Origin of the sequence: Xenorhabdus cabanillasii, from assembly GCF_003386665.1 — a bacterium.
Classification (GTDB): Bacteria; Pseudomonadota; Gammaproteobacteria; order Enterobacterales; family Enterobacteriaceae; genus Xenorhabdus; species Xenorhabdus cabanillasii.
Window position 1 is genome coordinate 3515650 of the sequence record NZ_QTUB01000001.1, and the last position, 115343, is coordinate 3630992.

Below are 115343 nucleotides of genomic sequence, written 5' to 3' on the forward strand. Positions count from 1 at the left end.
TAAGCCCGATACAAGGTAAGTAACTCGTTGAAAAATATAGGTATTGACCAGCCATCACAAGCGATATGGTGTATTGTATACAAAATCGCGTAATCATCTTCCGCCAATTTTATTAACCGGACGCGCAGCATCAGATCCGTGTTAAGGTTAAAAATCAAACTCTCTTCTTCCTTACCGAGTTGTTTTACCTGATAGTTTTTCTTAGTTTCAGACAGCCTGGATAAATCATAATGCGTAATTGGTAAATCGTAATCGGCAGCAATAAATTGCCGTGGTTCGTTATTAATGACTTTAAAATGGGTACGCAACACTTCATGGCGTTCAAGTAACGCCTTAATAGCTGCTTCAAATGCCTCAATGTTAATAGGCTCCCGCAGCCTGAAATCCCCCGTACAGTTATACTGGGGACTGCCTCCATTTAGTTGATCAATAAACCATAAACGCTGTTGAGCAAATGAAAGTGGATAATGTTCTGATTTGCCATCACGCGGAATATCTTGCAACCAGTGTTTTTGAGTTTCTTTTTCTGTATTAACCTGATTCAGGAATTCAATCAGCTCTTGCTTGTAAAGTTTCCATTCACTGAGCAATTCCGGCGGAATACTGTCACGGAGAGTTTCATATTGTAAGCGATTATCCTCACTAAACAGTGTGATCCCTTGACTTAAAGCCTCATTGACAATTTGCACAGCATTTTTCATATATCACCTTTCAGTATTTTTTTTGTCGTCTCTTGCTCAGTTCGGAAATGTTTTCTGCTTTCTTCAATAAGATGAACTGTGACTATTTGTGATAACTGCTCAAGTGTTGGGTGTTCAAAAAGACTTCTTAGTGGTATTTTGACGTTTAATTCATTGCGTATTGAACTAATCAAACACGTCGCCTGGAGTGAATGTCCGCCCTGTGTGAAAAAGTTGTCATAAATTCCCACTTGGCTGACGTTCAGCAATTTCTGCCATAATTGACTGATTTTTTGTTCTATTTCATTTCTCGGTGCAACATAAGCCTGTCGGCGTAAGTCACTTTCATTTGGGATCGGTAACGCTTTTCTATCTACTTTATTATTCAAATTCAGTGGCATGCGTTCCAAAGGGATATAGAGACTGGGTATCATATAATCAGGCAATTGTTTTTTCAGCGCGGATTCCAGTCGCTCTGCAAGTTCTCCGCTAATAGCAGGAAGTTGCGGATAATTGGCCAAATGCGTCTGGCTGTAATCTGAACGTGCCTGTATTTGAGGTAATTCACCCCGGCTGAAAATCACATCCAACAAGTCAGGCCGTTGTTGTGACCATGTCACGCCACACTGATAACCACACTGTTCGGCATAGTGAAGCAAAGACTCCAATGCCTGAACTTGTTCCATTGTTTGCGGAGAAAAACCGCCTGCATATTCTGACGGAGGGATCATCTGATTGGCAGGCCAGTGGCGTAACCCTTCCGCTAAAATAAAATCCTCTTTGATGCGGGCATTAGGTATTCCTGAAACACCTGCTGTCTGGTCTATCCCTGTCTGTAATAAATCACGCAGATCTTCCAGCGTGGAAAAATCGTACCAAGTACAAGATAAATCATCACAAGGTGTCGTATATTCGTTTTTCTTATGCAGAATGACATCATACCGGTAGCGCAGCATTTCATTGTCACCCACACCACGTTTGACCAGAATATCAACCCGGCTGATTTCAGGATAACGTGTTGGTAACTGGGTAAAATAGGTTGGGCTGAGCAGCAATTCTGATTCTTGTTGTAATCGCCGCTGAATACGATTTGCCAATGTACTGACTTCGATACGTTGTCCATTCAGCTGGCCGTGTTCGATGGCAGTAGCATGCGCAGTTAACAGATCTAAATTGCGGATATCGGCCAACAGGATTTTTCCGCCTGCCTTAGTGACTGACAGTAACTGGGCAAACACTTTTTCCAGATATTGAACATTGGGGAAGTATTGGACAACGGAATTAATCACAACGGTATCAAACTGATCAGGCGTGATTGTGCCCAAATTCAGCGCATCCCCCCTTCTGAGCTCCACGTGCGACCAGCCACGTTGTTGCAGGATTTTCTTGTGTCGGGCTAACACGTCGGCTGAAATATCGGTAGCTAATACTGATTCACACTGAGCCGCATAACGGTACAACAAAACGCCTGTCCCACAGCCGATTTCCAGTAAGCGGCGGGGATGCAGGGATTCAATCCGTTGTATAATGCCGGCCCGCCACTCTTCCATTTGGTTTAACGTAATGGGCTGCCCGGTATAATTGTTCATCCAGCCGCTGAAATCACTGTCTGAATCTGTTCCATCTTTGTCATTGTCATTGTCATGACCGATATTTTCCGATGTATGTTGCCCATCAAAGATATTTTTCCAGTTTTCAAGATAGTTCTCATTAAATGCAGTCACTTTCTCGTCTAACCACGCCGTTGTAGGGCTGATATAAGCAATGAGTTTTTGATTTTCTCTGTCATGACCATATGTACTCACTACCGCATGACTGACAATATCATGTGCGGCTAAAACAGCCTCAATTTCCTCCAGCTCTATCCTGTACCCCCTGATTTTGACCTGGGAATCCAGACGGCCAATAAATTCCAGCTCACCTTCCGGCGTCCAGCGCACTAAATCACCGGTACGGTAAAGCCGGTCTGCCGGACTGGCACTGAAAGGATCACGGATAAACTGTTTTTCTGTGATGTCCGGTGCATTACGGTAACCGCGGGCCAGTTGAATACCACCGATATGCAGTTCCCCGACAGCACCAAGAGGCACCAGATTACCGTCGGAATTCAGGATACGCATGACGGTATTCGGCAACGGTTTTCCAATCGTCACTCGCTTATCTGCCGTTAATAAGGCGGTGGTCACAATCGAAGTACACTCCGTCGGGCCATAAACGTTAAACAGCTTTCTGCCCTGCGACCACTGTGCGGCGATATGTGGCGCCACTGCTTCCCCTGCCAACAGCAAGGTTGATACTGTGCGCCATTTGCTGAAATCCAGATGGGGCAACAGCGCCGGCGGGAGTACGGCGTGAGTTATGTGGTGTTTTTCAACCATCTCATCCAGCCATTCAGGGGAACGGCGGTGTGTTTCTGAAATCAAATACAGCGTGGCACCATAGGCCAGAGTCATTGCCATTTCCAGCACGGCGGCGTCGAAGCTCCAGGAAGCAAACTGCAACCCGCGAATATCGGCATCCGCACCAAATAACCGGGCTTGCGCCTGTGCCAGATTCACCCACCCTTTATGCTCCAGCATCGCGCCTTTTGGCCGGCCGGTAGAGCCCGAAGTGTAAATGACATAGGCCAGATGATTTTCTGTCAGGGGCACCGGACGATAAACAATATTATCAGCGGGCAGGTTTTGCACATGCGACTGTACCGTGTCCAGACAGATAACACGTTGCTGACTGACAGGCAATTTATCAACCAGCGATGTTTCGGTCAGAATAAATCCCGCCCCACTGTGCTCGAGCATATATTGCAGGCGGGCTTGCGGGTAACTGGCATCTAACGGTACATAAGCGCCGCCGGCTTTAAGAATACCCATCAGTGCAATCACTGTTTGTAACGACCGGGGAAGGCAAATGGCAACCAGGGTATCAGGCCGGATACCTTGCTCAATCAGGTAATGTGCCAACTGATTGGCCTGAGCATTAACGGCCTGATAACTTAAAGCCTCTCCACCAAAAACCAGCGCGGTTTTTCCAGGATTCAGTGCCACCTGGTCTTCAAACAACTCATGGAAACAACGCCCTTGTGGGTAAGGGTTCTGTGGCCCATTTAATTCATGCAGTAAGGTATACTTTTCAGCTTCCGCCAATAATGGGAGTTCATGAACGGGGGGTTCTTTATTGACTGAATCATCTGTCATTACCTCAACGATGCCAGAAAGCAAAGTTTCGTAATTGGCGATAAATCTTTCAATGGTGCTCCTGTTAAACAGACTATCTGAAATCCAGACTATAGATAATTCGTCTGTCTGTTCTTCTTCAAAAACATGAACTTCCAAATCAAATCGGGTAGTCAGAATCGAACGTTCTTTAGAAGTGACAACACTATCCTGCTCCAGAGTGGTATCCCGTTGATTATTCTGTACTGCAAACATGATCTGGAATATAGGATTATAATTTAAGCTTCGTTCCGGACTAAGCTTTTCTACCAGCATCTCAAAAGGCAGGTCTTGATTTGCATAAGCATCCAGAATGGTACGGCTGTTTTGTTTTAACAGTTCACTGAATGTAGGCTGACCGGATAAATCCGTTCTTATCACCAGTGAATTAACGAAAAAGCCAATCAAAGATTCAGTGTCACGGTGTCTTCGTCCTGCAAGCGGCATTCCAACCAGAATATCTTTTTCGTTGCTGTAACGACTCAACAACACAGCAAAAGCCGTTTCCAGAAACATAAATAACGTCACTTCATGTTTGGTGCATAATGCTCTGATTGCTTGAGTAAGACGTGCTGAAATGCGCTGTGGATGAAGCCGCCCTTCAAAATGCTGTTTTTCTGGACGAGGATTATCCAGGGGCAAACGGTGAAGTGGTGAAATACCTGATAACTGGTTTTGCCAGTAATCCAGTTGTTTTTTCAGCACATCCCCTTGCAACCAGTCCCGCTGCCATTGGGCATAATCGGTATACTGAACTTTTAATGGTGGCAGAGGATTATCCTCGCCCTGACAATAGGCACGATATAATGTAAGCAGTTCACTGATAAATATTGCCTGCGACCAGCCGTCACAGGCGATATGATGGATCGTATAGAGAATGAAATAATCATCCTCTGTTAATTTCAGCAACCGAATACGCAGCATCAGGTCAGTGCTGAGGTTTACGGCTTGTTTCCACTCTTGTTCACCGAGTAGTTTAACCTGCTGTTCCTTCTCATATTCTGACAGCGAAGACAGATCATGCATTGTAATAGGCAAATCATAGGAAGTGGCGATAACCTGTCGTGGCTCATTATCAATAATTTTGAAATAAGTACGCAGCGATTCATGGCGTTCAAGCAATGTTGCTACAGCAGCGTCAAAAGCGTTGAAGTTGAGCGGCTCTCTCAGCCTGAAATCGCCTGTGCAGTTATACTGATGGCTGCCTTCGGTTAGTTGATCAATTAACCACAAACGTTGCTGAGCAAATGAGAGTGGATAATGTTCCGCACGATCATAACGCGGAATATCTTGCAGCCGGTAAGTGTTCGTGTCCTCTTCTGAATCGATCTGATTCAGGAAATCGATCAGCTCTTGTTTGTGCTGTTTCCATTCACTGAGCAGCTGTTCCGAAGGCATACTGTCACGGCTGGTTTTATATTTCAGTTTGTTATCAATCACAAACAGAGTGATCCCTTGATTTAAAGCCTCATTGATGATCTGCGCGGCATTTTTCATATATCACCTTTCAATAGTTCTTGTTCTGTTTCTTGCCCAACCTGGAAATGTTTTCTTTTTTCCTTGATAAGATGAATAGTGATAATTTGTGATAATTGCTCAAGTGTTGGATGTTCAAAAACACTTCTCAATGGCACTTCTATTTCTAATTCGTTGCGTATTGAACTAATAAGACGGGTTGCCTGAAGTGAATGACCACCCAGTGTAAAGAAATTGTCATAAATGCCGACCTGACTGACGTTCAGCAAACGTTTCCATAACTGACCGATTTTAATTTCTATTTCATTTCTTGGTGCCACATAGTTTTGTCGGCGTAAATCGTCTTCATTTGGGATCGGTAGCGCTTTTTTATCCACTTTATTATTTAAAGTGAGTGGCATTCGTTCCAGAGGAATGTAAAGACCAGGAACCATATATTCTGGTAGTTGCTGTTTCAGTGCAGATTCGAGTAATTCTGAAAGTTCTCCGCTAATAGCCGAAATTTGCGGATAGTTAGCTAAATGGTTTTGATTGTAGCCGGTACGGGCCTGTACTGGTGGTAACTCTCCGCGGCTGAAAATCACATCCAGTAAATCAGGTTGCTGTTGTGACCACGTAACACCGCATTGATAACCACATTGTTCAGCATATTGCAGTAAGGATTCGAACTCCTGAACCTGTTTTAATGCCTGTGGGGAGAAAGTGCCGGCATTTTCTGGTGGAGTTACCATCTGATTGGCTGACCAGTGACGCAGCCCTTCTGCCAAAACAAAATCATCTTTAACTTTGGCATTGGAAATGCCTGAAACACCCAATGTATCCTCTGTGCCCATCTGTAACAAACTGCGCAGATTTTCAAAAGAATCAAAATCGCGCCAATTTAGCGGCATTTCATGACAAGATTCGGTATTTTTATCTCTTTTATGTAAGATGACATCGTAACGATAACGCAGCATTTCATTGTCACCGATGCCACGTTTAACCAGAATATCAACCCGGCCGATGTCAGGATAACGTTCCGGTAATTGAGCAAAATAAGTTGGACTGAGTAAAAGCTCAGGTTCTTGTTGTAAACGCCGCTGGATACGGTTCGCCAGTATCCCTGCCTGAATACGCTGCCCGTTAAGGTGACTTTGCTCTATTGCTGTAGCATGGGCGGTTAAGAGATCTAAATTGCGAATGTCACCCAACAGAATCTTTCCGCCTGCTGTCACCGCGGGCATTAGCTGTTCAAGCACTTTCTCCAGATATTGAACATTAGGGAAATATTGGACAACGGAGTTAATCACGACAGTATCAAATTCGCCAGCATGTAATGTTCCTGAGTTGAGCGCGTCTCCTCTTCTTAGTTGTACATGTGACCAGCCACGTTGTTGCAGAATATGTTGGTGTCGGTTTAAAACCTCAGCCGAAATATCAGTAGCCACTACTGACTCACACTGTTCAGCATAGCGATACAACAATAATCCGCTACCACAGCCAATTTCCAGTAAACGGTGAGGATGCAGGGCGTTAATCCGGTGCATAATTCCTGCTAACCACTCTTCCATCTGCTCAAGAGCAATCGGCTGCTTAGTGTAGCTGTTCATCCAGCCGCTGAAATCACTGTCAGATTCTGCTGAACCACTGATATTTTCTTGCGGGGTATTCTCCGTTATGGGTTGACGGTATTGCTCATCAAAAATTTCTGTCCAGTTTTCGAGGCTACCTGCGTTAAATTCAGTGGCCTTTTCACCCAACCATCCCGTACTTGGGCAGACATACGCAATAAGTTTTTTTATCTTCATCCTGACCATAAGCGATAACAACAGCACTACTTAAAGCATCATGCCCGGACAAAACTGTCTCTATTTCACCCAACTCTATGCGGTGACTACGGATCTTAACCTGAGAGTCAACACGGCCGACAAATTCCAACTGACCATCAAGTGTCCAGCGCACTAAATCACCAGTACGATAAAGCCTGTTTTCCCCGCCATTCGTTGAATGTGGACTGAATGGATCACGAATAAATTGCCTTGCCGTGATTTCCGGTGAGTTTCGGTAACCGCGTGCTAACTGAACACCGCCGATATACAGTTCCCCGATAACGCCTGTCGGAGCCAAATTACCTTCTGGATCAAGAATACGCATCACAACGTTAGGCAAAGGTTTGCCAATCGTGATCTTCTCGTCAGTGAGTAAAGCTGTGGTAACAATGGATGTACATTCTGTCGGGCCATATACATTAAACAGTTTTCTATTCTGTGACCAACGAACAGCGATCTGTGGTGGTACGGTTTCACCCGCTAAAAGCAAAGTTGAGACAGAACGCCATTTGTTAAAATTCAGATGAGGAAGCAGTGCTGGTGGTAGTACGGCATGGGTAATCTGATGTTTTTCAACGATTTCATCCAACAATTCAGGGGAGCGCTGTTGAGTTTCTGAAATCAAATACAGCGTGGCACCATAGGCTAATGTCATGGACATCTCTAAAATCATGGCGTCAAAACTCCAGGAAGCAAACTGCAATCCCCGGCAATGTGAGTCAATACCAAATAAATCTGCTTGCGAAAATGCCAGATTAACCCACCCTTTATGTTCCAGCATCACCCCTTTCGGTTTGCCGGTAGAACCGGAAGTGTAAATCACATAAGCCAGATGATTTTCCGTGAGCGGGAATGGACGCTCAGTAATATTACCTGTGGGCATGTATTGCAGCTGTGACTGTATTATCTCAGTATCCAAACAGATGACTTTCTGCTGGCTGATGGGGAGTTTTTCAACAAGGTGAGTTTCGGTCAGGATAAACTCCACTTCACTGTTATCCAGCATATATTGGAGACGGGCTTTCGGATAACTGGGATCTAACGGTAAATAAGCACCACCCGCTTTAAGAATACCCAACAACGCCACAACAGCCTGTAATGATCGTGGTATGCAAAGTGCAACCAACGTGTCTGGTTTGATCCCCTGTTCAAGCAGATAGTGCGCTAATTGGTTGGCTTGTTGATTTAATGACTGATAATTCAATGACTGCCAGTTCAGGGAGTCATCTCCAAAGATCAGAGCATTTTTTTCAGGGTGTTGTGATACCTGATTTTCGAAGAGTTGATGAAAACATTTCCCGGTTTGGTAAGGGATTTGTGGCCCACTCCATTCATGCAGTAAGGTATTCCGCTCAGCATCTGCTAATAATGGAATGTCATGGACGGATGGCTCGCCAGTACCAACATGCTGTTTCATCACATCAACAATATTAGTTAGCAAGACCTCGTAATTGGCAATTAATCTGTTAATGGTAGCACTTCTGAACAGGCTGGTGTCAGAGATCCACCCAATGGATAACTCCCCTTCGTCTTCTTCATAGATATGGACTTCCAAATCAAATCGGGTAGTCAGAAGTGAACGTTCTCTAGATGTGACAACACTATCCTGCTCCAGAGTGGTATCCCGTTGATTATTCTGTACTGCAAACATGATCTGGAAAATAGGATTATAATTTAAATTCCGTTCTGGACTGATTTTCTCTACCAGCATCTCAAAAGGCAGGTCTTGATTTGCATAAGCATCCAGAATGGTACGGCTGTTTTGTTTTAACAGTTCACTGAATGTAGGCTGACCGGATAAATCCGTTCTTATCACCAGTGAATTAACGAAAAAGCCAATCAAAGATTCAGTGTCACGGTGTCTTCGTCCTGCAAGCGGCATTCCAACCAGAATATCTTTTTCGCTACTGTAACGACTCAACAACACAGCAAAAGCCGTTTCCAGAAACATAAATAACGTCACTTTATGTTTGGTGCATAATGCTCTGATTGCTTGAGTAAGACGTGCTGAAATGCGCTGTGGATGAAGCCGCCCTTCAAAATGCTGTTTTTCTGGACGAGGATTATCCAGGGGCAAACGGTGAAGTGGTGAAATACCTGATAACTGGTTTTGCCAGTAATCCAGTTGCCTTTCCAGAATATCACCTTGCAACCAGTCCCGTTGCCATTGGGCATAATCGGTATACTGAACTTTTAATGGTGGCAGAGGATTATCCTCGCCCTGGCAATAAGCACGATATAATGTAAGCAGTTCACGGACAAATATTGCCTGCGACCAGCCATCGCAGACAATATGATGGATCGTATAGAGAATGAAATAATCATCCTCTGTTAATTTCAGCAACCGAATACGCAGCATCAGGTCAGTGCTGAGGTTTACGGCTTGTTTCCACTCTTGTTCACCGAGTAGTTTAACCTGCTGTTCCTTCTCAGATTCTGACAGCGAGGACAGATCATGCATTGTCATAGGCAAATCATAGGAAGTGGCGATAACCTGCCGTGGCTCATTATCAATAATTTTGAAATAAGTACGCAGCGATTCATGGCGTTCAAGCAATGTTGCTACAGCAGCGTCAAAAGCATTGAGATTGAGTGGCTCTCTCAGCCTGAAATCGCCTGTGCAGTTATACCGATGGCTGCCTTCGGTTAGTTGATCAATTAACCACAAACGTTGCTGAGCAAATGAGAGTGGATAATGTTCCGCACGATCATAACGCGGAATATCTTGCAGCCGGTAAGTGTTCGTGTCCTCTTCTGAATCGATCTGATTCAGGAAATCGATCAGCTCTTGTTTGTGCTGTTTCCATTCACTGAGCAGTTGTTCCGAAGGCATAATGTCATGGCTGGTTTTATATTTCAGTTTGTTATCAATCACAAACAGAGTGATCCCTTGATTTAAAGCCTCATTGATGATCTGCGCGGCATTTTTCATATATCACCTTCCAATAGTTCTTGTGTCGTTTCTTGCTCAGATTGGAAATGCTTTCTTTTTTCTTTAACCAGATGAATCGTAACTACTTGTGATAATCGCTCAAGTGTTGGGTGCTCAAAGACACTGCTCAACGGTATTTCAATGTTCAGATCATTGCGTATTGAACTGATAAGGCGGGTTGCCTGAAGAGAGTGACCACCCAGTACGAAAAAATTGTCATGGATACCGACTTGACTGACGACCAGCACTTCTTGCCATAATTGACTGATTTTTTTCTCTATTTCATTTCTTGGCGCGACATAATCTTGTTGGCGGAAATCACTTTCATTTGGAGTAGGCAACGCTTTTCTATCCACTTTGTTATTTAACGTGAGTGGCATTCGCTCTAGCGGAATATAAAGGCCAGGAACCATGTATTCCGGCAGTTGTTTTTTCAGTGCTGATTCGAGTTGTTCTGAAAGTTCAGCTTTAATAGCTGAGTATTGGGTGATGTTTTCGGAATTAAGATCTTCGGTACTAAATTGCAAGGATCTTTCACCCAGCCAATCTGCGGTCGGGCAAACATAGGCAATCAATCTCCTGTCTTTATCATTACCATAAGTAATAACCGCAGCACTGCTTAAGGCATCATGTCCGGTCAGTGCAGCTTCGATTTCTCCTAACTCAATCCTGAACCCTCTAATCTTGACCTGGGAGTCAATCCGGCCAATATATTCCACACTGCCATCAGGCAACCAACGGGCTAAATCTCCCGTTCGGTATAAACGTTGGGATTGGGATTTTTCCGTCAAATCAGTAATAAATTTCGTTGCGTTCGTTTCAGGAGCATTCAAGTACCCGCGTGCCAGTTGGATGCCACCAATACATAATTCCCCCGCAACACCAATAGGTACCAGATTGCCTGATGGATCAAGAATACGGATAACGGTATTAGGCAATGGCTTCCCGATCGTAATTTTGTCATCAGTTAATAAGCCGGAAGTCACAATGGCAGTACACTCGGTCGGGCCATATGCGTTGAATAGTTTTCTGTCCTGTGACCAACGAACAGCGATCGGTGGTGGTACAGCTTCCCCCGCTAAAAGCAAAGTTGAGACGGAACGCCATTTGTTAAAGTCCAGATAAGGCAGTAAAGCAGGTGGTAACAAAGCATGGGTAATCTGATGTTTTTCAACTAATTCATCCAACCATTCAGGGGTATGCTGTTGGGTTTCTGAAATTAAGTAAAGTGCTGCGCCATACGCCAGTGTCATAGATATTTCTAAGATCATGGCATCAAAACTCCAGGAAGCGAACTGCAATCCCCGGCTATCTGAATCAACACCAAATAAACCCGCCTGTGAAAGTGCCAGGTTGACCCACCCCTTATGTTCCAGCATCACCCCTTTCGGTTTACCAGTAGAACCGGAGGTATAAATAACGTAAGCCAGATTATTTTCTGTTAGTGGAAATGGACGTTCAGCGATATTACCCGCAGGCATGTGCTGCAATTGTGACTGTATTGTCTCAGCATCTAAACAGACGACTTTCTGCTGGCTGATTGGGAGTTTTTCTATCAGATTTGTTTCGGTCAGAATGAACTCAGCTTCGCTATGTTCCAGCATATATTGAAGACGGGATGTCGGATAACTGGGATCTAACGGCAGATAAGCTCCACCTGCTTTAATAATCCCCAATAGTGCTACGACAGCGCGTAATGAACGAGGAATACAGAGCGCAACCAATGTTTCTGGTTTGATATTTTGTTCTATTAGGTAGTGAGCAAGTTGGTTGGCTTGTTTATTGAGTTCCCGATAATTCAATGAATTGTTGCCAAAAACAACAGCTGTTTTTTCAGGGTGCCGGGCAGCTTGTTCCTCAAACAATTCATGAAAACAGCCGCCATGCTGGCTATGATCCTGTAGCCCATTCCATTCATGTAATAAAGTGTGTATTTCAGCCTCTGCTAATAGTGGAATATCATGAACAGAGGGTTCTTTGCGTATCAAGTCTGAGCCGATACGCGGTTTCATCACTTTAACAATATTAGCAAGCAAAGTTTCATAATTGGCAAGTAATCTTTCAATAGTAATATTTTTAAATAGGCTGCTGTCATAAACCCATAAAAGGGATAATCCTCCCTCTTCTTCATAAATATGAATTTCCAAATCAAATCGGACTTTCAAAAGCAGGCGCTCTTCAATCTCAATATTATTATCCCGCGCTAACGTTGTACCTTGCTGAGTATTTTCCAGAGTAAAAGCGATTTGGAATATAGGGTTATAATTTAAGTTTCGTCCTGGGCTAATTTTCTCTACCAGCATTTGAAATGGCAGGTCTTGATGTGCATAAGCATCCAGAATGGTACGACTGTTCTGCTTTAATAACTCACTGAAAGTAGGCTGGCCGGATAAATCCGTTCTGATCACCAGAGAATTAACAAAAAAGCCGATCAGAGGCTCAATATCATGGTGTATTCTCCCTGCAAGGGGTGTTCCGACCAGAATGTCTTTTTCATTACTATAACGACTCAACAACACAGCAAAAGCTGTCTCCAGAAACATGAATAGAGTGACTTCATGTTGGTGACATAACGCTATGATTTCTTGTGTTAAATCCTTTGAAATACGTTGCTCATTAAGTTTCCCTTCGAAACTCTGTTTTTCCGGTCGTGGGTTATCCAGTGGAAAACGGTGAAGTGGAGAAATACCTGATAACTGGTTTTGCCAATAATCCAGTTGTTTTTTCAGAATATCCCCTTGCAGCCAATTGCGTTGCCATTGAGCATAATCGGTATACTGGATTTTAAGTGGCGGTAGTGGGGCTATTTCCCCTTGATTATAAGCACGATATAAGGTGATAAGTTCATTGATAAAAATTTCTATTGACCAACTATCGCAAGCGATATGATGAATGGTATAGATAATGACATAATCATTTTCAGCCAGCTTTATCAACCGAATACGTAACATCAAATCAGTGCTGAGGTTAAAAACCAAGTTATCTTCTTCTTGACTAAGTTGTTCAACTTCGTTTTTCTGCTCAGCTTCAGACAACGCCGTCAGATCATACAGCGTAATAGGTAAATCATAGGAATTTGATACAACCTGCCGTGGCTCATTATCAATAATTTTAAAATGGGTGCGTAATGCTTCATGGCGTTCAAGCAATGCTTTTACAGCGGTTTTAAAAGCATTGAGATTGAGTGATTCACGTAATCTCAAATAGCCGGGACAATTATATTGGGGACTACCTTCAGTAAGCTGGTCGATAAACCACAAACGTTGCTGAGCAAATGAGAGTGGGTAATGTTCTGCATTACCATCACGTTGAATATTCTGTAATTGATATATTTGAATTTCTTCTTTTGAATCGATCCGGCTCAGAAAATCAATCAATTCCTGTTTATGTTGCTTCCATTCACTGAGCAATTCTGCTGGAATACTATCGCGGCTAGTTTCGTATTGTAAACGGTTATCAGCAACAAATAGAGTAACTCCCTGATTTAAAGCCTCATTCACAATTTGCGCTGCATTTTTCATATATAACACCTTTTACATAAAAATAATTTTCAGGCACATTTCAGTAATCTTTCGAAAAAAAAGATTTATTAATGATTTTCTTTATCATTTTTTGAAATGGGTAAGATATGTTTTTATATAGTTAAAATTCGATGTTTTAACATATATCGTGCAATAGATATTTTTTGAAATATTGAATTAGGCAAGTAAGATAGGAATTTAATTTTAACATTAAAATCTTTATCCAAGTAATTATTCATAATATTTAAGATGGTGAAGTGAAAGCAATTAACAGCCATGTTAACATATGAACATCGAAAATCCTTAACAGTATTGTTTGATTTAGTTATCAAAATAATGAAAAAATATAAAGATTTTTTAATGGTTGTATAATATGAAACTCACATCAAAGCTAATTAATTTGAATTTAATTAAACAATCAGATGTAAAACTGATATTTTCAAACAAAAAAAAGAGCTTCGATTTTTATATACGAAGCTCTCAAATTTAATTCGATTAAATATATTCAATCATAGTGCACGTAATATTGCTTCAACACTTGCTTTGGCATCACCAAATAGCATTTGTGTATTTTCTTTAAAGAATAATGGGTTTTGCACGCCTGCATATCCGGTATTCATAGATCGTTTAAAAACAATCACATTTTGCGCTTTCCAAACTTCCAATACAGGCATTCCAGCAATCGGGCTGTTTGGATCTTCCTGTGCCGCAGGGTTTACTGTGTCATTGGCACCAATAACCAGAACTGTATCTGTTTCAGAAAAGTCATCATTAATTTCTTCCATTTCCAAAACAATGTCGTAAGGCACTTTAGCTTCAGCCAGTAATACGTTCATATGACCAGGCAAACGCCCTGCTACTGGATGGATACCAAAACGTACGTTGATTCCTTTTTCACGCAATTTTGCTGTGATGTCATGTACCGGATATTGTGCCTGAGCAACAGCCATTCCATAGCCCGGAGTAATAATAACTGAAACCGAATTTTTCAATAGTTCAGCAACGTCTTCTGCGGTTGTTTCACGATATTCCCCCATTTCCTGATTATCATCCGTTAAGACTCCATCACTACCAAAACCACCGGCAATCACACTAATAAAGGAACGATTCATCGCCTTGCACATAATATAAGAGAGGATCGCACCAGAAGAACCCACTAAAGCACCAGTTACAATCAGTAAGTCATTACTTAACATGAATCCTGCCGCAGCGGCCGCCCAGCCTGAATATGAGTTCAGCATGGAAATAACAACCGGCATATCTGCCCCGCCGATGGATGCCACCAAATGCCAGCCAAAAGCTAATGCGATTACCGTCATGATAAGCATAGTGAAAACCTGGAAACCGACGCTTTCTGTTTTGATAAAGCTAATCATCAACACAAAAGAGACAATCAAAGCAGCCAGATTAAGTTTATGGCGATGCGGTAACATTAATGGCCTGGAGGAAATTTTTCCGCGTAATTTACCAAATGCCACAACCGAACCAGTGAAGGTCACTGCCCCAATGAAGATCCCAAGGAAAACTTCTGTCAGATGAATATTTTCCATAATGGCGTCAGCAAAAATATCGTGGGCCATAAAGCTATTGAACCCAACCAGAACAGCAGCTAAACCCACAAAACTATGCAAAATGGCGACTAATTCTGGCATTTCAGTCATCTCTACTTTTTTAGCGAGACGGGTTCCAATGACTGCCCCAATAATCATTGCCAGAATAATCCAGCCAACGTTACCTGTATCCGGCCCTAAGATGGTTGCAATCAGGGCAATTGCCATCCCGGTTATGCCAAAGATATTGCCTCGCTTGGAACTTTCATGGCGAGAAAGCCCTGCAAGACTGAAAATGAATAAGATAGCGGCAACAATATATGCCGCAGTGACTACTCCATTCGACATAAGTTACCCCTTATCCTTTACGAAACATTTTTAGCATACGTTGTGTAACAGTGAACCCGCCAAAAATATTGATACTGGCAATCAACACTGCAATGAAAGAGAAGAAACTTACCCATCCACCTTCGCCTATTTGTAATACTGCTCCGACCACAATAATCCCGGAAATGGCATTAGTGACAGACATTAGTGGAGTATGTAGTGAATGACTGACATTCCAGACAACGTAATATCCAACCACGCAAGACAGAGCAAATACGGTAAAGTGGGACAGAAACTCTTTCGGAGCAACACTTGCTAACCAACCAAAAAGGATAATGGTCAATGCCAGTAACCCATACTTCAGCCACGGAGATTTAGGGGTTTCTGCTGGTTTAGTTGCTTTCTTGGTAACATCAGGTTTGGCGGGTTGAGCTGAGACCTGGATTGGTGGCGCAGGCCAGGTGATCTCTCCTTCTTTAATGACGGTGACACCACGAATAACAATATCATCGAAATCAATGGCAATTTCACCATTTTTCTCTTTGCACAGCAATTTCATCAGGTTCACTAAGTTAGTGCTGTATAATTGTGATGATTGGGTAGGTAAACGGCTAGGTAAATCAGTATAACCAATGATCTTGACGCCATTATCTGTCACAACAAGTTTGTCGGCTTCTGTAAGTTCACAGTTTCCTCCATTTTGTGCCGCCAGATCGACAATCACACTACCCCGTTTCATTGACTCCACCATTTCTTTGGTAATCAGTTTTGGTGCAGGTTTACCCGGAATCAATGCGGTTGTAACAATAATATCAACCTCTTTTGCTTGGGCAGCAAACAGTTCCATTTCGGCCTTGATAAAGGCTTCTGACATCACTTTTGCATAACCATCCCCACTTCCCGCTTCCTCTTTGAAGTTTAACTCCAAAAATTCAGCGCCCATACTTTGAACCTGTTCCTTAACTTCCGGGCGAGTATCAAAAGCACGGACAATCGCACCGAGACTACCTGCCGCTCCGATAGCAGCAAGACCAGCAACACCAGCACCAATAATCATAACCTTAGCTGGTGGTACTTTGCCGGCAGCAGTAATCTGGCCAGTAAAGAAACGGCCAAATTCATGCGCTGCTTCAACAATGGCACGATAACCAGCAATATTTGCCATTGAACTCAGAGCATCTAATGATTGGGCGCGGGAGATCCGTGGGACGGCATCCATTGCCAGAACAGTTATTTTGCGTTTTGCTAATTTTTCCATTAATTCAGGATGTTGTGCTGGCCAGATAAAACTGATTAATGTTGCACCTTCCTTCATTAACTCAATTTCTTTCTCTTCCGGAGCATTTACTTTAAAAATAATGTCTGATTGCCAAACCTCATAATGCTCTGCAATGTCAGCCCCGGCTTTCTGATAAGCAACATCATCAAAACTGGCAAGAGCTCCTGCTTTTGTTTCAATTTTTACATTAAATCCTAACTTCCGTAATTGCTCCACTGTTGATGGTGTGGCAGCAACGCGAGCTTCATTGGGAAATTGCTCTTTTGGTACACCAATATGCATAATGTTTCCTTCTTTAAGGATTAAAATATTGCTGATTATTACCTGTTGAAGCCAATTTAACGATTAGATTGTTTTTATTACTACTATCAGTAAAACCTCTCAATGAGATTTATCAACAAAAACATCAAATGATAGAAAATGAAATAATACCATCAAGGTAACATAAGCATTCTGAAAGACAATATTTCTGAAAAATAAAATAACCTTCAATGTAATCGATGATAGTTTTTATATAAATCACTATTTTCATTAAAACTCTTGGCGTCATGTGCCAAAAACAGATAAGCAGTTATTTAAATAGAATAAATTCTTGCGACAATAAGTTATATTTGCATCATCTTAAAGATGAGATATCTAATCTTTTATTTTTGTACATGCGGGATTTTCCCATATCTAATTCCTGCGCCCTGCGGGAAATGAGGGATATCAAGGAGTTAAAAGGTAAAAAATCTCACCTTTACGTAACCAGTTGATTTTATGTAATTCCTGCACGGAGCGGGAATTTAATTAAATCAATAGGTTAAAAGAGGAAGAAGACGCATCTTTGCCAAGTTTTATCAGCAATGAGAATGGATTTTATGGATGTCCTATCAACCATTCTGTGCCACCCTAACCCAAGAAACACCTTCTAGTATTGATTAACCGATTTTATTGATGTTCACAGGCGGAGAAACATCTCCCTCAGAAAGTTATAAAAATATATTGGAGGTAATATTATGTATGATTGGTCTGGAACTGTTTCTGGAAAACTTAAACAAGGTCAACCCACTGGACTTGTACTCAAAAAAGGGGATGTGATCTCTGTTATTGCTTCAGGATGGGTGCGGTATGCCAATGATCACCGTCCGAACCCTTGGTCTGCCCCTCAAGGGGCTCCACCTAATCCCCCTGGGAGTGCTTTAGCTGCAAAAATTGGTGATAAGACCTATGAAATTGGCAATGGTATACTCCACAGAACCGTTCCCATAGATGGGGAATTAACTCTTTTATTTTTAGATACCCATTATGGAGATAATTCCGGTGACTTTTATGTTAACGTTAAAGTAGAGTCACGTTATTCTCCTCTCCAGGAAATAAAATAAATAATCTCTATATCTAACCCGCAACCTTCTGCGGGTTTATCATTTCCATTAATAATAACCCATAAATACCGTTTTAATTAGAAACAATATTTTTTATTGCAGCCTGTGTGAATTCGTTACGCCGTTATCTCACAGATTAGGGAATTTCTGATCAAAATTGATCGGGCAAATCATCGTGAAGATAACATGGGACTTTACTTCATAAGCGGAACTTTTCCCACCAAAAACGAAATTGAAGTTGGTAAAAATTATCTCAAGCCTGATGAGTTATATCGCTTACATCTACTTTCTGAACAGTTTCTACTTTACGCAGAATCTACAGCCCTTCAAGGGAAGGCGATGACAATGCACTCACTTCATGCTCAACTAGACAGGTTGCTAACTCTAAATGACTACGATGTTTTCCCTGGATATCAAGATTACCTAAAAGACACAGCATTAGATCATGCAAGACAAGAATTTGAAAGGTATAAGAAAAAGAAAATAATTGAAGATGCTGGCTATACATATGATGAAGAACTTGTTGAATTAGGAGAGTATGATTTTCTCTTCGAAGACGAATCTTAAATTGTCTAATTCTCACTAAAGAATACCCTCAGTGAATCAGGCTGGTCAATTTAGACCCGTTTACCCTGAATCCGATCCCCTTTTCCGTTCCAACGATACTTAAATTGAAATATAATTTTTCTTTTAGGTGTCACACGAACGGACAAACCGTCTCTATCGGATTTGGTAATCATTTTTTCTTGGTGTTTGCCATTGGCAGAGCGAAGCCATGAGTCAGTAATTGGCACAACATTGTCCTCAAAAAATAGTATTATTTTTAATGTAGATTATGTACGTATTAATGTACACATTGTTCATGAAATAACATGAATACCCATGAATAATGCTGAATATTACAGGGGTGATAATGGAAGAATAATACTTTAAAATCAATTTATTACATTGAATCAAATGAATATATATGTAACCATAGGAATATATAGCATTATTAATGTAATAATTACGACCTGTGTGATACAGAACAATGTTCAGCACGTTATAAATATTTTAATGCGCAAGGCGAAAGGATTTTTTATGAAGCTGAAAACCACGATCATCACAACGGTGATGTTCTCATTAACAACAATTACCGCAGCACATGCAGCAAAAGAGTTAACACCAAAGCAGGCTGCTGAACTTAAGCCATTTGAACGAATCGCAGTAACCGGACGTTTTAATGCAATTTATGAAGCAGCAGATGCGGTTTCCCGTCAGGCTGATAAAAAGGGTGCTGATAGTTTCTATATTCAGAGTCTGGACGATTTTAATGGCAGTGGTAATTTACGGGTTGTTGCTGATTTGTATCATAAAGATGCAGAAAAAATAGATAAAACCACTCAATATCGCATTTATCGTGGGATCAAAGAATTACCTAAAACCGAAGCTGTCACTTTGGAACCTTTCGATACAGTGACAGTAAGTGGTTATTTTCCGACTGATCCTGATCTGAAAGAGGCTCTTGCCAAAGCAACTAAAAAGAAAAATGCCGCCTCTTTCTTTATTGTTCGTGATATTGCCCCGAACAATGGTGGTAATCAGGTAGTTACAGCCTACATCTATAAAGAAGATGCACCCAAACGCCAAGTACAATCTGATAAGGCAGTGATCCCAGCCGATTCCGATGCGGGACGTCAGGCTTTAGCACAAGGTGGAGAAGCTGCTGAGAAAGTTGAAATTCCGGGTGTTGCTTCGTCAACATCAACCAGCAATGTTATTGGTCGCTTTTTTGAAACCCAGTCATCAAAAAGTAGTCGTTACACTGTAACCCTGCCTAACGGAACAAAAATTGAAGAATTGAATAAAGCATCTGCGGCTCAGATGGTGCCTTTTGATTCCATCACTTTCTCTGGCTATTACACAACTGCACCTGAAGTGTCTTATCAGGTTGCTAAACGTGCAGCAGAAAAAGGGGCAAAATACTACCATATTACGAGAGAATGGCAGTCTAATGGTGGCAACGTTACCATTAGCGCAGATTTATTTAAATAATCAATTTATTTCTCAAGTCAATTTATGAAAGAGGCACCCTAATAATGTGTGCCTCTTTTTCTTCTATAGATCGCTTTTGTCATATCCATAAAATTCATTATTTAGCCTTCATTTACACGATTTTCATAACTGTTTATTATTTGTTTCACAAAAGTAAATTCAAGTTTGTATCATTAAAAATGTTTATATTATGAACATCTGCTTATTTTTTAATAATATAGAGAGAAACAGAAAAGTCATTTGTAATTTATTTAATTAGAGGAAAATATATTTTTATGCATAATTTTTATATTTTTTTGCATAGTCACCCATTGCATACAATCCCTTCACTCCGTAGAATCGCCCTGTTTTTTTAGTTTTAACTACTGAATATTTCTGCATTCCGTAACATGGATGCAATAAATGTCCAATATGTGTTCGATATTCAGAATAAGTATTCTGGCTAATCGTGTTGATTTTATCTTACTTTTAGGAACGTATCTTTGGAAAAGAAATTAGGCCTTACGTCTCTAACAGCACTCGTGCTCAGTTCTATGGTTGGAGCGGGTGTATTCAGCTTGCCACAAAATATGGCATACGCAGGTAGCCCAGCGGCATTAATGCTTGGTTGGGGGATCACAGGCATAGGTATTCTCTTTTTAGCTACGTCTTTACTTTTACTCTCTCGCCTCCGCCCTGATTTGGACGGTGGCATCTTTACTTATGCTAAAGAAGGGTTTGGTGAATTAGTCGGCTTTTGTTCTGCATGGGGATATTGGTTCTGTGCTATTATTGCCAATGTTTCTTATCTGGTGATCGTCTTTGCGGCATTAAGTTTTTTTACTGATACTGAACATTCCGTGATTTTCGGTGATGGAAATACCTGGCAAGCGTTGATTGGTGAATCGATTTTACTTTGGTTCGTTCACTGGCTTGTACTCAGAGGAGTACAAACTGCGGCAGGTGTCAATCAATTGGCCACAATGGCAAAACTGTTACCGTTAGGAATGTTTATCGTTCTGGCTGTCATCGCTTTCAAAATAGACGTATTTACATTCGATTTTACCGGCATTGAGATGGGTGTGCCCGTCTGGCAGCAAGTCAAAGATACTATGCTGATAACCTTATGGGTGTTCATTGGTGTTGAAGGTGCAGTCGTGGTTTCTGGCAGAGCCAAAAAACGTAAAGACATTGGTATTGCAACTATACTGGCTGTTATTTCAGCATTAAGTGTTTACGTGCTTGTTACCCTACTCTCATTGGGATTAGCTACCAGACCTGAATTAGCCGCAATGCGTAACCCTTCTATGGCAAATTTGATGGTAGGGTTAATTGGCTCAGCGGGTGAAATTATTATTGTTGCTGGTTTAATTGTTTCCGTCTGTGGTGCTTATCTGAGCTGGACAATTATGGCGGCAGAAGTCCCTTTTATTGCTTCCCTGCATGGTTCATTTCCTAAGGAATTCAGTAAACAGAATGATAAAAAAGCGCCTGCATCCTCGTTGTGGATCACGAATGGAGCCATTCAGCTTGCATTGGTCTTGATTTGGCTAAGTGGCAGTAATTACAACACATTGCTTTCTATCGCATCAGAAATGATACTTGTTCCATACTTTTTAGTTGGTGCATTTTTAGTAAAAGTAGCATTTGAACGTAGTAATCGAGTTTTATTGTTCATCGCTATCGGTGCTTGTACCTATGGTTTATGGTTACTTTATGCTTCAGGTTTAATGCATCTGCTGCTTTCTGTTATATTGTATGCCCCTGGATTATTGATTTTCCTATATGCACGGAAACAAAACCAGGGATGTAATGGTTTAAATATGTTAGAAAAATCTGCGATTACTATTTTATTACTGACAACGATTCCCTCTACATGGTTACTGATTCATTAGAACCTATTCTTTGCATTCTTTAACTATTCATTAGTCTAAATCACCAGCTAAAATCATGGAGAGAAGCTTACTTCTCTCCTGTTTCAAGCCTTTCTTCTCTTTTTTGTATGATCTCCTGTTGAGCTTTTTTGTTTGCGTTGTTGATGGATATTTTTTATGTTTTGATATATAAGTATGTTGTAACTAACGCGGGGTTTTAAGATCAAAAAACATTCTATTCATAAATATTTATTCTGTTTTATTGTTACAGGATTTTTTAAGGTATCCATTATACAAATAATGTTACATAGGTTATTATTATGAATTAGTTAATTTATGTTAGTTATATTAATCTGTAATCTTGGAAAAACTGGGGTCATCATCTAACTAATGTTAAATATCTGGCATTAATTCCATACGTGGGATATTCATCACAAATAAATAATATTTAGTGAAATATAGAGTAAAAATATAAGATCACAAAAATAAACACTTTTAACTTCATATTTATTTCCTCAGATTTTCTCCAATTAATAATTAATCTTATAAAACAGAATAAAAGCTCATTTACGCTTGAAAAACATTCTATTTTATGAATTACAATGCTATTAATGGAACGTCATCAGAGTAATATTCCAAATATTGTGCTTTGTTGAGTTATTATTTTGATCTTTGTTAATTGAGCGCTACTATATTCTTCGAAATATCTGTCAGATAGAAAATATTAATATCATTTTTTTACCATCTTTCAGGTATCAACTTAATCTACTCATTTGCTGTATTATAATTGTACGGCTTTAATGTTAATTTAATCAGCTATATCCCTGTTGTATTACTACACCAGGGATGGGATATATTAAAATGAAAACCAAGTTAATTATTTCATCCTTATTTGTTTCATCTGTATTTATGTCTCTGGCACATGCCGCAAATGGAAATATTCAGGATGGAGAAATCAGATTTACAGGAAAAGTTATTGCTGATGCATGTAAAATTGATCCAACTTCTAAAAATCAAACTGTAAATATGGGAACTATCAGCACAAATTCATTTAATGGGGTCAATAGCACGGCAGCCGCAACGCACTTCAGTATTAAGCTGACTGACTGCCCAAAAATCAATGAATATGCAAGTGTTAAATTTGATGGTCAACTTGATAATATTAATAATGCACTTTTAGCATTAGACAATTCAAAACCTGGAGCCGCTGACGGGATTGCTGTTGGTATTTATGAACAAAATAGCAACACGCCAATTCCTATGGCAAAGACTTCTTCTCAAAAAATTATTGAAAATCAAAAAATTGAAATGAATTTCATTGCTAAATATGTTGCAACCAAACAAACGATTACTCCTGGTACTGGTAATGCGGTAGCTAACTTCACTATCGTTTACAACTAAAATACATATAGCAAGAATACCTGATAAAACACTATTACCATTTACTATAACCAGTGAATGGTAATAGTGGGATTAATATATAACCATAAAAAATAATATTACCCGGAGCATCTATTTTGAAACACTTTCTTATTTTGATTCTTATTATCATCTACATATTCAGCCCTAATGTTTCTTTTGCCGGAGTCGTTATTGGTGGCACCCGTGTTGTTTATAACAGCGATCGAAAAGAAGCATCAATTTCTATCAGTAATCCAGAAACAGATGTTTCTTATCTTATTCAATCATGGGTTCAGGGAGAAAATGATGAAACTAAAGTACCTTTCATTATCACTCCCCCACTCTTTAAATTAACAGCAGGAAATGAAACTGTATTACGAATTGTAAAAACCGGAGATAATTTACCCAACGATAGAGAATCCCTTTTCTGGCTCAATGTTAAATCTATTCCCGCAATAGTAAAATCTGAACAAAACCAGTTACAAATCACAGTAAAGTCAAAATTTAAGTTATTTTATCGCCCTGCTGATTTAGCAGACAAAGCAAGTATTGCTTATAAGGCACTGAAGTTCAAAATTGAAGGCCATCAACTGACAGCCGAAAACCCGACACCATATTATGTTTCGTTTTCTTACTTAAGTATTGGAAATAGTTCAAAAAGTCATGAAATCCAGCCTGCTGGCATGATCGCTCCCTTTGGTCAGTTAAGCTGGGATATTCCTATTAAGAATATCAATTATGTTTCCTGGAAAACCATCAACGATTTTGGTGGAGTAACGCCAGAAGAAAAACATACATTTTGAGCATAACTTTCATACAATCTATCAAGATTAGAAAATGATTATGGATAACAGCGGTCATTATCTTCAACATAATATTTTTGATAATTTGGTGTTATTTATTAAACCAATTAAGGTGCTTTTATGTGCATTGGCGACTATATGGCTTTTGGTTTCCAATAAGGTTTATGGCGAAGAATATTTCAATATTAATGCACTGGAGAGCCTCTCTGGTCTCTCCGAAGATATTGATCTATCGGTTTTCATGCAAGATGATCAACAACCACCGGGTCGCTATTGGGTTGATATTTATCTGAATCGTGAAAAGATAGATACTGGAAATGTTGATTTCGTTATCGTAAATAATAAGTTATCACCCAAAATTAGACTTGAACAACTCAAAGAGATGGGTGTAAATATTGATTTATTCCCATCTTTGTCTGCTTTACCACCAGAAACTGAAATCACAGATCTTGGTCAATATATCTCCGCTGCATCATCTTCTTTCGATTTCAACAAGCAACGGTTGGATATCAGCATGCCCCAGGCAGTTCTGCATAATAAGGCAAGAGATTATGTTCCTTCTCATCTGTGGCAACAGGGATTAACTTCTTTACATGTTAATTATAGTTATAGTGGTTCAACTAACTGGCTGGATGGCCAGCCCGGATCAACCAGTAATAACTTTCTCAATCTCAGAAGCGGAGCTAACTGGGATGCCTGGCGCTTACGAAATTATTCCACTTACAGTAGCCAAAACAATAAATGGCAAAGTCTGAGCACTTATCTGCAACGTGATATTCATTCCTTAAAAAGCCAACTAATATTTGGTGACAGTTATACACCTTCACCTATTTTCGATGGGTTTCAGTTTCGTGGTATGCAATTAGTTTCAGATGACAATATGCTGCCTGATAGTCTCAGAGGATTTGCACCAACCATACGAGGAATTGCCCAAAGTAATGCTCAAGTAATCATCAAGCAAAATGGTTATATTATCTACGAAACCTATGTTTCTCCCGGCCCTTTTATTATTAATGATTTATATCCAACAACTTCCAGTGGTAATTTAGAGGTTATCGTCAAAGAAGCTGACGGGAAAGAGCATCGTTCTGTACAACCTTTCTCGGCTGTGCCTGTTATGTTACGAGAAAATAGTCTGCGCCATTCTCTGACATTCGGAAAATATCATTCGCCCACTCACCGTGGTAAAGAACCATACTTTATGCAAGGTACAGTCACTTACGGGATTTCCAATAATGTCACTGTATATGGTGGAACGATTCTCTCAAAAAATTATCGCTCTATTGCACTGGGCACAGGTTATAGCCTCTCTGATTGGGGTTCGTTTTCTTTTGATATAACTCACGCAAGGTCAGAACTCGCCCCAAATATTTACTCATTCGGGCAATCATATCGATTTCAATATGCAAAAGATCTTATCCAGACAGGTACTAATTTCACTTTAGCGGGCTATCGTTACTCAACGCATAATTTTTATGATTTTAAAGAAGCCAATGAGTTTGATATTACCAGCAATAACAACTACAACCCCAATAAACGCAGTAAACTGCAATTGTATATCAATCAATCTTTAGGTGATTTAGGCGGTATTTATTTATCTGCTTTTCAACAAGATTATTGGTCACAAAAAGGTCATGAAAGAAATATCAGTGCAGGTTACAGTACCAGTCACAATTCGATCAATTACACATTGAATTACACATACAGCAAGCTGCCGGGCACAAATCACAATGATCAGATTTTATCACTCAACATACAAATTCCGCTTGAACGCTGGCTGAAAAACAGCTGGGCAAGTTATAGCCTGACCAACAGCAGAAAAAAAGAAACATCTCATCAGGTCAGCTTAAATGGTACAGCGCTGGAAGATAATAATCTGACTTATAGCCTTCAGCAAAACTACACTAACCATAACAGGAGTACTGGCGGGAATATAAGCGCAGAATACAAAGGCGCTTACGGTCAGGTTAATGCGGGTTATAGCTATGATAAGCAATCCAGACAATTAAATTATGGTTTAAATGGTGGAATAGTTGTTCATCCCTATGGCATCACCTTATCTCAATCATTGGGAGATACGTTGGTATTAGTGCGAGCCAATGGCGCTAAAGGTATTAAAGTCCAGAATTTCACAGGGATAGCAACTGACTGGAAAGGTTATGCCATTGTTCCTTATGCCAGTAGTTATCGTAAAAACCGTATCTCTTTAGATACTTATTCAATGGGAGATAATGTTGATATCGATATCAGTACGCAAACTATCGTCCCTACCCAAGGTGCACTGACTTTAGCCAATTTCCAGACCCGCATTGGTTATCGTGCGTTACTAATGCTTTCTCACAAAGGCAAAGAGATCCCATTTGGAGCAACAGCCACATTAGTACAACAAAATGAGTCAGATGAACCCAACAGCACTATTGTCAGTAATGATGGACAGGCGTACCTCAGCGGTATTCCTAAGTCTGGACAGATATGGGTGAAATGGGGCCACAAAGATGCTCAAGAATGCCGTGTTAATTATCAGCTCCCGGAGAAAACACCAGGGTCTGGCCTGTACATGCTGAACGCCGACTGTGAATAACAGAAATTGAACATTTGTTTGATATTATTACATATTATGGAAATAAGTTATGGTTAACGGCTTAAAATTATTATTGGCGAACATATTTATCATCGGCATGATGAGCAGTTTTGCCAGTCAGGCCAATTATGAGAGTTATGATTGTCGATATTCGCTGGATTTTCATTCCGGCACAACACGAGTCTCTTTTGGCTCTCATATAGTTATACCCAAAAATCATCCAATTGGGACAACGATAAAGGAAATCCGTTTAGACCAACTGGGTACAAAAGGTCATGTCGTCTATTGCAATAGATTAGTTCCTGCATCATGGGATAAACCCGATTTTGCTCCTGCACATTATAATAATGATGCAATTTATGAATCCGGTGTACCGGGTGTTGGCATTCGTATCAACAATTGGGGGCCGACTAACTATGGTATTGATTGGTTTCCTCGAAAATCAACTACCCCATTCACCTGTCCTCCTCCTCCTCGGTGGCCTGATTACAAATATTATTGTGGCCAAACATGGGGGTATTTGACGGTTCAATTAATCAAAATTGCGCCCACTACGGGTTCAGGGATAATTGAAGGACGGATCCTGACCAGAGCCAGGTTTGGGTACGGCAATATTGTTCATTCTTTTTACTTAGCAGAAACACGTGTTGTTACTCCGACTCCGAGTTGTTCCCTTACCCGTAAAACAATGCTAGTCAATATGGGAGAAGTCAGAGCGAGTGAGTTTCGTGGTATAAATAGTACCGCCGGGACAAAAGATTTCCGCTTAGAATTTGATTGCGATCCAAACGCCAAAGTCAACATAGTACTGGATGGACGCCCGGCAAAAAGTGGTATCAATAATATATGGGCATTGGATTACAGTAGTGACAACGTCACGGCAACGGGGATTGGTCTGCAAATTTTGTTTTACAATCAACTATTAGAGATGCGTAAACCGATTAAAGCAAATGCTGAATACGTAACACACTTTTCGTTTCCACTACGAGCACGTTACATTCAGACTCACCCACGGATCACACCCGGAAAAGCGGATGTAACAACAACAGTTACGTTGACTTATGAATAAGTAAATAATTTCTTTCTTCTTTCTGATGGTGGCATAAATATTTTCTGTGCCACCATCAGTAGTTTTGAATACCTAAAAGTATGTTGTAACTATAAATAACACGTTGGACATTTCAATTATAAATTTTGTTGATATTTTATTTTCAATGTAGAAATGGGGCCTTAGCGCCTTGACGATCAAAACGCGAAGCCCCTGAAACATTACGCAACGATATTTTCCATCGCCTGCAAAATACGCTTATCAGATATCGGATACGCTGTACCCAATTGTTGAGCGAACAGACTGATACGCAGTTCTTCGATCATCCAGCGGATCTCTTTCACTTCCGGCAATTGCTTCTGCTGGACAGAAAGCTTCGCTAACCACCGCTGCCATTGTTGTTGGATATTTTCAATCCGGCTCATGTGTGCCCTATCCTTGTTTGGATCAGTCGCCAGTTTTTCCAACCGACGTTCGATACCATTCAGGTAACGCAGAACATCCGCCAGACGTTTCCAGCCGTGGGTTGTGACAAATCCTTTAAAGACCAAACCAGAAATTTGTTCTTTAATATCGGATAAAGCCAGTGCCAGAGCGATATCGACCCGCCCTTTCAAACGCTTATTAATAGCAAAAACCGTCGTCAGGATCTGTTCTACCTGTTTGGCAATTTCAACCACTGTATCATTCAAATCGGCACGAACTTTATTCTGTAAACTTGCAAACGCCTGTTCATTCCATGCTGGCCCGCCATTTTCTGCGATTAATCTGTCTACGCCACTGGAAATACAGTCATCAATCAAATCCAACACTTTTCCATACGGGTTGAAATAGAGACCAAGTTTGGATTTATTCGGCAACTTTTCGTGCAGGTATTTAATCGGTGAAGGAATATTCAATAGCAGTAATCGACGAGTTCCCTCCCACATCGCATTTTGCTGTTCAGACTCCGTTTCAAACAATTTAATACCAATACTGTCTTTCTCATCCACCAACGCAGGAAATGCTTTAACGGAATAGCCACCGCGTTTCTGCTCATAGCGCTCAGGCAGCACTCCAAAACTCCAGATATGTAGCCCGCTTTGCTCAATGCCATCATCTGCTACCGCCGAAAGTGTTTCCTGTACTTTATCTTTCAGTTTCAGCTTCAGTGCCGAAAGATCTTTTCCTTCCGCCAGGGTTTTATTTTTTTCACCAATAATGCGGAAAGTCATTTTCAAGTGATCAGGAACCTGCTTCGGTTGCCACTCATCACGTGGCACCGCCACGCCTGTCATGCGACGAAGTTCTTTCTCAAGACTATCCAGCAAAGTCGCCTGTGGCTGCGTTACTCGCTCCAAAAATGCCTGCGCATAATTCGGTGCGGGAACAAAATTACGCCGGGTTGGTTTCGGCAGCGATTTAATCAATGCCACAACCAACTCACGGCGAATTCCTGGAATTTGCCAGTCAAAACTTTCATCCCTGACCTGATTTAATACCGGTAACGGAATATGTATAGTGACACCATCCGCATCAGTTCCCGGTTCAAATTGATATGTTAGGCGGAATTTCAAATTATCCTGATACCAGTAATTCGGATAATCCAACGCACTGATTTTATTGGTATCGCCTTTAATCAACATGCTCTTTTCAAAATTGAGCAGTTCCGGCTGATCTTTACTTATAGTTTTCCACCAGCGATCGAAATGGCGGGAAGAAACCACGTCTTTGCCAATTCGTTGATCGTAAAAACTAAATAAAGTCTCATCATCCACCAGAATATCCCGGCGACGAGATTTATGTTCCAGCTCTTCAATTTCTTCACGTAACTTGAGATTAGCGCGGAAGAATGAATGACGAGTCTGCCAATCCCCTTCCACCAGTGCATGGCGGATAAATAATTCACGGCATAGCATCGGATCAATCTGACTGTAATTGACCAAACGACCTGCCACAATCGGCAAGCCATATAATGTCACTTTTTCTGATGCCATGACCGCACCTTGAGATTTCTGCCAGTGCGGTTCGCTATAGTGACGTTTGATTAAATGAGCTGCCAGAGGCTCTATCCATTCCGGTTCAATGCGCGCAGCAATACGCCCCCAAAGCCGGCTGGTCTCTACCAATTCAGCGACCATCGCCCACTTAGGCGGTTTTTTAAATAATCCAGAGCCGGGAAATACAGAGAACCGGGCATTACGGGCACCGGTATATTCTTGTTTCTCCATATCTTTCTGACCTATATGAGATAATAATCCTGTCAGTAACGCAATGTGAATGCTGCGATAATCCGCTTCCTGACTGTTGACTGGAATACCAATCTCTTTGACAACCTGCCGGAGCTGAGTGTAAACATCCTGCCACTCCCTGACCCGCAGATAATTCAGGTAATCCTGACGGCAAAGTTTGCGAAACTGGGAGCTGGAAAGTGCTTTTTGCTGTTCTGCCAGAAAATCCCACAATTTCAGGAAAGCGATAAAGTCGGAATCTTTATCGGCAAAACGACGATGTTTTTCATCCGAAGCCTGCTGTTTTTCCAGTGGCCTTTCCCGCGGATCCTGAATGGATAATGCTGAAGTAATCACCATCACTTCCCGCACACAACCATGAGTTCGTGCTTCCAATACCATACGAGCCAGACGAGGATCGACAGGCAATTGTGCAAGCTGCCGTCCTATTTGTGTCAGCCGGTAAATCCCGCCAGATGAGGTTTCCGTATCAATGGCACCAAGTTCTTCCAACAAACGGACACCATCCTGGATGTTGCGTTTATCCGGTGCTTCAACAAATGGAAAAGCACTGATATCTCCTAAGCCAATCGAGGTCATCTGCAAAATAACCGATGCCAGATTGGTGCGCAGAATTTCAGGATCGGTAAATTCCGGGCGGGATAAGTAATCTTCTTCTGAATAGAGTCGAATACAGATCCCATCAGAAACACGACCACAGCGGCCTTTACGTTGATTTGCTGATGCTTGTGAAATTGGCTCTATCGGCAAACGTTGAACTTTAGTCCGATAACTATAACGGCTAATACGTGCGTACCCGGTATCGATGACATATTTTATTCCGGGGACAGTCAATGATGTTTCTGCGACGTTAGTTGCCAGTATAATGCGTCGCCCAACATGTGGTTGGAAGATCCGGTTCTGTTCGCTATTGGACAGACGGGCAAACAGCGGCAACACTTCAGTATGCGGAAAATTCTGTTTATTGAGTGCATCCGCAGTATCGCGGATTTCCCGCTCCCCGCTCATAAAGACCAAAATATCACCAGAGCTTTCCCGGCTTAACTCATTTACCGCATCAATAATAGCCTCCAGCTGATCCCGATCACTGTCATTATCATCACCTGCCACCGGACGGTAACGGACTTCCACCGGATAAGTACGGCCTGACACTTCAATAATCGGAGCATTATTGAAGTGGCGGGAGAATCGTTCAGGGTCGATAGTCGCGGAGGTAATAATGACTTTCAAATCAGGGCGTTTCGGCAATAACTGACGCAGATAACCTAAGATAAAATCAATGTTCAGACTACGTTCATGCGCTTCATCAATAATCAGCGTATCGTATTGCAATAGCAAACGATCCTGCTGCAATTCAGCCAGCAAAATACCGTCAGTCATCAATTTGACCAGCGTATTGTCACTAACCTGATCATTAAAGCGAACTTTGTAACCCACTGTTGAACCAAGCGGTGTTTCCAGTTCATCCGCAATACGGCTGGCAACCGAACGAGCCGCTAAACGACGGGGCTGAGTATGACCAATCAGTCCTTTTACCCCTCTGCCCAATTCAAGACATATTTTCGGGATCTGGGTGGTTTTACCGGAGCCTGTTTCCCCTGCAATAATGACAACCTGGTTATCCCTGATTGCTTTATAGATATCTTTTTTCTTCTGGCTGACAGGCAGGTTTTCAGGGTATTTAATCGGAGGACATGCGGTTTGACGATGGGTAATTTTTTGTTTTGCTGCTGCAATATCCGCAGAAATAGATTGAGCTACAGCCTGTAAGGAGGCTTGATTTTTTATTTTTGCTGCTCCTTGCAGACGTTTTTTTAAACGAAACTGATCGCGCAACAGTGTGTGCTCAAGTTCAGCATATAATTCAGCAATTGGTGCTGTCAAAGGTGATTCCACTGTGATAAATCCTTGTGACATTCTTAATTGAGTCGCGTTGTCTTTTTTCTTAACACCGCTTTTAGTTATGTTATTATATATTCGGGTGATAAATCTATTGTTCAATAATTTTGAACGCCAATCTCGAAATATTGAGCTATTGTCTGAATGATAACCTCACTAAAATAGCTAACACATAGAAACAATCGGCAATGTATTAGTGACAATACATTAGTTACTGACGTTATGAAGGAATTAAAAATGAGCAACGTACTGGTTCTGAAATCCAGCATTATGGCGCAAAATTCACAAAGCAATAAAATAGCTGACTCTTTTATCAAAGCCTGGCAGGCCAATCATCCAAATAGTCATATTAGCACACGTGATCTGGCTGCAAATCCGGTTCCGGTACTGGATGGAGAATTAGTCGGTGCGTTGCGTCCAAATGGTGCTGAGCTGACAGAGCGCCAGAAAGCAGCATTAGCCTTGTCAGATGAACTAATCGCAGAATTAAAAGCACACGATGTCATTGTAATTACAGCACCCATGTACAACTTCTCTATTCCAACTCAATTAAAAACCTATTTCGATTTGATTGCTCGTGCAGGTGTTACTTTCCGTTATACCGAAGCAGGCCCGGAAGGTTTGCTAAAAGGAAAACGCGTTATTGTGCTGACCAGCCGTGGTGGTATTCATAAAAACAGCCCGTCCGACTTGATGACCCCATACCTGAGTGTTTTCCTCGGATTTATTGGTATTACTGATGTGGAATTCGTGTTTACCGAAGGCCTGGCTATGGGTGAAGAGTTAGCAAATCAGGCACATCAGAATGCCCGCGATGCAATAACTGAGATAGTCGAAAGAATGACGCAGAAACAACCAGAAAAAATTGTTGCCTAATCAGGCTTAGCGCGTCGAACAAATGGCGCGCTTATTTCTTCACCCAATGACCATTAATACCAAGCACAAACTCCCCTGCTTCTGCACGATTAACTAATTTTTCACCCGCTATTTTCGCCACCTGATCCGTTGTCATATTGTTTTGAGCGGCAATCTCAGCATATCTTTTTTCCCGCTCACTATTGATTTTTCTGACCACGGACAGTGCATCCTGAGAATTCTTGACCGGTGCCAGATAACCGCTGAATGTTTCTCCTACCAGACCTTGCTGTTTTGCTTCATTCAACGTCATACCCATGGCAAAAGCACTGAATAGCAGGCTTAACAAAAGTATTACTCCTGTTTTTTTCATATTCTAGCTCCTTAGAATAAGTCAGCGTTGTTTTTGAGCATATCTTCAATCTGCCGATCGACTTTGATATGAATTTCATGCTCAATTTTGACATTCATATTGATATTGATAGGCTTATCTGGTGTTGCCACTTCCAACCTGACACACCCTGCCAGGCCTGAACAGATCAATACCATACCACTAATGACTATCGAAAATTTGAGTCCACTCTTTGTTATCATTTATCACTCCCATTTTAAGTTAGCAGTTAACCCCATCTGTTGACGGGGTTACAAGAATAAATGGAAATTAGTTATTTTTTTATTTCTCTTCAGTAAATTCAACTGGAAAGTCGGCTAATCTCTCAAGATAGAAATAATAATACTTTCCATTAAAAACAATGTCAGGAAATCCCTCAATGGGCTTCCCATTCATCACTCCAAGCAGGGTGTTATCATCAACTTTCCTGAAGTGATCAAAAATAGGAATACCATCATATATCATTGTTGCAGAAGATTTTCCTCTAAATTCAACTTCCCAAAGTGATGCTTCACCTTTCATTATATGATTGGAAAATAATTTCCCATCATTATTAAAACAAACCAGCGGAATTGCATCAAATTTGCTTTTAAACCATTTACCGAACCAATTCATTTCGATCAATGATTCATGGCCCCAGTGGCCTGTGTTGAAGTCTCCACCTTTCCACTTACTTAATATTTCACCAACCCGCACCTCAGGAAGTGCATCAAAAAAATTAAGCAATTCGCTTTCATCTTCAATTTTTTCTCTGGAACGGAGTTCATCGAAAATCTGTTTGGTATTCATGTTTAACCTCATGATGAAAAATATTAGCGTCATGGTCGTTTAGTAAAGTGTGCGGCATCAATGTAACGCTGTAGCTGCTTATTCGCAAAATTTATCAAAAAGAGGGGTTTCAGGAAGTTCGCACGCCTCAGTTTTTGAAAAAAGAGCTATGGCAGACTTCCGGTCATCTTATGATGTATGGAGAAGATATGTTTTTTGGCGGTGATCAGGAAGAGATACAAAATTACGCGCTAAATGTGTCATAACCTGAAATATCTTCTCGGTCATTGAATAAATCAATGACCGAGTGTTTGGTTCAGAAGTTTAATAAATGAATAATATTAACTACCTGCAGATATATTTTTCTCTAACCATTCTTCCAGATTACTGCCAAAACGCAGACTGCGCCATAACTGGAATATGTTCTCTTCATGGCGATAATTAAGCCTGACTTCTCGTTTTTTATCCACAACTGGATTGACCCCATTGATTTCTGATTGCAGTACCAAAATACCCAGATTATCAAGTGTCACATATGCCTTAGAACGACTAATTTCCAGATAACGCAACCAATCCATCGCCACACCCGCAGTTAAATCATTTTTCCCTATAGAGTCAACCGTATCCTTGTCCAGCCTTAATGTCAGATCGCCATCATTAGCTATCCATCCTTGCTGAATAATCCACTGATTATCATTTAATAACACAGGCAATTCACCGCTGATTTTCCCTGACATGGCAAGTTGTTTAACTTTTAATACGTCGAATAATTTACTCACACTCAACTTGTTAAAGTTCAATACAGCAGCCTGTTTTTGGGGCAGTTGCAATTTATTTAACCTGAGCTTGCCATCCAACATATCAACATTCACATTAGACAAGGTTAGCGGCTGTATTTCAGTCGGAGGATAAAAACCTTGTAAATCCGCTGATACATTGTCCATATCAAATAATCCATTAACAGTCTTTATCCTGAGCTGAACAGGCGACCTTACACCTAATTGCCAGGTACGTTCCTGTAAACGCCACGGCAACACAAAGTCCACCCCACCAACGTTTCCATTCTTCAGCCACATACCCGCATTTTTTACTACCCAGTGCCCTCCTGCACGTAATCCTTGTCCTCTGGCCGCCGAAAATGCGGCTTGTGCATAGATATTCCCACCACGCACGATGAGCCCCAAATCAGCAGGGATCAAAGTTTGAAACGCCAGCAAAGATTGTCTCGGCCAGCGCGCTTCTCCCCTTAGCCTTGTGCCATCCCAACGCCCATAAACGGGTATTGGCCCAATACCCTTCCCGTGCAATTTACCGTTTAACATAAAATTATTGGGTGACTGGCCAGTCAAGGTTGCCCGGAATTCAACGGGAGGCAAAAAACTACCAGAGCGAAAATCCGTTCGCAGGGCAGAAAGTTGTAAATCTCCCATCAATGCAGGTTTAGTCACTGAACGCTCCCATACCAACGGTTTCATCAACTGTAAACGCGGAGCCTTCATCTGTACAAGACCATATTCGATAGTATCAAACCCCGTATTTAGTGCATTTACCGTTATCTGTGATTGCTTCCAGCTTCCTTTACCTGAGATATCCCATTTCGCCTTCAGTGGCGGTAAATCACCATTTCCCCAATAGCGCCAATTCCAGTTTCCCTGATCGGGTATAAAATCTTCGGCATAACCATCAAAATGCAGCCTGAATGTTCCCCAATAACTCTCTTTTGCTGTTACTATCGCCTGTAAGCGGCCGGTGAAACCATTACGGGTTAAATAAGTTCCTGCCAAAGGTAAGCGGGCTTCCTTGACAGTAAAATTTTCACTGACTTTCCCCCAGCCCCGGAATAGTGATCCGGGCTGGAATGTAATTTTAGGTGTAGCCAGTGAACCTGTGACGATTGCCGGCAACGACATCGTTATGATCATTTGCCCTCTGTTCATTTGCCCGGTTAACTGAAGAGGAATATGAGCATTCGTTAAGCTGATTGGTGTCGGTTTTATGGAAAGAACAACATTACCCTTACCAAATTCATTCTGAGTGAGCAGATTCACTCTCCCACTCACCTTCATACCATTAAATCCTTTTTTCCACTGTTCGAGGGTAAGATCCACTCCGCCGGATAACGGTTGAGCCGCACTTATCCAACGCCATTTACCATTCCGGATCACAAATTGAGATTGACTGAATGACCATGGTAATTCAGCCCATAGCTGCGGTTCGTTTTTTTCATGTACATTTTTTTCATGTACATTGTCGGCCTTCGGTTGGGTATGAGTGTTCAGTTGGGTAACTGTGAATTTCCCATTCTGCCCCTGCCATTCCAATTCCATCAGCAAAGGTTCAGAATACTGGCTGCCAGACAACTGCCCCTCTATCCGATGTCCCTGACGTGATGAGTCAAATTTGAGCTTTCCGGCAAATTCCTGCCATGGTGCAGGAACAAAGTGATCAATGACCAATTTAATCGCCGGAATAGAGGACAATATTTCGCTAACAGATATAGATAGTGGCGCAGGCTGTGTATTCGTCGCTGGTAATTGTGATAAACATTGGCTCTGACTATAAACTTCAGCAATATGTAGATCCCAATAGCGCTCTGTACCCTGCTTATTACGCGAGTATCCGGCAGACAAACCGGATATCCTGAGCAATTCACATTCTTGTATCTGCAACGATAAGTGATCGAGCAGTAATATATCCTTTTCCCACTTTGGTTGAGTTAACGAAAGAGTCATCCCCTGTGGCAACCAATGACTGGCAATCAGTGGCAGCCAACGTGGAAGTGTAAACCAACCAATCAACACTGATAATACCAACAGTATTATCATCACTGCGAACACTCTTAATATCCTGGTCATCTGTTCTTGAACTCTTCTTTTCAACCTGAATACAACTTCCTGTTATGATAGTCTCATATCAGATTAGTAAGTCGGTTTATTATACAGGTTAGGTATAATAGCTTAACAAGTGCTTTGTTCGAGTATAGCGAGAGATAGCGCCGAAAACCTATCTCAGTAGATGCCATTATTGCCAGCAGCTAACATCTGTGTTTAGCCCACGTAATTAGTTAGCATCTATACAGTTAACACATAGCAAAGTGAATTCAACGAGTAGCTCGAATGAAATTAAGAATCACACAGTCAATATATGGCGGAGATAATATTATGAAATTAGTCGTTTACAGTACAAAACAATACGACCGAAAACACTTTGAGTTACTCAACCAAAAACTTGGCCTTGATTACCATATTGAGTTTTTTGACTTTCCCCTCAGTCCACAAACCGCGAAAAATGCCGTTGGTGCAGATGCTGTTTGTATTTTCGTTAATGATGATGGTGGATGCGAGGTTCTGAAAGAGCTGGCAGAAATGAACATTAAAATCCTGGCATTACGTTGTGCCGGCTTTAATAATGTCGATCTGGATACTGCCAAAGAACTGGGTATTAACGTTGTTCGTGTTCCGGCTTATTCACCGGAATCTGTTGCCGAACATACAGTCGGATTGATGCTATGTCTGAATAGACGTATCCACCGAGCCTATCAACGCACTCGGGATGCCAATTTCTCTCTTGAAGGGCTGACAGGCTTCAACATGTATCACCGCACCGCAGGTATTATCGGTACTGGAAAAATCGGTCTTGCAACCTTAAGGATCCTAAAAGGCTTTGGTATGCATTTACTGGCACATGATCCCTATCCAAATCAGGAAGCATTAGACCTTGGTGTGAAATATGTGGATTTAGATACTTTGTATGCTGAATCTGATGTGATCTCACTACACTGTCCAATGACACCTGAAAACCATCACTTACTGGATGAAACAGCGTTCAGTAAAATGAAAAATGGTGTGATGGTCATCAACACCAGCCGGGGTGCTTTAATTGATTCTATTGCCGCTATCAACGCATTGAAACAGCAAAAAATCGGGGCATTGGGGATGGACGTATATGAAAACGAGCGCGATTTATTCTTTGAAGATAAATCAAACGACGTTATTCAAGATGATATTTTTCGTCGTTTGTCTTCCTGCCATAATGTTTTGTTCACAGGCCATCAGGCATTTTTGACAGAAGAAGCATTAACCAGTATCAGTGAAACAACGTTACAAAATATCCAACAACTCGCTTCTGGTGAATCCTGCCCGAATCTTGTTGGATGAAGTCATAAATATCAGGAGATCAAATGAACAGAGCGATTCCATTAGCGGTCGCCACCTTGCTACTTACAGCATGTCAATCTACGGGGGTCAGTGCCACAGGAAATATTACTGCTAAAGATTTACAACACCGTAATTTTGCTTTGGTTAGTGTTAATGATGAGGATGTCTCCAATAAAGAAGATACAAAATTGTCCATTACGTTTGGTGACAAAATGTTTGTTTCCGGGACAATGTGTAACAACTTTATGGGAGAGGGAAAATTAAAGGATAATGTTTTAACAATAAGTAAATTAAGCAGTTCTCAGATATTCTGTGTCAATGAAAAACTCAACAAATGGGATCAGGTCATGGTTGATATTCTGACCCAGGGTGCAAGAGTGAGTTTAAAAGACAAGCAATTAATGTTGACGAATAAAAGAAACAAGCTGGTTTATACTTTGAAGGAACCTGTTCAATAATCCAATTAATTAAAGCTATTTTACTTTTTGTTCCACATGCTTAGTCTAATCAAGATTACCCGGTATGCTGTCGGGTAATCTGTTCTCTATGCCACTCTAAGAGAAACCAGTTAATCTCTCATCTTCCTGAAATACGATTAGTTATATCTGATGTTGGCTATTTTTGAATCCTAAAAATTTCATATAACACATCCAGTTACTGTTCAATTTTCTGACTCCCTTATTATTAAATAAATAGTGGCAGCAACACATAGACAAAATTTTAATTATTCCATGCTAAGACTTTACCAACCTTTTCCTATATATTTATTCAATGGTTAAAATACCATTCCATTATTTATTACTTGCGGAATAATCTGAAACACAAGGAGCTTTATCCAGATAAATTTACTATTCAGGCCATCATGTTTTTATATATCTGAGCAATCAATTTTCAGGGTGTTCCTTGTCAGGATACAATGCTGCACTCCAGTTACTGTAAGTACAGACAAATATAGATGGTTCTTTGCTTGAATAAGACTTGGCAATGGATTTGATTTTTTCTGCCAGTTGAAGGGATCCTAATGAAGAATTGCCAACATAAGTTCCACTTGGAAGACGATGCCACTTTCCATTAGGGAAGCGTATAGATCTACTGAATTTATTTGCTGTCATTCTCTTATACAGCTTTTCATATCCTGTAGATCCCGTGCCATACAGTTCCACACGAATTAAATAACTTGCCATTTATCTTTCCTTGTCTTTTGTCTTGACTGCCGAATAGACAAATTATCAGTTTTTCTTCACTGATAAAAGTGGAAAAAACGAGAAGAAAATCCGGCATTAATGACAATTTAAGAACTTGAGATATCCATTGATATAAAAACATTTTATATCAATGGATAAAATAGTTATTCAGGTCTATTTAAAATATGATCTTCCCAGTCCACTACATCGGATTCACGCACAGCAATGTGCCTGACGGAAATACGCTCTGCGTGCATCGCTGACTTTGAGCCGCTTACTAACGGATGCCAGGGCAGAAGATTTTTTCCTTCTTCAATCAGACGGTAGGCGCACGTTTTCGGTAGCCATTCAAATGTCACCATATTTTCACGGGTCAATTTGATACAATCAGGTTCATAACTGAAACGATCTTCATAATTTTTGCATTGACAGGTTTTGATATTCAGTTGGTTGCAGGCAACATTAGTGAAATAAATTTCGTCAGTATCTTCATCCATTAACTTATGCAAACAACACTGACCACAGCCATCACACAGTGTTTCCCACTCTTGATCGGTCATTTGCTCCAGGGTCTTTACCTGCCAGAAAGGTTGAAACATAATTTCTGTCATTCCTCATTACTAAATCACTCTGGTTGTTAAAACATGCTCATTAAGAGAAACGTTCAGAACATCACCAGATTTCAATTCCCCCACGCCTTCGGGTGTTCCCGTCAGGATAATGTCACCAGGGCGAAGAGTAAAAAATCGTGACATGTAGCTAATCAATGAAATGATTGGCATTCGCATGTCACACGTATTGCCGTTTTGACGTAATTCACCATTTACTGCCAGAGAAAGCCGGCTATTTTGTGGATCCTCAAAAGCATTAACAGAGATAAAACCCGAAATCGGGCATGCACCATCAAATGCTTTACTCTTCTCCCATGGCTGGCCTGACTGTTTAAATTCACGCTGCAAATCACGCAATGTCAGATCCAACGCAACAGCAAAACCAGAAATCGCCTGACTGACCCGCTCTTCGCTGGCATTTTTAAGCGTCGAACCGATTAGAACCGCCAATTCAACTTCATGGTGTACAGTGCCTAGTTTTTCCGGAATAGATATGGGCTGACACAAATCACAAAGAGCCGTTTCAGGTTTTATGAATATCACCGGCTCCTCCGTTATGTCTGAACCCATCTCTTTGATATGTTTGTCGTAGTTACTACCGACACAAACGACCTTATTAACAGGAAAATCCAGCAGTACCCCCTGCCAGTCTTTATGCTGGTACATAGTATTCTTCCTTAGCTGTTATCAACTCATTTTTCAAGAGATAATACTCAATCAGTAAGGTGATGAATTCTCTGTTCGATACCATCAGCCATCATACTAACACTGAGAGCAAAATAGTAAGAACGATTCCAATGCATAATGGTCCGGAAATTTTGCGTCACCCAAAATGCCCTTGGTTCAGCTCCGTCAGTAATTATAATCCAACCTTCTGTTTTATTAGGTAAGTGTGCAAATTCAGGGGAGAAAACACCTAATGCTTGCCATTGTGAAATAGTTTTGCCCTGTTTTACTTTAATTCCTTCTAAAGTTTCATCGAAATTATCCGGTAATGAAACGGCATAACCCCACGGTAATCCTTCCCGCCATCCCTCTTTACGCAGGTAATTAGCCGTAGAGGCAAAAACGTCTTCCTTATTGTTCCAGATATCAATTTTTCCATCACCATTACCATCAGCAGCATAAGTCAAATATGAAGTCGGCATGAACTGACTTTGTCCCATCGCACCTGCCCAGGAGCCTTTTAATGTCTGATCATCATCAATATATTTATTTTCTATGATATTAAGAGCCGCTATGAGTTGTTTTATGAAAAAAACTTCCCGACGGCCTTCAAAGGCCAGTGTGGACAATGCTGATACAACATCCTCCTTTCCCTGAATACGGCCAAAACCACTCTCCAGCCCCCACAAAGCAACGATATAAGATTTCGGAATGCCATATTTACGACTTATTTTCTCTAATTCAGGAAGATTTTTTTGATAGTGCTCAACACCCTGTTTTATTTTCCATTCCGGCAGAACACGCTTCAGATACTCATCCAGAGTCACTTTTTTCTCCGGCTGATTGCGATCCGATTTAATAACTCGTGGAATAAAATGGATATCGGCAAATGCACGCGTCAACGTCTTCTCACTGAAGCCTTGCTTCCTTATTTGCTGTTTTAACAAAGCCACATAAGCAGGAAACTGAGATGGTTCACGGGAACCAAGTGGGAATTGTTGATCCAGCGCTTTGACTTGCATTTGTAATAAAACTGTTGACCCTGAATTCTGCAATATTCTTCCATCGGGTGAAGCACACCCAGTCAGTAATATTACACTCAATAAAGGTACATTGATGGTTAATTTCATGAACCTCTCCTCTTAATTCAGGATCAAGTCACTGCCAGTGACTCTTTTCATCGCTTGGTTGCAGCCAGATGTTCATTGATTAAACTTTCTACCGGAGGGGGAATTTGCAAGTAAAATCCTTGCTCGCTCAATGCCTCTTTCACTTTTTCAATATCCGCATTGGCCAATTTTTTTCTTTCTGCTAATGAGAGCATCATAGAGAACTGTGGTTGACCAAATGCTTTCAATAACTCTTCAGGAACGCGGGAAAAATCTCCTTTTTTTTCAATGTAGAGATAAGTTTGTTCACGTTTTGAGCTTCTGTAGATTACACAAATCATTGTTATAAACTCTTTTAAATTAACACTGCGACTTGCTTGAATAATTCAGTAACTATAACATGCTTATTATATTTAAGAATATCGTATCCTTGGGGCTGTTCCAGGGATCTTAACCTTGCTGAGTCTGAATATCGATGTCACAATCGCCAATTGAGCTAAAAGGCAGTAATTTTACGCTTTCGGTCGTTCATTTGCATGATGACCAGCCGAATATTATTCAAAAAGCCATACAAGAAAAAGTGGAGCAAGCGCCTGAATTCCTGAAAAATGCACCTGTCGTTATCAATATATCCCATTTACCTGTAAATGCAGATATTTTTGCACTCCACCGGGTCATTGAGTCTACAGGATTGCGTGTTGTGGGTATCAGTGGCTGCCAGGATGAAGAACAACGGGAAATTGTGCTGAAATCCGGCCTTCCTTTATTAAAGGAAGGAAAAAGCCAAAAAGTTCCTAAAGAAGAAAATAAACCATCTGAACCTATTTTCAGAAAAACTCGTATAATTAATACGCCCGTCCGTTCAGGACAAAGAATTTATGCTCCAAATAGTGATCTTATTGTCACCAGCAATGTCAGTGCTGGCGCAGAATTAATCGCTGATGGAAATATTAATATATATGGTGTGCTACGTGGACGTGTATTAGCAGGCGCATCTGGTGATAGAGAAAGCCAGATTTTCTGCACTCATTTAAATGCTGAGCTAACCTCTATTGCAGGCCAATATTGGCTCAGTGAAGAAATTCCAGAAAATTTTGTCGGTAAAGCGGCAAAATTACGTCTGGTCAATAACGAATTAACTATTGAAACCTTAATCTAGCCCTTATAACAAGGAATCGCTTCATGGCACGCATTATTGTTGTTACATCTGGTAAAGGTGGCGTTGGCAAAACCACTTCAAGCGCGGCCATTGCTACCGGCCTCGCACAAAAAGGGAAAAAAACCGTAGTCATTGATTTTGATATCGGGCTGCGTAATCTCGATCTCATCATGGGATGTGAGCGTCGTGTGGTTTTTGACTTCGTCAACGTGATCCAAGGTGATGCCACGTTAAATCAAGCGCTTATAAAAGATAAGCGCACCGAGAATTTATATATTCTTCCTGCTTCTCAAACCAGGGATAAAGATGCTCTCACGCGTACCGGCGTCGAAAAGATCCTGAATGAGTTAACTGAGCAAGGATTCGAGTTTATTATCTGTGATTCACCAGCAGGTATTGAGAGTGGTGCATTAATGGCACTCTACTTTGCCGATGAAGCAATTATTACAACAAATCCGGAAGTTTCATCTGTTCGCGACTCGGATCGAATTTTAGGTATTCTGGCCTCTAAATCACGTCGTGCTGAACGAGGTGAGGGCCCTATCAAAGAGCATCTTTTGCTGACCCGCTATAACCCCGGTCGCGTGAACCGTGGTGATATGCTCAGTATGGAAGATGTTTTGGAAATTTTGTGCATTCCTTTAATTGGTGTCATTCCAGAAGATCAATCCGTTTTACGATCTTCAAACCAGGGGGAACCTGTTATTCTGGACAAAGATTCTGATGCAGGTAAAGCATACGAAGATACTGTATTACGTTTACTCGGTGAAGAACGGCCTTTCCGCTTCATTGAGGAAGAAAAAAAGGGTTTTTTGAAACGCCTGTTTGGAGGGTAACGCATGGCTTTGTTAGATTTCTTCCTGTCGAGAAAAAAGTCGACAGCCAATATTGCCAAGGAACGGCTGCAAATCATCGTGGCAGAGCGGCGCCGTGGTGATGCTGAGCCTGCCTATTTGCCCGAAATGAAACGCGATATTCTGGCGGTAATTTGTAAATATGTACAAATTGACCCGGAAATGCTTTCTGTACAGTTTGAGCAAAAAAATGATGATATCTCGGTACTGGAACTTAATGTAACATTACCGGAGGTTGAGGAATCGCCAAAATAACACTGTCAAATGGTGCTATTTAATTTAATACTTTGATTTATCAGTAAAAAAATCGGGATGTCATCTCATCCCGATTTGAATCCCCAAATAATCCCAGGTTATTAAGCTCAGGTCACGACTCTTATTCTCTTAATAAAAGACTGATAATGTGTAAATACCAGACACAACATAAGAATATGAAAATTTATCATCTTTATCTTCAGATAATTTTAAAATCCATCTAATTTAAGAATAACCATACAATATAATCACTAATCATATTGCAGCTAAAGCCAGTGAGTTAACCTTTTATTTGGAAGAATAAATAAACCATTTAGACGGAGTTAACACCAATCCTGCGAAAATCGCAGGATCAGCAAAGTTCTCTGCCTGTTTATCCAGACAGGGTATCAAAGCTATACCTCTTAAAAGATATATCTCAGAAGCTATGATACTGAATAATTTTCCAATATTTCAGCAACAGGCTCAGCCAGCCATTTACCACGCCAGCCCCTAATTAATTCAGGTTGCTGCTCCGGCGATTTCAATTTCCAGTGCCAACAGAGCAATTGATTAATTTGCCGACGAGAAGCTAACAATTCAGCATTAAAAGAGTGAGATTCACTCACCTGAGCAATCAGTGACTTAATTTCTTTAAACGCTTTGCGATAACCCGGATAGTCTATCAAATTCACAATTTGAGCCGGACATTCTTCCTCTGGAAGATCTCTGCTTTCTGCCGCCATAGCCAGTAACCGACGCCCATGACAACGGATTTCTTGCCCGCTTAAACCCAAGGCATCCAGCTCTGCCAGTGAAGTTGGCATATAACGGGCTACCTGCCATAAATTTTCTTCACGAATAACAAAATTGACAGCCAGATCCCGTTCACGAGCCTGATTCAAACGCCATGCAGCCAATTTTTTTAAGCAAGCCAACTGCCTTGGACGTAACTGCCATGCGTTACTGATATCTTTATAAGCACATTCCGGCATTAATATTTCTTTGCGACGTTGGGCAATCAGAGCACTTTCATCTTTTGCCGCCCCCAAATATCCTAGCTGTTCTGTTTTCGCCATCAAAATATCAGCCAGCGGTAATAAGTAGTAAACATCTGCCGCCGCATATTCACACTGTTTTTCACTCAACGGACGAGCCAGCCAGTCAGTACGGGATTCACTTTTATCCAATTCCACGTTCAGATATTCTGCAACCAATGTTGCAAACCCACACGATAATGGATGACCAGTAAACGCTGCCAATACCTGAGTATCGATAATAGGTGCAGGCATACACTGAAAACTATTCCAGAAAACCTCTAAGTCTTCACTGCCAGCATGAATGAATTTTAATACATCCGGATCAGTCAACAATTCTCGCAAAGGCTGCCATTGCGAAATACCAAGGGGATCGATCAGAGAAAGTTGCTCGCCATCAAACAGTTGTATCAAACCTAAGTGGGGATAATACGTCCTTGTGCGTACAAATTCTGTGTCCAGTGCAATTCTTGCATGTTGTTTTGCCCGATTACAGATAGACTGCAACTGAGCATCGGAGGTAATCAACTGATAATTCAAAACATCATTCTCTTAGCCATTCATAGTATATGCACAACAACGCCGGCAAGAACCGGCGTTGTTGATGTGACAGGCAATTTAAAATACTTACCTTTTAAAAATCACTCTTCAAGCTATTCACTTCGCGTTGCTTGCTTTTCTTAATTCTTCGTCGCGCAGTTCTTTACGAAGGATCTTACCGACATTCGACTTCGGCAACTCATCACGGAATTCGACAATTTTTGGTACTTTATATGCAGTCAGATAACGACGGCAATGTGTCTTAAGTTCATCCTCTGTCAAACCAGGATCCTTACGCACTACAAATAACTTGACGGATTCACCTGAGTTTTCGTTTAGAACACCTATTGCTGCCGACTCTAACACTTTAGGATGGGAAGAAACAATATCTTCCACTTCATTCGGATAGACATTAAAACCTGAAACCAGGATCATATCTTTTTTCCGATCAACAATATGTAAAAATCCTTTTTCATCAATATTGGCAATATCCCCTGTTGCCAGCCAGCCGTCTTTTAACACCTCATCTGTTGCATCAGGACGATTCCAGTAACCTTTCATCACCTGAGGCCCACGCACCCACATCTCACCCGACTCTCCCTGAAGGACTTCATTCCCTTCATCATCCATCAGCTTAATTTCTGTCGAAGGAACAGGAAAACCAATACTGCCACTATAGTGAGTCAAATTATAAGGATTACCTGCAACCACAGGTGCACACTCAGTCAGACCATAACCTTCAAGCAGATGACAACCTGTCAGCTTTTCCCATTTATCAGCGACTGCACTCTGCACAGCCATACCACCACCCACGGCCATACGTAATGCAGAAAAGTCTATTTTTTGGAATTCAGGATTATTGAGCCACGCATTAAACAGCGTGTTAACACCAGACAATGCTGTAAACTTATAGCGTGATAACTCTTTGACCGTTCCGTTCACATCGCGTGGATTGGTAATTAACAAGTTTTGTCCACCCAGCTCAGTAAATAACAAGCAATTTATCGTAAGTGCAAAGATATGATACAGCGGTAATGCCGTGACCACTAACTCCTGTCTGGGGCGTAATAAAGGGGCGTAGTTCGCTTTTGTCTGTTCAAGGTTCGCCAACATATTCCTGTGGGTCAACATGGCACCTTTTGCCACGCCTGTTGTACCACCAGTATATTGCAGAAATGCCAAATCTTCGTTATTTATATCCGGCTTGACATACTGCATGCGATAACCCTTGTGGATGACGCTGCGAAATGAAATGGCATCCGGTAAATGATACTTCGGAACCAGCCGTTTAATATATTTTACGACGAAATCTACAAGAGTCCCTTTTGGGCGAGATAATTGGTCTCCCATACGGGTCAAAATGACATGCTTAACCGGAGTATTGAAAACTATCTTTTCTAAGGTATGTGCAAAATTAGAGACAATAACTATGGCTGATGTACCACTATCAGTGAGCTGATGTTCCAGTTCACGCGGGGTATACAGAGGGTTGACATTAACAACCACCATTCCGGCACGTAAGACACCAAAAAGAGCGATGGGATATTGAAGCAAGTTTGGCATCATTAATGCCACACGATCCCCTTTTTTCAGTCCCAATCCATTCTGCAAGTAAGCAGCAAACGCGCGGCTACGCTCTTCCAGTTTACGGAAAGTGACTACTTCGCCCATATTAATAAATGCGACTTGATCGGCATAACGTGCCACGGCATTTTCAAACATTTCAACCAATGATGAATAACGATCGGGATCGATTTCTGCCGGGACATCTGCCGGATAATGTTTTAGCCAGATTTTTTCCAAGTTGAGTACTCCTGAAATCTAATTGCTGTGCAACCATTGAACATGAAACAAAAACCAGACCTGTATATTTAACAAATTATTAACTCAGCTTACCAGTTTGAAAAGGAACATTGTTCAGGTTGGCGATGCACATCACTAATTTAATACTTCTTTATCGCTGCAAAAAAATAAGGCAGCTCATGCCGCCATATTTTTTTATTATTTATCAACAAGTTACTAATAAAATTAATATTTAGATATCTAAGTCATTAATTATACACTGATTTAGCTATTTTTGACTAAAACTCACCTCATTATTCCGAATAGTTATAATAAAAATAATCATATAACTATTAAGGGGTAATTACATACTACGAAGAATATTTGCATAATACGACAAGTTGATATCATGTTTTCATGACCAAAAACGATTATACCGAGCCACGAAGAAGAACACTATCTAACCAGTTAAAATATGACAACTTTTATTACAAGTGATAGGTGTTATGATCCACTTAACTCGGTTCAATTGGTGAATTATCTTAATTTGGCGATTGTTCAATGAACAAAAATCACCCCAGACTTTATTTCAAATCATCGACTATTTCGAAAAATTTTAATTATCGAATATTTCCATTAAACTTGCTTTATTAAAAAATTATTCAGCTTTGTTTACCTTGTATTGATAAATTTATGGTTGTACCGGAACAAAATTAGTTTATCATTCTATTTAAATATAAATTATTTTTCCCAATAGCTCTACCATAATAAACTACATTTTCATTTAAGGCATTTCGCATAAAAGAACTGGGAGAATTATAGTGAACGAACGAAAAACGATTCTTTTCTCCTGTTTTTTATTAATCATTGGTTTAATGACCGTAGATTTTTTCAACCCCTCTTTACCTTTTATTTTAAAAGAATTAAGAACGTCACAAGAAGGTATGAAAAACTTAATTGTTGTTTATATGGCAATACTTGGTATTTCTCAATTCTTTTACGGAAGTATTAGTGATCGCTACGGTAGAAAGCCTGCCATCGTTACAGGTTTTTTTATTTCAATTATTGGATTGTTATTATCAGGTTGTAGTGAAAAAATCAGCCATCTCTATTTATCCAGAGCAGTTACAGCATTTGGTGCAGCAAGTTTTACTGTTATATCAAGAGCCATTATTATTGATGTATTTCAAGATAATAAAAAATTAAAAAAAGCTTTTTCTTACTTTTCAATGTCCAGCCAGATATCTCCGGCTCTTGCTCCCATCGTCGGTGGCTGGATCCAAATAAAATATAATTGGCATATATCATTTTTCACTCTGGCTATTATTTATTCCATTGGACTCATTATTGTTTTATACTCAATGAGAGAGACAAAATTGAAAATGTCAAAACCATCAAATATTCTAACTCCCTATGTCTATCTGGCAAAGGACACACAATTTGTAGCATTCAGCATCGCATCATCACTAATATTCTCCTACACAATAGGATATTACTCAATTTCCCCTTATATCTTTAATAAACTCGGTTTTAACCCTATAGAAAATAGTCTCTTCTATCTTATCTATTCTTCTGGAATTATTTTTGGGTCATGGTTGACTGGACGAAGTTTTATAAAATTAACATCAAAAAAACTTTATTTATTATCTCTTATATTTTACTTGTTAATTATTCTGTTATTTTTATTTATAGATTTAAAAACACCGATTAATATCATTGTATTTTCCTTTTTATTAGCTGTAATTTCAGGTTGTTCCTCACCCTTATCTTTAGTGCTATGCATGGAAAATATAACCGAAAACAAAGGTGCTGCCAGTGCATTGCAAGGCGCATTAAAAATGAGTTTTACCGGAATATTTATGATGTTCTTTGATTTATTTCATATTACATCATTCCATCAGCTAATTAATATTTTTATGATTTTTACCATTTTATTATTTACAATATATCTTTCCTTGGTATTCGTTCTCCAGCGAGAATAAGTTACTCTTTGAGTATATTATAAAAATGGCCCCATAACATTTTCAGGCACGAGACCATTTTTTTTTCAGTTACTCAATTAAGACTTAAAAAATTACTCAGTCAAAATCGTAAAATTGGTGGACTTCCTTCCACCCCGGAAAATAGGAGTTACCATAATAACCCAAAATGCCATTTGTGGAGGGAGACAATGAAACACGCTGAAACTCATCCCAACGTTTAAAACCATTAACATTCATCACAACATAATCATACGGACTATCCCCGACTTTTCCTTTTTCCAACCCCGTGATAATACCCACAACTGTAACGTAATGATCCTGAAAATCACTTGGCTCTAAAAAAGAATTCACGTAAGCATAAAGTCGCCCAAGAGAAGGTTTACCGATAAGTGGAGATGCATCACTTTCCAATGGCAGAGTAGAGATTTCCAACCTTGTCCGTCCCTTCTCATTTAAGACGCTCAATACCTTTCCGCCGAATCTCCCTTCATGCCCTATGTATGAATCCGGTATTTTCTTGACAACAAGTAAGTCTTCTACAGGATTTTTGGTCGTTCCTTTTATTGAGTCAGGAACTGATACACAACCTGTAAGTATCACTGCTCCTATAAATACAATTGATTGCAATATTAATCGGTAGTGTGTTCCATTGAGCATAACCCCTCCAATACAGGAAAATCAGCCTGTTCTATATATTATAAACATTAATATTTCATGGACATTAATTGCTGCCACAAGTTATATTAACTTTAAGCAACTCTCACAATGTCATCTTCCCCAAATTACCTGAACATGTTAACGACCCGGTAATTTTTTCCACGTTACCTCATTACGCAAATAAACAGGTTCCGCAGATTCAACGGCCGTCACTTCCCCCGCTTTCCACATCTGAACTGCCAGAGGCAGCATATCTTCCGCATGAGGTAAAGCTATGTCACCTGGTACTAACGTTAGATGGCTGTCCAATAACTGAGGGTAAGCCTCCCAACCCGTTCCAGCTATCGCCCACTCTCCTGTTAAAGAATTCATAATGGACTGCGCCCGTTCAGGTTTCAAAACTGCCTCTGTTTCATTCCCCAACCATTCGCCTTGTTCATTACGGGTATATTGCGCCCAGTAAATTTCTCCCATACGGGCGTCAATAGCAACCAAAACATTTGTTGCATTTTTCAGACGAAATGCGCCCTGAGCCATCGTTTTCAGAGAAGAGACACCGATCATTGGTAAGTCAGCCCCTAATGCCAGCCCCTGAGCAATACCGACACCAATACGCACACCAGTAAAACTCCCCGGCCCCTGACCAAATGCTAAAGCATCCAGTTGTTGTAATTTTATATCGTTCTTGGACAATACTGCCTCTACCATAGGCAGAATACGTTGAGTGTGTTCCCGTGGGGAAATCTCAAACTGTGCCTCAATGTGGCCATCATTCCAAAGTGCAACAGAACAAGCTTCGGTTGCTGTATCAATAGATAAAATCCGTATGGACATGCCTTAACTCCGGCAAGAATAGAATTCAAGATAAAGGGTTATACTATCATACCCCCAAAGATTTTACCCTGGCTCTGATTGGCGGGATTTAAGAAATGCCACGGCTTTCGACAAATCTCGTGTACGGGGAGATGAAGGCAGACTATTGAGAAAAACTTCACCATACGGGCGCATTACCAATCGATTATCACAAATAACCACCACACCATAATCATCAACATCACGGATCAAACGACCGACACCCTGCTTCAGGCTGAGTACCGCATCAGGGATCTGGATTTCATTAAAAGCATCACCACCCTTAAGCTGACAATCTTCAATCCGCGCTTTAAGGAGTGGATCATCCGGTGCTGTAAATGGTAATTTATCGATAATGACGCAAGATAAAGCATCACCCCGCACATCTACCCCTTCCCAGAAACTGCCAGTCGCCACTAACAAAGCATTACCCGCAGCAAGAAACTGAGATAACAATTGTCCCTTACTGGTTTCACCTTGTACTAATACTGGTAAGGTCATGTTTGCCCGGAACTCTTCTGCCAGACAGCGCATCATTTGGTGGGAAGTACACAGGAAAAAACAGCGGCCCTTATTGCTTTCGATTAACGGCTTTAACATACCAGCCAACAATTTCGCTCCGCCATGCTGATTAGGCGATGGCAAATGACGAGGAACGCATAATAACATTTGGCGTTGATAATCAAACGGACTAGGAAGGAGTAATGTCTGAGCCTGTTTTAACCCCAAACGTGCCATGAAATGTTCAAGCTGCTCATTAACCGATAACGTTGCCGATGTGAAAATCCAACAACCAGCTTGTTCACGGATCATTTCACTGAATTTTTCGGACACAGACAAAGGCGTTAATGCTAATAAAAAATGCCGGCCATAGCTTTCAAACCAATAACTATAATTAGGTATTTCAACATCAATCAGCCTCTTGAGACGATTACGGTAGATCGTTGCTCGTTCAAAGGCAGCGTCCAGCATCGCTGAACGTCCTAAAGAGAGTTTCATTACGTCATAACAAAGCTCCAGTGCATCATCCAATCGCACCAATGCACGCTTTATATGCTGTTGTTGCAATGCTTCACGGAAATTACCCCGATAACTATTTTCTCCGAGTGATAAACGAAAATCCTGTGTACTTTGACTCAGGCGATCTGCACTTTTCTGTAATTGAGCCTGATCCCTGACTTCAGTGCGATAAGCTATGATGATATCCCGTGATAAATCCAGCAATTGGCGACTACTCAGTTGCTGACCAAAGTATTGGCTGGCAATATCGGGGATTTGATGAGCCTCATCAAAAATCATCACCTCTGCCCGTGGAATTAATTCACCAAACCCGGTATCTTTGACGACCACATCCGCCATAAACAGATGATGGTTGACGATAACAACATCTGCCTCCATCGCCCTGCGGCGGGCTTTCAGAACGAAACACTCCTGATAACTCGGACAATCCCGGCCAAGACAATTATCGTTAGTACTTGTTACCAATGCCCAGACAGCACTGTCTTCGGCAATCTGATGACAACGGCTGGTATCTCCATCTTCAGTTTGAGATGACCAGCTTTTCAGCTTAATCACTTCTGATAGCATTTCAGGCTCAAGCTGAGAGCCACCCATTGATTGCTGTTCAAGACGCTCAAGACATAAATAATTTGAACGCCCTTTTAATAACGCCAAACGACCAGAAAATTTCAACGCATCAGCGATAGCGGGCAGATCACGATTATAGAGCTGATCCTGTAATGCTTTGGAGCCTGTGGAAATAATCACTTTCTTGCCCGAACGCAATGCGGGCACCAGATAAGCAAAAGTTTTTCCCGTTCCAGTACCCGCTTCTACCACTAATTGCTGTTGCTTTTGAATTGCTGCTGTAATGGCAGAAGACATTTCCCGCTGAGCATCACGGGGTTTGAAACCTTGTATGGCTTTGGCAAGTACGCCATTTTTCACAAAATCGTCTGACACAGATCGTCTCTTTCAAATGAACTTACTATAAAATAATCAATATAAACAAAAAATAAAAAAATAGAACACATATACATCTATATGTATGCACACAAATATGTGCAACACTCGATATGGTATATAGCAGTTGATTTTACACTATCAGGCAGAAAAAACCGGGATCATTTTCAAGGCGACAATGAGGAAAGGAAATTGCTATCACTATTGCTATAGGGCAGAAATCTGCCCTTTTACGTGCGGGATACTCCCGTATCTTTTCCATGTGGCAATTGTAAACATTTTTTATTCATTATTATCCCATCATTAATTAAATGCTGAGATGACAATTTCTAATATCATATAGGTTATTTTCAGCTATCGACTTTAGATTATAAAAATTATTTTAAACAGAAAGTTAAAAATTTAAATAGATAGTTAACAAATCTTAATTGGCTTATATAAAAACCTCAAAATACATCAAGACAAATCAATAAGAAAACTATTTACTCACACCAACAAAAATCAATTAGTAAAAATTTAATATAATAATAAGAATAACCTTAAAAAACAGTTAAAATAAATGATAAACACATTACATAACTTAAGCATTGAGAATTGCAAAATTTAAAACTAAATTATTTCTATTTCATATTACAGGTATTTCTAACAAAACCATTCCTAAGACAGAATGTTGGAGGTAATACTATGTATGATTGGTCTGGAACTGTTCCGGCTAACCTTGAGCAAGGTCAACCCACAGGTCTTTTACTTAAGACAGGAGATATAATATCTATTATTGCCAGAGGATGGATAAAATACGGTTACGACAATAATATGTTGTCCGCACCTCAAGGTAGCATCCATCAATACACAGGAACAAGATACACCCTCATTGCAAAAATCGGGAACAAAATGTACAAAATTGGTAATGGCGTACTTCATAAGACAGTTCCCGTAGATGGCGAATTGATACTTATGTTCTCTGATGATCAAGGCCGATATTTCGATAACTCAGGCAATTTCCTTGTTGATGTAAAAATAGAATCACGCTATGCGTCAAATTATCTTGAGGAGATATAATAAATTTTGATGCCTTTCAACCCGCAGCTTTCTGCGGGTTCATATCAATCTCACCGATTCTTCCGGCATCATAGGCAATCCGCTTCTGTTCTTTGCTACCGTAGCCACGTGCGTACCGGCTCTTGCCTTGCTGGTGATTCTGCCGGCCAATATGAAGATGATTTTCTTTAATTAAAAGTAGTTTTCAATAAAATAAGGCAGAATTATGCCAAGACTGAATAGCAATCACCAGCCAATTCAGTATAAAAACTGTATAAATTAACAGGAGATTTAATGACTATTGAACACATTGATCCGGATACCCGCTGGTCAGAAGCGGTTATCCACAATGACACGATTTATTATACCAGTGTGCCAGAAAATCTGGATGGGGACATTACTGAGCAAACAGCCGATACACTGGCTGCAATTGATATCATGTTGCAGCGTCTGGGCTCTGACAAGAGTAAAATCATTGATGCCACGATTTTTCTGGCAGATAAAGCCGATTTTGGCGGCATGAATGCAGCATGGGATGCCTGGGTTGTTGCGGGAAGTGCCCCTGTGCGTTGTACTGTTCAGGCTGAACTGATGAACCCAAAATACAAAGTGGAAATCAAGATTATCGCTGCTATCTAAACGTCACATTTGATTTATGGCATTGAAAAAGATCTGCTCATTCAATGCCATTTTGTAGATTTTATGGACTGAACTTATGCCATTTTGATCATAATCATACCGATCAACAATAACACAATTCCTCCCCAACCTTTAAAGTTCAGACGTTGATTAAACATGATCCAGCCTGCCGCAACTGTGGCAATAATTCCGAATGCTCCCCAGAGTGCATACGCGATGGAAAGTTCAATACCTTTTACTGCTTGTGCCAATGCACTAAACGCGCCTAAAACTGCCACCAGCGATAAAACCCCAATCCAGAAGCGCTGAAAACCATTGGAAAGCTTCAATAAAATATTCGCCACAATTTCCAAAAAAACGGCCAAAATTAAAAAAGCAGCATGCCACCATTCAAAATGTGTCAACATATTCATGCCTCCTTTTCTTTCATTTGTGGTTTTGGCGCTTTTTTGGTTCCCGCTTTAATCAGTGCTATTCCGACTATCAATAGCGACAGTCCTCCCACTTTCATGGACGAGAGTGATTCGTCAAACCACATCACGCTAAAGGCCGTAATGAAAAGAATACCGATCCCTTCCCATAAGGCATAGGCCACTCCTAAAGCGACTTTTTTAACCGCGATTGCCAATAGAATATAAGACGTTGTGATCATAGTATACATCACGAGCATACCGGTAAAATCACCGGAAACACTGGCTTGCTTCATGGACAACGTACCAATGACTTCTGTCACAATCGCCAGTGCAAGAAATATCCAATAAATCATTTTTTCTCCTGAACATACCTTATAAGTATGCCAAGACATCAAACCATTAATGCCAATAAAATCATCTGAAAATGCGATATCAAAATGAGCTTGATAGCTTGATGTTTTGGCAAAAAAATTAAGTGACTAATAAATAACTATTTTCCGGAGGAAACCGGTTAACAGGAGAAACACCCTAAAGTGCGCCGCACCAATAGTGTTCACTGGATAAGATTGCAGAGAGAAATAAGACGTGAGTATTACTTTGGATTTTAGCACTACGTTGAATTTTGACGCTTTTGGCGTTATTCATGATATTTTATTCTTTCGTCACACGATAATCACTGTGTGATATACTACGAACCCTCATATTGGTGGTGTAATTAATTGCCCTATATATCTAGCATATTCAAGCGATAAACACAATTGGCGGGCAAGATTTTAATCTAAACAACTAACCCGTTTCAGTTGGCTGAAACAGTTTGCGAGGCAAGATATGATCTGTAGCACCAAACTCTAACACAGGAGACTTTCTGGGACGATAATGTCCACTCCGATTATTCCACTTGGTTAATATGCCCCCTGTGAAATAAAGCTCTCCAGCCAATAATACAGGATATCTTGTATAATCAATGTCATCATCGTTTGGGAGTGGCTGACTGGCATCATGGTGATACCATAAAATCCTGCCTTTGATCAGTGAAGTATGACCAACCAAAGGCCTTTTGGAATCATAAGCACTGCATATAACGAGCCGGGGCATATCAGAATATATAACGTACAGGTAAAGCCCATCAGGAATATGAGTCTCTACTGAGTCCATCCTTTTCATCACATAACAATAATTTTCAGCTGGTTGCTTTTGTTCTTGCTCTGCTCCAGACCAACATTGTTTAAATATACTTAACTTAGACCAATGTCGTTTAGGTGCTTTGGATTCAGGACAAACCCGCTCAAGTATATATATTTTATCTAAACTTTCGTGTGGCTGCTGGTAATGAGGTTTAAGCTTTCCGGCTCTTGGTTTGTGGGTAGTATCAAATTCATCCAGGCAGTTGTGGTTGATTATTCTGGCTCTTTTTTCATAAATTGCACGCAAGCTTGTTAACGCATCTTCTGGTGCATCTTTGTCATAACTCTTTATTCGTTCAGAAAGCCACTGATCTTTGACGTCTATTCTACTTCCGCACCTGTCTTTTATTCGATTTACCTGTTCACGATTTAACGCCCACTGGCTATGCCAAGTTTTTTTGTTATCATCACGCATATTCTACTCTTACTTTTTCTAATCATTCTCACTGAATTTCAATCAAAAAATTTCTTAATACGATTAAAAATGCTTTTATCTTCAATACAATCTAACTCTATATGGTGTTTTGGATCTCTGTTCATCAATTTTCTTGCATACCTCAATTCTGAATAGGTAATTGGAGAACAATGATCCTTAGAAGCAATATCACTATAATCACAATGTCGCCAATTAGAATGAAATTTCCTTTCATCTATATTAGATTTTACGTCATGTTTCTCTAAGCAATTATTATTCTCCATATAAAACCTTAACCCTTTAATTGGTGAATCTTCTTTTTTAGCTTCCTCCTCAATCCAGTCAATAGCCAATTTCGATATCTTCCTCCAATAAGATTTCAAAAAAGCCGTATTGATCATATCCATGTGTGAAAAATCTTCACTAGTATTATCTTTTGTTCCTTGTATTTTCTTTTCGAGATTTAAAATTTTTTTAATTCCCTTTTCATCACTTTTAATATAATTCTTAAAAACACCAAGAGTAAGAGAATTATTTTTAAGTCTATTCCATGTTTCTCTGTCCCTATTATCTACTACCATTCCTTTTTTTGTGTTTTCATCTTGCTCATGCCTTTGACATATATATTCAAATCCAGCATTCTTTGCTAAGAAACTCGCCTTATAGTCATCATAAAATTTCCCACTACCATATTTATTACGGTTTTCCTCCCTCCGGATAAAAGTATCATGATGTGATATCATATAAAAATTTCTTTTTAAAAACATACTCCAGCTATTCAACATATAATAAATGGCATTGACTGATATCATAGAACTAAATTTATTCATTTCTAATTGTGTCAATGTATAATCGTCACGTTTACTTCCTTTACTGATATAAGACATATAACAATAAAAAACCATGAGGGAATGACTTTTGTCTTCTTGTTTTAACAAATATGGAGACACTCCCCCATTCTTTATAAGATTATTAAACACATCAAAAACTTTTTCCCTATTAAAATCCAGCCCTATTGCATGATTCAAAAGATCTATAGTTATATATACATTATCATCTTTACTACTGTTCTGATTGTATAATTTTTTTAAATAATCCCTTCTCTTATCATCAAGACCAAAAACAATCATGATATTTTTTTTCATAACAACCTCAAAAAATTAATATTTATATTAACAAATTAATAGAGTCAAAAATATTTATTAATATAAATAACATTCCCTATAGCTATTTAATGCCAATACTGAAGACGTATTAATGTTATAAAGTGAAGGATAATATTTTACTACTTTATTTTCTATGATTTTTTATAATGTGCCATATCTATGAATATCCGTCAAATAGGTTTGCAATATGTTATAGTAAAAAATAATATATTGTAACTATTTTTTATTCCTATAGTCAGGATAAATTTCTTTGAATTAACAGGTTCAGAAATGAGTGACAAAATTCGGATAGAAATTTTTTAAATGTGAAGTATTTCAAGAAATTGAAAAAGAATAAATGGCAGAAGATCTGACTGCGATTGCAGTCAGATACTATATCAGACACTATAATAGTAAAAAATACAGTGTGTTATTCAAATTCGTTCCATGAACGTCCATCACGGGTGATCATGGCAATGGAAGCAACTGGCCCCCAGGTTCCTGCCTGATAAGGTTTTGGTGGTTCGTTATCCGCTGCCCAAGCATCCATGATGGAATCAACCCATTTCCAGGCTTCTTCCACTTCATCCCTACGGACGAATAGCGCCTGAATACCGCGCATTGCTTCCAGCAGCAAGCGTTCATAAGCATCAGCAAGATGGGTTTGATTGAATGTTTCAGAGAAACTCAAATCAAGCTTAGTTGTCTGCAAACGGTGTTTGTGCTCCAGCCCCGGCGCTTTGTTCAAGACTTCAATATCAATACCTTCATCCGGCTGCAAACGGATCGTTAGTTTATTCTGCGGTAGCTGTTGGTAGGACTCAGCAAACAGATTCAATGGCGGCTCTTTGAAATAAACCACAACTTCAGAGCATTTTGCCGGTAAACGCTTACCTGTTCTCAGGTAGAAAGGAACACCTGCCCAACGCCAGTCATCAATATCAACACGAACGGAGACAAATGTTTCAGTTTTACTGGCCTTATTTGCGCCCTCTTCTTCCAGATAACCCGGCACTTTTTTACCATGCACGAAACCAGCGGTGTATTGTCCGCGAACGGTTTTTTCCCGCACGTTGGTTTGATCAATCCGGCGTAATGAACGCAATACCTTAACTTTTTCATCACGAATACGATCTGCGGACAGATCAGACGGAGGTGACATAGCAATCATAGTCAAGATTTGCAGCAAATGATTCTGGATCATGTCGCGCATCTGACCGGCCTGATCGAAATACCCCCAACGCCCTTCAATACCTACCTCTTCGGCAACTGTGATTTGCACATGGTCTATCGTGCGATGATCCCAGTTATTAACAAACAGAGAATTGGCAAAACGTAATGCCAGCAAGTTCAGTACCGTTTCTTTACCCAAATAATGGTCAATCCGGTAGATCTGATTTTCATTGAAATATTTTGCCACTTCATCATTAATGGCACGGGAAGAGGCGAGATCTGTGCCCAGTGGTTTTTCCATCACAACACGATTGGGTTCTTGATTCAATCCCGCTGCGCCCAATCCATGACATACTGCACCAAATGTACTGGGTGGCATAGCGAAGTAATGGATAGCCGGCAATTTATCCTGGTTGAGAATTTTCGCCAGCCGGGTGAAATGTTCTGTTTCATTCACATCCAAATTGCAAAATTCCAGACGTGAACTGAGTTTCTTCCACAATTCCGCATCCAGTTTTTCGGACATAAATGTTGTTAACGCTTCCTCAACTACCTTTGTATAGGCTTTTTTATCCCAGTCAGCGCGACCGACCCCGATAATCCGGGTATCCGGATGGATATAACCCGCTTTTTCCAACTGGTAAAGGGAAGGCATCAATTTCCGGCGTGCTAAGTCTCCTTTCGCCCCAAAAATCACCAAATCACAAGCCTGAGCTGTAGACGTCACCGCCATGTTGCATCTCCTCAATTACGGGATATTGTAATTTTTTTACAGAACTCGCAGGTAATGTACTCTTTTGATTATATGCAGTAAACACCTCATTCTTCGATAATGATGACTTGCATGAATCTCATTTCCCTGCTTTCTGTGCATAAATTTTTATATTTCATATTGTATTATGAATGATATTTGTATAGGAAAGCGGCAATTAATTGAAAATTCACAGCGCATAAGAAGTAATCTTACCAAATTGAAAGTTAGATGTTTGTCATATTTTCATGAAAAATATCAAGTTATTTACTTTTCCCTCTGCCAGCTTTCAGTAACAAGTAGTATATTTTCACAAAAATTACATAGATTTCTCCTGTTAATGAAATCGTTAAAACCGAGGTTGAACTGCGTCTTATGAACATACTAGAACAACTCCAAAATAGTCTTGATGTTTTGAGTAAGTCTGAAAAAAAGGTTGCGCAGGTCATTCTTGATTCACCACATACTGCCATCCACTCAAGTATTGCCACGCTGGCAAAAATGGCGAATGTCAGTGAACCTACGGTTAATCGCTTTTGTCATCGCCTGAATACTAAAGGCTTTCCTGATTTCAAATTACATCTGGCACAAAGTCTGGCGAATGGCACACCTTATGTGAATCGCAATGTGGAAGAAAGTGACAGCGTCATATCTTATACCAATAAAATTTTTGAATCGGTAATGGCTAATCTGGAAACGATCAAAAGTAATCTAGATATCACAGCCATTAACCGGGCCGTTGACTTACTGACACAAGCAAGGAAACTCTCTTTTTTTGGTTTAGGGGCATCTGCTGCCGTAGCGCATGATGCCATGAACAAATTTTTCCGCTTTAACATCCCTGTCAGCTATTTTGATGATATCGTTATGCAACGGATGAGCTGTATCAACAGTACTGAAGGTGATGTTGTTGTACTTATTTCCCATACAGGCCGTACTAAAAATCTGGTGGAGCTCGCCAGACTGGCTCGTGAAAATGACGCAACTGTTATCGCCATCACGTCAACAGGTTCACTACTGGCACAAGAAGCCAGCCTCTCTATTCTGCTGGATGTTCCCGAAGACACTGATATTTATATGCCAATGGTTTCCCGAATTGCTCAACTGACCATCATTGATGTACTGGCAACGGGTTTTACATTACGCCGGGGCTCAAAATTCCGAGATAACTTGAAGAAAGTCAAAGAAGCATTACGAGATTCGCGATTTGATAAGCATGACTAAAGCAGGGAAATAGACTGTGTTTTTGTTCACTATTTATCAACTCTCCAGCCTGATAGCATAATGGAAAGTTTATCCCCGTCAGTATCATTTATATTATGGGGTTGATAATCAAAAAAAGTTGCATAGTTATCTCACGGTAATCAGAAATCCATACTTCACAGGTCAACGGAGTTAATACATGTCCAGACGGCTCAGAAGAACTAAAATCGTCACTACACTTGGCCCTGCTACAGATCGTGACAACAACTTAGAGAAAGTGATCAATGCGGGAGCCAATGTTGTCCGCCTTAATTTTTCTCATGGTACAGCAGAAGATCATATCCAGCGCGCAAATAGAGTGCGGGAAATTGCCGCTCGTTTGAGTTGCCACGTAGCTATCCTTGGTGATCTCCAGGGTCCCAAAATACGTATTTCTACCTTTAAAGAAGGAAAAATATTTCTGAATGTCGGAGATAAATTCCTGCTTGATGCTAATCTGGGCAAAGGCGAAGGTGATAAAGAAAAAGTCGGAATTGATTACAAAGGATTACCATCCGATGTGACGCCCGGTAATATCCTGTTACTGGATGATGGCCGGGTTCAATTAAAAGTCCTGGATGTTCAGGGCATGAAAGTGTTTACAGAAGTTACTGTGGGTGGCCCTCTTTCCAATAACAAAGGTATCAATAAACAGGGGGGTGGTTTATCCGCCGAAGCACTGACAGAAAAAGACAAAGCAGATATCATCACTGCCGCAAAAATTGGGGTTGATTATCTTGCTGTTTCTTTCCCCCGTTCTGCTGAAGATCTGAATTATGCCCGACGCCTGGCACGTGATGCCGGTTGCGAAACACAAATTGTTGCCAAAGTTGAGCGCGCTGAAGCTGTCAGCAACGATGCAATCATTGACGAAATCATTCTGGCATCAGATGTTGTCATGGTAGCTCGTGGCGATTTAGGTGTTGAAATTGGTGATCCTGAGTTGGTCGGTGTTCAGAAAAAGTTGATTCGTCGTGCCCGTCAACTGAATCGTGTCGTAATCACAGCAACCCAGATGATGGAATCCATGATCACTAACCCGATGCCAACACGCGCAGAAGTTATGGACGTCGCCAACGCTGTACTTGATGGTACTGATGCGGTGATGCTGTCTGCGGAAACTGCTTCAGGTCAATATCCGGCAGAAACTGTCGCGGCAATGGCTCAAGTCTGCCTGGGCGCAGAAAAAATGCCGGACATCAATGTATCCAAACACCGTATGGATATTACATTCGACAGCATTGAAGAAGCTATTTCGATGTCTGCCATGTATGCAGCCAATCATCTAAAAGGCGTCAAAGCGATTATTGCCATGACCGAATCAGGCCGTACAGCGCGCATGATGTCTCGTATCAGTTCCGGCTTACCTATTTTCTCCATGTCACGCCATGAATCTACCCTGAATCGCACTGCATTATACCGTGGTGTTACTCCGGTTTATTGTAGCGACCACATTGATGGTATCGCCGCAGCAAGTGAAGCTGTCAGTCGCCTGCGTGATAGAGGTTATTTAACTTCCGGAGATTTAGTGCTGGTTACTCAAGGGGATCAAATGGGAACTATCGGCAGTACCAATACCTGCCGGGTGCTCGAAGTAGAATAAGAAAGTGAATTAAATAGAATAGTTAAGAAAATTATTCTGCGCGCTTCTGAAAGTAGCGCGCAGAATGTATTAATTCTGTTCAGCTACCAGAATCGCCTGTGTATCCGGCTCCAGCGCTTCGAATACATGTTCCTGATCTGCCGGATAGCAGATGTAATCACCTTCATTTAATTCTTCTGGTGCTTCTGTTGGCCCGACAAATGCCCGGCCTTTAGTGACAATAATGTGCTCCACTGAACCTGGTGGATGTGGTTTAGAAACGCGATCTGCTCCCGGCTGAGTCATCAACAGATAAATGTCACGACGCGCACCCGGTGGGCAAGTTGCCAGTAAAACTACCTGATAGTTCGCCTGCTCTGCTGTTATTTTAGTGCCCTCACCACGTCTAATCACCTGCGTTTTGTTACTTTGTGGCTCCAGCAAACGGGCAAAAGGAATATTCAACGCTACACACAATGCCCAGAGTGTTTCAAGACTGGGGTTCCCGTTACCCGCCTCCAATTGTGACAACGTAGATTTTGCAATATCCGCACGCCGGGCAACCTCTGCCAGAGAAAGGCCAATGCGTGCACGCTCACGAGCTAAGCTCTTCGCAATTATGCTGATTGGCTGTGTCATATTATGGCTCCAATGTTCATTAAAACGAACAAAATGTTCGTCTTGATTTGCATTTTTATTTTGTCCATTATAATGAAATTTAGTTCGATATGGGTAAAAATAGATGTTCACTCACCATTTCTTCTCCTGCCTGAAAGGAGACATTAAAAAAGCGATATTTCTAGTTTGTCTGGCTGTAGGTGTGGTTGGTGTTTCTTACGGTTCACTGGCTACCGCTTATGGTTTTCCTTTATGGGTTCCTGTTACCTTATCTATTTTAGTGCTGGCAGGAGCATCCGAATTTATGTTTATTGGTATTGTTGCCAGCGGTGGTAATCCACTTGCAGCGGCCGCAGCGGGTTTATTAGTGAATGCCCGCCATTTACCCTTTGGGGTGGCAGTACGCGAATTAGTCGGAAATCGCATGGCAAAGTTTTTAGGCAGCCATATTATGAACGATGAAAGTGTGGTATTCGGAATGTCGCAAGCAACTGCCGAACAACGTAAGGCTGCATACTGGCTATGTGGTATCGGTGTCGCCATACTCTGGCCACTCGGCACTCTAATTGGCAGTACGGTTGGCAAATTTATTCCAGCGCCAGAAACTATTGGTCTGGACGCTGTTTTCCCGACAATTTTGCTGGCAATGGTGATCCCTTCATTCAAAAATAAAACCTCGCTTATTCGCGCTTCTAGTGGCGCGGCAATTTCACTTTCTGCCATACCTTTTGTACCAGTGGGGTTACCAGTATTGCTGTCACTACTGGGTTTACTGGCGAGGAAAAAATAATGGCAGACTATACCCTGATTATTATTGGTATTGCGATTCTGTCGCTAGGTACTTATTTAATGCGCTTCGGTGGAGCAAAACTGGGGAACAGGCTTACATTATCTGAACGTTCTCAGGCCCTTCTTTCCGATGCTGCAACCACGTTGTTATTCTCTGTAGCACTTGCCGCCACTTTTTACGAAGGTGAACATTTTGCTGGTATGGCACGCGTAATAGGTGTGGCTATTGCAGTATTTCTTGCCTGGAGAAAAGTGCCACTGATTATAGTGATTCTGGCAGCCACGCTCATAACGGCACTACTACGCTATGCGGGAATAAACTAAAGAAAGTGCATGAAATAGAAGTAAAAATTCAGGGGCAACATACTGCCCCTTTCAATGACCAGATCAGAGATCATTCCTTTTATAAGGCTCGATATCCCCTTCTTTCCGTGTCTTGAGTAGTTTCAATATCCAGGTATATTGTTCAGGGTTAGGCTTTACCAACTCTTCCAATTCCTGATTCATACGGCGGGCAATATAAGCATCATCCTGCCCTGCGATATCATCCATAGGTGGGCGAATATAAATATCCAACTGGTGAGTTTCACAATTATAAACCGGGAACAGAGGAACAATGGCAGCCCTACAAACTTTCATCAAACGACCGACAGCAGGCAACGTTGCTTTATAAGTCGCAAAAAAAATCAACAAACTCGCTGTGCTCTTCGCCATGATCCTGATCAGGCAGATAATACCCCCAGAATCCCTGACGTACTGATGCAATAAAGGGCTTTATTCCCGCATCACGAGAATGAAGACGCCCGCCAAAATGGTAACGAGCCTTGTTCCACAGATAATCTGCTACCGGATTGCTCTGATGATGAAACATTGCTGATACTGTCTGCCCACGAGCGGCTAATAACATAGCAGGAATATCCACAGCCCAACCATGTGGAACCATAAAAATCACATTCTTGCCCTGCTCTTTTAAAGCGTGAATGATCTCCTCACCATACCACTGAGTTCGCTTAAGCGTAGACACTGCACCTCTCAAATAAAGTTCCGCCAGCATGACAAAAGATTGTGGTGCTGTGGCGAACATCTTATCGATTAATATTTCACGCTGCTGTTCCGACAGTTCAGGAAAGCAATACAGAAGATTAATTTTCGCTCTTTGCCGGGCACTTTTTGCTTTTCTGCCTGCCCAGATACCAATTCTGGCCAGAAATGGATCACGCCATTTAACCGGGATATAAGCTAAGCCCGCCAATATCCCTACACCAGCCCAAAGCCCCCAATAACGAGGATGCAAATAAGATAAATGAAACGTTGGGATGTAACCCAATTTACTATCTGTATCTTTCTCTCTATTCATGAGCTAACTCTGATGGTTCCGACATAGACTTCCAATACCCGCTTTCAATGTATTTTTTCCTAATATATCTGTTCCCAGGTATGTTTGTTTTCAACAAAAATAACATAAAGCGGATGATATCAATCATCCGCTTTATGTGTTAGTAACCTGAGCTTTTTAATTCAACGACAGTTTTGGTTTAACCTCTTTAACCATCGCGATATATTCCGAACGTTCTTTACCACTTAATCCGCCCGAACGAGGCAGTTTTGCAGTAAGCGGATTAACGGGTTGCTGATTATCCCAAAACTCAAAGTGTAAGTGAGGGCCTGTTGAACGACCAGTATTACCTGATAAGCCAATACGTTCTCCACGCTTCACTTTCTGACCAGGTTTCACCAACAGTTTTCTCATATGCATATATCGGGTTGTATATTGGCGACCATGTCTAATGGCGATGAAGTTGCCTGCGGCACCATCAAATTTGGCAACGATAACTTCTCCGTCACCAACAGCCAAAACGGGCGTTCCTACAGGCATAGCAAAATCAACCCCTTTATGAGCTGTAACCCGTCCTGTGACAGGATTTAAACGACGAGGATTAAAAGGAGAAGATACCCTGAATTGTTTTGTTGTTGGAAAACGTAAGAAACCACGTTCCAAACCTGATGCGTTACTATCGTAGAAGCGACCATCTTCTGCACGGAAAGCGTAATAATTATTACCGCCACTTTGCAAACGAACACCCAATAGTTGGCTCTGTTCACTTTTCCCATCAAGCATTTCACGGGACATCAATACAGAAAACTGATCACCTTTACGTAATCGACGGAAATCTATCTGCCATTGTAATGCTTTGGTCACTTCCCTTGCTTCACTACTGGTTAAACCAGCCGACAAAGCACTTCCCGTGAAACTGCCATCCACAGCACCTGTAATGACACTATTTATCCATTCTCCCTTCTGATATTCCTTTGTCTCTTTGAAAACATCACCCTCACGGGTATAAATGCGTGTTTCACGACGCGATACTCCCCAAGTTAACGTTTTCAGACTGCCATTATCGTCAATAGTCCATGATAATGACTGACCAATATTTAAATCACGCAGGGCCTTATTTTGATTTGCTAACAAAGCGATATCAGACGAATCTATACCAAACTGGTTTAAAATAGAACTGAGAGTATCACCATTGGAAACAACGTACTGGTGGGGAATATTTGCCGTTGTATCAGTGCCACTCTCCTCATCCCTGATTCCCTCATCCGAGAATTGTTCATTACCATCACCTATCGTGTCATCTGTCGCATCAGGGATACTATCGGGAGTTGTGAGGATAATGTTCCCCGTTCTTTCCATTCTTTCTTCTTGTTCGTGATAAACAACCGGCCGCCACACAGCTACAGCCAAAGTAACCAAAGTCAGAGAACCAAGCATGATCTTGTGTGGCTTAGGCAGGTTGTTATATACCAGAACGATAGTTTTAACTATCTGCTGCACTAATAAAATTCCTTATTATACTAATTCAGGCAGCCAAGGTATTGCTCCGACAGTTGAGTTATAAATTTCATATAACTGTCTTTATTCAATACGATGCCACTTCCCAATGGGTCAAGTGTTCCAATACGCACATTAGTACCTTTTGCTACGGCATGAATGACGGCTGGCCTGAATTGAGGTTCAGCAAAAATACACTTTGCTTTTTGCTCAACCAATTGTGTTCGTATGTAATGTAGTCTTTGCGCACCAGGTTGTATTTCAGGGTTCACAGTAAAAACACCCAATGGTGACAACTGATAGTGTTTTTCAAAGTAACCATAAGCGTCATGAAAAACGAAATATCCCTGTCCTAACACGGGTTGCAGAATATGGCTAATATTCTTGTTAGTTTGTACAAGCTGTCCATTGAATTTACGTAGGTTTACTTCTAGTTGTTGTTTCTGTTGAGGATACTGCTCAACAAGCCGGGAATATATCGCCTGAGCGGCTTTCTCAGCAATTTCTGGTGACAGCCAAATATGCATATTATATTGGCCGTGGTGGTGATGTTCGTGATCGGTTTCATGTTTATGCTGATTCGATTCATTTGAATCATGTTCATCTTCGCTATTTTTTAGTAATAGAGGTTTAATAGTAGGTAAACCAGCCAATTCCAATTGTTTATTCTGTGCAATTTTTTCTATTGGCTTTGCTAAAAATGTTTCCATATCCGGGCCAATCCAGACAACCAAATCCGCCTGATTAAGTTTGCGGATATCTGAAGGCCTTAAAGCGTAATCATGTGGGGAAGCTCCATCAGGTAAAAGCACCTGAGTATCTGTTACACCGTCAGCAACCGCGGCAGCAATAAAGCCTAGTGGTCGGATAGATGTGACGACATCTGCCTGAGCAGAGTAATTAATACCCACTGTTAATACAGTAACCAATGCTGCCTGGCGAAAAAATGTATGCGCGTATTTTTGTGGTTTGTGTAACATAATATGAATATTCCATGCATTGAATCCAAAATTGTTATATTATAACATTCCAATGATTCTGCAAGACACTTTTAACATGTCTGTGATGTAACATGTCAACTATGATCACCCTAAAAAACGTTACGGTTAAATTTGGTAGCCGCAAGGTATTAAACAATATCTCTTTCAACCTTACACAAGGTAAGATCCTAACGTTAATCGGCCCCAATGGAGCAGGCAAATCAACGTTAGTACGCGTCGTTCTGGGTTTAATTCGCCCTACTTCCGGCACTATTGAACACAACTATACGTTAAAGATAGGATATGTCCCGCAAAAACTTAATCTTGATCCCACCTTACCTTTGACCGTTAAACGTTTCATGATGCTAAAACCGGGCGTTAAATCAGCAGATATCACCCCTGTTTTGGAACGAGTCAAAGCCACACATTTATTGCAATACCCCATGCAGAAGCTATCAGGGGGAGAAACCCAACGGGTTTTACTTGCCAGAGCGTTACTCAATCATCCTCAACTTCTGGTTCTTGACGAACCGACACAAGGTGTGGATGTGAATGGTCAGTTAGCACTTTATGATTTAATCAATCAAATCAGAACAGAACTTAATTGTGCTGTCCTTATGGTATCTCATGACCTGCACTTAGTGATGGCAAAAACAGACGAGGTTTTGTGCCTTAATCAACACATTTGCTGTTCAGGTACTCCTGAAGTGGTATCCATGCATCCAGAATTTATTGCGATGTTTGGTCGTCATGGTGCCGAACAACTGGCAGTTTATCGCCATCATCACAATCATCATCACGATCTAAGAGGAAAAATTATTTTGAAAAAGGGTGGAGAGCCACGTTAATGATCGAACTACTATTTCCGGGTTGGCTGGCCGGAATTTTATTGGCAATTGCCGCAGGGCCTCTTGGATCTTTTGTCGTTTGGCGCAGAATGTCCTACTTTGGCGATACACTGGCACATGCATCATTGCTCGGTGTGGCATTCGGATTTTTATTAAATATTAATCCATTTTATGCTGTTATTGCTGTTACGCTGATATTGGCCGTTATTTTAGTCTGGCTGGAAAAACGCCCACAACTCGCTGTTGATACCCTGCTGGGGATCATGGCCCATAGTGCCTTGTCATTAGGCTTAGTGGTTGTCAGCTTTATGACCAGCATCCGGGTTGATCTGATGGCTTATTTATTCGGTGATTTACTCTCTGTGACTTATGAGGATCTCTGGATAATTTCAGCAGGTGTTGCAACTGTTGCGGGGTTATTGGTATGGCAATGGCGTGCTTTACTATCGATGACAGTCAGTCAGGATCTGGCTTTTGTCGATGGTATTCATATTCAGCGGTTACGGGTGTTGTTGATGCTGGTTACTGCACTGACTATCGGGCTGGCAATGAAATTCGTCGGCGCACTGATTATCACCTCTCTGTTAATTATCCCGGCAGCAACGGCTCGTCGTTTCTCTCGTACCCCCGAACAAATGGCAGTTTGTGCTATTGGTATAGGTATGCTCTCTGTTACCGGCGGGTTAACTTTATCTGCGTTTTATAACACACCAGCAGGGCCTTCTGTTGTACTTTGTGCTGCCGTGTTATTTGCATTGAGTTTAACGTGTAAAGCAAGAAATTAATCACTCAGGTTAATAGAAAAATCTCGATTCTCTGATTAGATAAACACAAGGGTTATGATCTTAATGATGATGACCCTTTTTCTTTAAGACCAAATTTCAAGATAAAAGTATCGACACAATAAAATATTCACATTAATTTATTAAAAGTAAAAAGCCCCGCAATTGCGAGGCTGTATTCAAAACACCTGTGTTATTTCACAAGGCGGATAACTTTGGCATCAATCTCAATACTGTTCCAGTCCTTGTCCACTTCGCCTTCGATATGAACTTTATCGGTCGGAGTGATCGTCTGACCCAGCCAGATTTTGTCATCAATATCAACATAAACAGAGCCGCTGTTATCCCTGAACTCATAGAGTTCGTGACCAATCTGTTTAACAATGTTACCTTCCAGAACAACCCATGAGTCATCATGAAGGGATTTTGCTTTCGCAACGCTGGTCAGGCCAAAAGTTGGGCCTTTGAATCCACCCTGAGAATAACCAGTGCTGTCTGGGGAAACAAAACCACCCTGCTGTGCTAAGGCATTAAAAGAAACGATGCTGAAAATGATAACACTCAGTGTTTTTTTCATATTTTTCCCTTTGATTATGTATGCAAATAAAAAACCCCGCAATTGCGAGGCTTAAGAAGTCAAAAAGCTGTGTGGCATTGCTATCACCCTTATTACGATAGCATGACTCTTATGTACACGTTAGTTATTTTTGTATACAAAACCAAATTTAGTTACTCAACGATACAATACCTTGATAATATTATATTCTTAACGAACTAATGTTTTATGTCAGAAGTCCCTTAACTATCCTTTAAGAAAAATTTTTATTACTCTAACAGAAGACATTGCTTACAATTTTGTGTAATCGCCATTCCATATTAGAGTAGTTTTTACTCGCTTTCTTTACTTAAGCCAAAGTGTCGATAAGCATGATTGGTTGCAATACGGCCTCGTGGTGTCCGCTGAATAAACCCTTGCTGGATCAAGAAAGGCTCCAAAACATCCTCTATCGTTTCCCGCTCTTCACCAATTGCTGCCGCAAGGTTATCCAAACCAACCGGCCCCCCCATAAATTTATCAATAATGGCAACCAGCAACTTACGGTCAAGGTAATCAAAGCCCGCTGAGTCCACGCTTAGCATATCAAGGGCTTTCGCGGCAATGTCGCCGTTAACGGAACCATCACCTTTTACCTGAGCAAAATCACGTACCCGACGCAGCAAGCGGTTTGTTATACGAGGAGTTCCACGGGAGCGCATCGCAATTTGCCTTGCTCCATCATCTGAAATATTTAATCCCATATAACGGGCGCTGCGGGAAACGATGCTTTGCAAGTCATCCACATTATAAAATTCAAGGCGTTGCACAATACCAAACCGATCGCGCAAGGGAGAAGTCAAAGATCCTGCACGTGTTGTTGCCCCGACCAAGGTAAACGGAGGTAGATCAATTTTGATTGAACGGGCTGCCGGGCCTTCTCCAATCATAATATCCAGCTGATAATCTTCCATTGCCGGATAAAGAATTTCTTCTACAACCGGAGACAAACGATGGATTTCATCGATAAACAGAACATCATGAGGTTCAAGGTTTGTCAACATGGCGGCAAGATCCCCTGCTTTTTCTAATACCGGCCCTGAAGTTGTGCGGAGATTAACCCCCATTTCGTTGGCAACAATATTTGCCAGGGTGGTTTTGCCCAATCCGGGCGGGCCAAAAATCAGCAGATGATCCAGCGCGTCTCCCCTCTGCCGCGCAGCCTGAATAAAGATCTCCATCTGCTCACAAACATGAGGTTGACCAACATATTCAGACAACAATTTAGGCCTGATAGCACGATCAATAGCTTCATCATCTTGCAGAACTTCTGCTGAGACCAGACGGTCAGCTTCAATCATCACTTAACTCCTGCAATTACAGAGCCGCACGAAGCGCTTCCCGGATCAGTGTTTCACAATCTGTACCCGGTTTAGCGACTTTATTGACCATCCGGCTGGCTTCCTGCGATTTATATCCCAATGAAACTAATGCTGCCGCTGCTTCTGCTTCAATATCAGCATCAGAATTGGCCGCCTGAGTTGCCGCTGGCAAATTAATGTCATTATTTTGATTAAACAGATCACCCTTAAGCCCCTTAAAGCGATCTTTCATTTCTACCACTAACCTTTCTGCTGTTTTTTTACCGACTCCGGGCAGTTTAACCAGAGAAGTAATCGCTTCCTGCTCAATAGCTGTCACGAATTGCTGGGCAGACATACCAGAAAGGATCGCCAGCGCCAGTTTCGGCCCGACACCATTGACTTTAATCAGTTCGCGGAAAAGTGCACGCTCTTGCTTATCATTAAAACCATATAATAATTGAGCATCTTCACGTACAATAAATTGAGTAAATAAAATCGCTTCCTGGCCGATTTCAGGTAGTTCATAGAAACAGGTCATTGGCATATGAACTTCATAACCTACACCATTCGTTTCCAATAAAACCAATGGTGGCTGTTTTTCCAATACAGTTCCTCTCAAACGCCCTATCACTATTTACCCCCTGAAAATAAAAATAAATGATCCGATACAGCTTATAGCATAAAAAAAGCTGGACGTATATCCAGCCAAAGTTATTTCAGACGCCCTCGCGTCAAATTTAACCGTGGATTGCCTACACGGAGTAAATTTTGGCTCAGATGACAATGTGTAATTGCAATCGCTAAGGCATCTGCCGCATCAGACTGTGGATTGGCCGATAGTTTCAGCATCGAACGTACCATATGCTGAACCTGGCTTTTATCTGCTGCACCAGTTCCAACAACTGTCTGTTTGACTTGACGCGCCGCATACTCAAATACAGGAATGGATTCATTAACCGCAGCCACAATCGCTACACCACGAGCCTGCCCCAGTTTCAAGGCGGAATCTGCATTTTTTGCCATAAAAACTTGCTCTATTGCAAAAGCATCAGGTTGGAATTGGGTAATAATTTCGGTAATTCCTGCATAGATCCGCTGCAAACGACTGGGAAGATCATCAACTTTTGTTCGAATGCAACCACTACCTAGATAAATAAGTTGTCGTCCCTGCTGGCGGATAACACCATACCCTGTCACTCTGGAACCAGGGTCAATACCAAGAATAACCGCCATATCTATTTATTCACCTGTAGTATGGAATAAAAAAAGATGGAATAAAAAAGCATGCAATAAAACGTTAGAGAAAGTGCCCTGACACAAGATGCACTTTCTCTACGCTGTGAATCCTGATGTTGATTACAGCAGAGCTGCAACTTCATCAGAGATTTCACCATTATGGTAAACCTCTTGAACGTCGTCAGAATCTTCAAGCATATCAATCAGACGAAGCAATTTAGGCGCAGTTTCCGCATCCAGTTCCGCTTTGGTAGATGGGATCATAGAAACTTCAGCAGAATCCGCCTTGAAACCTGCTGCATCCAGTGCGTCTTTGACATCACCAAAAGTCTCTGGTGTAGTGTAGACGTCGATCGCACCATCATCATAAGTTTCAACATCATCAGCACCTGCTTCCAAAGCCGCTTCCATTACAGCATCTTCATCCAGACCCGGTGCGTAAGAAATCACGCCCTTTTTGGTGAACAGATAGGCAACAGAGCCGTCAGTCCCCAGATTACCACCCGTTTTGGTAAATGCGTGACGAACATCAGAAACTGTACGATTACGGTTATCGCTCAGGCATTCGACCATTACAGCAGTACCACCCGGGCCATAACCTTCATAAATGATAGTTTCCATATTATCTGACTCGTCGTTACCAACACCACGGGCAATAGCGCGGTTTAAAGTATCACGAGTCATGTTGTTGGACAGTGCTTTGTCGATTGCAGCACGAAGACGTGGGTTAGAAGCAGGATCACCTCCGCCCAGACGTGCAGCGGTTACCAACTCGCGGATAATTTTGGTGAAGATTTTACCGCGTTTTGCATCCTGCGCAGCTTTACGATGTTTCGTATTGGCCCACTTACTATGACCTGCCATGAAAATATCTCCGATAAAACGTTTATTACCCTGCACACCCCAATCTGCTTGCTTTGTTCACTGCAAATTGAAATCCATCAGGTTTGATAGACTAAATAACAAATTCTTCAATTGCCTGCCGATTGCTCCATGACTTCGTCAACTTAGCAGCCTCTTTCGCTACCAGCCACTGATAAGTCAGGTGCTCCGTCAGCAAAATTTCACACTCCTCAGGTAACGCCAGCAAAAACCAATGTTCTTTGTTTCGCGTCACACCGGGAGCATATCGATAACGTAAATGTGAAAAAATCTCATAATAAAGACAGCGCTGACAATCTATCAGCTCAAGATCCGCTCTGGCAATATCAATACCGATCTCTTCCTGTACTTCACGCAACGCTGCCTGATAAGGCTTTTCGTCCTCTTCCAGACTACCGGTAACAGATTGCCAGAAATCAGGATCGTCCCGTCTCTGTAACATTAGCACCCTTTTGCTGTTGGCAGCATAAATAACAACCAGTACAGATTCAGGGCGCTTATAATTCATTATTCGCTCTCTTTTTTGGTAACTGAAATGGCTAACTCTTCCAGTGCCGCCGGATTGGCGTAGCTTGGTGCTTCAGTCATCAGACATGCTGCCGCTGTTGTTTTCGGGAATGCGATAACATCACGGATATTATCAGTATCCGTCAACAACATAACGAGGCGATCCAGACCGAAAGCCAGCCCAGCGTGAGGAGGAGTACCATATTTCAGTGCATTCAGAAGGAAACCAAATTTTTCCTGCTGTTCTTCTTCGTTGATACCCAGAATGCGGAATACCGCCTGCTGCATGTCATTACGATGGATACGGACAGAGCCGCCACCCACTTCGTAACCATTGATAACCATATCATAAGCATTGGCGATGGCAGATTCCGGCTTGTTTTCCAGATCTTCGGCTGACATATCACGTGGAGAAGTAAACGGATGGTGCATTGCAGCCAGCCCGCCTTCCCCGTCGTCTTCAAACATCGGGAAGTCAACAACCCAAAGTGGTTTCCAGTTTGTCAGATCAGTCAGATTCAGATCACGGCCTAATTTCAGACGCAGTGCACCCATTGCATCTGTGACTATATTTTTCTGACCTGCACCGAAGAACAGGATATCGCCATCCTGTGCATTAGTGCGGGACAACAGGGCCTCAACCACTTCTGCGGACAAAAACTTAGCAATCGGGCTTTGGACACCTTCCAGACCTGCGGCACGATTGTTGACTTTCATCCATGCCAACCCTTTCGCACCATAGATGCCAACAAACTTACCGTATTCGTCAATTTGCTTACGACTCAGTTCAGCACCACCCGGTACACAAATTGTTGCCACACGCCCTTTTGGATCGTTTGCAGGTTCTGCGAAAACGGAAAATTCCACTGCTTTGACCAGATCAGCAACATCAACTAATTCCAGCGGGTTACGCAGATCTGGTTTATCAGAACCAAAGCGACGCATAGCTTCAGCAAACGTCATGATTGGGAACGTTCCTAAATCGACACCACGGACTTCCAGCCATAGCTCACGGATCATTCGTTCCATGATTTCACGAACCTGCTCAGAAGTCATAAATGAGGTTTCGACGTCAATCTGAGTAAATTCAGGCTGACGATCTGCACGCAGGTCTTCGTCACGGAAACATTTTACAATCTGATAATAACGGTCAAAACCGGACATCATCAGTAATTGTTTAAACAATTGTGGAGACTGAGGCAGTGCATAAAATTTGCCTTTATGAACACGGCTTGGTACTAAATAATCCCGCGCGCCTTCCGGTGTTGCTTTAGTCAGCATTGGTGTTTCCACATCCAGAAAACCCGCATCATCCATAAAACGACGAACAAAACTGGTGATTTTTGCTCGGTTTTTTAAGCGTTGTGACATTTCAGGACGACGCAGATCAAGATAACGATATTTCAAGCGCTGTTCTTCACTGTTATTCTGATTGCTGTCCAGTGGCAATGGTTCTGAACGGTTGAAGATTTCAAGGCTTTCAGCGAAAACTTCAATTTCCCCTGTCACCATATCTTTATTGATCTGGCTGTCAGGGCGGGCACGTACAGTCCCCGTAATTTGAATACAAAACTCATTACGCAGTTCAGAAGCCTGAGCAAATGCGTCTTTTTTATCCGGATCAAAGAATACCTGAACGATACCTTCGCGATCTCGCATATCAATAAAAATCAGGCCACCCAAATCACGACGACGGTTTACCCAACCACAAAGAGTCACTTTTTGGCCTTCATGGGCCCGGCTCAACTGCCCACAATAATTAGTACGCATACAATATCCTTTTACTCAGCTCGTTATGCATTCTGCTGCGGAAATTTTGGCATTGTTCTTTTAGGAAGAATTGTCAAAAAAGAGGCCATTATACTGGAAATTCTATCCAGAGATAAGGCTATAACACGGTTCCAGCCAAGACAATTTTTTCTATCGGATAAATCAGATAGAATTTATGATTAAGTATCATGATTTATAGCGACAGTTTTACTTTTGAGGTTTATCATCAGTTAGCCGTTTTTGGTTAGGCAATGGAGTTATAAATGATTAGCTCACTTTATATCGTATTGGGCGCACTATTGGTAATTAAACTGTCTTTTGATGTGATTAAGTTAAGAACACAGTATCGGGTTACATATGGTGATGGTGGTTTTTACGAATTACAGACAGCCATTCGCATTCACGGTAACGCTGTTGAATATATCCCTATTTCTCTACTCTTATTATTGATAATGGAGATGAATGGCGCTGCCGTATGGATGCTGCATATTTGTGGCATATTGTTACTTGCAGGCAGGCTATTACACTACTATGGCCTGCACCATCGTGAGTTACGTTGGCGGCGAATGGGCATGATTGCAACATTTATGTCAATGATAATAATGATTGTGGCTAACATATACTATTTGCCCTGGGAACAGATATTTTCTCCCTATTCGTAACCTCTGTTTAACTAATAAATAGTTAACTGACAAAGATGCCAATTATTGATTTGAATTGGCATCTTTATTAGCTGCCTAAAAAGTTCTGTTGGATTAGCTCTTTCTGCCTTTTCTTGCATTCTGTTAGAATAATCAATTCTTAATTGTTTCCAAAATCAATGTTGTTATGTCAAATCAAGATCCTCACAATCAACGGGACAGTCTGTTATCTACTCCAATCGCTAAATTAGGCGACTGGAGTTTTGACGAACGCGTCGCCGAAGTCTTTCCAGACATGGTGAAACGCTCCATTCCTGGTTACTCAAATATCATTTCTATGATTGGTATGCTGGCAAGTCGCTTTGTGACTCCGGGCAGCCAGATCTATGATCTCGGTTGTTCTCTCGGTGCAGCAACTTTATCCATTCGCCGCAATATCAATTCTGATGACTGCCGCATTATCGCTATTGATAATTCACCCGCCATGATCGAACGCTGTCGTCGTCATGTTGACGCTTTCAAAGCAAAAACCCCCGTTGAAGTGATCGAGCAGGATATTCTTGATACCAACATTCAAAACGCTTCAATGGTGGTATTAAATTTCACATTACAGTTCCTTAACCCAGGGGATCGCCAGAAAATATTAGACAAAATCTATGCCGGGCTGAAACCCGGTGGCGTTTTGGTACTGTCTGAAAAATTTAATTTTGAAGATCAGAACATTGGTGAATTACTATTCAACATGCACCATGACTTCAAACGAGCCAATGGTTATAGCGAACTAGAAATCAGTCAAAAACGTAGCATGCTGGAAAATGTCATGCGGACAGATTCTGTTGAAGCCCACAAATCCCGCCTGAAAAAATCTGGTTTTCAGCATACAGAAGTGTGGTTCCAGTGTTTCAATTTCGGCTCACTGTTAGCTATAAAAGGAGCTGAATAATGATCGATTTCGGTAACTTTTATCAGCTAATTGCTAAAAACCATCTGAGCCATTGGCTAAATGATCTGCCCGCCCAATTAAATGACTGGCAGAAAACATCATTGCATGGTCAGTTTAGTTCGTGGATAAAAATTCTGGAAAATTTGCCAGTTATCACACCCACTCATGTTGATCTGAAAAATGGGGTTATTACTACACATGAACCCGATCTATCAGAAGGGGAAAAAACACGTATCCACAATATCCTGAAACTTCTGATGCCATGGCGTAAAGGGCCTTTTTCATTTTACGGTATTGAAATTAATACCGAATGGCGTTCTGACTGGAAATGGGATCGTGTTCTGCCTCATATTTCTTCTTTAGAAGGCAAAACTGTACTTGATGTCGGTTGTGGTAGTGGTTACCACATGTGGCGCATGGTAGGTGAAGGCGCTGAATTAGTGGCAGGTATCGATCCTACCCAACTTTTCCTCTGCCAATTTGAAGCCGTCAGAAAACTATTGGGCAATGACCAACGTGCTCATCTTCTCCCACTGGGTATTGAGCAATTACCTGAGCTGAAAGCTTTCGATACCGTATTCTCTATGGGAGTACTTTACCATCGCCGCTCTCCCCTTGATCATCTGTGGCAGCTAAAAAATCAACTGGTTTCAGGTGGTGAACTGGTGCTGGAAAGTTTGGTGATCGAAGGTGACGAAAACCACTGCCTCATTCCGGGTGAACGTTATGCGCAAATGCGAAATGTTTACTTTATTCCTTCAGCTAACATGTTGAAAACATGGTTGGAAAAATGTGGTTTTGTCGATGTCAGAATTGTTGATCATGCCATTACAACAACCGATGAACAACGCCGGACAGAGTGGATGAAAACAGAATCTTTGGCTGATTTCCTTGATCCATCAGATCAAAGTAAAACAATAGAAGGGTATCCAGCGCCACTGCGTGCTGTTCTCATTGCCCGCAAACCTTAATCCTGCAAAAAATATAAATAACATATTGATGTGTGAATTGCCCGTTATGGCAGTTCACACCCTCAATACTCAGATGCTACTAGTTGTTCAGATAATACTAATATTTAGATACTATTTCAGTAAAGCCAATCATAGCTAGACTAGCGATCGATCAAACTCATCACACCCTTCATGGATTCCACTAATTCAGGATCGACACTGTAATGAGAATATTCCCCTATTTCACTATTTTCGGAACTCATACTCACCCCCGCCTTACGGTAATTCATCTTAGAAGATACAATCTTGCCTGCTGAGCTATGAACCTCTGTCACACCAATCTCTAAAAACTTACTGATATTACTGGCCCGGACACCCGCTCCCGGCATAATGCTTGGCCCACGACTCGCTTGTGACAGCTCTTTTAACAAATGTAAACCCAGTTCAGCACTATTTTGCTGGCCAGACGTCAAGATACGCTTTACGCCAAGATCGGTAAGTTTTTCCAATGCGTTGAGAGGGTCACAGCACATATCAAAAGCACGGTGAAACGTGACAGCCATATTCCCTGCCAATGCCATTAGTTGCCTCATACGCAACATGTCAACCTTCCCTTCTTCGTCTAAAACACCGAAGGAAACGCCGGGAAACCCCATATCACGAATAAGGGAAACATCATTTTTCATGGCCTCAAAATCAAGTTTATCGTAACAAAAATCTCCACCTCTGGGCCGGACAATTGGATGTACAGGAATAGATAAGCATTGTAACGACTGTTGTAATGCGCCTGCGCTGGGTGTTAAGCCACCTTCTAACGGGCCTGCACTCAACTCAATTCGATCGGCCCCTGCTTCTTGTGCAACCAGAGCACAACTTATGCTATAACAGCAAATTTCTAGCTTTAACATTAAAAGCCCCTTGAATATCAATCCGCCAACACGTCATAAATAGATTCGAAATATTTCATTACCGAACTTATTAACTATGACAACTATATTTTTAAAATGGCATGTCAGAAATCACAAGATCAGAGTTTTTTACTGAAATAACACAATAAAAAAGTCACTTTTGCCAAGCACTCCGCATTTCTGTCAATGCTTCTTGATAGAAAGCGAATAATACTTGATCGAGATTACATTCTCATTTAAGGACAGTTTCTAAGTTATTTATCCTGGCAAAGGTCTATAACATATTCACCTTGACTACCTCGACGAAGAATCCACCGAAAGAGAGCCGAAAAACAAAAAGTAACCCTGCCAGCACGGGCTGACAGTAGCATGCGGGGTGTTGAATATGGTATAAACCCCGTTATTTTTTCATAACCACCCACACGCTTGAAAATGCTGCATTATAAAAATGTGTGATTTTCAGCGCGTAACTTAAGGTAACACTGTGAATATACAGGCTATTCTTTCAGAAAAAATCAGTAGTGCGCTGATTGCAGCTGGTGCTCCAGCCGATAGTGAGGCTCACGTTCGTCAATCTGCAAAAGCACAATTTGGTGACTATCAGGCAAATGGTGTCATGGCGGCAGCTAAAAAAGTAGGTATGCCCCCCCGACAACTGGCAGAAAAAGTCGTCAATTTGCTGGATCTGCAAGGAATTGCCAGCAAAGTCGAAATCGCTGGCCCCGGTTTTATCAACATTTTTCTTGATAAAGAGTGGGTTGCCACAAATACAGAAAACGCGCTGAAAGCTGAAAAACTGGGTATTTCTCCTGTAGAGCCACAAACTATCGTTATCGATTATTCTGCTCCTAATGTTGCTAAGCAGATGCACATTGGTCATATCCGCTCTACTATCATTGGTGATGCCGCCGCACGTACTCTTGAATTTCTCGGCCATAAAGTTATTCGCGCCAACCATCTTGGTGATTGGGGAACCCAATTCGGGATGCTCATCGCTTACCTGGAGAAAATGCAGAATGAAAATGCCAGCGATATGGCACTGGCTGATCTGGAAGAGTTCTATCGCGCCGCCAAGAAAAACTACGACGAAGATGAAGAATTTGCCGTTCGTGCCCGTAACTATGTAGTAAAACTGCAAGGCGGTGACGAAGATTGTCGTAACATGTGGCGTAAATTGGTTGAGATAACCATGTCACAAAATCAGGCAACCTATAATCGTCTGAATGTCACTCTGACAGAAAAAGATGTTATGGGTGAAAGCCTGTATAACGATATGCTGCCGGGGATCGTTGCTGATCTGAAACAACGTGGTATTGCTGTTGAAAGTGATGGTGCGACTGTGGTTTACCTTGATGAATTCAAGAATAAAGAAGGTGAACCAATGGGCGTTATCATCCAGAAGAAAGATGGTGGTTATCTTTACACCACTACAGATATTGCCTGTGCCAAATATCGCCATGAAGTGCTGAATGCTGATCGGGTTCTCTACTATATTGATTCACGCCAGCATCAACATCTGATGCAAGCCTGGACAATTGTGCGTAAAGCTGGCTACATCCCTGAGTCCATGTCACTGGAACACCATATGTTCGGCATGATGCTGGGTAAAGATGGAAAACCATTCAAAACTCGTGCAGGTGGTACAGTGAAATTGTCTGATTTACTGGATGAAGCCATTGAACGTGCGGATGTGCTTATCCGTGAGAAAAATCCGGATATGCCGGAAGATGAATTGAAAAAAGTTGTCGAAGCAGTAGGCATTGGCGCAGTGAAATATGCCGATCTGTCCAAAAGTCGTACCACAGACTATGTATTTGACTGGGATAATATGCTGGCCTTTGATGGCAACACCGCGCCTTATATGCAGTATGCATATACCCGCGTCTCTTCTATCTTCAAACGCGCTGAAATCGATGAAAGCAGCCTGACATTACCAGTCGTTCTGAACGAAGAGCGTGAACAAGCACTGGCTACCCGTCTGTTACAGTTTGAAGAAACCATCACTACGGTAGCCCGTGAAGGGACACCTCATGTGATGTGTGCTTATCTGTATGACCTGGCAGGCCTGTTCTCCGGTTTCTATGAACATTGCCCAATCCTGAACGCTGAAAGTGAAGCATTGCGCCAAAGCCGCCTGAAATTGGCGCTGTTGACAGCGAAGACCTTGAAACAAGGTCTCGATACTTTAGGTATCCAGACCGTAGAACGGATGTAACCACACCTTATAAAAACGGGCGTAAAAATCATTTTACGCCCGTTTTTTTCTGGCAATGTCAGATAATCACTGCAATCCCTGCTGGGCAAAATCCTTTAATCGGAACCCCATCAAAGCTAATGCAGCAAAATAGCTACCAGCTCCAGCAACGACAACTCCCATCAATCGCAACAGGCGCAATGCCATATTGCCTTGCTCCCAGGCAGGCATAATCCACAACATTGCCAGTAATACCCCCACCATCACCGCAATCGCCATTAACAGCTTAAGCAAAAATACACCCCATCCTGCTAATGGTTTAAATATTTCACGCTTACGCAATTGCCAGTAGAGCATAGCTGCATTAAAACAAGCTGCTAAACCAATGGAAAGTGCTAACCCCGCATGTCTCAGTGGACCGATAAAGGCAAGGTTCATTAGCTGAGTCAGAATCAAGGTAGCAATCGCAATCTTGACCGGCGTTTTAATATCCTGACGAGAATAAAAACCAGGGGCCAAAACTTTAACCACAATCAACCCCATTAACCCGAAGCAATAGGCAATCAGTGCCCGTTGCGTCATTTCTGCATCAAACGCGGAAAAATTACCATACTGAAAAAGTGAAACTGTCAAAGGTTCTGCCAAAATGCCCAACGCTACCGCGCAAGGAAGTGCTAAAAGAAAACAGAGACGTAATCCCCAGTCCATTAATTTTCGATACTCTTCATGGTTTCCACTGGAAAAACTTTTCGCCAGAGAAGGCAATAAAATTGTTCCCAATGCCACACCTAACACTCCAGAAGGTAATTCCATTAAACGATCAGCGTAATACATCCATGAAACAGAGCCTGAAACCAGAAACGAGGCAAAAATCGTATTGATGATCAGCGAAATCTGGCTGACTGATACCCCCAGAATGGCAGGCCCCATCTGACGGATAACCCGCCATACACTACTGTCGCGGAAAGAAACACGCGGCAATACTAACATACCTATTTTTTTCAGATGAGGAAGTTGGTATGCCAGCTGCAAAATGCCACCAGCAATAACAGCCCACCCCAAAGCCATTACTGGTGGATTACAATAAGGTGCCACAAACAGTGAAAAGACAATCATGCTGACATTCAGCAAAGTTGGTGCAAAAGCGGGAACAGAAAAACGATTCCAGGTATTGAGGATTGCCCCTGCCAAAGATGATAAAGAAATTAAGAAGATATACGGAAATGTGATTCTGAGTAAATCACGGGTTAAAACAAATTTGTCTGGTGTATCGGTAAAACCTGGAGCAGTAACATAAATAACCCAGGGTGCTGCGATCATACCAATCACTGTGACAATTGCCAGAATCAACGTCAACATACCTGAAACATAGGCAATAAACGTCCGTGTTGCTTCATCCCCCTGCTGATTTTTGTATTCGGCAAGAATAGGAACAAAAGCCTGCGAAAAAGCGCCTTCAGCAAAAATGCGACGTAACAGGTTAGGTAATTTGAAGGCAACAAAAAAAGCGTCCGTTGCCACTCCTGCGCCAAATATACGAGCAATAATGGCATCACGAATGAAGCCCAGCACGCGTGAAAACATCGTCATTGAACTGACTGCTGCCAGTGATTTTAATAAGTTCATGATATTGTTTAATAAGTATATTTCTATGACATGAGAATGAAAGCGTAAAGTAATTCCACCAGACATGCTCAACATGGCAAAGAATATGATCTGATGAGATAGCACTGATAGGCAAAGTTTAACAGACAAAAACTCTGTCTACATTGGCTATCTCTTTTTTATTAATTATTTTTATTCCTGCAAACTCAGAAAATAACCCGTCATCTTTTTCACCAGTTATCATCAGTTAATGCGGTCAGGACATGATCTTGCCAGACTCCATCGATCATTAGGTATTTCCGGGCATATCCCTCCCGCTCAAAATTCAGTTTTTTGAGCAAGTTTCCACTTCTATGATTATGCGGCATATAGTTGGCCATAATTCGGTGCATTTTCTGATGACGCTGCATGTAACGGATGGCAGGTTGTAACGCTTCATACATTAACCCCTGCCCTTGTCGTTTTTCTGCCAAAGAGTAGCCAAGATAACAAGAATGGAATGCACCACGTACAACATTAGTGAAATTTGCCACTCCGATAATTTCACGTTCATCAGGATCTAACAGCACAAAATTGAATACCGTATTTTGCCGTTGTAATTCTGCAATATAACTCAGTCTGTTTGTCCAGCCAGAAGGCTGGTAAAAACTGCTATCCCTTGTTGGTTCCCACGGTTTAAGAAAATCTTTATTTTCTGAATAATATTCAGCCAAACGATAAGCATCACGCTCATATACCAGACGAACAACCATCCTATCTGTAATAAAACGAACTTTAGGCGATGTAGACCGATAACCAAACATGCCTTCTCCTGATATTTATTTTGCAAAAACTCTGAATAATTTACGTTAATAAAAAGTAATATTATCGTCTCACGATAAAAAAATATCATCTATAAATCCTCTATCCTAAAGATAAAATTACGTCCAGAATGATAGAAATTTCATTCTTTATTCCCTCATATCTCAATGGTGCGAAATGTCATCGGTTTCACAAGCCCGTAGTTTAGGAAAATATTTTCTGTTATTTGATAATTTACTGGTCGTTTTAGGTTTTTTCGTTGTTTTTCCATTAATTTCTATTCGTTTTGTCGAACAATTAGGTTGGGCAGCTGTCATTGTTGGTTTCGCATTGGGGCTTCGCCAACTCATTCAACAAGGATTAGGGATTTTTGGTGGCGCCATTGCTGATAGGTTTGGTGCCAAACCGATGATTGTCACCGGTATGTTACTACGTGCATCAGGTTTTGCCCTGATGGCTATGGCCTCTGAACCGGTGATACTAATACTTTCCTGTGCCTTATCTGCTCTGGGCGGAACACTGTTCGATCCACCAAGAGCTGCCCTGGTGATAAAACTGACCCGCCCTCATGAGCGTGGGCGCTTTTATTCACTATTGTTAATGCAGGACAGCGCAGGGGCTGTGATTGGTGCACTAATAGGAAGCTGGTTATTACAATACAACTTCAATATCGTGTGCTGGATCGGAGCCGGAGTTTTTGTTTTGGCAGCAATAGCTAATGCCTGGTTATTGCCGGCATATCGTATTTCAACAATTCGATCTCCTATCAAAGAAGGCATGATAAGGGTCATTAAAGATCGACGATTTTTTTATTATGTACTGACCCTAACGGGATACTTTATTTTGTCAGTACAAGTCATGTTGATGTTCCCGATTGTTATCCATGAAATTTCCGGTAGTCATACTGCCGTTAAGTGGATGTATGCTATTGAAGCCGCCATTTCTCTGACATTGCTTTACCCTATCGCACGTTGGAGCGAAAAATATTTCCGGCTGGAACAACGCCTGATGATGGGTTTGTTTTTGATGAGCTTCTGCATGTTTCCAATCGGTTGGATCGACCAATTACATCTTCTGTTTGCTCTGATTGCCTTGTTTTATTTAGGCACAGTCACAGCAGAGCCTGCCCGTGAAATACTCAGCGCAGGGCTGGCTGATCCCAGAGCACGCGGCAGCTACATGGGATTCAGCCGATTAGGACTGGCTCTGGGTGGCGTATTCGGTTACACCGGTGGTGGCTGGCTTTATGATACAGGTCATGCTTTAAACATGCCTCAATTGCCCTGGATCTTTTTGGGATTGATCGGCTTACTCACCATTTATGCTCTTCACCGCCAATTTAATCAGAAAAAAATTGAGCCAGTCACCATTAGTAGACATTAATGGTATAAGTAATGGTGTAAAATCTGCCCATTGAAAATAAAGGAGACAACATGAAAAAATTTTTATTAGGGGCAGCATTAGTGCTGGTTGGTTTACTCAGTGGCTGTGATCAATTTAAGGACATCAGTATCAATGAAGGTCTGCTCAATGATTATCTATTAAAAAAAGTACATTATCAGAAAGAAATCAGTATTCCTGGAATAACAATTGCTAATATTAGCCTGGGAAATTTAACCAGCCAGATAGGCCGTCAGGATCCGGAAAAAATTGAACTAACCAGTCAGGCAAAAGTTGACATTGCAACAATATTTGGGTCTATGCAAGCTGATATGAAACTGACTCTCAGCGCTAAACCTGTATTTGATGCAGAAAAAGGTGCTATTTTTGTTAAGAGGCTGGAAATCGTGGATTATCAGACAACACCTGAAAAAGCGGCAAAACCTATCAAGACATTGATACCCTACCTGAACACTTCGTTAAGTGAATTTTTTGATACTCATCCGGTTTATGTTTTGAATCCAGAAAAAAGTAAGGCTGAAGCTGCTGCTGCAAAATTTGCCAAAGGATTGGAAATTAAACCGGGTAAACTGGTTATCGGGCTAACTGATAAATAATTTTAATTGTCGTTAAAATAATAAGGGGCAAATTATAATAAATAATCTGCCCCTTATTTTAGCGATAATTCACTCAATTGTCGCCTTAAATGGAATCAACAAAGTCACAACATCACTCAGACTCTAATTCTTCACGTAATACCTGCAATGCCTCACGGCTAATAATAGCCAGAGTTCGATAAAAACCACTGGTGGCATGTGCTTCAACTTTTCCAAGAAATTGCCCACACCATGGCAATAGATATTCATCAAACAATATTATCTGAGCCTGAACTTCATCTTCTGCCGCCTGATCTTCCAACCATGATGCTGCCAACAATAAAGAACCAAACTGATCTACCGCAGTATCCGATAATGGCATTCCCCGCGCTATCAGGAATTGACGTACTTCATGTTCCGTTCCGTCAGTATAGTCAGAGCGACAAATAGCAACCTTAGCCGACTCTCCTACAAACAAAACCTGATAGTCAGACTCTATTACGGACAATTCGCAATTTTGTTGTAAGCGATCCAACAGCGCATTCTGCTCTAAAGGCCATGCTTGTTTTAACTTTCCTTCAGCAACCATAGTCATCAAAGGTTGTAACAATGGATCCTGTGGTGCCCGATTAAACAGCGTACCCAGTATACGGCAAATAATAGAAAATTCGTTCATGACTTAATTCAATCCCAACAACTTAAAATAAAGCTACAACTTGAAAGATAATGGGGATATTGTCCCTAATCCTCAGCCATGCTGTAAAGCTGCTTATTAATATCCAAGTGACATATCCACAAGGCCAGTTGGTGTTTCCCCTTGTTCTATTCGTTGGATATTTTCACTAATGATATCCATCGCCAGTTCAGGAATGGTCGTTGCGGCAATATGCGGCGTAATATTGATACGAGGATGAGTCCAGAATGGATGCATATTTGATAAAGGCTCTTCTGCAAACACATCAAGCGTTGCACCTGCGATATATCCTTTATCAATGGCAGTCAGGAGATCTTGCTCAACCAGGTGAGAACCTCTTGCTATATTAATGACATACGCTGCCTTTTTTAACTGACTAAATGACGATAGGCTTAAAATTCCACGGGTTTCAGGTGTATTAGGAAGAAGATTAATCAACACATTACAGCCAGAAAGAAATTCACCTAATTGTTCTTTTCCATAAAAACTTTCAACATTATCAAATTTTTTTGCTGTCTTACTCCAGCAACGCACAGTGAAATCAAACTCCATCAACTTCCCGATCACACTACTCCCCAGTACTCCTGCACCTAATACCCCAATAACGAATTCTTTCCGGTTGTGAGGAAGTAGTGGCTGCCAAATGCGCTGCTCCTGATACCGTTTATACTCATCCATTCGGCGGAAATAGTATAAAACTGAACTAATGGCATATTCCTGCATCTGACGACCCATGCCGGTATCTTCGAGACGAATCAATGGAACCTTAGCGGGTAACATGCCTGGATTGCCTAACTCCTGCTGGAGAATGGAATCAACACCAGCACCCAACGCAAATATTCCTTTGAGATTTTTACGATTCGCTAACATTTCATAGGGAGGGTGCCAAACAAGAGCATAATCAGCCGGAGCATGATCTCCACTGACCCAGTTTCTCACTTTGGCATTAGGTAAACGTTTTTCTATTCCTTGGATCCACTCATCGGCATCAAATGAAGGGCTAAAAAAAATGATGTTCATATAATCTCATTCCTTTATTGTTTTTTGATAGATTTAACCGATTGCTGAAAGGTTAAATAAAAAGAAAAAATACCCAAATTTCACGCCAATCTTCCATAATTATTCACTATCGTGTTGAATTTTCTGGATTGATATTTTTACTTATTTTCGTACATTTAAGGTTATTTTTAAATTAGCTGCTCCCTGACAACTATGGCCTACTATAATATAGAAAAACGAGTATAGAAAAACGCCCACATGCAGATGGCACTATACGTTTCGGTTGCACTGTTAGCATCAAACCTGGTGGTAGATATATTGACAGAGTGAACCGCCCATTCAGAAAACAGTTTCATGCCAGAACACCCAGTCCACGGCGTTAAGGTGTTTCGCAACTCCACGAGCCTCTGAGTAATTAGAGGCTCACTGACGCTGTGTTTTGATATTGTCCTGCAACCCCAAGATTATTTGCTCTGAGGTTGCCAGCCACAACTTAGTTATACGGATGTATCCACTATTGTAATGTTTACCAGGCAATCAAATTGTTTTTTATTTGTCTAATCAGTCAAAAAGCCTGAAAAAATCGTGACAAGTCTGTTGACGCCTGTACTGCTTTTCCCTATAGTAGCGCCCCGTTGCAGCGACGAATACAGAAAGAATCCCTGTAACAACAAAATATGGTGAGGTGTCCGAGTGGTTGAAGGAGCACGCCTGGAAAGTGTGTATACGTGAAAACGTATCGAGGGTTCGAATCCCTCCCTCACCGCCATATTTTGAAAAATTAAAAACACGGTGAGGTGTCCGAGTGGCTGAAGGAGCACGCCTGGAAAGTGTGTATACGCGAAAGTGTATCGAGGGTTCGAATCCCTCCCTCACCGCCAATTCTTTAAGAAAGCCTGATTGTCCTCACCAAACCAGTTTAGTCATCTTCTCCCGCCGGGCCAATTTCTCATCTTTAATCGTTCATCGCGACATAGATCACTTTTTACGAACAATTTTCTAATAAACAATTTAATTAAAAATATTGGTGCTCATTTTATTTTTTCACCATCTATTGCCTTCGACATTCGACCAACCTCTTTTATCATTACCTTTATTTCCTAACGTTAAGGAGTTATGTATGTCCTCTGTCGTGTTACCTCGTATTATGGAAATAGGTGGTGGGACTATCATCAATCTTCCAAAAATTCTGCAAAGTATCCGCAGTAAAAAGCCGCTGATTGTGACAGACAAAATGATGGTTCAGTTAGGTTATCTCGATAAACTGCAATCTATCCTGCAAGAAGCTGGTATTGAAAGTGATGTCTATGCTGACACAATACCTGAACCTACTTCTGCCTCTATTCAGGCCGGGATTGAAAAGGTAAAAAGTGGTTTGTTTGACGCCGTTATTGCACTTGGTGGAGGAAGCCCGATTGACAGTGCAAAGGCCATCGCCGTGATTGGTAAATTTGGCGGAACAATCAACGAATATCGTTTCCCCCGCCAATTCAATGAACAGGGGTTGCCTGTGATTGCCATTCCGACAACGGCGGGAACAGGTTCAGAATGTACTCGCTTCACAATTATTACTGATGAAAAAACCGATGAAAAATTGCTTTGCATAGGTACAGGATTCATGCCGGTGGCCGCTATTATCGACTATGAGTTGACTATCAGTGTTCCGGCAAGAACAACGGCAGATACCGGCATTGATGCAATGACTCATGCCATTGAAGCCTATGTTAGCCGGAAAGCCAATCTCTATTCCGATAGCCAGGCTATTGCTGCCATGAAACTCATCGGCCCCAACCTGCGCAAGGTGTATCATAACGGCAATAATAAAGCTGCCCGTGAGGCAATGATACTGGGTTCAACTCTGGCAGGCATTGCATTTTCTAACTCTTCTGTTGCACTTGTACACGGTATGAGCCGCCCTATCGGAGCTTTTTTCCATGTTCCACATGGCTTATCCAATGCCATGCTACTTCCTGCCGTTACCCGTTTTTCTTTAGATGCAGCCAAAGAGCGTTATGCCGAATGCGCACGCGCACTAACTTTTGCAAAACTCACAGACAGTGACGATGTAGCTGGTGAAAAACTTCTGACAACTTTAGCCGACTTAAATAAAGAGTTTTCTGTGCCGACGCCAGAGCAATTTGGTATTAATAAAACACGTTTCTTTGAGGTTGTGGAAATAATGGCAAAACAGGCTGAAGCCTCTGGTTCACCAGGTAATAATCCGCGTATTCCAACCATTGCGGAAATGGTAGCCATTTATAAGCAAATGTGGAATTAATAGCCTGATTATTATGGAAAAATAATACCCTGTTAATCCAGGGTATTGCTCAGAACCTGCATTACTTAACCTCCTTATATCCCTGTTTCCCAATTGTGGAACAGGTTTCTTCACCAGAGTCAGAACTTCCGGTTCACCAGGATGCCTGATTTCGATGACAGCCATACTTTCAGGCAATAAATCTGTTGTCATATCATTTCCGCCCTTCACAAGCTAACTCCATTAGTTAAGAGATAGATACATTTTTCTCAAACACTTTTTTGCTTATCTTTATAATAAGGAACAAATAGATTCAGCGTTCCTCCCCAAAAAATACCATCTGACAAACCACTGGCAAAGCCAAACAGCAAATTAAAACTCAAAGAATGCATTAAAATAGGATGGATAGCTATCGTAGCGGAAAGAACGAATTTGACACAAAAAATAATAAGGATCAAAATCAGAGTTAAAGGTGTGCCTTGACGAATAATTAAATCACTTTCAGGTTTTTGTCTTAATCGTGGCTGAGAATTCCATAATTTCCAGCCTATCGCAATACCTGCCAATATACCCACAATAAGTGCCAGTAATGCAGAAACCTGAAAAACTGTTTCATGCAATACGCTGTAAACTGCCCAGATAAAAAACAATATAGGTAATAAAAACAAACGACTGGGATGCATTTCTCTGTCGTCTAATGCCTTAATTCCACGAAGAACCAAAAAGACAAATAAGACCCAAACCCATGCAGGGGTGTTTTTTATAACCATCAAGATCGACATGCTTTTCACCTTTCTCATATTTTCTTAAATTTTAAAAATTACAGCTTTGCTGGCTATATCTTAAAATCTATTGGTATAAAAAAATAAAGAGCCTAATACTATAGGCTCTTATTATAATTGTTCCTAAATGGATCTTCTATTTTTGCGTATTTTTAACCGTTATACTTAAATCATTCCTAATCCAAAGGACATACCCGAATAATATGACCATCTGGATCTTGCACAAGAAACGTTCGGCCATACACCTCGGTATGAGGTTCTTGTAAGATTTTAATTGCAGGTTCCTGTTTCCATTCCTCAAACAGCCTATCGATATCTCCACTGTTTGGTAACATAATACCGATTTCAGAAAATCTTGGAATTGCAAGATCTGGTTTTGTTCCTCCTGACCAAATAGCAAACAGCGCTTCTCCGTCAACAGGGAATGCCACATAGCGTGAGCTTACAAATATTGGTTCAGTATTAAAGATCATTTTATAAAACGCGGTTGAACGCTCAATATCAGTAACATAAACAAGCTGAAGATTAGGTTTAGCAGATATAGCCACCATATTACCCCCTACATTCATATTATTAAATACATTTTTTATCAATATTCAGATGAAACACTGATATCTCTTTTATAATTTTTCCCTAGCGGTTCATATTTCTTATTTATTCAACAACTGCTTTCAATCTTAATATTGTTTCAACTAAATCATGTGTAACTTGTTTAAACAGATCCTGAGACTGAATAACAGGAGTATTTACATCAGGCTCAAATGATACCGTCACATTAATACGGCGCGCTATTTTGTTCTCATCAATAATAATTTGATGACAAAACGTTAATGTTCCTATGTTCGGCAAACTGACCTGATCAGTAAATTCCTTATTTATTTCAACCCTTAAAAGATAGAAACGGATCTCTGGCATACCATTTAAGACCATTCTGCCGTATTGTCCGGTTTTTATTTCACCTTCAAATTGAAAAGATGCAAGATCAATTTCCCATTTTCTCCGTAAGTTAAAATCAACATAATGAGACCAGATATGGGACGGATCAGCATTTACAGAGGTAGAAAAAGCCAGGGTTAACATAAAATATCTCCAACTATTCTATTGAACGTATTACTTAGAATAGTTGTAAAATATCAACACCAAGTGACAGTTTTTGTCAGTAGCCTTTCTGGTTAGCCAGTTATTTTTTCAAGTTCCCGCCACTCCTTAAGTAAAGATTGCCTTGAACGGGGATAACACTGCTTCTCCACCTTCAGACTTATTATCCTGTCTGACCTGAAATGACGGAATGCCTCTCGTAATTCACACCAACCAATCACAATACTGATATTTTCAAAGTACCCCAACGCGAATGGCCAAATCGTTCTTTCAGACTCATTACCTTTTAGATCTAAATAAACGAAGGTAACTTTAAGTCTGGTACGGATCGCTTGCCTTATAGACTGGATATCGATTACGGGTTGAATAGCTGTTGCAGCAGGCCCAATTAATAAGGAATTGTTCTCCAAAAGTTGCTTCAATTCTGTTGGGATAACAGCCGCAATTTTACTGACAACGCTGTTTGCCGATTCTCTTAATTGTGGATCTGCACGCTTGGCCACCCAATTGGCGCCTAATGCCAGTGCTTCTATTTCATTTTGAGTAAACATGAGTGGCGGTAAGACAAAACCCGGTCTTAAGACATAGCCTATTCCCGGCTCACCTTCGATAATCGCGCCTTGTTCCTGCAAAGTCGCAATATCCCGATAAAGTGTCCTTAAACTAATGTTCATTTTTTGTGCCAATACTTTCCCCTGCACAGGAAAATGATAACTGCGTAACATTTCCATTAGAGATAACAAACGCTGTGCTCTGGACAATTCACCATTCCTATTTAATTTATTCAAAATAACCCAATAAATCATAAGCCAATTACTGAAATTGACTCAACTGAAACTCTGAAAGCATAATAACCCTGCTTAAACATAACGGCCGACAAGTTGTACACCGAAATGATGCGCCGGCAAAGGGGCATTATGATCGACAGAAGCTGCGGCTTCTCTGCCAAGAGCATAGCGCTTGTGGACTACAAGCATTAAGCTCAGGATTAAGTCGTTCAATACAAGTAACAACCGCTTCCACAAGTTCCATGGGTGTTACCTCCTCCTTCACCAGCCTGGCTAAATCAAGCGCATCCGACTCCGTGCAGGTGTTAATAAGACTTTCAGTTACAGCCATACTCCCTCCTATCCAATAGAGACAAGTCTACTTGTAATACTTATCGCTTTACCTGTTTCATATTATATTGGTCTATACTTTTTATTTTCCGGGTTGCAATTTTATGGATTATATCTTGTAATTTATAGATATATTCAACCAAATTTATATATGAATTATAAATAAAGACCTTTTCAGCCGATTCAGGCTAAAACTATCTTGTTTATTGTCAATGGCGGGCTGAAAGGGCATGAGATGACTTATTTTTATAATTATATTTTCCCGCACATAAATATTTGACATTATACTTTATATTAATAAGACTAACGGTTTTACCTCTAAAGGATTTAGGGAATAATGACTATATATGATTTAAAACCCCGTTTTCAGAACTTGTTGCGCCCTATCGTCATTCAACTTCATCAGCGAGGATACACAGCCAATCAGGTCACATTAGCTGCGCTGTTTTTGTCAATTTTTGTTGGTTTGTTATTAAGTTTATTTCCCTCTCCTCATCTCTATTGGATTCTGCCTATTTTTCTTTTTATTCGTATGGCACTGAATGCCATTGATGGTATGTTGGCGCGGGAACACAACCAAAAATCTCATTTGGGAGCTATTTATAACGAATTGGGGGATGTCATTTCTGATGTTGCTCTTTATCTCCCTTTTTGTTTTTTACCTCATATCAACAACATCAGTTTGCTGCTTATTCTGTTTCTTACCATTCTGACTGAATTTATCGGCATTTTAGCGCAAACAATCGGCGCATCACGGCGTTATGACGGCCCGATGGGGAAAAGTGACCGGGCTTTTGTCTTTGGGGTTTATGGATTGGTTATTGCAATTTTTCCTTCAGCTTTAAACTGGAGCAGTTATTTGTTGCCTATTGTAGCCATTTTACTCTTGATAACGTGCTATAACCGGGTTGTCAGAGCACTAAATGAAATCAGGCTGATTGAGCAATCACAATCCAAATAGGCATTCATATGTAACTAAGTATATGACCACCGCCGTGAATAGTAGATTCACGGCTCATCTCGTTGATACAACAAGCCATAATCCCATTTTTGATTAAATGTTTCTTTATTATAGAATTAAAGGTTTTAAATACTCTATCCCATACTGAAAATATAAAAGCCTAGTTTGTATTATTATTTTCAGGTGATTTATCAGGATGAATTTCATACTCAATAAATGAACAATCATAAAAATACTGAACACATTTTTTCACTGTGAAATTATAAAAAAACACCATTCATTTGATTTTTATTGATTCAACACTAACCTATCAGGTAACTTTTTGACGTATAACACCTTTATCAGACGATGAAAGCGCTATCCTTGTACTAATTACTTATTTTAGTCCACTGTGTGGGCAGCTTATTTTTAGGTCTTATATTAAATGAATACTCATAAAATTAAAGGGATACGATTATTTAGTGCGTTTATTGACTCCTGTTGGAAGGAATCTTACTCCTTTTCCCGTTTTATCAAAGATGCTATTGCCGGGATCACTGTTGGTGTTATTGCCATTCCTCTGGCAATGGCTCTGGCAATAGGGAGTGGAGTTGCGCCTCAATATGGGCTGTATACAGCCGCCATCGCGGGTATGGTTATTGCTATTACAGGTGGTTCACGTTATAGCGTTTCCGGACCAACAGCTGCTTTTGTAGTCATTCTTTATCCTGTATCACAACAATTTGGTTTGAGCGGCTTGCTGATAGCAACACTTATGTCTGGTGTTATCCTGATTGTTATGGGATTAGCACGTTTGGGTCGGCTTATTGAGTACATCCCTCTGTCCGTCACACTTGGATTTACTTCTGGTATTGCTATCACTATCGCTACAATGCAGATACAAAATTTCTTTGGACTGCAACTTACACATGTTCCCGAAAATTATATTGATAAAATTATTGCTCTCTCTCAATCCCTCCCTTCATTTCAGTTGAGTGATACGCTTATTGGCCTGACCACTCTTCTGATACTGATTTTCTGGCCTAAATTGGGAATCAAATTACCGGGTCACTTACCTGCTCTGGTTGCCGGCGTCACTATAATGGGAGTCATGCACTTATTAGGGCATGATGTTGCCACTATCGGTTCTTCGTTTAGTTACACACTGGAAGATGGAACACAAGGTCAGGGTATTCCACCAATCCTTCCTCAATTTATACTGCCCTGGAATCTACCCTCATCAAATTCTTCCGGTATTAGCTGGAATACCGTCTCTGCATTACTGCCCGCTGCCTTTTCAATGGCTATGTTAGGTGCTATTGAATCATTATTATGTGCAGTCATTCTTGACGGCATGACAGGGAAAAAACATCATTCCAACAGCGAGCTACTTGGACAAGGATTAGGTAATATTGTTGCACCTTTTTTTGGAGGCATTACTGCAACTGCGGCTATTGCCCGCTCAGCCGCCAACGTGCGTGCAGGTGCAACCTCCCCTATTGCCACAGTCATTCACTCTTTACTGGTATTATTAGCACTGTTATTTTTGGCCCCAATGCTCTCATACTTACCTTTAGCGGCAATGTCTGCGATTTTACTGATCGTGGCCTGGAATATGAGTGAAGCTCACAAGGTCGTGGATTTAGTTCGTCATGCCCCCAGAGATGACATCATTGTGATGCTGCTGTGTCTGTCATTAACTGTGTTGTTTGATATGGTGATAGCTATTACTATTGGCATCGTTCTGGCATCACTTCTGTTTATGCGCAAAATTGCCAACATGACCCGAATTAGTACCTCAGCAATGACGAATACTGAACAAGGATTATTAGTTGTCCGGATTAACGGCCCTCTTTTCTTCGCTGCTGCCGAGCGCATTTTTACTGAATTGAAAGAAAAAAGTGCAGAATATCAGATCATTATTATGCAGTGGGATGCTGTTCCCGTTCTGGATGCCGGCGGGCTACATGCTTTTCAGGGTTTTGTGCGCGAAATGGCGAAAGGACAAAAGCACGTTGTAGTCTGTGACATTCCTTTCCAACCCTTGAAAACACTGGCAAGAGCAAAAATCGTCCCCATTGAGGGACAACTTAGTTTTAATGCTACCTTACCTAAGGCATTAAAAGAGATGAAGTTTAATTATTCCCCTGAAATTTGTATTTCAGCAGAAAAAGCCAGCCATTGTTAAGATTCTCCTGGCTTATCCAAATAGGCATCAAACTGATTCCGGTGTAATGAAGGAGAGAACGACGAAAATATCACCTTCCTGCACCGGAACAACGTCACCATGGTCGGGTCCGCCACAGCCCCCGAACCACGTTTTTTACGGGGTTGTCCATGGCAGATTTACTGGCATTCATTGCTTTAGCAGTTTAAATTATCTGGGATGATAACAATCTTGACAATTACCGTTTAGGAACTATCTTTAATAATACACCGTCATTTCGCACCTCATCCATAATTTATTGCTCTCGTAAGGATCTACGTGTGCAAAATACATATAAACACTTAGAGATCGAAATATTACAGATATAGCTGCGAAATATCGGATGTAAAGTTTCTATTTTTCATTATTAAGGGAAACATCATGGAAAGAACATTTTATAACAATTCAGAAGTAGATATGTTAATATATCTTGGTGCAACTGACATAGATTCGTCCGGTATAGTTCACGAGTCAGAAATCGCCAGAAAGTATATCACCCCTAAGCAAAATGTATCTCTATATGTTACAGGAGGCTATATATCACGATTTGATGTTATTATAGAACGAGGAGGAAAGCAACCAGGAAATTTATTTAGTATGGCTTTAAGAGTTCTGGAGCAAGAACAGAAAATAGCTGTTTTTTTTAAATATGAAAAATTCGTTCTTAATTTTAATAGAATAAATGAAACGGATCCAAATTCACCTGAATCTTTTCAATTCTCTATAATTCCGATGATTTAGTCACAATATAATATCGCTTAACATAACTAACCAGGGGATTATCAAATGAACATGAATATTGTTCCTCCTCCTCCTTCTCCTTTTCCTAAACAAACAATTAAGTATGATCCTAACAAATACATATTTAACCGTACTGAATTCGATTTTCACGTGTCTGTATACCTTTACTTCGATGGTAAGATACCATTCGCAACAAAATATATAGAAGCTGGTTCGTTTGATCACTTTGATACTCCAGGTATTCCTATATTAACTGGCATAAGATTTCAAAGTGTCACAAATGCAGTACAACTGCAATATATTGCGCTATCTAATAAAGCAAAAGATCTTATGTCTCATTTTGAAAAACGAATAATTTATCTTAATCAAGGAAAAGATGTTGAATTTTATTTTTATTTAACAAGTGCTGGATTTCCAAATGATCAAGGTTAATATTATTTACGTTTTTTAATCGTTAAGCATTAATTAACGCTAGTCTATCCAAGGTAAAGCTAGCATATTGATATCATAACCAGGAATATATTTACATTAACATAAATTTCTTAACCATATAATGGAGTGATGAATCATTCATCGCTCCATATTATGCAGTGGGATGCTGTTCCCGTTCTGGATGCCGGCGGGCTACATGCTTTTCAGGGTTTTGTGCGCGAAATGGCGAAAGGACAGAAGCACGTTGTAGTCTGTGACATTCCTTTCCAACCATTGAAAACACTGGCAAGAGCAAAAATCGTATCACCTTCCTGCACCGGAACAACGTCACCATGGTCGGGTCCGCCACAGCCCCCGAACCACGTTTTTTACGGGGTTGTCCATGGCAGATTTACTGGCATTCATTGCTTTAGCAGTTTAAATTATCTGGGATGATAACAATCTTGACAATTACCGTTTATAAACTATCTTTAATAATACACCGTTATTTCGCATCTCATCCATAATTTATTGCTCTCGTAAGAATCTACGTGTGCAAAATACATATAAACACTTAGAGATCGAAATATTACAGATAGATATAGCTGCGAAATATCGGATGTAAAGTTTCTATTTTTCATTATTAAGGGAAACATCATGGAAAGAACATTTTATAACAATTCAGAAGTAGGTATGTTAATATATCTTGGTGCAGTTAACATAGATCCGTTTGGTATAGTTAACGAGTCAGAAATCGCCAGAAAGTATATCGACCCTAAGCAAAATGTATCTATAGATATTACAGGAAGCTATATATCGCGATTTGATGTTATTATAGAACGAGGAGGAGAGCAACCAGGAAATTTATTTAGTATGGCTTTAAGAGTTCTGGAGCAAGACCAGAAAATAGCTGCTTTTTTTAAATATGAAAAATTCGTTCTTAATTTTAATAGAATAAATGAAACGGATCCAAATTCACCTGAATCTTTTCAGTTTTCTATGATTCCGGTGATTTAGTCACAATATAATATCGCTTAGCATAACTAACCAGGGGATTATCAAATGAATATTCTTCCTTCTCTTCCTCCTTTGCCTCATGATAAACCTGATGTGTATGATCCTTACAAAAACATATATAACGCTACTGAATTCAATTTTCACGTGTCTATATACCTTTACTTCGATGATAAGAAACCATTCGCAACAAAATATGTAGAAGCTAATTCGTGGGGGTACTTTGATATTTCAGGTATTCCTATATTAACTGGCATAAAATTTCAAAGTGTTACAAATGCAGTACAACTGCAATATATTGCGCGATCTAATACAGCAAAAGATCTTATGTCTCATTTTGAAAAACGAATAATTGTTCTTCATCAAGGAAAAGACGTTGAATTTTATTTTTATTTAACAAGTAAGTAAGGGTTTAACAAATGATCAAGGTTAATATTATTTACGTTTTTTAATCGTTAAGCATTAATTAACGCTAGTCTATCCAAGGTAAAACCAGCATATTGATATCATAACCAGTAACATATTAACATTAACATAAATTTCTTAACAATATAATGGAGTGATGAATCATTCATCGCTCCATTATAATAAAAAATCAATAAGATGGCTTTCAAACTGCAATTTGAAAAACAACGGATATACAAAAGCGGTTACAATAATTGATTATCTGTAACCGCATATTACTCAATATTTCAATCGATTAAATTATTACTTACTGGTATCCAATTCCGGGAAACTTTTTACTACATCATCAATTGCTTTCATCTGCATCAAGAATGGCTCCAGTTTTGCCAATGGTAATGCAGATGGGCCATCACATTTTGCGTTTTCCGGTTGCGGATGTGCTTCAAGGAACAAACCAGCAATGCCCACTGCCATTCCCGCACGAGCCAGTTCAGAAACCTGCCCGCGGCGGCCACCGGAAGCTGCACCGAATGGATCGCGGCACTGCAATGAATGTGTTACATCAAAAATCACGGGTGAACCATTGGTTGTTTGTTTCATCACACCAAAACCCAACATATCAACAACTAAATTATCATAACCGAAGTTACTACCACGGTCACACAGGATCACCTGTTCATTACCACCTTCTTTGAATTTTTCCACGATATTGCCCATTTGCCCCGGACTCACAAACTGTGGTTTTTTAACATTAATCACAGCTCCGGTTTTCGCCATTGCTTCAACCATATCAGTCTGACGGGCAAGGAAAGCCGGAAGCTGGATAACATCAACCACTTCAGCCACAGGTTGAGCTTGTGCAGGTTCATGCACATCAGTGATGATTTTTACACCGAAAGTCTGTTTCAGTTCCTGAAAGATTTTCATTCCCTCTTCCAGACCAGGGCCACGATAAGAGTGGATAGAAGAACGGTTAGCCTTATCAAAAGATGCTTTGAAAACATAAGGAATGCCCAGTTTTTGTGTCACTGTGACATAGTGCTCACAAATCTGCATGGCCAAATCCCGTGACTCAAGAACGTTCATGCCACCAAACAATACAAATGGCAGATTATTTGCGACCTTAATATCACCAATATTAACCACTTTCTGTTGCATGCTTATACCTGCTGTTGTTAGGAAAAATTGTTAAGCGCAAATAAATTTGCTGTATTAATAAAACATAAAATCAGGCGCAGACATTTCGTCATCGCACGATAAGTGCTATTTAATCAAATACTTTAATGCAGTACTATTGGCGGCTGCTCTATAGAGTTAATCTGCATTTTTATCATCTCTGAGATTGGATCTTCAGGGCAATGCTCCACAAAGTAGTTCAAATCCGAAACAGCGATATGATTACAATCGAGCTGAGCATAAATAAGCCCACGATCACGGATTTCATACGGATCATCAGGGTCAAACATCAATACGACCTCACTGGCTTTGAGTGCCAGTTCCATCTTTTTCTCTTCCATTAAAGAAACTTTAATCGTATCTGTAATTTTGCGCACGATGCTGCTGTTATCCGCTTCCTGCAAATCTTTCTTTTCCAAACGAACAGTTGGGCCAATGTTACCTTTCAACCAGACATCAAGGGTATGCTCATTGAGAGTTTCCCCATTCATGGGATTAATGAACCACGTAGGTTGATCAGGCAAATCAATGCGTAATATCAATTGTGTTGGAAATATCACCGGCTGTACAGGCATTGCCAATACCTGAGCAATATGAGCAAACAGTGTACCTAATGCAACCGGAGCACCTTGACGTGAATGAAGTACACTATCCAGCCATAAAGTATCCGATAGACAGTACACCCCATTTGCCCCACCAAATTTCCATTCCCGATAAAAAAGTATCAGCAATGATTGCAATTTTGCCTTGGTATCATTGACTAAAGAAAGTGCCTGCCGTGCTTCTTCAACCAACACGGTTAACTGCTCCGCCACTGAGGTTTGTGGGAAATCAGGGCGAATAGACTTTGTAACCAAAATAATACCATCAATCAGAGGAGCATTATTGAATTCATAATTAGCTATGGGGTTCATTTTTATTCCATCGACCTACTGTGATACGTTCATTACCACCATAATCTTGAAAAGTCGCTATCTGATGATAACCCTTCTCTAAAAACAGGTTCCTAACAACAGCTCCCTGTTTCCAGCCATGTTCCAATAACAGCCATCCATTCGGTAATAAAAAATGGCGGGCTTGTTCCACAATTGCCTTTAAATCTGCCAGGCCATTGTGGGCAGCAATCAATGCAGTAGCCGGTTCAAACCTGACATCGCCCTCTTGCAGATGAGGGTCATTCTCGTCTATATACGGAGGATTACTGACAATCATATCAAATTGTCTGTTACCCACAGCAGAAAACCACTCACTTTGTAAAAAATTCACATTGTGAATTACGAGTTGTGAGACAATTTCCCCTGTATTAATTTTTTCCACATTATATTTCGCCAGTGCGACTGCCTCAGGATTGATATCAACCCCTGTCACATGGCAATCACGTCTCTCACTTGCTAATGCCAGAGCAATTGCCCCCGTTCCTGTCCCAAGATCCAGAATTTTTGCGGGCGTTTCCGGCAACAACTCCAGCGCTTTTTCAACCAGGCACTCAGTATCAGGGCGTGGGATCAGAGTTGCTGATGATACGGCAAGCGGCAATGACCAGAACTCTTTTTCGCCCACAATATAAGCAATTGGCTCACCTTGCATACGGCGAGCCAATAAATCATCAAGCCTGTGAGATTCTTCCTCTGAAATGGAAGTTTCACTGAAAGCAATCAGATAAGTGCGAGAACGCCCTGTCACGTATCCCAACAGGATTTCCGCATCACGTTTAGGGCTGTCACTATCAGGCAAGTTATCAGACAACTGAGCCGCTGCGTATTGTAGCCAATGTTGATAATTCATTAATCCTGCTCTGACTGTTATTCCTGTTCTGACAGGGCAGATAACTGATCGGCCTGATATTCGGTAACGATTGGCTGGATTAACATATCCAGTTTACCCTCCATAACTTCATCAAGACGGTATAACGTCAAGTTGATGCGATGATCAGTAACTCGTCCCTGCGGAAAGTTATAAGTGCGGTTACGATCTGAACGGTCACCAGAACCAAGAAGATTACGACGTTCTGAGGCTTCTGCTTCTTGACGTTTCTGTGCCTCAGCGGCACGAATGCGAGCAGCCAGTACAGACAGAGCTTTAGCCTTGTTTTTGTGCTGTGAGCGCTCATCCTGACATTCCACCACAATCCCGGTCGGAATATGGGTAATCCGAATAGCTGAATCGGTGGTATTAACGTGCTGCCCTCCGGCACCAGAAGAGCGGTAAGTATCAATTTTTAAATCACTGGGGCTGATTTCCGGCAATTCAGCTTCCGGAATTTCCGGCAGAACTGCAACAGTACAGGCAGAAGTATGAATACGACCCTGAGATTCCGTTTCCGGTACACGCTGAACACGGTGCCCACCTGATTCAAATTTCAAATGACCATAAACCTGATCTCCTGAAACTTTCGCAATGATCTCTTTGTAACCACCGTGCTCACCTTCATTGGCACTCATAATTTCTACTTTCCAACGACGGGCTTCAGCATAGCGGCTATACATGCGGAACAGATCTCCTGCAAAGATTGCAGCTTCATCACCACCTGTTCCTGCACGGACTTCAAGAAAACAGTTTCGTTCATCATCTGGATCTTTGGGTAACAGCAATAACTGTAGCTGCTGCTCCAGCTCTTCATTACGAACTTTTGCGTCCTTGAGTTCTTCCTGCGCCATTTCCCGCATTTCGGGGTCATCAAGCATCATCTCAGCAGTCTGTATATCATCCTGAATCGTTTTCCAGACTTTAAAACAGCTAGTTACATCAGTAAGTTGAGCATATTCCTTTGATAATGCGCGAAAACGCTCTTGATCAGCGATCACATCGGCATCACCGAGATGAGCCAAAACTTCTTCATGGCGTTCTTGCAATGCTTCCAGTTTAGAGACAATAGAAGGCTTCATTCGTAATATCAGACCTTATTTAGAATAGGGTTAGTTGTGATCCAGCCCAAGGCTGTCCCGCAAGAGATTCAGGCGCTCAAAATCGCCATTGCTGGCAGCCTGTTGGAGTGATTTAGTCGGTATATGGATCAGACGATTCGTCAATTGGTGAGTCAATTGGTTGATGACCTGCTCTGCGTCAGCACCTTGCCGTATGGATATTAATGCTTTCGCAGTCATTTCAGCCCTGATTTTTTCTGCCTGTTCCCGATATTCGCGAATTGTATTGACTGCTCCCTGGGAACGCAACCAATCCATAAAATGAGTGCTCTCTTGTTGCACAATTCCTTCAGCAATTACAGCAGCCGCTTTGCGCTGGGCAAGATTTTGCTGAATGATAGCCTGTAAGTCATCAACACTGTACAGGTAAACGTCACTCAATTTCTCAATATCCGGTTCAATATCACGGGGAACAGCAATATCAACCAGCAGCATAGGTTGATTACGGCGTAATTTTAATGCCCGTTCAACCATACCTTTGCCGATAATCGGCAAAGGACTGGCAGTAGAACTGATCACAATATCAGCTTCTGCCAGACGGGTATCAATTTCTGGCAGAGAAATAACTTCAGCATTAACCTTATTAGCCAGTGCGTGTGCCCGTTCCTTCGTGCGGTTGGCAATTATTATACGATTTACCTGATGTTCCTTAAGATGGCGTGCCACAAGCTCAATAGTTTCTCCTGCCCCCACCAGCAGAATATTTAATTGAGAAAGGGATTCGAAAATCTGCCGTGCGAGTGTACAGGCTGCGAAGGCAACAGAAACTGCATTAGCTCCAATCTCTGTTTCGGTTCTCACTCGTTTAGCAACAGAAAACGATTTTTGGAACAGACGCTCCAACTCTCCTGACAAGGATTGGTAATTTTGTGACTCGGCAAAAGCTTTTTTCACCTGTCCTAAAATCTGCGGCTCCCCAAGCACCAATGAGTCCAGGCCGCTGGCAACTCTCATTAAATGGCTGACCGCTTCACTATCAAGATGCCAGTAAAGGCTTGTGCTAAGCTCTTCAGAATTAAGTTGATGGTATTCACATAACCAATCAATCAATTGCTCTTTTAGATTATCCTGCTGCTCAACACTGAGATAGAGTTCTGTGCGATTGCAGGTTGACAACACAACACCACCCCGCACCAACGGTTGCTGGAGCAGGTTATCAAGCGCAAGCCCTATCGTATCTGGAGAAAAGGCTACCCGCTCACGTAAGGAAACAGGCGCTGTTTTATGATTAATACCGAGTGCTAATAAAGTCATCTTAACTGCGTTGAGTTATCATGAGCATGAGTCCATGACAATATTAATAATCATTCTCATAAACCTATACCCTTCATAAGGACTCTCATTGGTCGAGCATTCTACTTGATGCGACAATTCAATAAAAGTCAATCGAACAGTCCCACTGTAATTATTCGAGAAATTTTGGCAAAACTTCGCTAAATTATTCCCTTGATTATAGACTTTGATGGCACATTGTTCGCCACCAGACCATTTTGCCTGTCTGCCAAAGGTTACTGTATGAAAATAGCATTATTTTTTCGTTTACTTCCCCTCTCCGCTGTTTTGCTGACGGCCTGTACCGTTACGCAAGCACCGGTCGGAACAGGGTCAGCAAATTCTCCGCAATGGAATGATCGCAAACAACAACTGCAAAATTTAAAGCATTATCAGACACGAGGTTCTTTTGCTTACCTGGCAAATGAAAAAAAAGTGTATGCCCGTTTTTTCTGGCAACAATATGCCGTTAATAATTACAAACTACTGCTGCTTAATCCATTAGGGACAACCGAGTTGGAATTATTTGTCCAACCAAATATGATCCAGCTTACTGATAATGAAGGAAAGAAATATATCAGTGATAATCCTGAAGAATTGATCTATCAACTCACCCATATGAACATCCCTTTAAATAATCTGAAAAACTGGATTATCGGCCTGCCCGGAAATGCCAAAAATTTCCAGCTAGATAAAAACTATCTGCTCAAATCCATAAGCGATAGCGCAAATAATGAAGTCTGGCAAATAAATTACCAGGGATACGACACTTCAATCACTCCCGCGTTGCCAAATCGACTGGAGCTCATTCAGGGCAATAACCGTATCAAATTAAAAATGGATAACTGGACTACCCAATAATGACTTTGATCTGGCCTTCCCCGGCAAAATTAAATTTATTTTTATATATCACCGGACAACGCCCTGACGGTTACCACGAACTGCAAACACTGTTTCAGTTTCTGGACTACGGTGATGAAATTACAATTACTCCCCGTCAGGATAACCAAATTCGCCTGCTGACTGCTGTTGAAGGCGTAGCACATGACGATAACCTGATCGTGCGTGCTGCCCGTTTATTACAAAGCCATTTATTACAAGACAATAACAAACCCCCAATTGCCACCCCATATCTGGGAGCAGACATCCATATGAATAAACGCCTGCCAATGGGCGGTGGACTGGGTGGAGGTTCTTCCAATGCAGCAACCGTACTTATCGCCCTGAATTACCACTGGCAAGCCAATTTATCTGATAATGAACTGGCACAACTTGGCCTCAAACTGGGAGCAGATGTTCCGGTATTTATCAAAGGCCACGCCGCTTTTGCAGAAGGTATCGGGGAAAAACTTCAACCCGCCTTTCCGGAAGAGAAATGGTTTCTGGTTGCCCATCCTGGAATTGAGATCTCAACCCCGGCAATCTTCACAGATCCTGAATTAAAAAGAAATTCTCCGATCCGCACTTTATCCGCATTATTACAGGCACCATTCAAAAATGATTGTGAACCAATCGCAAGAAAACGTTTTCGTGAGGTTGAACAGCTTCTTTCATGGCTGTTAGAATACACCCCGTCACGCCTGACCGGAACTGGTGCATGTATTTTCGGCGAGTTCGAATCAGAAGCATCAGCCCGTAAGGTGTTTAATCAAGCCCCAGAGTGGATGCAGGGCTTTGTTGCGCGTGGCGTTAACATTTCACCATTGCATACATTCCGCTCTGGGATAAAAACATATTATTGAACCAATGAATAATTATACCCAACAGATTTCGAGTTACATCGCGGCGGAAAGAGAACAAATCCCCAGGAACATAGATAACTATGTGACCGGGGTGAGTGAACGCAGCCAACAAAGAGGCAACTTGAAAGATAAAGGTAATGTTCAATTGGTCAACAATATCTCTCTGGACGCAAGCCTGAGGTTTTTCTCGTGCCCGATATGAAGCTTTTTGCTGGTAATGCCACCCCTGAACTAGCACAACGTGTTGCCAACCGTCTGTACACAAGCCTGGGAGACGCTGCTGTCGGTCGTTTTAGCGACGGTGAAGTCAGTGTTCAAATCAACGAAAATGTACGCGGTGGCGATGTATTCATCATCCAGTCCACTTGTGCACCAACCAACGATAACCTAATGGAATTGGTCGTTATGGTCGACGCACTGCGTCGCGCTTCTGCCGGACGTATTACCGCTGTAATTCCTTACTTCGGTTATGCCCGTCAGGATCGCCGTGTTCGTTCAGCGCGTGTACCTATCACTGCCAAAGTCGTTGCGGACTTTTTGTCCAGCGTTGGTGTAGACCGTGTTCTCACGGTTGACCTGCACGCCGAGCAGATCCAAGGCTTCTTTGATGTTCCGGTTGATAATGTATTTGGTAGCCCAATTCTTCTGGAAGATATGCTCCAGAAAGATTTGAAAAACCCGATTGTTGTATCTCCAGACATTGGTGGTGTCGTTCGCGCCCGTGCTATTGCTAAGCTGTTGAATGATACCGATATGGCTATTATTGATAAACGCCGCCCACGTGCGAACGTTTCTCAAGTTATGCACATCATTGGTGATGTCGCTGGCCGTGACTGTATTCTGGTTGATGACATGATCGACACAGGTGGCACGCTGTGTAAGGCTGCTGAGGCATTGAAAGAGCGCGGAGCGAAGCGGGTGTTTGCTTATGCAACCCACCCTATTTTCTCTGGTAATGCTGTAGAAAACATCAAGAACTCAATGATAGATGAATTCATTGTCTGTGACACAATTCCTCTGTCTGCTGAGGTCAAGGCGTTGAACAAAGTTCGTACTCTGACACTGTCTGGCATGCTTGCTGAAGCAATCCGCCGTATCAGCAATGAAGAGTCAATCTCTGCAATGTTTGAACACTAAGGTACAATGTTGTGCAGATTTTGAGCACAAACTTATACAAGTGATTAAATAAGTCATCGCTGAAAAAACCCGTTAATACATTTGTATTAACGGGTTTTTCTGTTTATTTAACCTACGATCTTAATAATTGCAAATAGCTTTAATTTAAATATGGAATATTTATATCGTAAAAATAATTAGTTATATCAATTAGTTGATTAGTTTTACAAACTTCATATTAAACAAATTAACAACCCGTATAGTAAGAACAGAAAAAAATCAACCTCATGAAAGCTTAATAAATCATCTGGTACGTCCAGTAATTAACATGAGTAACAATACTGGTATGGTGCCGTGGATACTGCTAACCTGTCGGCCATTTTCTGCTACGTCTTGTGAGGTATTGATGGTGAAGAACTGATATCCATTTCCGAAATACCTTTAAGAAAGCATAAATGACAAAAAATAGACAAGTCATACAACAATTATTTTGTTAAATATTTTTCATCAGAAAAGTCAAAATTCTCTAATGAAATTAACTTTAGGTTAAATAATGCCAATATTGATTGCCGCTTTAGTTAAGTTAATGAAATGTCGGAATGTTGTTAACAGGGAATCAATATTTAATCTAGGACCGTTGTTACCAACAAGTTAATAATCTGACCAGCAATATTTCAATTCAAAATATTCAACCAGTCAGTACCTTAGAATCTGACGAAGAAGCGTCGATCGGGCTTTGCCATTAGAAATCGATACGCTGATAAATAATAAAAACTACTTTAAGGAGAATGCTAATGAAAAAGGCATTTTTATTCACACCTGCACTGTTAGCGCTTTCAATCAGCGCCGTTTCTAATGCTTATGCTTATGATAAGGTCTATATTTTTGGAGATAGCCTGAGTGATAGTGGGAATAACGGGCGTTTTACAACAGATGGAAAAAATAAGGATAAATATCCGTGGTTGTATAATGAATACCTTGCTCAGACCCTCACAGGCAAAAAACTGGATCCTTCTAAAGAAAAAGGAACTAATTATGCTGAGGGAGGCGCAACAGCTATTGATGGAATGAATCCAGACAACCCTAAAGCCAGTACTGATTCACAGCTCAAAAAATATTATGATGACTTGAAAACACACAACAAGAGTCTGGATCCCAATGCTATCTATATTCACTGGATAGGCGGTAATGATCTTACTGCGGCTTTGATAGCTGGTCAGAAAAATCCTTCTAATGCACACGGTATTGTGCAAAAAAGTGCAAATGAAGCCGGAGCACAAATCAAATATCTGGCTGATAATGGCGCCGGATTGGTCATCGCACCAACCGTACCTGATGTTGGCACGACGCCTAAGTTGTTAGAAATAGTTTTGGGAACTGGATTAGCAACAAAGCTAACACCAGTGTTAACAGAAAAGATGGAAAAGGAAGGAAAATCACCGGATGAAATCAAAGCCACTATAGAAGCTACTATCAAAAATATTTTGCATGAGGTTCATACAAAAATTAATGAAGCTACTATCCCTAGTGATGACGGCCGTAATCTAGCACTCCAAAAAGTATTTCATGACCTAAGTCAAATGGCTAAAACATATGGGCTAGATCCTGAAAGCGTTGAAAAAGAACTTACAGAGAAATATAAAGAAGCCAGTGCTGGTGCTACTAAGCTTACTAATGATTATAACAATCAGGTAGAAAATGCAATCAACCAAAGTAACGGCAATATTCTGCGTGCTGATGTCAATGGTTTGCTACGTGAAGTCATATCTAATCCAATGATCTATGGTTTCGGCAATAACCTTGGCTATGCTTGTGGTGTAGGCAAAGGGGCCAATGAATGCGAGTCTGAACAAGCAGGCTTTGATAGCAGCAAAGAGTTTATATTCTCTGATAGTTTCCACCCATCACCACTTGCACACAAAATTCTGGGGCAATATATCGAATCCATTTATATCGCTCCATCACAGGTAATGACCCTGAACCAGGTCAACCGTGCCCCGGTTAAAGGTACTCGCGCTTCCCTTGATGGTCATCTTCAACAACTGCGCAGCAGTGGTAATGAACACGGGAAATTTGGCGTTTTCGGTGGCTATAGCGGCAGCCGTAATAACACCTTTACCCTGGGGGGTGATTACCAACTGACCGAAGGTTTGCTACTTGGTGCACTGTATTCCAATGATAAAACCGAGCGTTCCTCTGTTTCTGACTTTGCCTATAACGGGAATGCTCACGTAGTAACCACTTATGCGTTGTGGAATGTCTTCAGCAACGCATGGTTAAGTGGCGATCTCCATCATGCCCGTATTAATTACGATAGCCTGACCCGTAGTATCCAACTTGGTGAAGCGACCCGCAGAGAATCAGGCTCAACCACAGGTAAACAATGGGGTGCCCGTTTTGCCGCAGGTTGGGATATCCCTGTCGCTGGCGTCGTCACCACCAGCCCGATCATCCAGTTCGCCTGGGATAAAGGTGGTGTTAAAGGCTACCGTGAATCCGGTAACAACAGTACTTCCATGCACTTTAGTGACCAGAACTACACATCTAAAGTAGGTACATTAGGCTGGCGTGTAGATACCCAATTGGGTCGTTTCAACCCTTATGCTTCTGTTCAGTTTAATCACCAGTTTGGAGATACTCATTTCAAACTGCGCAGTGCCATTAATTCCACCAAAACATCGTTTGTTATGGATAGTGGCAAACAGAGCAAAAACTGGCGTCAATATACAGTGGGTGCGAACGCTAATCTGTTCGGTAACGTACGTGGCTTCGCTTCCGTAACCCGTAATGAAGGCAGCTCACAAGATCCTAACTACAACTTCAATCTGGGTATCAATGCCAGCTTCTAATATTGTGTCTGTAGTAAAGTGATGTACCTGATAAAACTATCGCAATAACCTGCGTAGCGCTTCAAAAGCGCAAGGAAAATGAAACTTCCTTGCGCTTTTGTATTCCTATCATGCTTTTTTCTCACCGTTCAACCTGCGTATACATACGCCTGCATGGTGTTGACTTTTCGTATACATAGCCAGAAGTAATATCAGATAGAAATTATCAAAAGGATCAGCTCTCAACCAAAGAATAAATAAGACAGGTAGATTCGGGAAAAAATAAATACCTCCTTAATTTGAGGTTCTTAATTCGAGGTTTGGTGCTGACTGAAAAGTAATGGCTACATTGACCGGGGAATTCGAATGAAAAAAGTACTTTTGCGTATACCAGCAACAACAGTATTTTTGGTTAATTTCATTACAAACGCCTATGCTTACGACAATGTCTATGTTTTTGGTGATAGCCTGAGTGACGGGGGAAATTGGGGAAATTATAGTCGTTTTACAACGGACGGAGCCAATAGCGAGTTGTACGATGAGTATATTGCTCATCAACTTACGGGTAAGAAATTAATCCCTTCTAACGAAAAAGGAACTAATTACGCTCAGGGAGGTTCAACGGCCCTACCGATGCCGCGGCAAGATCCTCGATTGGATATTTCCCAGCCAAACACCAAAGAACAACTTGATGATTACCTCAAACAACATAACGGAAAAGCCGACCCAAATGGTATCTACATTCACTGGGTAGGCGGTAACGATCTTGCAGAAGCCTTAGCTGCTGGTCAGAGCAACTTCTCTCTGTCACGTAAAATTATCAATACCAGTGCCAATGCAGCCACAGAACAAATCAATCAACTCGTTAAAGCTGGTGCCGGACTTATTATTGTACCTACTGCTCCCAATGTGGGAATGACACCTGAGTTGTTAGAAATTCTGATTAAAAATAGCTTAGAAAAAATAGGTTCTTCTGAAGAGCAGATTCAAGAAGTTCTGGATAAAGTCCATAAGAAAATTGACCAGTATGATATCCCCAGTGATAAAGCCCGCAAATTTGCCCTTAAAAAAATATTTGAAGAATTAGCTAAAAAAGCCCAGGCGGAATTTGGAATATCCGCTGAAATAATTGAAAAAAAAACTGGCTGAGGCCTATGAAAAAACCAATAAAAACGCCTCAGAGCTTACTGATACTTATAATAAACTGATAGATGATAAAATCAGCCAGAATAATGGCAATATCCTGCGTGCAGATGTCAATGCTCTGATACGTGAAGTGATGGAAAATCCCTATATTTATGGCATTCAAAATACGTTAGGTTATGCCTGTCCTCATGGAAAATTAGCCAGTTCTTGTTCTTCTAAAGATAAAGAATTTAATAAAGACAGAGAGTTTTTATTCTCCGATAGTTTCCATCCGACACCATTAGGGCATCAGGTTATTGGCCAGTACATTAGCTCTATTTATATAGCCCCATACCTTGTGATGTCACTGACTCAAGTTAACCGACTCGCGGTTAAAGGTGTTCGAGCTTCCCTTGATGGTCACCTGCAACAACTTCGCAACGGAGGTAATCCACAGGGGAAAATTGGTGTTTTTGGTGGTTATTCAAGCAGTGATAACCATGTCCTTACATTGGGTAGTGATTACCAGCTAACAAATAACCTGTTACTGGGCGCAATATATTCTAACTACCAAGATGAACGTACCTTCGCCTCCGGGTTCACCTATGAGGGGCTTGGTCATGTTGTGACTACTTATGGCTTATGGAATCTCTATAACAATGCGTGGTTAAGTGGCGATCTCCATTATTCACGAATAAATTACGATAGCCTGATCCGTAGTATTCAACTTGGCAAAGCGACCCGCAGAGAATCAGGCTCAACCACAGGTAAACAATGGGGTACTCGCCTTACGGCTGGTTGGGATATTCCTGTCACCAAGGTCATCAGCACCAGTCCGATTATCCAGTACACCTGGGATAAAGGTAATATAAAAGGTTACCGTGAATCCGGTAACAACAGCACCTCCATGCACTTTTCTGATCAGAAATACACCTCCAAAGTAGGCTCTGTCGGCTGGCGTGTAGATACTCAGTTAGGCCGTTTCAACCCGTATGCTTCTGTTCAGTTTAATCACCAGTTCGGAGATACCCATTTCAAACTGCGCAGCGCCATTAATTCCACCAAAACATCGTTTGTTGTGGATAGCGGTAAACAGAGTAAAAACTGGCGTCAATATACAGTGGGTATCAATGCTGAATTTTTTAAAAATTTACATGGGATTGTTTCCGTAACACGCAACGAGGGAAGTGCCCAGGAGCCTGATTACAATTTCAGCCTGGGTATTAATGCAAGCTTTTAACGATAGTTGTATGTATACCTTTTGCCTTTCAAGTTGCAGCCAGCAAGACTGCAACTTGAAATCTATTGGGTGTATGATAAAAATCTACAGTGCAGAGAGCTGATTCGATTGATCATCTATATTATAAATCGAGTCAGTTAAAAAGTGAGGTATTCGTTTCATATTATGTGTTTGTTATATCGTGTGTTACGTCAAAATCGGCAACATCTAAAAAAAATAACGTAATAAGAATTATGAATGTTTATGTTGTTTTTTACGGCGATAACGCTCATCATAATTCTTCAACCACCAATACTTATCGCTGACCTGCTCCCGTCCCCCGAGACTGGCTCCCCCTAGCCAAATCAATGCACCAACAAATAACCCCATTAGTGCGATTCCTGCCAAAAATTCAGATTCACTAAAACTGAATATGTGGCTGAGCAAGACATAGGCTAAACTGATAAGCATTGCTATCATGCCTAATCCCATAAAAATATTACCCAGAATAAAGGCTTTTTTACGTTTCATAACCAACCTCCAATACTTTTTGTGAACGTAGTTTGTGAACGCAATTTGTCAACAAACGAACTCAAAAGCACGAAAGCAGATACCTCCTTTTAGACATTATAGCCATAATATCTGAAAGGTTATTGCGCTGGCGATCACAAGCTGTACGATTTTCAACTTATTTTCCCTTTATTATCTAATATCATAATGAGTTTTGTACTCAAGCCTTCCGGCAGGTAAACTAAGCCTCTTTTTTTAATACCTTAATGCCAATAAGCGAAATCAAACTGTGAGTAACATAAAATTAATCGTTGGTCTGGCAAACCCCGGGGCTGAATATGCACAGACCCGACATAATGCAGGAGCATGGTTTGTCGATTTATTAGCACAACGTCATAATCAACCCTTAAAAGAAGAGAGTAAATTTTTTGGTTATACCGCTCGTATCTATATGAATGGGCAAGATGTCCGTCTGCTTGTGCCAACGACATTCATGAACCTCAGTGGCAAATCTGTTCTTGCTTTGAGCGGGTTCTACCGCATCCAGCCAGATGAAATTCTGGTTGCACACGATGAGCTTGATCTTCCCCCCGGTGTCGCAAAAATGAAGCTAGGTGGCAGCAATGGCGGGCATAACGGCCTGAAAGATATCCAGAGCAAATTTGGCAACAATCCTAATTTTCATCGTCTGCGTATTGGCATCGGCCATCCGGGTGATAAAAACAAAGTGGTGGGATTTGTTCTCGGCAAGCCCCCCGCCAATGAACAGAAACTGATTGATGATGCTATTGCTGAAGCTCTCAACTGCACTGACATTCTTATGAAAGATGGTATGAATAAAGCCATTAACCGCCTGCACGCTTTTAAAGCCAGCGCTTAACAGGCCCGCTGGGAGTAGTGCGTGGCGCGTCAGACTATTGCGTGTATAATAACGCCAATTTTTTATAACTCACCGACAGACTATTTTCTGTCGGTTTATACGTGATCAAAGGTGATAAATCTATGGGATTCAAATGCGGTATCGTTGGCCTGCCTAACGTTGGGAAATCTACATTATTTAATGCGCTGACCAAAGCAGGTATCGAAGCAGCAAACTTCCCTTTCTGCACTATCGAGCCAAACACTGGTGTTGTACCAATGCCGGATCCACGTCTCGACCAGCTGGCTGAAATCGTAAAACCACAACGCATCCTCCCAACCACAATGGAATTCGTAGATATTGCTGGTCTGGTAAAAGGTGCTTCAAAAGGCGAAGGTCTGGGTAACCAGTTCCTGACTAACATTCGCGAAACGGAAGCGATCGGTCATGTTGTACGCTGCTTCGATAACGACAATATCGTTCACGTTTCCGGTCAGGTTGATCCCGCTGCTGATATTGAAGTCATCAACACCGAGCTGGCATTGTCAGATCTGGATACTTGCGAACGTGCTATCCAGCGCGTTCAGAAGAAAGCTAAAGGTGGTGATAAAGATGCTAAAGCTGAATTAGAAGTGCTGGAGAAGTGTCTTCCTCATCTTGAGCAAGCGGGTATGTTACGCTCTTTAAATCTGAGCGTGGAAGAAAAAGCGGTAATTCGCTATCTGAGTTTCCTGACCTTGAAACCAACTATGTACATTGCCAACGTTAATGAAGATGGTTTTGAAAACAACCCGCATCTTGATACCGTTCGCGCTATTGCAGAACAAGAAGGCTCTGTGGTTGTTCCGGTTTGCGCAGCTATTGAAGCGGATATCGCAGAACTGGAAGATGCAGACCGTGAAGAATTCATGGCAGAGCTGGGGCTGGAAGAACCTGGTTTGAACCGCGTTATTCGTGCCGGATATCAGTTGCTGAACCTGCAAACCTATTTCACAGCAGGGGTAAAAGAAGTGCGTGCATGGACAATCCCGGTCGGTGCAACGGCTCCACAGGCTGCGGGTAAAATCCACACTGACTTTGAAAAAGGCTTTATCCGCGCCCAAACGATTTCCTTTGAAGATTTTATCACTTACAAAGGTGAACAAGGCGCAAAAGAAGCAGGCAAAATGCGTGCTGAAGGAAAAGATTATATTGTTAAAGATGGCGATGTAATGAATTTCTTGTTCAACGTCTGATCTACGAATAAATTTGCTTATCTTGTTCGATACTAATCGATGAGATTTATGCTTAAAATCCGCGTGATGACGCGGATTTTTCTTTTATAAGCCCTCCAAATACCGTAATAATCCCGCCTGTTCTTAATATTCCAAGACGAAATTTTGAAAACCCATATTAAGAAATTTTATTAATTGTTTAAATAATATTCAGGTTAACTATATTACAGTAATATTGCATTAAGCAGGACAAATCTACCAACATCACACTGATAAATTGATATTTTCAGCTATTCCTCAAACCATAATCACTAAACAAAGCATGAAGATTAATTACATATGACTGCTATGAATAAGTTATTTAGGCAAGAGGCCTTAGATAACCAAAAATCCAAATGGACGGGAAAAGCACTATTGATAGCAAAAATTCCGGCATGGGTTATTTGTATTTTTTCATTAACTTTTTTAACTGTTTTATTTATATTTATTACTTTTGGAAGTTATACAAGAAGAATTAGTGTTTATGGTGAAGTTATAACTAATCCTCATCCAATAAATATTTTATCTTCTCAACAAGGATTTATTTCAAAAGCATTTGTCAAAACAGGAGACATAATAAAAAAAGGCCAGAAAATTTATCAGGTAGATTTTAGCCAAATTACGGAGTCCGGCAAAATCAGCACTAATACACAGAACTCCCTCAAAAATCAATTAATACAAGTCAATAATATTATTCAGAACCTGCAATATAATAAACGTATCACTTTAGAAAGCCTTGAAGAACAAAAAAGACAGTATGAGTTATCCCACGAGAAAGATAGGATTGTAGTTGAAAATGCACGCCAGGGTGTTGAATTTTCAAAAGAAAATATGAAAAACTACAAGAACTATCAGAAACGGGGTCTTATTACTAAAGATCAATTTAATAACTATGGATACTCTTATTACCAGCAACAAAATACATACCAAAATCTATACAGTCAATATATCAGCGATTCATTAAAGATCACCAGTCTGAATAGTGATATTATTCTCAAAAAAGCGGATTTTGATAAACAAATTTCACAATACAAAATTCAGCAAGATGATCTACAGCGGCAACTAGCCGAAATGGCGGCCAGTGGCTCCCTGTTCATCACCTCCCCTATTG

97 protein-coding genes, 2 tRNA genes and 3 pseudogenes (2 of these 102 only partly in view) are annotated in these 115343 nt (G+C 41.0%); 49 read left to right on the forward strand and 53 right to left on the reverse strand.

Annotated features, from left to right (window positions below):
* The 6 genes and pseudogenes from BDD26_RS15775 to pntA all read right to left on the reverse strand — a co-directional run.
* Nucleotides 1-701, reverse strand: a pseudogene (locus tag BDD26_RS15775) (non-ribosomal peptide synthetase); it reaches 5327 nt to the left of the window's first position.
* A complete protein-coding gene (locus BDD26_RS15780) occupies nt 698-5389 on the reverse strand; it encodes a non-ribosomal peptide synthetase (RefSeq protein WP_115827089.1) in 4692 nt (1563 codons plus the stop codon). The pseudogene BDD26_RS15775 and the gene BDD26_RS15780 overlap by 4 nt, the downstream one beginning before the upstream one ends.
* Nucleotides 5386-10108: pseudogene (locus BDD26_RS15790) on the reverse strand (amino acid adenylation domain-containing protein). Before BDD26_RS15790 ends, BDD26_RS15780 begins: the two are co-directional and overlap by 4 nt.
* On the reverse strand, nt 10105-13629 hold the full coding sequence (locus BDD26_RS15795) for a non-ribosomal peptide synthetase (protein ID WP_115827090.1): 3525 nt from the start codon (nt 13627-13629) through the stop codon (nt 10105-10107). Before BDD26_RS15795 ends, BDD26_RS15790 begins: the two are co-directional and overlap by 4 nt.
* A 509-nt stretch (nt 13630-14138) precedes the next feature.
* Nucleotides 14139-15527 (reverse strand): Re/Si-specific NAD(P)(+) transhydrogenase subunit beta, encoded by a 1389-nt coding sequence (gene pntB / locus BDD26_RS15800; RefSeq protein WP_115827091.1) that lies wholly within the window; start codon nt 15525-15527, stop codon nt 14139-14141.
* 10 nt (nt 15528-15537) lie between these two features.
* Nucleotides 15538-17067, reverse strand: a complete 1530-nt coding sequence (pntA, locus tag BDD26_RS15805) for a Re/Si-specific NAD(P)(+) transhydrogenase subunit alpha (protein ID WP_115827092.1) — start codon at nt 17065-17067, stop codon at nt 15538-15540.
* A gap of 716 nt (nt 17068-17783) precedes the next feature.
* Here pntA and BDD26_RS15810 point away from each other — a divergent pair.
* From BDD26_RS15810 to BDD26_RS15850, 8 genes are all read left to right on the forward strand, one after another.
* Nucleotides 17784-18149, forward strand: coding sequence for a LecA/PA-IL family lectin (locus tag BDD26_RS15810; RefSeq protein WP_115827093.1), 366 nt, complete (start codon nt 17784-17786; stop codon nt 18147-18149).
* Between the two features lie 126 nt (nt 18150-18275).
* Nucleotides 18276-18716: a RhuM family protein gene (gene rhuM, locus BDD26_RS15815; protein ID WP_304364615.1), complete on the forward strand. Its 441-nt coding sequence runs from the start codon at nt 18276-18278 to the stop codon at nt 18714-18716.
* A gap of 513 nt (nt 18717-19229) precedes the next feature.
* Entirely contained in the window at nt 19230-20183 is a 954-nt protein-coding gene (gene ydgH, locus BDD26_RS15825) for a DUF1471 family protein YdgH (protein WP_038269230.1), read from the forward strand.
* Nucleotides 20184-20665: 482 nt separating this feature from the next.
* Nucleotides 20666-22057 carry a basic amino acid/polyamine antiporter gene (locus BDD26_RS15830; RefSeq protein ID WP_038269231.1) on the forward strand — a complete coding sequence of 464 codons (1392 nt, stop codon included), beginning with the start codon at nt 20666-20668 and terminating at the stop codon, nt 22055-22057.
* An 840-nt stretch (nt 22058-22897) separates the two neighbouring features.
* Nucleotides 22898-23437 (forward strand): fimbrial protein, encoded by a 540-nt coding sequence (locus BDD26_RS15835; protein ID WP_038269232.1) that lies wholly within the window; start codon nt 22898-22900, stop codon nt 23435-23437.
* Between the two features lie 116 nt (nt 23438-23553).
* Nucleotides 23554-24240, forward strand: coding sequence for a fimbrial biogenesis chaperone (locus tag BDD26_RS15840; RefSeq protein ID WP_115827094.1), 687 nt, complete (start codon nt 23554-23556; stop codon nt 24238-24240).
* A 40-nt stretch (nt 24241-24280) separates the two neighbouring features.
* A complete protein-coding gene (locus BDD26_RS15845; protein ID WP_115827095.1) occupies nt 24281-26821 on the forward strand; it encodes a fimbria/pilus outer membrane usher protein in 2541 nt (846 codons plus the stop codon).
* Nucleotides 26822-26870: 49 nt separating this feature from the next.
* Nucleotides 26871-27890, forward strand: a complete 1020-nt coding sequence (locus tag BDD26_RS15850; RefSeq protein WP_038269235.1) for a fimbrial protein — start codon at nt 26871-26873, stop codon at nt 27888-27890.
* 200 nt (nt 27891-28090) lie between these two features.
* On the opposite strand, the gene hrpA is transcribed toward BDD26_RS15850, so the two are convergent.
* Entirely contained in the window at nt 28091-31996 is a 3906-nt protein-coding gene (gene hrpA / locus BDD26_RS15855) for an ATP-dependent RNA helicase HrpA (protein ID WP_115827577.1), read from the reverse strand.
* A 240-nt stretch (nt 31997-32236) separates the two neighbouring features.
* Between hrpA and BDD26_RS15860 the strand changes: the two genes are divergently transcribed.
* A complete protein-coding gene (locus BDD26_RS15860) occupies nt 32237-32875 on the forward strand; it encodes an FMN-dependent NADH-azoreductase (RefSeq protein WP_038269236.1) in 639 nt (212 codons plus the stop codon).
* Between the two features lie 31 nt (nt 32876-32906).
* On the opposite strand, the gene BDD26_RS15865 is transcribed toward BDD26_RS15860, so the two are convergent.
* The 4 genes from BDD26_RS15865 to BDD26_RS15880 form a co-directional block, all read right to left on the reverse strand.
* On the reverse strand, nt 32907-33227 hold the full coding sequence (locus BDD26_RS15865) for a YdbL family probable chaperone protein (RefSeq protein WP_038269237.1): 321 nt from the start codon (nt 33225-33227) through the stop codon (nt 32907-32909).
* 11 nt (nt 33228-33238) lie between these two features.
* Nucleotides 33239-33448: a YnbE family lipoprotein gene (locus BDD26_RS15870; RefSeq protein ID WP_038269238.1), complete on the reverse strand. Its 210-nt coding sequence runs from the start codon at nt 33446-33448 to the stop codon at nt 33239-33241.
* 79 nt (nt 33449-33527) lie between these two features.
* The gene (locus tag BDD26_RS15875) at nt 33528-34034 is read right to left on the reverse strand and encodes a DUF4334 domain-containing protein (RefSeq protein ID WP_115827096.1); all 507 of its coding nucleotides are present in this window, start codon (nt 34032-34034) and stop codon (nt 33528-33530) included.
* Between the two features lie 320 nt (nt 34035-34354).
* A complete protein-coding gene (locus tag BDD26_RS15880; protein WP_342353471.1) occupies nt 34355-36850 on the reverse strand; it encodes a YdbH family protein in 2496 nt (831 codons plus the stop codon).
* Nucleotides 36851-37174: 324 nt separating this feature from the next.
* Here BDD26_RS15880 and BDD26_RS15885 point away from each other — a divergent pair, with 324 nt between their 5' ends.
* Together BDD26_RS15885 and BDD26_RS15890 are read left to right on the forward strand one after the other, a co-directional pair.
* Nucleotides 37175-38170 (forward strand): 2-hydroxyacid dehydrogenase, encoded by a 996-nt coding sequence (locus BDD26_RS15885; RefSeq protein WP_038269240.1) that lies wholly within the window; start codon nt 37175-37177, stop codon nt 38168-38170.
* Nucleotides 38171-38193: 23 nt separating this feature from the next.
* Nucleotides 38194-38628, forward strand: a complete 435-nt coding sequence (locus BDD26_RS15890; RefSeq protein ID WP_038269241.1) for an META domain-containing protein — start codon at nt 38194-38196, stop codon at nt 38626-38628.
* Between the two features lie 426 nt (nt 38629-39054).
* Here the strand turns inward: BDD26_RS15890 and ghoS are convergent, their stop codons facing one another.
* The 5 genes from ghoS to BDD26_RS15915 form a co-directional block, all read right to left on the reverse strand.
* Entirely contained in the window at nt 39055-39354 is a 300-nt protein-coding gene (gene ghoS, locus BDD26_RS15895; RefSeq protein WP_038269242.1) for a type V toxin-antitoxin system endoribonuclease antitoxin GhoS, read from the reverse strand.
* 164 nt (nt 39355-39518) lie between these two features.
* Nucleotides 39519-39953 (reverse strand): YcgN family cysteine cluster protein, encoded by a 435-nt coding sequence (locus BDD26_RS15900; protein ID WP_038269243.1) that lies wholly within the window; start codon nt 39951-39953, stop codon nt 39519-39521.
* A gap of 21 nt (nt 39954-39974) precedes the next feature.
* Nucleotides 39975-40631 carry a fumarylacetoacetate hydrolase family protein gene (locus BDD26_RS15905; protein ID WP_115827098.1) on the reverse strand — a complete coding sequence of 219 codons (657 nt, stop codon included), beginning with the start codon at nt 40629-40631 and terminating at the stop codon, nt 39975-39977.
* A 47-nt stretch (nt 40632-40678) separates the two neighbouring features.
* Entirely contained in the window at nt 40679-41761 is a 1083-nt protein-coding gene (locus BDD26_RS15910) for a lytic murein transglycosylase (RefSeq protein ID WP_038269245.1), read from the reverse strand.
* A gap of 47 nt (nt 41762-41808) precedes the next feature.
* Nucleotides 41809-42081 (reverse strand): YcgL domain-containing protein, encoded by a 273-nt coding sequence (locus BDD26_RS15915; RefSeq protein ID WP_115827099.1) that lies wholly within the window; start codon nt 42079-42081, stop codon nt 41809-41811.
* 134 nt (nt 42082-42215) lie between these two features.
* On the opposite strand from BDD26_RS15915, the gene minC reads away from it, so the two are divergent.
* Genes minC through minE form a run of 3 tightly spaced genes read left to right on the forward strand, consistent with a single transcriptional unit; the run spans nt 42216 to nt 44008 of the window.
* A complete protein-coding gene (minC, locus tag BDD26_RS15920) occupies nt 42216-42899 on the forward strand; it encodes a septum site-determining protein MinC (RefSeq protein WP_038269247.1) in 684 nt (227 codons plus the stop codon).
* A 23-nt stretch (nt 42900-42922) separates the two neighbouring features.
* Complete coding sequence (gene minD, locus BDD26_RS15925; RefSeq protein WP_115827100.1) at nt 42923-43735, forward strand: septum site-determining protein MinD; 813 nt, start codon at nt 42923-42925, stop codon at nt 43733-43735.
* Nucleotides 43736-43738: 3 nt separating this feature from the next.
* Nucleotides 43739-44008, forward strand: a complete 270-nt coding sequence (gene minE / locus BDD26_RS15930; RefSeq protein ID WP_038269249.1) for a cell division topological specificity factor MinE — start codon at nt 43739-43741, stop codon at nt 44006-44008.
* A 425-nt stretch (nt 44009-44433) separates the two neighbouring features.
* Here the strand turns inward: minE and rnd are convergent, their stop codons facing one another.
* Both rnd and fadD read right to left on the reverse strand, forming a co-directional pair.
* Complete coding sequence (rnd, locus tag BDD26_RS15935) at nt 44434-45564, reverse strand: ribonuclease D (RefSeq protein ID WP_115827101.1); 1131 nt, start codon at nt 45562-45564, stop codon at nt 44434-44436.
* A 117-nt stretch (nt 45565-45681) separates the two neighbouring features.
* Nucleotides 45682-47367: a long-chain-fatty-acid--CoA ligase FadD gene (gene fadD, locus BDD26_RS15940; protein WP_038269251.1), complete on the reverse strand. Its 1686-nt coding sequence runs from the start codon at nt 47365-47367 to the stop codon at nt 45682-45684.
* Between the two features lie 800 nt (nt 47368-48167).
* Here fadD and BDD26_RS15945 point away from each other — a divergent pair.
* Nucleotides 48168-49328 (forward strand): MFS transporter, encoded by a 1161-nt coding sequence (locus BDD26_RS15945; RefSeq protein WP_115827102.1) that lies wholly within the window; start codon nt 48168-48170, stop codon nt 49326-49328.
* 96 nt (nt 49329-49424) lie between these two features.
* Here the strand turns inward: BDD26_RS15945 and BDD26_RS15950 are convergent, their stop codons facing one another.
* The 3 genes from BDD26_RS15950 to yoaA all read right to left on the reverse strand — a co-directional run bounded on the left by BDD26_RS15950 (nt 49425) and on the right by yoaA (nt 52799).
* Complete coding sequence (locus BDD26_RS15950; protein WP_115827103.1) at nt 49425-49985, reverse strand: Slp family lipoprotein; 561 nt, start codon at nt 49983-49985, stop codon at nt 49425-49427.
* Between the two features lie 138 nt (nt 49986-50123).
* Nucleotides 50124-50819 (reverse strand): tRNA (adenosine(37)-N6)-threonylcarbamoyltransferase complex dimerization subunit type 1 TsaB, encoded by a 696-nt coding sequence (gene tsaB / locus BDD26_RS15955; protein WP_115827104.1) that lies wholly within the window; start codon nt 50817-50819, stop codon nt 50124-50126.
* A 63-nt stretch (nt 50820-50882) separates the two neighbouring features.
* Complete coding sequence (yoaA, locus tag BDD26_RS15960; RefSeq protein ID WP_115827105.1) at nt 50883-52799, reverse strand: DNA repair helicase YoaA; 1917 nt, start codon at nt 52797-52799, stop codon at nt 50883-50885.
* Between the two features lie 684 nt (nt 52800-53483).
* On the opposite strand from yoaA, the gene BDD26_RS15965 reads away from it, so the two are divergent.
* From BDD26_RS15965 to BDD26_RS15970, 3 genes are all read left to right on the forward strand, one after another.
* On the forward strand, nt 53484-53858 hold the full coding sequence (locus BDD26_RS15965; protein ID WP_038269397.1) for a LecA/PA-IL family lectin: 375 nt from the start codon (nt 53484-53486) through the stop codon (nt 53856-53858).
* A gap of 6 nt (nt 53859-53864) precedes the next feature.
* Nucleotides 53865-54029 (forward strand): hypothetical protein, encoded by a 165-nt coding sequence (locus tag BDD26_RS19615; RefSeq protein WP_170140418.1) that lies wholly within the window; start codon nt 53865-53867, stop codon nt 54027-54029.
* A gap of 102 nt (nt 54030-54131) precedes the next feature.
* Entirely contained in the window at nt 54132-54476 is a 345-nt protein-coding gene (locus BDD26_RS15970) for a RidA family protein (protein WP_038269395.1), read from the forward strand.
* Between the two features lie 74 nt (nt 54477-54550).
* On the opposite strand, the gene mdtI is transcribed toward BDD26_RS15970, so the two are convergent.
* The 5 genes from mdtI to zwf form a co-directional block, all read right to left on the reverse strand.
* Nucleotides 54551-54883, reverse strand: coding sequence for a multidrug/spermidine efflux SMR transporter subunit MdtI (gene mdtI, locus BDD26_RS15975; RefSeq protein ID WP_038269394.1), 333 nt, complete (start codon nt 54881-54883; stop codon nt 54551-54553).
* 2 nt (nt 54884-54885) lie between these two features.
* Nucleotides 54886-55242, reverse strand: coding sequence for a multidrug/spermidine efflux SMR transporter subunit MdtJ (gene mdtJ / locus BDD26_RS15980; RefSeq protein WP_038269393.1), 357 nt, complete (start codon nt 55240-55242; stop codon nt 54886-54888).
* Nucleotides 55243-55675: 433 nt separating this feature from the next.
* Nucleotides 55676-56488 carry a hypothetical protein gene (locus BDD26_RS15985; protein ID WP_115827106.1) on the reverse strand — a complete coding sequence of 271 codons (813 nt, stop codon included), beginning with the start codon at nt 56486-56488 and terminating at the stop codon, nt 55676-55678.
* 38 nt (nt 56489-56526) lie between these two features.
* Nucleotides 56527-57633, reverse strand: a complete 1107-nt coding sequence (locus BDD26_RS15990) for a hypothetical protein (RefSeq protein WP_115827107.1) — start codon at nt 57631-57633, stop codon at nt 56527-56529.
* Between the two features lie 430 nt (nt 57634-58063).
* The gene (gene zwf / locus BDD26_RS15995) at nt 58064-59539 is read right to left on the reverse strand and encodes a glucose-6-phosphate dehydrogenase (RefSeq protein ID WP_038269388.1); all 1476 of its coding nucleotides are present in this window, start codon (nt 59537-59539) and stop codon (nt 58064-58066) included.
* 393 nt (nt 59540-59932) lie between these two features.
* Here zwf and BDD26_RS16000 point away from each other — a divergent pair, with 393 nt between their 5' ends.
* Complete coding sequence (locus tag BDD26_RS16000) at nt 59933-60781, forward strand: MurR/RpiR family transcriptional regulator (protein WP_038269387.1); 849 nt, start codon at nt 59933-59935, stop codon at nt 60779-60781.
* A gap of 178 nt (nt 60782-60959) precedes the next feature.
* Nucleotides 60960-62402: a pyruvate kinase gene (pyk, locus tag BDD26_RS16005; RefSeq protein ID WP_115827108.1), complete on the forward strand. Its 1443-nt coding sequence runs from the start codon at nt 60960-60962 to the stop codon at nt 62400-62402.
* Between the two features lie 69 nt (nt 62403-62471).
* On the opposite strand, the gene BDD26_RS16010 is transcribed toward pyk, so the two are convergent.
* Entirely contained in the window at nt 62472-63020 is a 549-nt protein-coding gene (locus BDD26_RS16010; RefSeq protein WP_038269406.1) for a helix-turn-helix domain-containing protein, read from the reverse strand.
* Nucleotides 63021-63123: 103 nt separating this feature from the next.
* Between BDD26_RS16010 and BDD26_RS16015 the strand changes: the two genes are divergently transcribed.
* Together BDD26_RS16015 and BDD26_RS16020 are read left to right on the forward strand one after the other, a co-directional pair.
* Complete coding sequence (locus BDD26_RS16015; RefSeq protein ID WP_115827109.1) at nt 63124-63789, forward strand: AzlC family ABC transporter permease; 666 nt, start codon at nt 63124-63126, stop codon at nt 63787-63789.
* Nucleotides 63789-64112 carry an AzlD domain-containing protein gene (locus tag BDD26_RS16020; protein WP_038269383.1) on the forward strand — a complete coding sequence of 108 codons (324 nt, stop codon included), beginning with the start codon at nt 63789-63791 and terminating at the stop codon, nt 64110-64112. The genes BDD26_RS16015 and BDD26_RS16020 overlap by 1 nt, the downstream gene beginning before the upstream one ends.
* 63 nt (nt 64113-64175) lie before the next feature.
* On the opposite strand, the gene BDD26_RS20875 is transcribed toward BDD26_RS16020, so the two are convergent.
* The 4 genes from BDD26_RS20875 to znuA form a co-directional block, all read right to left on the reverse strand.
* Entirely contained in the window at nt 64176-64478 is a 303-nt protein-coding gene (locus BDD26_RS20875; protein WP_425330428.1) for an LpxL/LpxP family acyltransferase, read from the reverse strand.
* Nucleotides 64456-65145, reverse strand: coding sequence for a lipid A biosynthesis (KDO)2-(lauroyl)-lipid IVA acyltransferase (locus BDD26_RS16025; RefSeq protein WP_425330429.1), 690 nt, complete (start codon nt 65143-65145; stop codon nt 64456-64458). The genes BDD26_RS20875 and BDD26_RS16025 overlap by 23 nt, the downstream gene beginning before the upstream one ends.
* Nucleotides 65146-65301: 156 nt before the next feature.
* Nucleotides 65302-66624, reverse strand: coding sequence for a murein DD-endopeptidase MepM (gene mepM / locus BDD26_RS16030; RefSeq protein ID WP_038269381.1), 1323 nt, complete (start codon nt 66622-66624; stop codon nt 65302-65304).
* A 20-nt stretch (nt 66625-66644) separates the two neighbouring features.
* The gene (gene znuA / locus BDD26_RS16035) at nt 66645-67601 is read right to left on the reverse strand and encodes a zinc ABC transporter substrate-binding protein ZnuA (RefSeq protein WP_038269379.1); all 957 of its coding nucleotides are present in this window, start codon (nt 67599-67601) and stop codon (nt 66645-66647) included.
* Nucleotides 67602-67693: 92 nt separating this feature from the next.
* Here znuA and znuC point away from each other — a divergent pair, with 92 nt between their 5' ends.
* Together znuC and znuB are read left to right on the forward strand one after the other, a co-directional pair.
* Nucleotides 67694-68449, forward strand: a complete 756-nt coding sequence (znuC, locus tag BDD26_RS16040) for a zinc ABC transporter ATP-binding protein ZnuC (RefSeq protein ID WP_038269378.1) — start codon at nt 67694-67696, stop codon at nt 68447-68449.
* Nucleotides 68449-69234, forward strand: a complete 786-nt coding sequence (gene znuB, locus BDD26_RS16045; RefSeq protein WP_038269377.1) for a zinc ABC transporter permease subunit ZnuB — start codon at nt 68449-68451, stop codon at nt 69232-69234. Before znuC ends, znuB begins: the two co-directional genes overlap by 1 nt.
* 190 nt (nt 69235-69424) lie before the next feature.
* Here znuB and BDD26_RS16050 read toward each other — a convergent pair whose 3' ends face one another.
* The 7 genes from BDD26_RS16050 to aspS all read right to left on the reverse strand — a co-directional run bounded on the left by BDD26_RS16050 (nt 69425) and on the right by aspS (nt 75525).
* The gene (locus BDD26_RS16050; RefSeq protein ID WP_038269375.1) at nt 69425-69808 is read right to left on the reverse strand and encodes a YgiW/YdeI family stress tolerance OB fold protein; all 384 of its coding nucleotides are present in this window, start codon (nt 69806-69808) and stop codon (nt 69425-69427) included.
* Nucleotides 69809-70119: 311 nt separating this feature from the next.
* Nucleotides 70120-71127 carry a Holliday junction branch migration DNA helicase RuvB gene (gene ruvB / locus BDD26_RS16055; RefSeq protein ID WP_038269373.1) on the reverse strand — a complete coding sequence of 336 codons (1008 nt, stop codon included), beginning with the start codon at nt 71125-71127 and terminating at the stop codon, nt 70120-70122.
* Between the two features lie 16 nt (nt 71128-71143).
* A complete protein-coding gene (gene ruvA, locus BDD26_RS16060; protein WP_115827110.1) occupies nt 71144-71761 on the reverse strand; it encodes a Holliday junction branch migration protein RuvA in 618 nt (205 codons plus the stop codon).
* A gap of 80 nt (nt 71762-71841) precedes the next feature.
* The gene (gene ruvC / locus BDD26_RS16065; RefSeq protein ID WP_038269371.1) at nt 71842-72363 is read right to left on the reverse strand and encodes a crossover junction endodeoxyribonuclease RuvC; all 522 of its coding nucleotides are present in this window, start codon (nt 72361-72363) and stop codon (nt 71842-71844) included.
* Nucleotides 72364-72486: 123 nt separating this feature from the next.
* The gene (locus BDD26_RS16070; RefSeq protein WP_038269405.1) at nt 72487-73230 is read right to left on the reverse strand and encodes a YebC/PmpR family DNA-binding transcriptional regulator; all 744 of its coding nucleotides are present in this window, start codon (nt 73228-73230) and stop codon (nt 72487-72489) included.
* A 91-nt stretch (nt 73231-73321) separates the two neighbouring features.
* On the reverse strand, nt 73322-73756 hold the full coding sequence (nudB, locus tag BDD26_RS16075) for a dihydroneopterin triphosphate diphosphatase (protein WP_115827111.1): 435 nt from the start codon (nt 73754-73756) through the stop codon (nt 73322-73324).
* The gene (gene aspS / locus BDD26_RS16080; protein WP_115827112.1) at nt 73756-75525 is read right to left on the reverse strand and encodes an aspartate--tRNA ligase; all 1770 of its coding nucleotides are present in this window, start codon (nt 75523-75525) and stop codon (nt 73756-73758) included. Before aspS ends, nudB begins: the two co-directional genes overlap by 1 nt.
* A gap of 263 nt (nt 75526-75788) precedes the next feature.
* Between aspS and BDD26_RS16085 the strand changes: the two genes are divergently transcribed.
* The 3 genes from BDD26_RS16085 (at nt 75789) to cmoB (ending at nt 78080) form a co-directional block, all read left to right on the forward strand.
* Nucleotides 75789-76187, forward strand: coding sequence for an MAPEG family protein (locus BDD26_RS16085; RefSeq protein ID WP_115827113.1), 399 nt, complete (start codon nt 75789-75791; stop codon nt 76185-76187).
* A 166-nt stretch (nt 76188-76353) separates the two neighbouring features.
* Nucleotides 76354-77109 carry a carboxy-S-adenosyl-L-methionine synthase CmoA gene (gene cmoA, locus BDD26_RS16090; protein WP_115827114.1) on the forward strand — a complete coding sequence of 252 codons (756 nt, stop codon included), beginning with the start codon at nt 76354-76356 and terminating at the stop codon, nt 77107-77109.
* Nucleotides 77109-78080 carry a tRNA 5-methoxyuridine(34)/uridine 5-oxyacetic acid(34) synthase CmoB gene (cmoB, locus tag BDD26_RS16095; RefSeq protein WP_038269365.1) on the forward strand — a complete coding sequence of 324 codons (972 nt, stop codon included), beginning with the start codon at nt 77109-77111 and terminating at the stop codon, nt 78078-78080. The genes cmoA and cmoB overlap by 1 nt, the downstream gene beginning before the upstream one ends.
* 140 nt (nt 78081-78220) lie before the next feature.
* On the opposite strand, the gene cutC is transcribed toward cmoB, so the two are convergent.
* Complete coding sequence (gene cutC, locus BDD26_RS16100; RefSeq protein ID WP_115827115.1) at nt 78221-78967, reverse strand: copper homeostasis protein CutC; 747 nt, start codon at nt 78965-78967, stop codon at nt 78221-78223.
* Nucleotides 78968-79451: 484 nt separating this feature from the next.
* On the opposite strand from cutC, the gene argS reads away from it, so the two are divergent.
* A complete protein-coding gene (gene argS / locus BDD26_RS16105) occupies nt 79452-81182 on the forward strand; it encodes an arginine--tRNA ligase (protein WP_115827116.1) in 1731 nt (576 codons plus the stop codon).
* Nucleotides 81183-81248: 66 nt separating this feature from the next.
* Here argS and murJ read toward each other — a convergent pair whose 3' ends face one another.
* Both murJ and rimJ read right to left on the reverse strand, forming a co-directional pair.
* Entirely contained in the window at nt 81249-82787 is a 1539-nt protein-coding gene (gene murJ / locus BDD26_RS16110; protein WP_038269403.1) for a murein biosynthesis integral membrane protein MurJ, read from the reverse strand.
* Between the two features lie 209 nt (nt 82788-82996).
* Nucleotides 82997-83569 (reverse strand): ribosomal protein S5-alanine N-acetyltransferase, encoded by a 573-nt coding sequence (gene rimJ / locus BDD26_RS16115; RefSeq protein WP_038269361.1) that lies wholly within the window; start codon nt 83567-83569, stop codon nt 82997-82999.
* A 175-nt stretch (nt 83570-83744) separates the two neighbouring features.
* Between rimJ and mdtH the strand changes: the two genes are divergently transcribed.
* Both mdtH and BDD26_RS16125 read left to right on the forward strand, forming a co-directional pair.
* Nucleotides 83745-84950: a multidrug efflux MFS transporter MdtH gene (mdtH, locus tag BDD26_RS16120; RefSeq protein ID WP_038269359.1), complete on the forward strand. Its 1206-nt coding sequence runs from the start codon at nt 83745-83747 to the stop codon at nt 84948-84950.
* Nucleotides 84951-85000: 50 nt separating this feature from the next.
* Entirely contained in the window at nt 85001-85564 is a 564-nt protein-coding gene (locus BDD26_RS16125; protein ID WP_038269358.1) for a lipoprotein, read from the forward strand.
* A gap of 112 nt (nt 85565-85676) precedes the next feature.
* Here BDD26_RS16125 and BDD26_RS16130 read toward each other — a convergent pair whose 3' ends face one another.
* Together BDD26_RS16130 and ghrA are read right to left on the reverse strand one after the other, a co-directional pair.
* Complete coding sequence (locus tag BDD26_RS16130; protein WP_115827117.1) at nt 85677-86219, reverse strand: TorD/DmsD family molecular chaperone; 543 nt, start codon at nt 86217-86219, stop codon at nt 85677-85679.
* Nucleotides 86220-86315: 96 nt separating this feature from the next.
* Nucleotides 86316-87257, reverse strand: coding sequence for a glyoxylate/hydroxypyruvate reductase GhrA (ghrA, locus tag BDD26_RS16135; protein WP_115827118.1), 942 nt, complete (start codon nt 87255-87257; stop codon nt 86316-86318).
* A 658-nt stretch (nt 87258-87915) separates the two neighbouring features.
* Between ghrA and BDD26_RS16140 the strand changes: the two genes are divergently transcribed.
* The 3 genes from BDD26_RS16140 (at nt 87916) to BDD26_RS16150 (ending at nt 89514) form a co-directional block, all read left to right on the forward strand.
* Nucleotides 87916-88005 (forward strand) — tRNA-Ser (locus BDD26_RS16140).
* Nucleotides 88006-88027: 22 nt separating this feature from the next.
* A tRNA-Ser gene (locus tag BDD26_RS16145) sits at nt 88028-88117 on the forward strand.
* A gap of 239 nt (nt 88118-88356) precedes the next feature.
* A complete protein-coding gene (locus BDD26_RS16150) occupies nt 88357-89514 on the forward strand; it encodes an iron-containing alcohol dehydrogenase (RefSeq protein WP_115827119.1) in 1158 nt (385 codons plus the stop codon).
* 248 nt (nt 89515-89762) lie between these two features.
* On the opposite strand, the gene BDD26_RS16155 is transcribed toward BDD26_RS16150, so the two are convergent.
* The 4 genes from BDD26_RS16155 to BDD26_RS16170 all read right to left on the reverse strand — a co-directional run bounded on the left by BDD26_RS16155 (nt 89763) and on the right by BDD26_RS16170 (nt 92134).
* Nucleotides 89763-90275: a DUF6622 family protein gene (locus BDD26_RS16155; protein ID WP_038269353.1), complete on the reverse strand. Its 513-nt coding sequence runs from the start codon at nt 90273-90275 to the stop codon at nt 89763-89765.
* 176 nt (nt 90276-90451) lie between these two features.
* Nucleotides 90452-90826: a VOC family protein gene (locus BDD26_RS16160; protein ID WP_038269352.1), complete on the reverse strand. Its 375-nt coding sequence runs from the start codon at nt 90824-90826 to the stop codon at nt 90452-90454.
* 103 nt (nt 90827-90929) lie between these two features.
* A complete protein-coding gene (locus BDD26_RS16165; RefSeq protein WP_115827120.1) occupies nt 90930-91355 on the reverse strand; it encodes an SRPBCC family protein in 426 nt (141 codons plus the stop codon).
* 92 nt (nt 91356-91447) lie between these two features.
* Nucleotides 91448-92134 carry a helix-turn-helix transcriptional regulator gene (locus tag BDD26_RS16170; RefSeq protein WP_115827578.1) on the reverse strand — a complete coding sequence of 229 codons (687 nt, stop codon included), beginning with the start codon at nt 92132-92134 and terminating at the stop codon, nt 91448-91450.
* A 694-nt stretch (nt 92135-92828) separates the two neighbouring features.
* Between BDD26_RS16170 and BDD26_RS16175 the strand changes: the two genes are divergently transcribed.
* From BDD26_RS16175 to BDD26_RS16205, 7 genes and pseudogenes are all read left to right on the forward strand, one after another.
* Nucleotides 92829-93452 carry a CDP-alcohol phosphatidyltransferase family protein gene (locus BDD26_RS16175; protein ID WP_038264223.1) on the forward strand — a complete coding sequence of 208 codons (624 nt, stop codon included), beginning with the start codon at nt 92829-92831 and terminating at the stop codon, nt 93450-93452.
* Between the two features lie 424 nt (nt 93453-93876).
* Nucleotides 93877-95619: a C4-dicarboxylic acid transporter DauA gene (gene dauA, locus BDD26_RS16180; RefSeq protein WP_115827121.1), complete on the forward strand. Its 1743-nt coding sequence runs from the start codon at nt 93877-93879 to the stop codon at nt 95617-95619.
* A 399-nt stretch (nt 95620-96018) separates the two neighbouring features.
* Complete coding sequence (locus tag BDD26_RS16185) at nt 96019-96378, forward strand: hypothetical protein (RefSeq protein ID WP_099119416.1); 360 nt, start codon at nt 96019-96021, stop codon at nt 96376-96378.
* 45 nt (nt 96379-96423) lie between these two features.
* Entirely contained in the window at nt 96424-96810 is a 387-nt protein-coding gene (locus BDD26_RS16190; RefSeq protein WP_115827122.1) for a hypothetical protein, read from the forward strand.
* Between the two features lie 150 nt (nt 96811-96960).
* Nucleotides 96961-97110, forward strand: a pseudogene (locus BDD26_RS20880) (STAS domain-containing protein); the annotation flags it as partial.
* Nucleotides 97111-97446: 336 nt separating this feature from the next.
* A complete protein-coding gene (locus BDD26_RS16200) occupies nt 97447-97806 on the forward strand; it encodes a hypothetical protein (RefSeq protein ID WP_115827124.1) in 360 nt (119 codons plus the stop codon).
* Nucleotides 97807-97851: 45 nt separating this feature from the next.
* On the forward strand, nt 97852-98211 hold the full coding sequence (locus BDD26_RS16205) for a hypothetical protein (RefSeq protein WP_038267367.1): 360 nt from the start codon (nt 97852-97854) through the stop codon (nt 98209-98211).
* A 300-nt stretch (nt 98212-98511) separates the two neighbouring features.
* Here the strand turns inward: BDD26_RS16205 and kdsA are convergent, their stop codons facing one another.
* From kdsA to hemA, 5 genes are all read right to left on the reverse strand, one after another.
* Nucleotides 98512-99366 (reverse strand): 3-deoxy-8-phosphooctulonate synthase, encoded by an 855-nt coding sequence (gene kdsA / locus BDD26_RS16210; RefSeq protein WP_038262709.1) that lies wholly within the window; start codon nt 99364-99366, stop codon nt 98512-98514.
* 122 nt (nt 99367-99488) lie between these two features.
* A complete protein-coding gene (gene sirB1, locus BDD26_RS16215; RefSeq protein WP_038262706.1) occupies nt 99489-100298 on the reverse strand; it encodes an invasion regulator SirB1 in 810 nt (269 codons plus the stop codon).
* Complete coding sequence (gene prmC, locus BDD26_RS16220; RefSeq protein WP_115827125.1) at nt 100282-101169, reverse strand: peptide chain release factor N(5)-glutamine methyltransferase; 888 nt, start codon at nt 101167-101169, stop codon at nt 100282-100284. Before prmC ends, sirB1 begins: the two co-directional genes overlap by 17 nt.
* A 17-nt stretch (nt 101170-101186) precedes the next feature.
* Nucleotides 101187-102269 carry a peptide chain release factor 1 gene (prfA, locus tag BDD26_RS16225; protein WP_038262700.1) on the reverse strand — a complete coding sequence of 361 codons (1083 nt, stop codon included), beginning with the start codon at nt 102267-102269 and terminating at the stop codon, nt 101187-101189.
* Nucleotides 102270-102299: 30 nt separating this feature from the next.
* The gene (gene hemA / locus BDD26_RS16230; protein WP_038262696.1) at nt 102300-103562 is read right to left on the reverse strand and encodes a glutamyl-tRNA reductase; all 1263 of its coding nucleotides are present in this window, start codon (nt 103560-103562) and stop codon (nt 102300-102302) included.
* Nucleotides 103563-103823: 261 nt separating this feature from the next.
* Between hemA and lolB the strand changes: the two genes are divergently transcribed.
* From lolB to BDD26_RS20350, 6 genes are all read left to right on the forward strand, one after another.
* Nucleotides 103824-104441, forward strand: a complete 618-nt coding sequence (gene lolB / locus BDD26_RS16235; RefSeq protein WP_038262693.1) for a lipoprotein insertase outer membrane protein LolB — start codon at nt 103824-103826, stop codon at nt 104439-104441.
* Nucleotides 104441-105322 (forward strand): 4-(cytidine 5'-diphospho)-2-C-methyl-D-erythritol kinase, encoded by an 882-nt coding sequence (gene ispE / locus BDD26_RS16240; RefSeq protein WP_038262690.1) that lies wholly within the window; start codon nt 104441-104443, stop codon nt 105320-105322. Before lolB ends, ispE begins: the two co-directional genes overlap by 1 nt.
* Nucleotides 105323-105511: 189 nt before the next feature.
* Nucleotides 105512-106459, forward strand: coding sequence for a ribose-phosphate diphosphokinase (gene prs, locus BDD26_RS16250; RefSeq protein ID WP_038262687.1), 948 nt, complete (start codon nt 105512-105514; stop codon nt 106457-106459).
* A gap of 773 nt (nt 106460-107232) precedes the next feature.
* Nucleotides 107233-109287 carry an autotransporter outer membrane beta-barrel domain-containing protein gene (locus tag BDD26_RS16255; protein WP_115827126.1) on the forward strand — a complete coding sequence of 685 codons (2055 nt, stop codon included), beginning with the start codon at nt 107233-107235 and terminating at the stop codon, nt 109285-109287.
* Nucleotides 109288-109632: 345 nt separating this feature from the next.
* Nucleotides 109633-110415, forward strand: a complete 783-nt coding sequence (locus tag BDD26_RS20345) for an SGNH/GDSL hydrolase family protein (protein WP_280524529.1) — start codon at nt 109633-109635, stop codon at nt 110413-110415.
* Nucleotides 110396-111631 carry an autotransporter outer membrane beta-barrel domain-containing protein gene (locus BDD26_RS20350; RefSeq protein WP_280524530.1) on the forward strand — a complete coding sequence of 412 codons (1236 nt, stop codon included), beginning with the start codon at nt 110396-110398 and terminating at the stop codon, nt 111629-111631. The genes BDD26_RS20345 and BDD26_RS20350 overlap by 20 nt, the downstream gene beginning before the upstream one ends.
* A gap of 231 nt (nt 111632-111862) precedes the next feature.
* On the opposite strand, the gene ychH is transcribed toward BDD26_RS20350, so the two are convergent.
* A complete protein-coding gene (gene ychH, locus BDD26_RS16265) occupies nt 111863-112141 on the reverse strand; it encodes a stress-induced protein YchH (protein ID WP_038263035.1) in 279 nt (92 codons plus the stop codon).
* 268 nt (nt 112142-112409) lie between these two features.
* Here ychH and pth point away from each other — a divergent pair, with 268 nt between their 5' ends.
* From pth to BDD26_RS16280, 3 genes are all read left to right on the forward strand, one after another.
* Nucleotides 112410-113000 (forward strand): aminoacyl-tRNA hydrolase, encoded by a 591-nt coding sequence (gene pth / locus BDD26_RS16270; RefSeq protein WP_038263032.1) that lies wholly within the window; start codon nt 112410-112412, stop codon nt 112998-113000.
* Nucleotides 113001-113122: 122 nt separating this feature from the next.
* Nucleotides 113123-114214, forward strand: coding sequence for a redox-regulated ATPase YchF (gene ychF / locus BDD26_RS16275; protein ID WP_038263030.1), 1092 nt, complete (start codon nt 113123-113125; stop codon nt 114212-114214).
* A 318-nt stretch (nt 114215-114532) separates the two neighbouring features.
* On the forward strand, nt 114533-115343 hold the 5' portion of the coding sequence (locus tag BDD26_RS16280; protein WP_038263027.1) for an HlyD family secretion protein. The gene runs 488 nt beyond the window's last position; only the first 811 of its 1299 coding nucleotides appear in the window; it begins with the start codon at nt 114533-114535; its stop codon lies off the right edge, out of view.

Bases quoted from the DNA above. Each gene is read 5' to 3' on its own strand.
- pyk (WP_115827108.1), top strand. From the start codon at position 60,960: ATGTCCAGACGGCTCAGAAGAACTAAAATCGTCACTACACTTGGCCCT.
- BDD26_RS16050 (WP_038269375.1), bottom strand. From the start codon at position 69,808: ATGAAAAAAACACTGAGTGTTATCATTTTCAGCATCGTTTCTTTTAAT.
- mdtI (WP_038269394.1), bottom strand. From the start codon at position 54,883: ATGTTGACACATTTTGAATGGTGGCATGCTGCTTTTTTAATTTTGGCC.
- BDD26_RS15850 (WP_038269235.1), top strand. From the start codon at position 26,871: ATGGTTAACGGCTTAAAATTATTATTGGCGAACATATTTATCATCGGC.
- ruvC (WP_038269371.1), bottom strand. From the start codon at position 72,363: ATGGCGGTTATTCTTGGTATTGACCCTGGTTCCAGAGTGACAGGGTAT.
- rimJ (WP_038269361.1), bottom strand. From the start codon at position 83,569: ATGTTTGGTTATCGGTCTACATCGCCTAAAGTTCGTTTTATTACAGAT.
- ghrA (WP_115827118.1), bottom strand. From the start codon at position 87,257: ATGAACATCATTTTTTTTAGCCCTTCATTTGATGCCGATGAGTGGATC.
- BDD26_RS15900 (WP_038269243.1), bottom strand. From the start codon at position 39,953: ATGTTTCAACCTTTCTGGCAGGTAAAGACCCTGGAGCAAATGACCGAT.
- dauA (WP_115827121.1), top strand. From the start codon at position 93,877: ATGAATACTCATAAAATTAAAGGGATACGATTATTTAGTGCGTTTATT.
- lolB (WP_038262693.1), top strand. From the start codon at position 103,824: ATGAAAATAGCATTATTTTTTCGTTTACTTCCCCTCTCCGCTGTTTTG.
- BDD26_RS15870 (WP_038269238.1), bottom strand. From the start codon at position 33,448: ATGATAACAAAGAGTGGACTCAAATTTTCGATAGTCATTAGTGGTATG.
- BDD26_RS16000 (WP_038269387.1), top strand. From the start codon at position 59,933: ATGAACATACTAGAACAACTCCAAAATAGTCTTGATGTTTTGAGTAAG.
- BDD26_RS15990 (WP_115827107.1), bottom strand. From the start codon at position 57,633: ATGAAAAAAAATATCATGATTGTTTTTGGTCTTGATGATAAGAGAAGG.
- BDD26_RS15865 (WP_038269237.1), bottom strand. From the start codon at position 33,227: ATGAAAAAAACAGGAGTAATACTTTTGTTAAGCCTGCTATTCAGTGCT.
- cmoB (WP_038269365.1), top strand. From the start codon at position 77,109: ATGATCGATTTCGGTAACTTTTATCAGCTAATTGCTAAAAACCATCTG.
- BDD26_RS15845 (WP_115827095.1), top strand. From the start codon at position 24,281: ATGGATAACAGCGGTCATTATCTTCAACATAATATTTTTGATAATTTG.
- BDD26_RS15890 (WP_038269241.1), top strand. From the start codon at position 38,194: ATGAACAGAGCGATTCCATTAGCGGTCGCCACCTTGCTACTTACAGCA.
- BDD26_RS16185 (WP_099119416.1), top strand. From the start codon at position 96,019: ATGGAAAGAACATTTTATAACAATTCAGAAGTAGATATGTTAATATAT.
- ispE (WP_038262690.1), top strand. From the start codon at position 104,441: ATGACTTTGATCTGGCCTTCCCCGGCAAAATTAAATTTATTTTTATAT.
- znuA (WP_038269379.1), bottom strand. From the start codon at position 67,601: ATGTTACACAAACCACAAAAATACGCGCATACATTTTTTCGCCAGGCA.
- BDD26_RS16085 (WP_115827113.1), top strand. From the start codon at position 75,789: ATGATTAGCTCACTTTATATCGTATTGGGCGCACTATTGGTAATTAAA.
- pntB (WP_115827091.1), bottom strand. From the start codon at position 15,527: ATGTCGAATGGAGTAGTCACTGCGGCATATATTGTTGCCGCTATCTTA.
- hemA (WP_038262696.1), bottom strand. From the start codon at position 103,562: ATGACTTTATTAGCACTCGGTATTAATCATAAAACAGCGCCTGTTTCC.
- znuB (WP_038269377.1), top strand. From the start codon at position 68,449: ATGATCGAACTACTATTTCCGGGTTGGCTGGCCGGAATTTTATTGGCA.
- cutC (WP_115827115.1), bottom strand. From the start codon at position 78,967: ATGTTAAAGCTAGAAATTTGCTGTTATAGCATAAGTTGTGCTCTGGTT.
- BDD26_RS15835 (WP_038269232.1), top strand. From the start codon at position 22,898: ATGAAAACCAAGTTAATTATTTCATCCTTATTTGTTTCATCTGTATTT.
- BDD26_RS15985 (WP_115827106.1), bottom strand. From the start codon at position 56,488: ATGCGTGATGATAACAAAAAAACTTGGCATAGCCAGTGGGCGTTAAAT.
- prmC (WP_115827125.1), bottom strand. From the start codon at position 101,169: ATGAATTATCAACATTGGCTACAATACGCAGCGGCTCAGTTGTCTGAT.
- ychF (WP_038263030.1), top strand. From the start codon at position 113,123: ATGGGATTCAAATGCGGTATCGTTGGCCTGCCTAACGTTGGGAAATCT.
- BDD26_RS15780 (WP_115827089.1), bottom strand. From the start codon at position 5,389: ATGAAAAATGCCGCGCAGATCATCAATGAGGCTTTAAATCAAGGGATC.
- BDD26_RS16020 (WP_038269383.1), top strand. From the start codon at position 63,789: ATGGCAGACTATACCCTGATTATTATTGGTATTGCGATTCTGTCGCTA.
- pntA (WP_115827092.1), bottom strand. From the start codon at position 17,067: ATGCATATTGGTGTACCAAAAGAGCAATTTCCCAATGAAGCTCGCGTT.
- BDD26_RS15965 (WP_038269397.1), top strand. From the start codon at position 53,484: ATGTATGATTGGTCTGGAACTGTTCCGGCTAACCTTGAGCAAGGTCAA.
- BDD26_RS15875 (WP_115827096.1), bottom strand. From the start codon at position 34,034: ATGAATACCAAACAGATTTTCGATGAACTCCGTTCCAGAGAAAAAATT.
- tsaB (WP_115827104.1), bottom strand. From the start codon at position 50,819: ATGTCCATACGGATTTTATCTATTGATACAGCAACCGAAGCTTGTTCT.
- BDD26_RS16150 (WP_115827119.1), top strand. From the start codon at position 88,357: ATGTCCTCTGTCGTGTTACCTCGTATTATGGAAATAGGTGGTGGGACT.
- BDD26_RS16130 (WP_115827117.1), bottom strand. From the start codon at position 86,219: ATGAACGAATTTTCTATTATTTGCCGTATACTGGGTACGCTGTTTAAT.
- murJ (WP_038269403.1), bottom strand. From the start codon at position 82,787: ATGAACTTATTAAAATCACTGGCAGCAGTCAGTTCAATGACGATGTTT.
- ychH (WP_038263035.1), bottom strand. From the start codon at position 112,141: ATGAAACGTAAAAAAGCCTTTATTCTGGGTAATATTTTTATGGGATTA.
- BDD26_RS20345 (WP_280524529.1), top strand. From the start codon at position 109,633: ATGAAAAAAGTACTTTTGCGTATACCAGCAACAACAGTATTTTTGGTT.
- aspS (WP_115827112.1), bottom strand. From the start codon at position 75,525: ATGCGTACTAATTATTGTGGGCAGTTGAGCCGGGCCCATGAAGGCCAA.
- BDD26_RS16190 (WP_115827122.1), top strand. From the start codon at position 96,424: ATGAACATGAATATTGTTCCTCCTCCTCCTTCTCCTTTTCCTAAACAA.
- minC (WP_038269247.1), top strand. From the start codon at position 42,216: ATGTCACAATCGCCAATTGAGCTAAAAGGCAGTAATTTTACGCTTTCG.
- BDD26_RS16155 (WP_038269353.1), bottom strand. From the start codon at position 90,275: ATGTCGATCTTGATGGTTATAAAAAACACCCCTGCATGGGTTTGGGTC.
- ruvB (WP_038269373.1), bottom strand. From the start codon at position 71,127: ATGATTGAAGCTGACCGTCTGGTCTCAGCAGAAGTTCTGCAAGATGAT.
- BDD26_RS15810 (WP_115827093.1), top strand. From the start codon at position 17,784: ATGTATGATTGGTCTGGAACTGTTTCTGGAAAACTTAAACAAGGTCAA.
- BDD26_RS15885 (WP_038269240.1), top strand. From the start codon at position 37,175: ATGAAATTAGTCGTTTACAGTACAAAACAATACGACCGAAAACACTTT.
- BDD26_RS16010 (WP_038269406.1), bottom strand. From the start codon at position 63,020: ATGACACAGCCAATCAGCATAATTGCGAAGAGCTTAGCTCGTGAGCGT.
- sirB1 (WP_038262706.1), bottom strand. From the start codon at position 100,298: ATGAACCCCATAGCTAATTATGAATTCAATAATGCTCCTCTGATTGAT.
- BDD26_RS15860 (WP_038269236.1), top strand. From the start codon at position 32,237: ATGAGCAACGTACTGGTTCTGAAATCCAGCATTATGGCGCAAAATTCA.
- BDD26_RS15910 (WP_038269245.1), bottom strand. From the start codon at position 41,761: ATGAAATTAACCATCAATGTACCTTTATTGAGTGTAATATTACTGACT.
- mdtH (WP_038269359.1), top strand. From the start codon at position 83,745: ATGTCATCGGTTTCACAAGCCCGTAGTTTAGGAAAATATTTTCTGTTA.
- BDD26_RS16255 (WP_115827126.1), top strand. From the start codon at position 107,233: ATGAAAAAGGCATTTTTATTCACACCTGCACTGTTAGCGCTTTCAATC.
- nudB (WP_115827111.1), bottom strand. From the start codon at position 73,756: ATGAATTATAAGCGCCCTGAATCTGTACTGGTTGTTATTTATGCTGCC.
- BDD26_RS15950 (WP_115827103.1), bottom strand. From the start codon at position 49,985: ATGCTCAATGGAACACACTACCGATTAATATTGCAATCAATTGTATTT.
- ghoS (WP_038269242.1), bottom strand. From the start codon at position 39,354: ATGGCAAGTTATTTAATTCGTGTGGAACTGTATGGCACGGGATCTACA.
- kdsA (WP_038262709.1), bottom strand. From the start codon at position 99,366: ATGCAACAGAAAGTGGTTAATATTGGTGATATTAAGGTCGCAAATAAT.
- minE (WP_038269249.1), top strand. From the start codon at position 43,739: ATGGCTTTGTTAGATTTCTTCCTGTCGAGAAAAAAGTCGACAGCCAAT.
- BDD26_RS16015 (WP_115827109.1), top strand. From the start codon at position 63,124: ATGTTCACTCACCATTTCTTCTCCTGCCTGAAAGGAGACATTAAAAAA.
- zwf (WP_038269388.1), bottom strand. From the start codon at position 59,539: ATGGCGGTGACGTCTACAGCTCAGGCTTGTGATTTGGTGATTTTTGGG.
- BDD26_RS16175 (WP_038264223.1), top strand. From the start codon at position 92,829: ATGACTATATATGATTTAAAACCCCGTTTTCAGAACTTGTTGCGCCCT.
- prfA (WP_038262700.1), bottom strand. From the start codon at position 102,269: ATGAAGCCTTCTATTGTCTCTAAACTGGAAGCATTGCAAGAACGCCAT.
- BDD26_RS16160 (WP_038269352.1), bottom strand. From the start codon at position 90,826: ATGGTGGCTATATCTGCTAAACCTAATCTTCAGCTTGTTTATGTTACT.
- BDD26_RS16025 (WP_425330429.1), bottom strand. From the start codon at position 65,145: ATGAATAGAGAGAAAGATACAGATAGTAAATTGGGTTACATCCCAACG.
- BDD26_RS15970 (WP_038269395.1), top strand. From the start codon at position 54,132: ATGACTATTGAACACATTGATCCGGATACCCGCTGGTCAGAAGCGGTT.
- minD (WP_115827100.1), top strand. From the start codon at position 42,923: ATGGCACGCATTATTGTTGTTACATCTGGTAAAGGTGGCGTTGGCAAA.
- BDD26_RS16200 (WP_115827124.1), top strand. From the start codon at position 97,447: ATGGAAAGAACATTTTATAACAATTCAGAAGTAGGTATGTTAATATAT.
- BDD26_RS15795 (WP_115827090.1), bottom strand. From the start codon at position 13,629: ATGAAAAATGCAGCGCAAATTGTGAATGAGGCTTTAAATCAGGGAGTT.
- BDD26_RS16070 (WP_038269405.1), bottom strand. From the start codon at position 73,230: ATGGCAGGTCATAGTAAGTGGGCCAATACGAAACATCGTAAAGCTGCG.
- BDD26_RS15915 (WP_115827099.1), bottom strand. From the start codon at position 42,081: ATGATTTGTGTAATCTACAGAAGCTCAAAACGTGAACAAACTTATCTC.
- znuC (WP_038269378.1), top strand. From the start codon at position 67,694: ATGTCAACTATGATCACCCTAAAAAACGTTACGGTTAAATTTGGTAGC.
- BDD26_RS16205 (WP_038267367.1), top strand. From the start codon at position 97,852: ATGAATATTCTTCCTTCTCTTCCTCCTTTGCCTCATGATAAACCTGAT.
- mdtJ (WP_038269393.1), bottom strand. From the start codon at position 55,242: ATGATTTATTGGATATTTCTTGCACTGGCGATTGTGACAGAAGTCATT.
- BDD26_RS16165 (WP_115827120.1), bottom strand. From the start codon at position 91,355: ATGTTAACCCTGGCTTTTTCTACCTCTGTAAATGCTGATCCGTCCCAT.
- ydgH (WP_038269230.1), top strand. From the start codon at position 19,230: ATGAAGCTGAAAACCACGATCATCACAACGGTGATGTTCTCATTAACA.
- cmoA (WP_115827114.1), top strand. From the start codon at position 76,354: ATGTCAAATCAAGATCCTCACAATCAACGGGACAGTCTGTTATCTACT.
- BDD26_RS16125 (WP_038269358.1), top strand. From the start codon at position 85,001: ATGAAAAAATTTTTATTAGGGGCAGCATTAGTGCTGGTTGGTTTACTC.
- BDD26_RS15905 (WP_115827098.1), bottom strand. From the start codon at position 40,631: ATGTACCAGCATAAAGACTGGCAGGGGGTACTGCTGGATTTTCCTGTT.